A 115,343-nucleotide genomic window follows, 5' to 3' on the forward strand; every position below is an offset into this window, starting at 1 on the left:
CTGTTTTTGAAGGTGAACCGTTGTATGCTGTTGCGCAAACATTTGAGACAAGTACTGATGATAGTTATTACGGCCTTGGTCAGCACCAGGATGATGTCTATAATTACAAAGACCAGCAGGTTACATTGTTTCAGAATAATACGGAAGTCGCCGTCCCCTTTTTGATCTCCTCAAAAAATTACGGCATTCTTTGGGATAACTATTCTTTGTCGTCAGTAGGAGATACACGCCCATGGAAAGCTTTGTCGGCGCTGAAGTTGTTTTCTGCAAAGGGGGACGAGGGCTGGTTAACGGCTTCTTACAGCAATGACCGCAATCAGCCGGAAAATGTGGCTTTCGAAAAGGCTGAGTCCGTTATAAACTATGAATACCTTAACGCGACAAAATTGTATCTGCCTAAAGAATTCGCCATTGAAAAAGGAATGGTAACGTACTCCGGCTCTATGCAATCCGGCGAGGCGGGAGAACATAAGTTTAAATTTACTTATGCCGGATATATTAAGGTTTGGATGGACGGCAAGTTATTACTTGACAGATGGAGGCAGGCCTGGAATCCCGGCAGTGGGGTATTTAGGGTTGCTATGGAACCAGGAAAAAAATACCAGCTTAAAATTCAATGGATCCCGGATGGTGGCGAATCGTATCTAACCGCTAAGTGGTTGCCTCCAGTGCCGGAACAGGATAAAAATACATTTACATTTAACTCTGAAGCAGGGCGTGCAGTTGACTACTATTTTGTTTACGGAAAGAACATGGACGAGGTAGTCAGCGGCTATCGAACGCTCACGGGAAAAGCTTCATTGATGCCGAAGTGGTCACTTGGCTTTTGGCAAAGCCGGGAGCGTTATAAAACGCAGGAGGAGATTCTTTCAACCGTTGATGAATTCAGAAAACGAAAAATTCCTTTGGATAATATTGTGCTTGACTGGAGTTACTGGAAACAGGATCAGTGGGGCAGCCAGGAGTTTGATCCTTCACGCTTTCCCAATCCTGACAGTATGATCAGCGTGTTGCATAAAAAATATCATACACAGTTTATGATCTCCGTTTGGCCCAAGTTTTATGAAGGCATACCTGCGTATGATCTGTTTAACAGCAAAGGCTGGCTGTACAAGAGAAATATTGCGGATCGTCAGCGAGACTGGATTGCGCAAGGTTATATCTCTACTTTTTACGATGCATTTAATGATGAGGCAAGAAAAGGTTTCTGGCAGCTGATCTACGATAAAATATATACAAAGGGTATCGATGCGTGGTGGATGGATGCTAGTGAACCGGATATTCTTTCCAATGTAAGTCCTGAAAAAAGAAAAGAACAAATGACTCCAACGGCTCTTGGTACTGCTGCTGAATACCTGAATGCCTATCCGTTAGAAAATGCAAGAGGTATTTATGAGGGCCAGCGTTCTGTTGATAATAACAAGCGAGTATTCTTATTAACAAGATCAGGATTTGCCGGATCGCAACGCTATGCAGCGGCCATCTGGAGCGGTGATATAGCTACGCATTGGTCTGATTTAAAAGCGCAGATCAGCGGTGGTTTAAATTTCGCTATGTCTGGTCTTCCTTACTGGACCATGGACATCGGAGGTTTTTCTGTTGAGCATCGTTACGAAAAACCGACAGAAAAAGACCTGGACGAATGGCGCGAGTTAAATGCACGCTGGTATCAGTTTGGTGCATTTTGTCCTTTGTTCCGTTCGCATGGCCAGTTCCCTTATCGTGAGATCTACAACATTTCTCCTGAAGGACATCCCGCTTATAAAAGTATGTTGTACTATAATAAGCTTCGTTACAGGTTGCTGCCTTATATCTACTCAATAGCGGGAGCAACTACGCTGAAAGATTATACAATGATGCGCGGATTGGTGATGGATTTTGCAAATGATACGGCCGTTAAGAATATTGGCGACCAGTATATGTTTGGTCCATCTCTGCTGGTTAATCCTGTGTATACTTATAAAGCAACGGCAAGGGAAATGTATCTTCCTTCAGGCCAGGGTTGGTTTAATTTTTATACAGGAGAATACAATGAAGGAGGAAAGCAAATCAATGCAGATGCACCTTATGAGCGAATGCCATTATTTGTAAAAGAAGGTTCAATTATACCCATCGGCCCTGAATTGCAATACAGTAGCGAAAAGCCTGCAACTGAGATCACTTTATTTGTTTATGCCGGCAGGGATGCGAGCTTTACCTTATATGAGGATGAGAACACGAACTATAATTATGAAAGAGGAGCATTCTCCAATATTCAATTCAACTATAATGAAGCCAGCCGCAGTTTGACCATTGGCAATTGTGAAGGCTCTTTTGACGGCATGTTAAAGAACCGGGTATTCAATGTAGTTTGGATTGATAAACAGAAGCCTGTTCCATTTGATCCGGAAAGAAAGGTTGATACTGTTGTAAAATATAGCGGTAAACAAGTCATTATCAAACGTTAGCATATAAAGATGATAGGCTACATTTAGGCCTTTTTACTTTTTGCTTTTGAATTCAGACAGGCTTTGAACAGAAATACTGAAAGGGCTGCCATTACGGCGGCTCTTTTTTTGTCCCGATACGATTCTGTTCTTTAAGTTTGCAGCCCTTAAATTGAATGGAATATTATGGCAGGAAAGAAAGAGGTAAAGGCGGCATTATTGTTATGTCCGCAAAGAATGGAAACGCCTAAGCCGTTAGTGGTGTCGCTGCATATTGAAAAGGAGAATGGTAAAACCAGCTATGAAGACCAGGATCTTGATAAACAAGAGGTGAATAAATTTTACGGCAACCTGGCAAAGCCTGTGAAAGATGTGCTGGTGGGTTTTGGATCGGAAGCAATATGGTATATAAGAGATGAGATAAGGCAAAAACATGAGAAACTCACCAATATAAGTCTCCAGGATTTTCGCAAAAGTGAAATGATGCGTCATCAGCATAAATTAATTGATAAGCTGAGATTGCAGGGCGATGCATTGAAATGGTATCATAGAATTCAGCAGGAGGACAAAAACTATACAACTGCAACATGCACATTTCACAAACAAAAGCCGTTGCTAAGTTTTGAGTTGACAAGCGCAAACGGGACTTTTGAATTGAATGCGATCTGCGCCGTGAGTGATGAAAAATTTTCACTGAAAGATTGTGATCATTTTCATTTCCTGTTGCACAAATCAGGTATGTATTATCTGCTGTCTTATAAAGATCATGAAACGCTGCAATGGTTGAAAGGAATGAATGTTTCGGATTGTGCGGATGAGGCTGCGTTGGCTGCCAATGTATTGTCTGTTCTGGAAAAAGATTATAAGATAGATCGCAAAGGATTGTCAAAAGGAGAAGATGTTGAATTGGTTCCGTCCAGCCAGGTTGTATTGCATGAGATGAATGATCAATACCTTGTATTTACTCCCCGTTGGATATACGATGAATGGATTGTGGAAGGAGCGTGGAAGGATAGATCTATACAAACATCCGATGGAAATACGGTGATTATAAAGCGTCATGCAGAAACTGAACAACGGTTTTTGAATTTTCTTTCATCACTGCATCCGGGTTTTGCTGATCAGTTAACCGGTAGCTATTCGATCAGCTTTAAAGAAGCAAAACACAAACATTGGTTTTTAAGGACCTATCATAAATTGCTGGAAGAAGAAGTTGATATTATCGGCATGGATATGCTCAAGAATTTTCATTACTCCAGGCATAAAGTGTCGACGAAAAAGGAGATTATTAAGCAGGATGAAGGTTTCGTCACCATGCGGTTAAATATTTCTTTCGGAAAAGAAATAATTCCATTGCAGGTAATGCAAAAGCTTTTGCTTTCAGGTCAAAAAGCATTGTTTCTGAAAGATGAATCACTGGGTATTTTAGACGATGAATGGCTGAGTCAATATGCTTCTGTTATCAAGCATGGCAAAATTCAGAAAGATGAGATTACCGTTGCGAAATGGATAGCTGTTACAGAAAGGGATTTGCAGGAAGATCAGCGCATTTTACACACAACGCTTAAAGAAGAGTGGTGGCTAAAAATGAGGCAGTGGCAAAGTGGTGAAGATATTTATTCTGTGCCGACCACTGTAAGTGTAACATTGCGACCTTACCAAAGGAAAGGGTATGAGTGGATGCGCTTATTGACAGAAATTGGAGCTGGCGCTTGTCTTGCAGATGACATGGGACTTGGTAAAACTTTGCAGACAATCTGCGTACTTGCTCATTATATAGAAAATCACCCGGATAAAAAACATGTCATAGTATGTCCTGCATCCCTTATGTACAACTGGCAATTTGAGTTAAGAAAATTTGCGCCGGGAATCCGATCCGTTGTTCACCACGGGGTAACGCGTATTGCAGATGTTGCACGTACTACCGCAAAGATCATCATCACAAGCTATAATACATTGCGTTCGGATCTTGATATGCTGAGCAAGATTGAATATGGTGTTGCAGTTGTGGATGAAAGCCATAATATAAAAAATCCTTCAGCACAAATAACAAAAGCTATACAACAACTGAGTGCCAGCGTAAGAATTGCGCTAAGCGGCACGCCTGTCGTCAATAATACATTTGACCTTTATGCACAGTTGAATTTTATTTTGCCGGGCATGTTTGGCTCACGTGAATTTTTTAGGAAAGAGTATGCGGATGCGATAGATAAAAATAATGAAGAAGAGAAAGTGGCTGCCCTAAGAAAGATGACTTCTCCGTTTATTCTTCGCCGCACTAAGGAACAGGTGGCAAAAGATCTGCCCGAAAAAATAGAGTCAATTCTCTGGTGCGATATGGATGCTGAACAAAGAACGCAATACGATCAGGTGAAAGAGCAAGTGAAGAACAGTGTGTTCCTCGATATTAAAGAAAAGGGACTTGCGGAAAGTAAGCTGGCCGTAATTCAAGGTATGTTGAAGTTAAGGCAGGTTTGCAATTCGCCGTTGTTGTTGCCTGTAGGTGAAAGGATCAGCGCAGAATCTGTTAAGACCAATGTGTTGATGGATGAGTTGGATGGTTTGCTTGGTTCCCATAAAGTACTGGTATTTTCTCAGTTTAGCTCTATGCTTGATCTGCTTGCTGATGAGTGCAAAAAGAAAAATATTGCTTACCATCATTTCGATGGACAAACGGCTCCGGCAAAGCGTGCGGAAATGGTTGAAGCTTTTCAGCATAAAGACAGCACCGTTAACCTGTTTCTGATTAGTCTTAAGGCTGGTAATACGGGGCTCACGCTAACTGCAGCAGACTATGTATTTATTTTTGATCCGTGGTGGAATACAGCTGTGCAGGATCAGGCCATTGACAGAACGCATCGCATTGGTCAAATTCGAAGTGTATTCGCTTACAAAATGGCCTGCCGCGATACAATCGAAGAGAAAATTCTTTTATTGCAGGAGAAGAAAAAGAAATTGTCAGAAGACCTCGTAGCTGCTGAAGACGGTTTTGTGAAACAGCTTACAGAAGAGGATATTGAGTATTTGTTTTCGTAATGTAGAGACGCGATGCATCGCGTCTCTACTAATTGTGCAGCAGCTGCTGCACAATTAGAAAAATAGATAAGATAGTCGTACTATTTTTTGTTTACGGAGTGGTTGCTTTTTCTTTCGTTTTTTTAGAAACCCGGGACTGGTTTCTATATTGCAGGAATCTTTTTATTTCGTTTTTTAGTTGTAACGGGGTTGGCAGTGCTTCACGGATGTTTTTGGGTAAAGTTTTCAAAGTACAATATTCACTAACGCCGATAGGCCTGTTGAGATGCTTCAATGCGAAATCAACTTCGATATCATCTTTGGAACTGCATAAGATAATTCCTATTGTAGGATTGTCTGCATCTGTTTTTAATTGGTGGTCCACAATATTTAAATACCCGTTCATCTGCCCTGAATGCGCAAATTCAAACTCATCCAGCTTTAATTCGATTATAATATAGCACCTAAGTTTAAGATGATAGAACAGCAGGTCTATAAAGTATTCTTTTCTCCCCAGCTTTAGTTTATACTGACGGCCAACAAACGCAAACCCGGCTCCAAGTTCAATAAGAAATTCCTGAATATGCGTAATCAGCTTTAACTCTAAATCTCTCTCAGTAGTACGTTCGTTTATCTGAAGAAAATCAAATTTGTAAGGATCTTTCAGAATTGCGTTTGCAAGCTCCCCCTGTCTTTTAGGAAGTGTCAGATGAAAGTTGGATGACTTTTTTTTATTTTGTTGCCTTTCATACAAGCCCGATTCAATTTGATACAACAGAACACTTCTGCTCCAGTTATGTTCCACAATTTTTTGTATGTACCAAATGCGTTCTTCATTGCAACTTATCTTGTCAAGCAATAGCATATGGTGACCCCATGGAATATTTACCAATAAAGGGTTGGGAATCGAAAAGTAATTGTCACCTATTTGTGCAGCAGCTTGCTGCACAATTTTTTTCTTATAATTTTTATCGTTGGCTGCCAGTTGGGTTGTTGCAGTGCTTTGTCGCTTCTTTTCTAATTGTGCAGCAGCCTGCTGCACAATTAATAGATTTGGATACGCCTTGTAAAAGGTTTTCATGTACATCAGGTTCCTGCGTGCAAAGCCTTTTAAATCAGGAAAAGCAAATTGCAGATCATGTGAAAGTTGGTCAACAATCTTCATGCCCCAACCCTCTATTTCAACTTTGTCTGTTATTTGTTTGCCAAGGATCCAATACAGCATTAGCATGTTCCTATTTATCTGTAGCGCCGTTTGGATTTTGGATTGATAAATGTTCTGTTTTAATTCTGACAGCCATTTGCTGTATTTTCTTTTGTTAATCGCCATATTTTAGGGGGTTAGGGAAGTCAAATATAAAACATATGAAAATAAAAATTATATTAATGTGAGAGGCCAAATAAAAAAACAATCGAAAGCTATTCGTATTACATAGCTTTCGATTGTTTTATACCGAGAGTTTCTTATTTTAAGCCTTCGGCATCCAGTATCTTAAACGCATCCTCATCCTTATATTCAATCATTAACTTTTTCAGATGTTGCTTTAATTCAGCAGTGAGCTTTTCTGTTCCTTTAGATCCGTAAATATTATTTACTTCATGCGGATCTTTTTGCAGATCGTATAGCTCCCATGCGTTGCCGGCGTCATAGAATCGAACCAGCTTATAACGCTCTGTTCTGATACCGAAATGAGGGTACACATGATGCGGTTGTGGAAACTCGTAATAATGATAATACATTTCCTTTCGCCATGGTACATTTTTATCTCCTTTTAGAATAGGAAGAAAAGATGTTCCCTGGATATCCTGCGGAATATTTACCTGTGCAATGTTCAATAAGGTTGGCGCCCAGTCAATATTGAGTGTCATTTGATTGATGGCTGATCCGGGCTTTATTACGCCAGGATAGCGCATTACAAAAGGCGTACGCAATGACTCCTCATACATAAAACGTTTGTCGAACCAGCCATGTTCACCCATGTAAAAGCCCTGATCAGAAGCATAAATGACTACTGTGTTTTTTGATAGCCCGGTTTTGTCAAGATAGGCTAAGATCTCGCCGATATTTCTGTCTAAAGATTTAGCTGTTGCCAGGTAGTCTTTCAAATAACGCTGATATTTCCATTCAACCAATGCTTCGCCTGTCAGGCGTTTTTCATCAAACTCTTTGCTTACTTTATTCTCATAATAATCATAAAAAGATTTTTTCTGATCTTCCGTAAAACGGTTGTAAATGCCGCCTTTTTCATAATCAGCATGCACCTTTAAATCTTCTTTTAAACGCATTGTTTTATCAATGGTCATGTCCTGATTTTGTGCAGCGATCCTGTTCTTGTAATCATCGTGAAAGTTCGGGGGCAGCGAAAAAGTTTTATCATCATACGCGCCCAGATCCTGGATATCCGGCAGCCATTCACGGTGGGTTGCTTTTTCGCCAACTACTAAAAAGAAGGGTTTACTTGTATCTCTCTTATCTAACCACGCTTCTGTAAATTGCGTAATAAGGTTGGTTACATAACCATGATGAATTGTGGTGTCATGGTTTGAGCTGATGAACTGCGGATTATAATACTGCCCCTGGCTATTAAGTATCTGATAATGATCAAATCCTTCAGGCAAATTGCCTAAATGCCATTTTCCGATCCAGGCTGTTTGATAACCATTTTGCTGTAGCAGGCGGGGAAACACTTGCTGGCCCGTATTGAATTTCTTTTCATTAAGCGTATACCCGTTAATATGACTGTATTTGCCTGTTAACAAAGTAGCCCGGCTTGGTCCGCAAATTGAATTCGTTACCATAGCATTGGTAAATATCGCACCTTCTCTTGCGATCCTGTCAATATTAGGCGTAACTGCTAATTTGCTTCCGTAAGCGCTGATGGTTTGATAGGCGTGGTCATCCGAAAAGATAAAAATGATGTTTGGTCTTGATGACTGGCCCTTTGATAACATGTACACAAAGCATGCGGCCGTTAAAAGCAAGTATCTGCGTACTTGCAATGCAATTTTCATGATAAGTTGTTTTTCGTGAAATAAAATTGCTGTTGGGGCTATCTTCAAAAATAGGTGAACTAATTGAAAATTGAAAGTTGAAAATTGAAAATGAATGTGCAAATGAGTGAATGTGCAAATATGCAAATTAGGGATAATTGAAAATTGAGAACGGAGAATTGACAATCGCTCCAGGTGTATTCTCCGTTCCGTTCTCAGTGTGGCTTTGTGTAACTGTATTTAATTTTATACGGTTACAGACTGTGAAGTTTCCCGCACTAGATGAGATCAGACATCCTAAGATCAGAGATCAGCGACTCCTTCAAATTATCGTGCAGTGTCTTTCACCGCGTTCTTTTCCTTCTTTTTAAAGTACCCTCTTAGCAGGAAGTTGTGCTGAAGTGCTTCGAGGTCTTCATCAAGTTTTTGACTACTTGATTGCAGGTTTTTTATTGTGATGCGAAGATCATTCGCTACGGCGCTATCTTTTAATAATACACCTGCGGGGCTGTTCTTATTATAAAGTTCATAACTGGCATCCTTAAGGCTGTTGGATAATTCTGAAGCATTGTAAGCACTTTCTCTTATGAGAGATACAGTGCCGCGGATACTGTTAAACACTGTTGTGTCAGTCAAAAGATCGTCGATCAAACCACCGTTCTGGTTGAGTTTGGCGCTGAATGCATTTAGTTGTGCAGAAAAGTTGTTGAGGCTTGCGATTAGCTGGCGGCTGTTCCTGGCCGTGCCATCAAAATTGTTGAGTGTGCTACGGAGTGATGTCACTATCGAACTGTCGTACAGAAGAGCTGAAATTGCACCTTTTCCGGCGATTATTTCTGAGCTTAAAGTTTTCAGGTTTTGTGTTATTGCTAACAGGTTTTGGTTATTGGCCTGCAATGTTGCCATCATTTCATCTGTGGTTACATATTTTTCTACATCAAGTAACTGGTTATTGGCAATTTGTTGATCTGCATTTTTTCCGCCGTAAATAACAATCAGTTTGTTACCTATAAATCCTTCAGAGCTGATCTTCGCTTTTGCTCCATGCCGTATCAGATGCTGCACCTCTCTGTCTATTGTCATAAACACTTCCACTCTCAGGTCTTCCGTGAAACTTATCTTTTTTACAGTGCCTATTTTAACACCGGAGAGCCATACGTTGTCGCCAATTTTTAGCCCGCTCACATCATCAAAAACTGCTCGTAGTGTAAGTGATTTGCCAAAGGCTTTTCGTTGTCCGCCGAGTGTAAAGACGCCTGCAATAAATATGGCCAATGCAAAAAAGATAAACAAACCAACAATTATTGCCCGTTTATTTTTAATGTGTTTCATTCAAAATAGTTTTAGGTGCTTATATCGGTAAAGCAGTCTTGGGGCAAGCCTGTCTCCGAAGATTAAGCACTTCCGCCTTCGATAAAATTATAATTATAGAAGCTGTTGATTTCGTCGTTGTCTGAATCAAAAACTTCCTCAAAACTTCCCATTTTATTAAACTGCCCGTTAAGCATCACTGCTATGCGATCGCCCGTTGCTTTGGCGCAGGTGAGATCGTGTGTTATGATGATGGAGCTTGTATGATACAATTCCTGCACTTCGTTGATCAGGCTGTTAATATCTGCACTTGTTATTGGATCCAGCCCGGCTGTGGGCTCATCATAAAGCATGATCTCAGGGCGCAATATCAAGGTGCGGGCAATGCCAATACGTTTACGCTGACCACCGGATAGTTCGGACGGCATTTGATTGATCGCCTGCGACAACCCAACGTCTTCTAAAACCTGTTTTACTGCTTCTTCCACTTCGTCATCGCTAATGCCAGGTTTGTTCCTTGTAAGAGGGAATGCAAGATTTTCCCTTACCGTCATACTATCATACAGCGCACTATTTTGAAAGGAAAATCCAATTTTGAGCCGAAGTGCCTGCAACTCTTTTGTGTTTAGTTTATCCACTTCTTCACCCAGCACCTGCACGGTACCTTTATCGGGTTTCAAAAGGCCGGAGATGATTTTGATAAGCACGGATTTACCCGTTCCGGAGCGCCCCAGTACGACAACATTTTCACCTTTAAATAAATCCAGGTCAATGCCTTTCAGGACATGCAGGCTTCCAAAAGATTTGTAAAGATCCCTGATTGATATGACGGCTGTCGATCTGTCGATATGTGATATGTGCTTCTTCATTTATATCGGTCTGATTGCATTTACTATTTGAACGATGATAATTTCTTCAATGAAAATGAGAAACATGGATGCCACAACCGCTGAATTGGCAGCCCGGCCCACACCTTGTGTGCCCTGCGTAGCATTATAGCCGGTATAACATCCTGCCATGCCTATGGTAAAGCCAAATACTATGGCTCTGGTGACTGATGCAGAAATGTCAAGAAAAGTAATGCTCTGAAAAGCGTTATGGAAAAATGCCCGGAAACTTGTTAGTTCTTTACTGTGCACATCCAGGTAAGAGCCCATCATGCCCACAAAGGCTGTGTACATCATTAGCATTGGTAGCATGCAAGTGGTGGCAATCACCCTTGTTACTACAAGAAATTTAAATGGATTTGTTGCTGAAACTTCCATTGCATCAATCTGTTCGGTTACCCGCATGGAGCCAAGTTCTGCACCAATATTCGATCCTACTTTACCCGCTGCGATCAATGCGGTTACCAACGGTGCAAGCGCACGTATTATCGCGATGGAAATAAGCGATGGGAGCCATGAAGTAGCGCCGAATTCTGCGAGTGAAGGTCTTGATTGTTTGGTGAAAACCAGGCCTGTAATAAAACCTGTAAGAGAAATTAAAACGAGGGATTTGTATCCAACATAATAACACTGTCTGATAATTTCCTTAAAGTCGTATGGCGGAACAAAAGCTTCTTTAAAAAAACGCAGTATAAATTTGTAGATGTCATAAATCTTCATGGAGAACCGGTCAATGCGAGGCGAGAAAAGATGCGCTCCTTTTTTCCAGAGTTTGAATTTGCCTGATCCCGGTTCTTTTTTCATCCGCTTGTTTTTTGATTTCGAAAATTCATTTCCCTGCACTGTCTTTACTGCTATTAACGGCCTATTCATTTAACGATTCTGCAAAACTATTGTTTAGAGTTATGTAAAAAGAGTGCGGCATACAAACATCTTTCCTTCAGGAACTTCCGGTTCCTGAAGGAGTGTCGATAGTTATAAAAACAATTTATATACCAAGGGGCGGTACCGGCTTTAAATTACAGTAATCCGACAAAAAATGGTAGTTATTTTCTACAGAAGTGAAATTAGGAGCTCGGGTTTACACAGTCGCAGCCGTCTCAATTTGTGAAAGACGGTGCTTTAATTGATTGAGAAATGCGTCCTGGTTTTTTCGTTTTTCAATATCCTCTGGCTTTTGATTTGCCCTGGAATCATCTTTCATTTGTTTGTTCCGGGCTTTGAAAAGTGCAATTTCGTCCTTGGTGAATTTGCGGATCGTTTGGTCCGGGTAGTCGAGTGAATAACCAAGATTTAATAAGGTATCCCCGGCAACTGCCTCAAAAAGCCTGATTTCTTCCGGCTGTAACTCTTTCTTGTATTTATTGAAATTGGTGGCGATAACAGGTTTTTCTACGTTTTGCCACATAGCGCCGGATAAAGCAGTGTTTTTTGCTTCGTTTGATTGGTGGTATTGCATGGCCGATTCATCGTAAGAAATTCCGATAAATTCGCATAACCGGCGCATTTCACCTTCCGCATTTGCAATAAGATCTTCATACCGGATTTGGATCACCCGATGCCGGCCTATACGTTCAACCAATTGAAGGGAAAGATCCTGCTCAATTTTCCATTGCTGTGCAATGTAATAAATGTGTTTTTCTCCGACAATCGCTTTTTTAAAAGAACATGCAACATCCCGTCCGTCGCGGTACAGGTGGAGGTACAAAGGTTTTAGACCACTGCTTTCCAATTCATCTGTGTAGTGAATATTTGCCATGCTTTTACACATCCAGGCCGAAGCATTTTCGCTTTCAGCTTTTAGTTCATAGATCACCCTTGTTATTTCTGTAAGCAATGGCTGGTTGCAACGATTAATAATTTCATCGCGATTCAGGTCAACGCCGGTCCATGGCACGGGGTTGTATTCAACCAGCCTGCACACATCATCCACCAGTTGGGCAAAGTTTTGCTCAATAGTCAAATCTCCGTAAACCGGTAGCAAGGGCATAAAGCGTTCCAATATGTGCGGTGGATGCGGAGCCGAAAGTTCTTTCAACTGGTTAAGCATTAAACGCAGAAGGTTAGAGCCTGAACGCTGTGTGCCTATCATTTGTATTGCTGTAAAACGCATGATCTAAAAATTAAAAATGATTAAGCCTGCTATGCCCGCCAGCGGTATAAGATAAACGGGATTCATCTTAAAACGTATTACGGTAAACAGTGATGCTATGAATAAGATTAATGAAATCAATAATGTTGATTCTGTGCTGCGCAGAATTGTAACGGATGCCGCCATTATCATTCCCGTAACAGCGGGACTAAGTCCTTTAAAAATGCTTTTTATAACAGCGGAGTTTCTGATGTAAGTAATAAAGTGCGAACAGAAAATCATTAAAGCAGAAGCTGGTATAAAAATGGACAGTGTTGCCAATATGGCTCCCCACAATCCCTGCAATTTAAAGCCAATAAAAGTAGCGCTGATAAATATTGGTCCCGGCGTAATTTGTCCCATTGCAATTGCATCGGTAAATTCTTTTGTATTCAGCCAATGCATTCCATCAACAATAATTTTCTGCATGGATGGAATTACAACATAGCCTCCACCAAATTGAGTTAAACTAATGCCGGAAAACGTGAAAAGAATTTGTTTGGAAAGCAATAGCTTGTCAGTTGTAACCGGCGATGTAAATTGTATTATAGCAAAGATTGCCAATGCACAGACTGCCAATATTACCAAAGGCACGATCGTGCTTCTCAATACAGGTAGTCTATCACTTTTTGCGTTGGAAGTTTTTTCCGGTTGCGCATTGCGATACACTAACCAACCAGTGAAACCACTACATGCAATAAGGAGTAAAGTGGTTAAGTATGATTTTGAAAAAGCAGTCGCAATAAACGCAACTATTGCGATAGCTGTTTGTGTTTTGTCTGTAACATTCTTTTTCCACAGGCTAATGCCAACACTTACAATGATCGCTGCAACCGCAGGAAGCACGCCTTGAAAAAAATGCGTGAACGCGGGGATATTTCCATAACGGAGATAGATGTATGAAAGACCCAGCATAAAAATAAAACATGGCAGGAGAATGCCTGCAAAGCTTGCAATAGCGCCTTTTATCCCTCGCAGTCGGTAACCTATGAATGAAACTACATTAACAGCTACAGGGCCGGGAAGTACAGACGCAAGTGAGATGCCTTCAACAATAGTCTCCTGGTCAATCGTCTTATCCTTTTCACCCATTTGTTTCTGAATGACAGAAATAAGCGACATGAAGCCTCCCCAGGATGTGGATCCAATTTTAAGAAATGTGAAGAACAAATATTTGAGAGAAGGTTTCATTTTCTATTTTTGTTTGTCGCAATGGATTACGCTAGTTGACAATGTATGGTTCCAGCAATTCTTTAGGAATAAACTCTACCCTGTAAGGGAGCAAGCCTGTTTGTAGCAGCCACACGTAAATGCCGTTCATGTCCGTTAATACCACAGAGTTCTTTTTGGAACAGCATTGCAGGAGGTATTTATTTTCTAAAAGATAAGAGCTGCCCATTCGCTCATTATAGATGTCTGTGGGCAATTTAGTGTTGATGGCAATTTCTGCGCGTTTATTGGCTTCATCAAGCTTAAATGCCAGCGTTCTGGATTGACGTTTGCTTACGCCATTATCAAAAAACATTAATTCGCCACGGTTATTAATGTGAACACAGTGTGCCTGGTCAAATATGCCATCTTCGGGCATGGCAAAATCACCGTTCTTGCCAAACTTCCACATGAGTTTGCCAGTCTTCGCATTTATCTTCCAGATCTGTCCGTTGTTGTAAAATGAGATCAGGTAGTTGCCATCTTTGTCGAACGTTACACTGTTGGCATGCATCCAGTCTTTTTTTGTTTTCAGAATCTCATTGTCGGCAAGCGGATCAACATCGTCAAATACTGTCCATTTAAACACCTGTTTGCCTTGCCTGTCCAGCACCAATATCCCATCGCCTTTAACTGTATCTGCAATTCCGCCACCGCGCGAACGAAGATCAAAAGTTCTTTCCTCCACACATAACGTTACTACCTGGTTAGCCGGATTTAATAATATTTCGTGATGAATGGTTTGTTCAAAATCATTCATTCCTTTTTTTAGATGTAATAAAGTATCACCTGTAAGGGATACTTCCAGGATTTCATTACCATAACTTGTTTCATATTCATGTGAACCAAGAATGGATAACAATGTTTTGTTTTGGGTAAAATGAGCAACCTTAAAACCAGTGCCATTTACCTGGTGATACCAACGGATATCGCCTTTGTGATTGATGAGAAATAATATGCCGGGCTCGTCTCTTCTGTAGATCAGCATTGATCCTTCCTTAAAGCTGGCCGGAAGCTTTTCCGGTTGCGGGCATATGATCTTGAAAAACTCCTGGAACCACATAGGATAGGCCGGAGTGGAAAAATTGTAAGTTTTACTTTCTGCGCTGCAATCGTCTTTTTTTGTTACCACCCTGTACTCGTAGCGTTGTTGTGGCTGTAGATTAGTTAAAACAAATCTGTGACTGCTGTTTTGTTTTGAAACTGTGGACGTGAATATTTGGGCTGCGCTATCCGTTCTCCAGTACTCAATATAGGTATCAATGGGGGCGCTTGTTTTTACATCAACCTGTACTTTCAATGTATTGCGGCCGGGAGCGCTCAGGCCAATTTCGGTTACTTTATTCTTGCATTCATTGGTACAGGAACCCAGTAAAAATAAAAAAACAAAAGGGATGGCCTTTTGCAGATTGATGTTTTTTATTCCCAATATTTTCATAGTAGTCATCCTCACAATTTTTAAAGATATGGGTTAAAAGCCGAAACTTTTAACCCATATAGCGTTTAAAATTCCATTACTGTCTGTCAGCATTGCTCAGGTTTGGATTCAGATCCACCTGCGTTTGCGGATAAGTAAAGTATTTGTTTTTAGTAATATTGATAGCGGGATCTTTACCAATTGATTGCAAATATGCGTTGGTAACCTGTTGGTATTTATCCATACGGATCAGGTCAGCACGGCGCTTGCATTCAAAGAAAAATTCCCAGCCACGTTCCTGTAAAATAGCATCACGCAATGTTTCTTTTGAGAAAGAACCGGCATTACCCAGTGCTGTAGCATGAGAGCGGTTTTTAACCTGGTTGATCAGGTCAATGCTTTCGGCATTAGGACCGTTCAGTTCATTCAGCGCTTCAGCTCTGCAAAGCAATACATCTGCGTAACGCAAAATAGGAATACCGTGACCATCATAGTATGTCTTGGAGCCTGCGGGGTCAGCATATTTTTTCGTTGCTACATCCGGCAGGTAATAAGTGCCTGCGGGAGGCGTTGGCTGTCCCGGAATTGGCTGCACATAATGCAATCCATCAGAGCCTGTATAATCGTAGAAGAACATTTCACGGCGGTCATCATTCTTCGCATACGAATTCCAGAATGACCAGGAAACCGCATAATACTGCCATCTGTCAGTTACTATAGGATTCATCATTGGTCCAAAGTGGTTCATCAATTCTGTTGCATCATTCAGCGCGTTGGCCAGTGATGAGAAGATTGATTCAGAACACCATTTGTTATCTTCTGCGAATAAACCAGCATAAGTAGGAAACAGTGAATACTGATTTAAATCCATTACCTGTTTTGCCACATCAGCAGCTTTTTGCCACTCATGTCTGCGCATATGCAACTTGCAAAGCAATGTGAGCGCTGCGCCTTTTGTGGCACGCCCAACATCGTTGGTTGGGTAAATTTCCTTGCCTGCATAATTAACAGGCAGGTTTGCTGCAGCTTCTGTTAATTCAGTTATCAGGAATTGATCTATCTCTTCAACAGGTGTTACCGCAGGCTTTGATTCATAAGAAGGAGCTGCAACCTCCTTTTCTGTCATCAGAACAACAGGGCCCCATGCATCGGTCAGGTCCATATAGCTTAAAGCACGCAGAAATCTTACTTCAGAAGTGTACTGTTTTCTTTCTGCATCAGTAATTTTTCCGATCTGTGGAATGTAATACAGCGCATTGTTTGCATCTGAGATCAGCTTGTACATGTGCTGCCAGCCAAACGTAATGTACTTGTTGGTTGATGACCATTTTGCATCTGACAGCAAGGAGATATCGCCTTTCTGGCTGGAGTGCCCGATATCTGTTGTGAAGTCAGTGATCGTCATCTGGTAGCCGGCATAGTATTGATAAGAATCACTAACGCCGGATGGTTGCTTCAAACGCGCATACACCGCATTAACCGCAGCAACAGCATCGTCTTTTGTCTGAAACGCATTCTGATCTGTCAGCGAGCTGTATACCTTTGGTTCTACAAGCTTGTTACAGGATACGTTTAATATAAGTAAGGATGGAATTATAATTTTTGCCAGTTTCATTCTTTCTTCATTTAATGTGTTAGAAAGTTATTTTAGCACCGAAGGTTAATGTGCGGAAAGCAGGGAATGCGTTGAAGTCCAGACCTGCCGCCATGTTTGCGGTGTTGGCACTTGCTGTGCTTGCTGCTCCGTTGGTGTTAACTTCCGGATCTGTTCCTGAATAGCTTGTAATCGTGAATGCATTCTGCATGGATACATAGATCTTGAAGTTCTTGATCACATTTTTTGTCCATGGCAGGTTGTAACCTAAAGTGATCAGTTTACAACGTACATAGGAAGCATTCTCAACAAAACGTGAGTTGATGTATCCACCATATTTAGAACCGAAATAACCATCACGCGGAACATCGGTATTGTTGTTCTGCGGAGTCCAGCGGTTCAATGCATCAACACCTGTGTAAGTCTCCAGCAACAAACGGTTCATGTTGTACAGGTTGTAACCAAGCGCTCCCTGGAAGAAGATACCAAGCTCAAAACCTTTATACGCAAGATCATTGTTAAAGCCACCTACCCAATGAGGAGTAGTGTTGCCAAGATAAGCGCGGTCATTTGCGTCAATTACGCCATCTCCATTCAAATCCTTAAACTTAGGATCGCCGGCAACAGAAGCTGGCTGTGCATTGTATTTTTCGCCTGTTTTCACCACACCATCATACACATAACCGAAAATGGTACTTAGTTCTTTGCCAGGTTCCAGTTTGGTAAAGTCAGCAGCACCTACGCTTCCGTCAGGATTAGCAGTTTGAGTAATGATATAAGGACGACCTCCAAGGTTTACGCATTTTTGTTTGTTGTAAGCAATGTTAAATGAGCTGTTCCATCTGAAGTCTTTTGTGTTAATGTTCTCTGTGTTGATAGATAATTCAACGCCCTGGTTTTGAACTGAACCGGCATTAACTGTTTGTGAGCTAAAGCCCCACCATTGACCGATAGGAATGTCTAACAGCAGATCGTTTGTTTTCTTCTTATAGAAATCCAATGTGGCGTTGATGCGGCCGTTAGCAAAGCCCATATCAAGACCAACGTTGAATTGAGCAGTGCTTTCCCATTTAAGGTCAGGGTTAGCTGCACGAGTAGCAACAATACCGCCATAACTGTTATCACCATCGAGTGTAACGTTGGTTGGACCAAACGTTGCCATGTAAGAGTAAGGAGGAATACGGTCATTACCGGTTATGCCATAGCTCGCTCTCAGCTTAAGGTTAGAGAACACATTCATGTCTCTAATGAAGCTTTCATCACTTAACCTCCATGCTAGTGAACCTGAAGGGAAGTAGCCCCATCTGTGACTCTCTGCAAAGTTGCTGGATCCATCTGCCCTCAAAGTGAATGTAGCAAGATATTTGTCTTTGTAGCTATAGTTTAAACGGCCAAAGAAAGAAGCCATCTTGGTCTCAATCTTTGAGCTTGTTGATGCAATGCGCTCTGCTCCACCACCCAGGTTATTATAGAGGTATTGATCTGAAGTAAACTTCTGCACCTGTGTGTAATTGGCGTCGGAAAGATCTTTCTGCATGGAAAAGCCCGCCATTGCATTTATGTTATGAAAGCCGGCTATCTTTTTCTTGTAGGTGAAATAAGTCTCCAACAAATTACGTGTAGCCTGCAGGTTATTGATGCTTGCTTTACCTTTTACTTTTTCACCATCTACCAACGTAGTAGGGATGTATGTACCTTCTTTAGTAGTCACCTGCTCAGTTCCTATATTCAGTCTTAAAGAAAGTCCTTCAATAAACTGGTATTCACCATAAGCGTTTGCGCTTAATTTATTGATGAACCTGTCGTTGGTTGGCTCTAATAGCCAGGCCAACGGGTTATCCCTTCCCTTGCGTCTGTAGTAAGTACCGTCATCGTTGTAAGGTTTAATGGCAGGTGAACCATTCAGAATTCCGTAAACAACGTTTGATGGCACAATATTTCCGTCGTAAGTTTTGTAGTCAGAATTAGAGCGTGAGCTATAGATATTTGCGCCTACTTTAAAATCCTTGCTTACATCCTGGTCAACATTCACGCGGCCGCTATAACGGTTGAAGTTGGTATGCTTTAGGATACCGTCCTGCCCAAAATAGTTGCCGGAGATTGAGATGCGTGTTTTTTCGCTGCCAGCCCTGATGTTTATATCATGGTTTTGAAGACGGCCAGTTTGAGTGCCGAGTTTAAACCAATCCGTATTTACACCGCTGTTCAGTTCTGCATCAGAATATTCCGGAGGATTACCTTGTTCAGCAGCTTTTGCATTGGTAACATCCATAAATTGTTTGCCCGTCATCTTCGCAGGTTCCTTGGTAAAATTCTGCATACCATAGTATCCCTCATAAGAGACAATTGTTTTGCCTGCTTTACCTCTTTTGGTAGTGATCATGATAACACCGTTTGCACCGCGAGATCCATAGATGGCGGTTGCAGATGCATCTTTTAATACCTGGATATCTTCAATATCGCCTGGGTTAATGTCTATCCCAGTTTCGGAAGGAAACCCATCGACGATGTACAATGGCTCGTTGGTAGATTTGATTGAGTTTCCACCGCGGATGCGAATAGTTGTCTGACCACCCGGAGCCGCACTCGTCTGGCTCACCTGAACTCCTGAGGCACGGCCCTGTATGGCTTGTGCAGCATTAGAGGTAACACCACCAAGGTTTAATTGATCATGTGATACAGAAGCAATAGAACCGGTAAGGTCTTTTTTCTTCTGGGTACCATAACCAACAACAACCACATCTTCCAGTTTCTGGTTCGCTTCAACAAGTGTGATGGCTATGGTTGAATTGCCGGTTACTGATATGTCCTGATCCGCAAAACCAACGTAAGATGCGGATAAGGTTGTTTTGGAAGTAGGGGCTTTAATAGTGAATTTGCCCTGTTCGTTGGTAGTAACAATCGTTTTACTACCCTTTAACTGAATTGTAACACCTGGTAACGGATTGCCCTTGCTGTCTGTCACCGTTCCGGTTACATCCCTGGTTGCTGTTGTTTGCGCGTGCAGGCTGTTAAGCGAAACAATAGCAATCAACAAGCATAGTAGCTTCATGACGTTTCTCATTGCTGTTGTGGTTTTTTCTTAAAATAGATGTATGCTAACCGTCGTAAAATAGAAGTTTAATTTTTTACAAATTTTTGGTCAGAACATTGAATTTTGGGAAAATCAAATATCAAACGTTTGCATTTTTGACTCAAACGTTTGCGTGAATTTGCAGAAAATGAGCAAAAACAGGCTTTTTCAGCGATTTGCTTTCCTGTATTTATATAGCTTAGTGGTTGCTTTGTAAGGCTGTGCCTTATGTAAAACAAGTTTCAATGAGAAAACTAATTGTCTTTTGGCTAACGTGTTGCGGCTTTATGCAAGTTGCTGCTCAGCATGCTTCAACGGTAAAAGAATACAAAAAAGCTTTTACGACTTATCCGTTCTCGGATCCCAATCCAATTCCATTGCTTAATCATGTATACCCATATTTCAGGTATGATGGATTTACTGATAAAGCTGTTCAGAAAGAATGGAAAGTTGTTGAATTGGAAAACGATTATATCAAAGTGATGATATTACCTGAGATAGGAGGCAAGATTTGGGCAGCGATAGAAAAATCTACCGGCCAGCCTTTCTTCTATTATAATCATGCGATCAAATTTCGTGATGTTGCCATGCGTGGCCCGTGGACAAGTGGCGGGCTTGAAGCGAACTATGGCATAATAGGTCATACACCCAACTGTGCAACGCCTGTTGATTATGTTACGCGTACCAATGCAGATGGAAGTGTTAGTTGCATTATTGGTGTGCTGGATCTGCTCACCCGCAGCAATTGGCGCATGGAGATAAACCTGCCCAAAGACAAAGCTTATTTTTCTACAAAATCTTTCTGGTATAACTCCACACCGCTCGAGCAACCTTATTATCACTGGATGAATGGAGGTATTAAGGCTGCAGGCAATCTTGAATTCATTTATCTGGGAACGAAGTATATCGGGCACGGAGGTGAATACGCTGATTGGCCTGTGAATAAAGCGAATGGTAAAAAGATCAATTTCTACGAAGAAAATAATTTCGGCGGTTATAAATCGTATCACGTATTCGGAAAATATACCGACTTCTTTGGCGCTTACTGGCATGATGATGATTTTGGAATGGCTCGTTATGGAACGCATGACGATAAAGCAGGAAAGAAGATCTGGATCTGGGGCTTATCCCGCCAGGGAATGATCTGGGATAAATTGCTGACAGATACTGATGGTCAGTATGTGGAAGTGCAGTCCGGCAGATTGTTCAATCAGAATGCGGAGAACAGCACGTTCACGCCATTTAAGCACCGCAGTTTTTCTCCTTATGCAACAGATGTATGGACAGAGTACTGGTATCCCGTACTACATACAAAAGGGTTTGTTGAAGCCAATGAATACGGTGCGTTAAACTTAAAACATGAAAATGGCTGGCTGAAAATTTACTTTTCCCCGGTGCAGACAATTAATGACACGTTGCAGGTGAAGGATGGTGACAACCTCATTTATAATAAAGTAGTTCAGCTTTCTCCCTTGAAAGTATTTGTGGATTCAATAAAGATTTCGGCGAATGAAAATAAACTGGTTGCAACGCTTGGTGGCACTAAACTGGTTTACGAATCAGCCCCTGAAGCAAACGTGTTAAGCAGACCGGTAGACACGCCAAAGGACTTCGACTGGAACAGTGCGTATGGTTTGTTTCTGCAAGGCAAGGAATTGATGGATCAAAAAATGTTTCCTGCGGCAGAAGAAAAATTGAAGAAGTCGCTTGAAAAAGATCACAACTATCTTCCAGCTCTTGTGAAGATGGCGGAATTGCTCTTCCGTAACATGCGGTATACTGAAGCGCTTGAACTGGCTAAACGTGCCTTAAGTATTGATACGCATGCTGGCGATGCAAATTATTATTATGGGTTGGTCAACGCGCAACTCGGTAATGTAGTTGATGCAAAAGATGGTTTTGATATTGCTGCGTTATCGCCAGAATACCGCAGTGCAGCATATACTGCATTGGCTAAAGTCTACCTGAAAGAAAAGAATGCTGATAAAGCATTGATGTATGCAATAAGAGCTGTTGATTACAACAGGTTTAATATTGATGCATTACAAATGCAGGCAGTAATATTCCGTCAGCTAAATAATAAGGAAAAGGAAAATGAAGTGTTATCCACCATTTTGGGATACGACCCATTAAACCATTTCGCTTCTTTTGAAAAATATCTTTTGCAGCCTACGAGCGACAACAAGGCAAATTTTGTAAACTCCATAAGAAATGAATTGCCGCAGGAAACATTTGCTGAACTGGCTGTTTGGTATTATAACGTGGGTTGTATTGAGGAAGCTAAGCAGGTATTCACGTTGTCACCTGCTTCTGCGGAAGCCAGCTACTGGTTGGCATATTTGACCGGGAAAAAAGTAGATGCCGGAAATATCAATCCTAATCTCGCATTTCCTTTCAGGTCTGAAACTGCAGCAGTTTTGGAAGATCTTCTGAAAAATCAAAATGACTGGCTGCTAAAATATCATTTGGCACTTATTTATAAAGACAGGAACAGAATTGATGAATGTAAGAAGTTGCTGGCTGCTTGTGGCAGAGAGCCTTCTTTTGCGCCGTTTTATGTTGTTCGTGCAGGAGTTATTAAAGACGCAGATGCAGCACAAAGTCTTGCCGACTTGCAAAAAGCAGCAAGCCTTGATGCGCACTGGAGATACCAGAAGCTTTTAGCCGAATATTATATCGCCCGCCAGGAATATGAAAAGGCACTTGCTGTTACTTCTGCTTATTATAAAGCAGATCCAAACCAGTATATCATGGGCATGCTTTATGCCAAAACCTTGCTGCTAAACAAACAGTATGCTGCCGCCGATGACATTCTTACTAAGTTGAATGTGATTCCATTTGAAGGGGCGACAGAAGGGCGTGAACTATATCGTGAGGCTAAGCTGATGCAGGCCGTGCAATTGATTAAGGAAAAGAAATACAAACAGGCATTGATATTTGTAAATAAGGCAAAAGAATTCCCCGAAAACCTTGGTGTTGGTAAACCTTACGACGCTGACATTGATGTAAGACTGGAAGATTGGTTGACTTATCTCTGTCTCACCAATACCGGCAAAAAGAATGATGCAACTGCTTTATTGCAAAAAATAACTTCATTCGAGCCAAAGGTGGATAATACCGTGCGCAATTTTATGCCATCCAACGCAATCATTACCGCCTGGGCATATGAAAAACTAGGTGAGAAAGAGAAAGGATTGCAATGGCTCAACGATCAGTTAAAAGCATTCCCTGAGAATAAACTCATCCAATGGAGCAAAGATATCGCTGAAGGTAAAGCCTCATCACTAACTTCCGCTGAGAAAGATGCCGGTGTAAGAGTAATTGAAGCGCTATAAAAACAAGCTTAAAGCCTAAAGCCCAAAGCTTAGAACTTTGGGCTGGCTTCATTTGTGTTTTTAGTTAATAATAGATTGGAATAAACGTACAACGTACAACTCCTCCATCAGTTTTAGGCTTTAAGCTTTGGGTTTTAAGCTTTCTTCTTCTCAATAAACGTACAACGTATAACTTATAACGTACAACTCGGTTTTAGGCTTTAAGCTTTGGGCTTTAAGCTTGCTTCTTCACGACTGCTTAGACGTTTTTGCAGGTTTTACGGTACGTAAGAAAGTATATATTGCTTTTAGCTCAGTGTCGCTCATGCGTTTAAAAGAGTTCCAGGGCATCTCGCTGTAAGAAATTTTCTTTCCTTCTCTGAATCGGCTGATAAAATCTTCCTGGCTCCAGTCAGAGATTCTTCCGGTTGAATCGGGTGTGAGGTTTGGCGGTGAAAGTTGCATCTTCGGATCAGGCCCCATTGGTCCGCCGCCGGCGAATGGTTCTCCTACAAATCTACCAATCCCATCTCTCATCGTGTGGCAACCATTACAATTGGCTACATTTATCGCCAGGTATTTACCATATTCAGCGCTGGTGTCTTTCTTAATTTGCTTCAGCACTTCACCCGCTGGTCCAACAGGCTTGATCAAAAAAGCCTTAATCATATTACCCATTACATTCAGATCATGATCGGGAACCTTGTTGCTTACCGGTTTTAATGTGCGTAAATAAGATATTACCGCGGTAAGATCTTCATCACTCATATTATGAAACGGCATAAAGTCGTACATGACAGTACCGTTGGGATGTACGCCATAACGTAAGGCACGTGCAATTTCTTCGTCTTTAAAGTTGCCTATGCCTGTAGTTTTATCAGAGGTAATATTCCTTGTGTATATTTTACCGAAAGGAAGGTCGAATACTACGCCACCTGAAAGTGGTACTTCCTGTCCAAGTTTTATCAATGAATCTGAATTTGATTTACTGTGGCAGTCGGCACAGTGTGCTGGCCCAAAAACCAGGTTCTTTCCGGTCGCAATAATTGTGCTGTCTTTGCTTGCATGAATTGCGGGGTAAGGAGCGTCGTAGTGAACATTTTGCCTCGTAACGGTTAGGATTGCAATGATCAGAATCAGCATAAGCAATACGATTCCGGTCCACTTGAAAATTTTCTTGATCATACAGGTGTTTAGTGTTGTTTGGTTAACGTTTTTTAATGGTTCGGATAATAAATCTGAGATTGTCTTTGCCGGTTGAAGGGTTAGGGCTACCCGGCTTTCATCTCATTTTTCATCCAACATGTTTTTTAGGTTAGGGTTGATGTCTTCTTTCGTTGCTATTTCCGTTCTTTCGTTTTCAAAATAATTTCTACGTTAAATAAGGTTTAGTGTTGACTGCATCGAATTTTACAGTGCTTAGGGTTGAAAAAGGGATACTTTGTTCCGGAGGTTCAGGATTTAGTTTTTTAAGTGCCGGTTGAATATCCCAATTCTTATTCATCGCTTTTTTTAGGTTTGGGTCGAATTTGTCCGCGTTTAGTCCCGTTCAATTGTATCTTTTATCATCTGTTCTTCGTTCGTTTTTCAATGGTTTCCGGAGAGAGAAAACTGAGCCACTTATTGTTCCATCTCAGGGTTTAAGGTTTCCGGTGTCTCGCTCAGTTTTTTCGCATCCAGGGTCTTTTTATTTTTTAAGTTCGGGTTGATCTTGTTTAGGGATGAGTGAAATAAAGATTTCTCTTTTTGCGCCCTCTCACTCATCCGTTACCAGTTCTTTAAAGGGTCTGGTTTGAAAATGTAGGGTTTAGTTCGATTGATGACGCAAAGCTAGCACGCGGGACATCATGTGAAAAGTACATAACGTATGAATGGTGAAAAGTGCGGTATGAATTGCATATATTATGTAGGAATTGTTGAAATCCTTACTGGTAAAGGGTTTCAGGTGTGATTAATCTTTTTTGAGTGTGTGATTTTTCACATAAGCCTGGTGTGTTTTTTACTCTAAAGGGGCGTTATCCTGTTCAGGTAAATCGCCGATCCGCGGTTTTTCGATGTCTGATCTACTTAAATCAGATTCGCGTTTATTCATTCAGGCAGGGAGTTTGCATTTTAACCTTACGCCTCACGCCTTATACCTCACTCCTTATCCCTCACACCCTATACCTGGGCCAAAACGCTGCCAGTGCACAGTTCATCCCCATAAATGCTCAATTGATGCGTTGTTTCTGTTCGTGACATGTAAAAATGCACTAACTTGTTAATACAACCCATGATAGAATGGCTAGCTTATTTCAACATCGCATAAAATTACCCCAGTACACCCGGCAGGATAAATGGATCTTTCTCTGTGTAATGCCCATTATTGTTATAGTACTTAACATGGTTCTTTTAAAGAAGACATATTTTTCAAGCCTTAAGAACTTTTTGCTTGGCAGTATGATCATCTTTTTATTGATAGGGTCAATGTGGCAATTGTTCACACGTATTGCAATTTATTTTCGCGACAAATTTCCTACAGGGTCCAAAACAGCGCAGCGGTTGTGTACTTCTATTATATGTTTTGTCTTCATAACAGATGTTGTTATCACGCTTATCTTCTGGTTATATAACCAGTTACATTTAACACCTAAACCTTTATCTCTGAAAAGTTACCTGTGGTCATTGTTGTTTGGTTTTCTTATAAACGTGTTTGTAACATTCCTGCATGAAGGTGTTTCCGCTTTTGAAAAATGGAGAATCACTTTTGTAGAGACCGATCAGTTAAGAAAGGAATATGTAAAAGGAAAATTGCTTGGATTAAAAGGGCAGTTAAATCCTCACTTTCTTTTTAACAGTTTCAATTCTTTGTCAAGCCTTATTAATGAGAATACAGAAAAAGCCGAGCAGTTCCTGAATGAAATGAGTAAGGTGTTTTCTTACATGCTCAGCAGTCAGCACGAGCACCTCGTTACGCTTACAACTGAATTACAATTTTTGCAATCGTATTACTATCTTCTTAAAGAGCGGTATGGTGACGCTTTTCATCTGGATGTAGATGTATTACGTGAACACGAGGATTGGTATCTGCCGCCTTTTACTTTACAGTTGCTGCTGGAAAATACAATAGGCGGAAATGTAATATCCAAAGATGTTCCGCTGTACATAAGTATAACGACTTTACACAATGGATGGCTTGAAATTAGTAACAGTATTCACGAAAGAGAAGGAGAGGAGAGTGTGCAGGATAGTGAAGGGTTAATAAATATCACCAACAAGATAAGATTGCTCACAAGACAAACAATGTTCGTGAATCACTCGATTGATTGCCGCACCATACGGTTGCCTTTGTTGAATAAGAACGAAATGAGTATTGCTGTATAAAGAAAGAAAAGATGAAAAGCTGGATGAAACCTTCCCGTGTTGAATGGATATCATTCATTGTTCTGATGCCGGTCATCGATCTGCTGCTGAATTACCTTTTGTTTGGCGAGCGGTTATGGTGGGAGCCGGACATTTGGCTGTACTCCGGAACGCTGGTTTTTGTGCAGGGCTTTTGTTCCTGGTATTTGCACGTACTATCTATGCACTGGCTCCGCGTTAAATATCCGCAGTTGAATCAAACAACGTTAAGAGTTGCCATACTTGTTCCGCTGCATATCAGTCTCATATTTCTCACCTTTGCCATGTTGTTCTATGGCTACGACAGGTACAATTTTCTAGGTTATAAGTTAAATGAGGATAACCTACGGCTCGCGTTTTACATGGCGATTGCACTGACAGCTATTGCTACAACTTTGTGGGAATCTGAATACTCGCTTAAGAAGTATAAGGAAAGCATGAAGGAGAAAGAGCAGGTGCAACAATTGGCAATTGAACAGGAGTTTGAAACACTGAAAAACCAGGTGAATCCACATTTTTTATTTAATTGCTTCAATACCCTTTCGTCGCTGATTACGGAAGATCCCGGGCAGGCTGATGCGTTTTTGAATGAGTTGAGTAAGGTATATCGCTACTTGCTGAATAATATCGAAGAAAAGCTAACCACACTTGAAAAGGAATTGGCATTTATTGAATCATTCTTCAGTCTTTTGAAAACACGATACGGAAGTGCCATTGAGTTACACGTAGATGTTGAGGCCAAATACAGGCATCATTTAATTCCTTCCTTAAGCCTGCAATTGTTGATTGAAAATGCAGTAAAGCACAATATTATTTCAAAACATCAGCCACTGGAAATTGAGGTTTTTGTTGAAGATGAAAAGTTGATGGTGGAAAACAATCTGCAGCGTAAAATAATCAAAGCTGTTTCCCACAATATTGGATTAAAAACTATAAAAGCAAAATATGAACTGTTGAAGAAGACCGGTTTTTCCGTAATGGATGACGGTGAACGTTTTAAAGTAGCATTACCCCTGATCTCTTTAGAAAAAGAAGAATCCGGACAGGCGATGAAACATAAACTGGACAAGAAAAAGTTTAACCAGGTAAAAATGTAATGTATGAAAATTTTGATTGTAGAAGATGAAGACCTTGCTGTAAAGAAGATACGTAAAACACTGGCTGATGTGGATGCGGACGCAGAAGTGGTGGGCGTAACAGATAGCATTAAGACCAGCGTGGAATGGCTGCGTAACAACCCTTCTCCTGATCTGATTCTGATGGATGTAGAGCTTTCTGATGGACAGAGTTTTGAGATCTTTAGCCGGTTGGATGTTAAAAGTCCGGTGATATTTACAACCTCTTACGATGAATTTGCACTGAAGGCATTTAAAGTGAACAGCGTTGATTATCTGCTGAAACCTATTCAAAAAGAAGATCTCGACAAAGCCTTGCTGAAATACAGGCAGCTAAAAACGCTTTACGCGGAGAACACTGCATCGGTAAATGTTGATAGTATCGTGCAGGAGATTAAACAAAAATTGCAACCGAAGGAATACCGTAAACGTTTTCTCGTGAAAAGTGGGCAACGGTTGGTATCAGTAGATGTTGAAGAGATTGCATTCTTCTTCAGCGATGGAAGACTTAATTTCTTCAAGACTTTCGATAACAAGAAATATGTTGTTGATTATACGATGGATGAGCTGGAAGATATGCTGGATAAGCAAAAGTATTTCCGCATAAGCCGTTCATTTTACGTGTCTATTAACAGCGTAGAACAGATTCATGATTACTTCGGCAACAGGTTGTTATTGAACGTGAAGCCTGCTGTAGAGAAAGAAGCAATTGTAAGCCGCGAAAAAGTGGCTGATTTTAAAAAATGGATGGGCAAATAATTTGCTCATCCGTTTTAGCCCGCAATTGATACGCTGAAAAACTCCGTTCATACATAAGTGCGTTGTACGTTAGTGATGCCCGTGCTAATTTTACGCCGCATTTAAAACACCAGGGTATTAAACCCTGTTCAATACTAAACCTTAAAAAATAGAAAATGAAGAAGACAGCTCTAAGCCTCGTGCTTTGTGTGGTGGTATTTTTAGGCGCCTGCCAGAAAAAAGAAACAACCGCTCCCTCCGGCGGTGACAATGGATCCGGAGCTCCCACGCCCGCCTTTCTCCAGGGGAAATGGTTACACGGAAATTTTGCAATGGCGAGTTATTGGGCCTATGACGGGAGTTATCAGGGTAATCCGTTTGAACAATCTGTGGCCTTTAATTTTTTGCCTGGTAGCCGTTATGAGTTCTTTTATATTGGGAGAACCAAAGATTATAATGGCTGTGCAACAGATGGTTTGTCGTACTTCAAAGGGACCATTAAGTTTAACACGGCAGAAAATTCTTTTGAAGTACATCCAACTGAAGGTCATTTTAAAGGCTTCTATACCTGCGCTTCAAACCGCAATTTTGATCGTGCTGCCAAGCCGGACGAATTAAATGTATCCACCTTTTATTATTCGCTTGAAGAGCAAAACGGAATGCAATATGTGCGGATCAGCCAGACCAGGAATGATCAATACGCGAGCTATTTTAAAAGCACGACATGGTAAGTACGAAGTACTTGAGTGTAACAGGCTCAATTATTCTGACATCTTAATGACGCGTATATTTTATCAATAAATATTTTAATTCTGTTTTGTCTTGTTTTTTTTTGAAGAGGAAAGAATGGAGGCGGCGAAAGCCGTCTCCTTCGTATTTATAGAAAGTTGTTGTTAATAATCGCCGGAGGCGATAAAGTAAGTTGGGGAGGCTTAGAAGCTTCGCAGAGCGCATCGCAATTGTTTGAATGCTCCCGCGAAACTTCCAGGCTTCGTGATCTTACTATGTCGCCTCCGGCGACTTTAATTTAATTATAATATAATCTGTTTATAAAATAAACTACTACAAAAAAAACTGCGAGGCATTGACCTCGCAGTTTTTTTAAGTTATTTTCCTACAACAGCATCAAACAATGGTGGCGCAGGCACAACCGTTGCAATCTGCTTTTCATATTCTTTTTTCAGGTCCTCAACAATATCCGGATGAAGTTTGCTTACATCATATTTTTCGGATGGATCATTGTCGAGATTATAAAGCAGCGGCGTCTCATGCTTTTCCGGTGCAACAGGTGAATAGGATGGATGCGTAGTAAAATGTGCCTTCCATGATCCCTTACGGATAGCGTAAAGATTATTGCTTTCATAGTAATAAATAATATTTCTTACGTTTTTACTTTCTCCTGTGAGTAGCCCGGAAATATTAACGCCATCATAAGGTCTGTCTGTCGGCGCTTGTACTCCCGCCCATTGAAGAATGGTAGGGAAAAGATCAAGGCTTGTTGCCAGTTCGGTTGAGATTGCATTGGCTTTCACCTTGCCGGGCCACCATGCAATGGCAGGCACGCGCATGCCGCCTTCATAAGTAGATCCTTTTCCTTCAAAAAGCAATCCTGCAGAACCTCCGTGATCTTTTTGTATAAGCCAGGGGCCGTTATCACTCAGAAAGATGACAAACGTGTTTTTGTCTAGTTTTAACTCTTTCAGAGTTGATATTATTTTGCCTACGCTCCAGTCCAGCTCTTCAACAACATCACCATAAAGTCCTCTTTTGCTTTTGCCTTTAAAATCACTCGATGCATACAATGGTGTATGCGGGAAGTTGCTTGGATAATAAAGAAAGAAAGGTTTGTCTTTGTTCTCTTTTATAAAGTTTACAGCTTCGCTTGTATAACGTTTGGTAAGCAGGGTTTGATCCGGCTCTTCTTCAATTACCTGGTCGTTCTTAAATAGTGGTAATGGTGGATTTTTAATTGAAGCCGTCAGTCTTTTAATATCTTCTCTTGTTGTATCGGTTGTAAACACTTTACCCATATCGTTGGAGTATGGCGTTCCGAACCAATAGTCAAATCCCTGTTTGGTCGGAATATATTGCGGTAAATGTCCCAGATGCCATTTTCCAATAATGCCTGTATGATAACCTCTGGTTTTAAGCGCCTCGGCTATAGTTACTTCGTCAAGGGGCAGTCCGTTGGCTGAGTTGGTTCGGAAGACAACATTCTTTCCATACATGCCATTTCTTACCGGCAACCTTCCTGTCAACAGTCCGGCTCTGCTGGGGCTGCACACATTGGCTGCCACATAAAATTGTGTAAAACGGGTGCCTTCGATTGCCAGCTTATCCAGGTTGGGTGTTCGTATAGTAGGGTGACCAAAAGACCCGAGATCGCCGTAGCCGAGGTCATCTGCAAGAATAATGATGAAATTGGGCAATTTGCTTTGCGACCAGCCAATGCTGTGGCTAGCCAACACTAAGGCGATCGCGAGTATTTTTTTAAGATGCATTTGATTGTTTTTAATTTTTTAAAGTAGCAGCGTTTGCTGTTTGATTGTTCTTAACCGGGAGTTTGGCATTTACTTCAGAAAGCCATGCCCGTAATTTCTTTTCCAATGCTGTGGCCTGTGCCTGATGGGTTGTGTAAATGTTGCGTTGTTCCAGCGGATCACTCTTAAGATCATATAACTCAAAAGGTGTATCATCATAATACCTGATCAACTTAAAGTCTCCGGAACGGACAATGCTATACGGTGTCACATCCTTACCGCGATAATGCGGAAAATGCCAGAACAGATCTTCTGCGCGTTTTGTTTTCGGCTCAAGCAATAAGGGCAGAATACTATTGCCATCCTCCAGTTTTTGATCGCCACCGGACAGGTTCACAATAGTAGCCGCAATATCCATTGTTATAACCGGCTGATCAATTATTGCTGGCTTTTGTAGATGTTGCTTCCAGTAAACGATCAATGGAATTTTAATGCCGCCTTCATACGGATAACCCTTGCCGCTGCGCAAACCAAGATTGTTGGTCACCGGCAATAGTCCCCCGTTATCTGATGTAAAGATGATGACCGTGTTCTCCAATAAATGCAGGCTGTCCAGCGCCTTAACCAGCTTACCCACATTTTGATCGAGACTTTCTATCATAGCGGCATACACTGGATTGTTCTGCTCTCCCGCCTTCTTTTGCTTGTATTTTTCTACAAGTTCTTTCTTGCCTTCCAATGGTGTGTGAACAGCATAAGGTGCACAATTGACGTAAAACGGTTTGTTTTTATGCTGAGCGATAAAGTTAATAAGTTCATCACCCAATCTGTCTGTCAGATACTCGCCTTGTCTTCGTGGTGCAAGCGTGGCAATATTGTACTTCACGCTATCCTTATTGTAATTTTCATAAGGATCAAAATAGGAGGGAGGCTGCCCAAGGTCGGAGCCGCCGATGTTGTAATCAAATCCCTGTTGGGTTGGATACCATTTCTCCGGCCCGAGGTGCCACTTCCCAATGTGAAGGGTTGTGTAGCCATTTTGTTTCAATCGCTCGGCAATAGTAGTTTCTTTCAGTTCCATAAACAATGGATTTGGCGGACAGCTTAACGGTTTACCCTTTGTGTTGACATAATCAATTGGATTTTGATCGTTGACAACTTTCCCTCCCTGGAAGTCCGCCAGGATCCAGTCGGTAATGCCAATCCGAGCGGGATACTTTCCTGTCATCAGCGCCGCCCGCGTGGGAGAACAGATGGCTGCAGCAGCATACGCATTGGTAAAGCGTATACCATTAGCAGCTAATGCGTCAATATTTGGTGTTTCGTAATAAGTGCTTCCATTGGCTCCAATGTCAGCATAGCCCATGTCATCCACCAATATGGTAATAATATTCGGCTTTGTGCGTTTGTCATCCTTTGTTTGTGCGCTTATCGTTTGTAGTAACAAAAACTGCACTAACACAAAAGCAATCAGAATCTTTTTCATGTATTGGTCTTATTTAAACAATAACAAAGTGGCGATGTATTATAAGTTTAAAGTACTTCGTTACATTCAGAAAATAAACAATCATTTGAATTGAGTTCTTTTTTTTCTTGTTCTTTTGGCTTGATCCAAAAGAACCAAAAGATCAAGGCAAACCCGATGCCTCCGGCCGTTTTGCCCGGCCAACGCCTCTCCAAAGTGCATCTTGCCTTATTATTGCGGTATTGCGCTACATTCTTTCTTCGAAGAACCGCAACTTCTACACCCCTTCTAACAGTGGCCTTAAGCAGTGTTGCAATCAGTGATCTATATTCTAGCTTTCAGCTATGTTGCCAGCTAGCGATAAACACAAACTGCTTCACCTGCGTACTTCGTACCTCGTAACTCGTACTTCCCCCCACATCGTACACCGTACATCTAACGTCGTACATCCCCATCACTTATATCCTTCATTCTGCACCAAATTCGGATTTCTGTCTATCTCACTTTGCGGCAAAGGATACAGCACCTGGTAATCAAAAGCAACCTTTCCTCTTGCTTTTGCATACTCAATAAATTTTCCATGACGGATCAGATCTTGTCTGCGTAATTCCTCAGAGAAAAACTCCCAGCCTCTTTCTTTCAGCAAATGGGCGCGCAATGCATCTTTGCCTGGAAAGTCACTGAGTTTGAGTAGTGCTACTTTAGCTTTTTCACGAACGGCGTTAATAAGATCAATCGATTCTTGGTTGGGGCCACTTAATTCATTCAATGCCTCAGCTCTTGTAAGAAGAATGTCTGCATATCTGATGACAGGAAAGTCGTTGCCCATGCTTTCACCTGTTGCTGAAAGGTCTTCCCTGAACTTAAAGCTGCGTTTATCATCTGTACCGAGTATAATGGTTTTGCCGTTGATATCTTCATACTGTGTAAGAAAAGCTTCCCTTCGCTGATCTGCCGGATCGAACGTATCGTAGAAAGCTGACAACGTCTTTAACTGTGTAGCATAGTTTGTTTTAGGGGGAGCCTTGAATTTATAGTTCGGTGGCGCAGCATGCGGCAGGTAATTGTCTCCCAATCCTGGCTGGGCAATGTTTGGCCTTATGTAAATAAACTCAGTGTTCTTTTCATTTTTTACATCAAAAAGATCTGTGCGGTTTGCTCCGTCAAATAACTTGTAAACTCCCAAGTCTATTACCTTCTTCGCATAATCCGCAGCCTTCTGCCAGTCTTTGTTGTTCAGATAGAATTTGGCCAGCTGAGATAACGCGGCACCCTTTGTGGCGCGCCCGTATTGCGGTGCAACAACAGGAAGAATATCACTTACTTCCTGGAACTCGGTCGTTACAAATTGTATAAATTCTTCTTTCGTGGCACGGGAAGGTCTGTCGTCACTGCTGTTATTGCTTGATGTCATCAGCGGTGTCGGACCAAAAAGATCATACAGAATAACGTAGGCACTCGCTCTCAGGAAGCGCGCTTCTGCCACGATCTGTTTTTTTCTGTCATCATTCATTGGTATGGCAGGAACCTGGTCCAGCACAAGATTTGCGCGGTAAATGGTTTGATAGTGTATGGTCCATGCTGTTGCAAAGAACTCGTGAGAGGCATTCCAGGTAAAATCTTCCAACGGTTGAGCGAGACTTCTTAAACCGCCTTCCCTGTCTATAAGTATGTCACTGGTTACTTCCGCCATTAACAGGTAATTGCGGAACCCGCGGCGCTGCTCAGACGAGTAAACTGAATTTAACAGGGATTCCGCGTCATCTGCTTTTGTGAAGAAATTATCCGGTCCAAAAGATGAATAAACATCTTCCTGCAAAGGTTTCTCGCAGCTTACCAGTTGTATTAATATAAGTAGTGCAAATATTCTTTTCATGATCTTAAGTTTAAAAGGTTACGTTGATGCCGGCAGTATAGATCTTCGTCAAGGGGTAAGCGTTATAATCTGCTCTTACATTCGAAGTGCCGAATGCACTCACTTCCGGATCTGATCCTGTATAGTTTGTTATAGTAAACAGGTTTTGCGCGATTACATATACCTGGGCGCCTTTGAATACCCTGCTGTTTTTAAATGGAAAGGAATAGCCTAATTGTACATTCTTCAATCTTACGTAAGAAGCATCTTCAACCGCGCGATTGTTGATGTTGGTCGCGTATGCCACTGATGGTGCAATGCCCGATGAGTTTTTATTGGTTGGGTTCTGCGGCGTCCATCTGTCCGTATACGATTCTGCCAACCTGTTTCTTCTGAATGAATTTGGATTCTCGGATTCTGTTCTGTTCAGGTTAAACACACTGCTTCCCTGCACGCCCTGAAAGAAGAATGAAAGACTAAATCCTTTGTATGAAAAATCATTGTTAATGCCCCATGTAAAATCCGGAAACGGTGTGCCTAATATTGTTCTGTCTGCAGTGGTGATTTGTCCATCGTTGTTAACATCCCTGTACTTGTATTCGCCGGGTTTTGACAACGGTTGTGCAGAGCCTGCAATATTGTCTTTCTCCTGGAATACACCGTCAACAATATATCCGTAGAATGAATTAAGCGGTGCACCTTTTTGAATGATGGTAAAATCTTTCGAGAAGCCCGCTTCTCCCTGTAATATGTATGGCAGACCGGCAAGGTCAGTTACTTTGTTCTTAATCACTGAAAAGTTGAGTGATGTTCTCCACGAAAATGGTCTTTCTATATTAATCGTGTTAATACCAATTTCAAATCCCCTGTTCTCCATACCGCCAACGTTCTTGTAGGTTGTAGAAAAACCTGTTGTACGTGGAATGGGTAATTGTAATAAAAGATCGCTTGTTTTTTTGTAGAAATAATCCAGCGTACCGCTCAATCTGCCGTTAAAGAATCCGAAATCGACACCCACATTTAATTGGGAAGTAGTTTCCCACTTCAGGTTAGGATTGGGTAACTGGATGGTCGAAATGCCAACATAAGAAGTGCCATCATAAATGGCCTGTCCTTGTGGACCGAGCAGCACCAGTGATTTGTAGCTTCCAATATCCTGGTTGCCGGTTAACCCATAGCTCGCGCGAAGTTTAAGATTGGATAATGCAGTGAAATATTTAAGGAACTGTTCTTCTTTTATTCTCCATCCTGCTGCCACAGAAGGGAAGAAGCCATATTTATTGTTCTCGCCAAATTTGGATGAGCCGTCAATACGCGCAGAAACAGTAAGTAGGTATTTGTCCTGTAAGTTGTAGTTGATTCTTCCGAGATAAGATTGTAATTGATTCTTTGATCTGCCTGAACCAACTGAAAAAGTAGACCTGGAGCCAGCAGCAAGATTGTTATCCAGTAATGCATCAGATGAGAAGTTCTGTGCGCCTGACTGTAATGAATTGTAATCAAACTGCTGATAGGTGTAACCCAGCAATGCTTCAAAACGGTGAATGTTGCTGAATGTCTTAGTGTAACGTCCTGTTAATTCTACAAGATAGTTATTGGCATTGTTTACCTGTGCATCCGCATCACCGTTTGTGCCTTGCGCACGTTTGGTTTGACGACCGATATAACTGTCGCGGCGTGAGCTTTGCCTGTCTGCGCCAAAATTTACTTTAAAAGAAAGATCAGGGATAACATAGTATTCGCCAAATACATTGCCGAATGTTCTGTTGGTTTCTGCGACATCATATGTTTCGTTTGCCAGTGCAACAGGATTTTCCAGGTTTACAATTTGTGTCTGGCCATAAGTGCCGTCAGGATTTCTTACCGGTATCGTAGGATCCTGGAAGATAGCTGTATTGATAACGCCTGCAGATTCATTAATACTTACTCCGTTAGGTACAAAATCATCTTTAACTACACTGGTGTTTAGATTGATACCGAATTTAAATTTAGTGTCGTTATAAGCCAGGTTAACTCTTCCCCCGAAACGCTTGATGCCGGAGCTGATCACCACTCCATCCTGGTTCATATAATTAAGGGATGCGTAGTAGTTTAATTTTTCCTGCCCTCCTGAAAAAGATAATTGCTGGTTTTGTGCATAAGCTTTTCTGAATACCTCCTTCTGCCAGTTGGTGCCATTACCCACAGCCTTAATCTGGTCCTCCATAAACTCCGGCTGTTGGTTTTGTGTAGCCCTCAGATCATTCAAAAGCGCCATGTACTGTTGTGCGGAGAGCATAGGTATGGTATTGGGTACTTCCTGCAAAGATCCGGACGCATTATAGGTCACATTTAGTGCACCTTTGGCGCCCTTTTTTGTAGTGATCATTACCACGCCATTAGCGCCGCGTGAGCCATATATTGCTGTTGCAGAAGCGTCCTTCAATATTTCTACTGATTCTATATCTGCAGGATTCAGTGCATTTAAAGGATTTCTAACAGCGCCATCAGTTGTGATGGGTGAGTTGGGTGTAACCGGAGAGTTGTCTATCGGCAATCCGTCAATAACATACAATGGCTCATTGTTTGCGTTGATGGAGTTGGCGCCTCTGATCCTTATAGAAACGCCACCTCCAGGCTCTGCACTGGATTGGGTTACCTGCACACCGGGAGCACGGCCGCTGATCAGTTGATCAACTGAAGCCTGCATGCCTTTATTGAAATCTTTTGATGTGATGGACGAAACAGATCCTGTTACATCTTTTTTGCGTTGCGTACCATAGCCCACTACAACAACGCCTGCGAGTGTGGCAACCTCCTGGTCAAGGGTAACGGTGATGGCATTGTCGTTGATCAGCCGCACTTCTTTTCTTTTAAATCCTTCGCCGGAAAAAACAAGCGTTGCGTCTGATGAAGATGAAATAGAGTAGTTGCCGTCTTTATCGGTAGCGGTTCCTTTGCGGCTGCCTTTTACAAATACACTGATGCCTTCCAAAGGCTCTCCTTTTGCAGAGGCAACTTTGCCGGAAGTTGTTACCGGCTGTGTGGATTGAGACATAACTGTAAATGGAACAAGCAGTAGTACACTTATCCATGTAAGCAGTTTTTTCATAAGTTTGTTTTGTTTTAAATGACACAATAAGGCCCTTGCAGGTATGCTGTCAACATTCTGCAGGATTCACGTCCGGGCCTTTAACCGGGACCGTAGCTGCTCCAACAATTGCGGTCCCTTTTTTACCTTATCAATATATGAAGGCCAGATGGCCACCCTCTGATACGAATTACACCACCGTATGTATGCGGTTGCATTAGCTTGATTTATTGAGATTGCTTAAGTGTTAGAAGAGAAGGAACAGATCAGCAGCAACAACAGACAAAAGAATTAACCCTATCATTAATGGAAACGAATTGTACGCGGGGAGCTGTAGTTGTCGGTTGCATCACGGTTAAATTACTAGTTAAATAAATGGAATAGCTAATGCTATCGATTGTATTTAACGCGAATGTAATTAAAATCTACTAAATTGATAGACTTTGTGGAATTTAATTTTTGAATTGCTTATAATCAGTCAATGTAAGATGTTAGATGCCCGCCCGTACCGACGGCACGTTCGGGCGGGTACGGTGTACGATGTGAGATAAAGTGCGAGTTACGAAGTACGCAGGTGCGGGAGGTTGCAAATGTTGCCGTCTCGTGACTTGGACGAAAGCAAGATTAGAGTGCTAATCATAGACTGAATCATTGCGTAAAGCTAATGTTGAACCAGCACGGAGCCCCCGTTGTTGGTATGCCGCAGAGAATATGAGCGCTGTGTACCAATAACAAATAGTGCTAATAATAAATAAGCGGACGATGATTCCTTTTTTGGCACAGTCACCGCGGCGCGAACTTCGTCGCAAAGTCTCCTCGCTGGTTATGTGTGATGGATAGGGACTTTGCGAAATTGTAGCAGGCTCATCAAATAAGAACTATCTTACTATTTTATGTTATCGGATAGTTCTTCATAAATTTATTTCTTCTCCTGAAGATTAGAGTGCTAATCATAGACTGAATCATTGCGTAAAGCTGATGTTGAACCAGCACGGAGCCCGCCGTTGTTGGTATGCCGCAGAGAATATGAGCGTAGCGTACCAACAACAAGTAGTACTTATATGAAATAAGCTGCCTAGATGGTTCCTTTTTAGCTCAGTTACCGCGGCAAGAACTTCCTCGCAAAGCATCCTCGCTGGCTATGTGTGATGGGCAGCGAGGATACTTTGCAAAATTGTAGCAGACTCATCAAATAAGAACTATCTTACTATTTTGCGTTATCGAATGCTTCTTCATAAATTTATTTCTTCTCCTTAACGCAAAGTCCCAGGCATTTGCACAAACCTCTGATGGAGACTTTGCGGAGAAGAAAGTCTCCTCGCTGGCTATGTGTGATGGGCAAGGACTTTGCGAAATTGTAGCAGACTTATCAGGTAAGAAACATCTTACTATTTTATGTTATCGGATAGTTCTTTATAAATCTATTTCTTCTCCTAAACGCAAAGTCCCAGGCATTCGCACAAAGCTCTGATGGAGACTTTGCGGAGAAGAAAATGGCAAACAATAAACAATACAGGTGGTAACCTGGAGAGAATAACCTATGACGCCAATGGCAATATACTCACCCTGCGACGTGATGGACAGAAGAATAAGACGGATATGGATAAGCTGAAGTATAATTATATTGCCGGAACCAACAAGCTTGATTATATACAAGATACTGTCACAAACACATGGTATACCGAAGATATGGATGGCCAAAGCGCGGGTAATTATTCGTATGATGCAATTGGTAACCTGGTAAAAGACAACCAGGAAGGAATCAGCAATATTGACTGGACGGTATATGGAAAAATTAAACAAATAACCAAAACCAACGGTACAGTAATAAGCTATACCTACGATGCGGCCGGCAACCGGATAAGCAAAGTTGTGGGGGCAGATACCACCTGGTATGTACGCGACGCGCAGGGAAATGTACTAAGTGTATACAACAGCGTAAATGGCCTTACACAGCAGGAAGTGGATTTGTATGGAAGCAGTCGCTTGGGGTTATGGAAACCGGAGATTAATGTGAAAAATCCTGTTACAAACCAGGAGACACCTATGACATTGTTGGGTAATGGCTATTCACTTAACTTTACAAGAGGCAAAAAGATCTTTGAACTAAGCAATCACCTGGGTAACGTGCTTTCTACGGTAAGTGATAAGCATTTGCAACACACCAGCAATGGCGGTAACTCTATGGATTATTATTATGCCGATTTTGTGAGTGGACAAGATTATACGCCTTTTGGAATGGTAATGGTGAATAGGTATTTGAATACAGATAAATATAGGTATGGGTTTAATGGTAAGGAGATGGATAATGACATTAAAGCCAAGGCTAATGCCTATGACTTCGGCGCTAGAATTTATGATCCAAGAATTGGCACCTTTACCAGTGTTGATCCTTATGCAGGCATGTTTTCGTCAGAAACTCCTTACATGTTTGCTGGGGCAAACCCAGTTAACATGACTGACTACAATGGAATGTTTAAGATTTCTCCATTTTTTGTTAAGAGATATCCCACTTTGGCAAAGTATTTAGGAACAATATTGCCAGCATTGCAAAGAAATACTACAATACGTGATGAGTGGATATATAGTATGAGGTTTGAAAAGGGGCTGGGAATAAAAATCTGGAATGAATTATTGACATATGGTTCTGGCCCTTATATAACTCCATTTAGACCTGATGAAGAATTTAAAGGAGGTCTCCAAGGTCAATTAAATGTCTTCGCATTTGGGCAGGCTCGCGGTGGAAGAGAAGGAGACATTTATGGGTATCCTGATAACCTATCTATTGGATTCAGCTTTTTTGATGATCTTGAAGCAGCGCTTAAATCTGGTGATGGAAAAGAGATTGGCTATAGGATGTTTTTGGTGCACATCATGGTTATGCATGAAGGCGGGCATTGGGCTCGCAGCAGGGCGGGTTTAAGTGCCAGAAGGGGAAGATTGGAAGATGGAGCAATGTCTGAAGAAGGTGTTTTTGGTCGGCGGTTCAATTATACGGGGCGCGTTAAAGGTGGGGACCCTGATGCATTGAATACACAAGAGGCTGCCAATTTTTATAATTCAACGGTTAATGGATTAATCAATAATAAAGCAGGTTTATACATACCAACCATTCCATTGTGTTTGTCAGTTGATCAATTGAAAAATAGACCGACACCAAAAGGACAAGCGGGTGACCCTACTGTTAAGGACAATGGTGATAATGAAAATGGTACTCCTCGTAAACATAGTTTTTCTTATGACTATGGGACTAATGACGACTTTTACTACAAGCCAAACTGGAATCCTACAAAATAATTATATGAACAAAATAATAAAGGTCTTTTTTGTTTTGCCTACGATTCTCCTTGGTTGTAAGTCTAGAAATGTACAAACGGAGTGCAATATGCTTTCTGAAAAAGTATGCAATTATTATGGACAGTTACTAAACAAGGGGTATTCAAAAGAGTATGCGCAGGCAGCCTGTGATAGTATGCTAATTAGCGATAGTAGACTATACAGAATATGGGTTGAAAAAATGGGACGCCTTGAAAGTGAGTTGCCATATACGAAAGAAACATACGATAGTGTCAAAGTTTTTATACATACACTTTCGGGAAGTTTGGAAAGAATATGCCCAGAATATATTTATAAGTGATCGAGTAGTTCGCCAGATAAGCAAGGATTTTATTCCCCACACAGTCACCGCGGCAAGAACTTCCTCGCAAAGTCTCCTCGCTGGCTATGTGTGATGGGCAGGGACTTTGCGAAATTGGAGCAGACTTATCCAGTAAAATGTACCTTACTATTTTGTGTTATCGATTGGTTGTTCATAAATTTATTTCTTCTCTTAAACGCAAAGTCCCAGGCATTCGCACAAAACCCTGATGGAGACTTTGCGAGGAAGAAAGGAAATGTAAAATGGTACAGATGTATCTAACACCAATGGACGCAGAAAAACGTAAAAGAAATAAGAGAATATTGCTTGGTTTATTAATTTTTTTTATTCTTTTTTTTGCGTTTGGTTTTTATTGGTTCAATTTACTCAAAAAAGATCACAAGTCTACAATAGCAACAATCGAGTATTGTTATTATCAGGGAGGAAGAGGCGGAGCGCAATATGTACATTTCTCATATTGGGTTAACAAAGAACGATATTCTGACAATAAAAGGTTAGGCAATTTTTGTAGAACTGTTACAGAGTTAAATGATAGACTTAAAGGTTTAAAGATAACAGTTTTATACAATTCTAATTTTCCATCTAATTGTTATCTTCTCTGTGTTAAAGATGATTATAGAAAATTTAATATGTTGATGCCAGATAGTTTGTCATGGATGAACGACTTTTTATTATGTCCATAAAGGTATATAAGTCGCTCATCTAGTCCAAGTATGTAAACTAGCGCAAGTATGCAGGGAGGGTAATGAGCGTGGAGTACTTGTGCAGGGTTAAATTGTATGGATGGAATGGGGTTATTTTTGATTGGAAAATGTGTTGTTGAGTTTGTAAGCTGATTTGTAAAGTTAGTGGCAAGTATGATACTGTTTGGCGTATGCTATAGACTTACGGCAAGAAAATGGAGATTTTGAAATGAATAGTTTTAAGGGCTATAGTAATCTATAAGGTCACAGCTTAAAGGATAAAAAGAAAGCCGTTAGCTGATTTCTCAACTAACGGCTTTGTTATTCTGAGTTGTTATATGTTTATACTGTAGCGCAAGCTTTTGCGTTTAAAATCTCAGGTAAGGGCATCACTAACACGTTTGGTGCGAGGTTCCGCAGGGTCACCTCGTGTCCACTAATTTTCTTCCGATTGCATCGGGATTAACGATGTGATTTTTGCTTCCGTAAGTTTTTTCTTTGCAAGTCTCTGCTAAACATGTCACTCGCTGTGCTTTATGGTATTTTATTATATTTGTCTCCAACTCATCATAAATATGGAAAAAGCAATCCACCAGGGGCGCAACATAAAACGTTTCAGAGAAATGCTTGGGATCAAACAAGAAGCGTTGGCATTGGAACTGGGCGAAGACTGGAATCAAAGGAAAATATCTCTGTTAGAACAAAAAGAAGAGGTCGACGAACAGTTGCTGAAACAAATTGCCAGCGTACTGAAAGTGCCTGTTGAGGCAATAAAGAATTTTGACACGGAGCAGGCTATTCACAACATAAACAACAACTTCCACGATAACGCGATTCAAAATCAAATTAATCCGATTGAAAGAATCATTGAGTTGTATGAAGTAAAAATTGTTGCGCTTTATGAACGACTATTGCAAGCGGAAAAAGAGAAAAATGACTTGCTTGAGCGAGTATTGGATAAGCTAAAGCAAATGTAGGCTGTTGCAGTTTTTCATTTTCCGCAAAATCTCTCCGAGAGCTTCTTCGCAAAACCCTTTCCCATCTGTATGTGATGGGCAGGCACTTTGCGAAATTGTAACAGACTCATCTAGTAAGAAGTGCCTTACTATTTTATCTTATCGAACGGTTTTTCATGAATTTAGTTCTTCCCCTAAACCAAAATCCCTGATGTTCTCATTAATCCTGAGTAAAGTTATTGATGCTGATTTCTTCATTTTTAAGGATAAAAGTTCTCCGTGCCAGAATGCAATACCTTTGCCATAAGATTATTTGTTATGAAACCAGTGATAACTATCGAATATTGTCCCAAATGCGGATGGATGCTTCGCGCAGCATACATGGCGCAAGAACTGCTTACTACTTTTACGGACGACGTCAAAGGAGTTCTTTTGCAGCCAAGCGAAATAAATGGTCGCTATACCATCTTTTACAACGATGAAAAAATATTCGATAGAAAAGAAGATGGTCATTTCCCTGATATCAAAGAATTGAAACAACAAGTGCGTGATAAGGTTAACCCGTACAAGAGTTTGGGACATTCCGATAAGAAGGGGTAAGCGGGCTTAAAGCTTAAAGCCTAAAGCCCAAAGCCCAAAGCTTGAAGCTTGGCGTAACAGGAGAATTCGTTCGAATGCATGGATTTTTTAAGTTGCAGTTTTACTAATTGATTTTATTCTTTTCTTTCGCCCTTTCAGGGCTTGATCCCCATTTATTATCATTCCCAGGGCGTTGCCCTGGGCTAATGCTATGAGGCCTTTAGCCTCAGCCCAATATTTATGATCTCCATGTTTGAAGTTGGGCCCCCATGCCGCAGGCATTTTCTTAAATGTTCTTATATCCCTTCTATACAACTAGTGAATAGTGAATAGTCAATGGTGAAGGGCACAAACTGGCTGAGTAGGCATAAACTACACTAGTCAGCATTAACCCAGGGTGGTAAGGTCTTACACGCCCTTATATGACTTATATGGTTTAAAAAAATTCGCTTCGGTCAGCTTTAGGCTTTGAGCTTTAAGCTTTATCAGTTGTTTACAAAGAAACGTTGGCACGCCCGACACCTTACTTCTATACAACTAGTGAATAGTGAATGGTCAATAGTGAAGGGCACAAACAGGCTGCGTAAGTATAAACTGCTCTAGTCAGTATTAACTCCGAGGTAAATCTTATACTCCCTTATATGCCTTATATGGTTTAAAAAACTTCGCTACGGTCAAATTTAGGCTTATAAGTTGTTTACAGCGTGAGGGTTCATCGCTGAAACTATAATACTTGCATTGCTTGTTATTCTTCAAGCTACATACCTGGTTTCTGCGTTTTAAGGATAAATATTATTGTGTTTTTGAATAGTTATTTAAAAATGAATTCCGGTTTAATATTAATCATTACGTAAGCCCAGTTTGCACCGGCCTTAGCGTTTGGTACATTTTTTACATTAGGTGAGGTGAGCAGCGTTGTGCTAAAGAAATGGCTGTAGCCTCCTTCAATAGAAATTTGTTTGGTGACGTTGTATGTTCCAGTAATGTCAATCTCCTGGCCAAAACTTTTCTTTTTATTGTCGGGAGTTCCGGGGACAATAACGGAGGCGGCACTGCTAAACTGATGAACATCTGCAGTGAGCCAATACTTGTCTGATGGTTTGAATTTGGTTTTTATGTAGTAATCTGTAAGCCCGCCTTTTCCAAACGGACTGGCCGCATAAAAGTAGTCCATCAATCCCCAGAATTTATGCGGCGTTCCATATAGCGGATCAAAGGCGTTGCTTGTTGTGCCATTGCTTCCACCGGTTGTATAATCAACGCCTGCGCCAGTGCTAAAGCTCTTTGTAAAATAATATTGCACAAAACCGCTGAGCAAGCCAGCGCTCAACTGCTGGCCATTTGAATTTTTGCCAAACTGATAATAGGCAGAAGCCGTGGTGCCTATCTTGCCATATTGATTGTTAAAGTAAAATCCCGTTGTAAGCCTTGACCACGTGCCTGCCTGGTAAACTTTTGTGCTGCTGTCAGTATGGTACTTGCTGAATTGATCGCTGAAGAGCAGAAAAGAAGCATTGCCCTTTTGTAATTTTCTGCCGGCGTATAAAAACTCGAAACTTTTATACATGGCGCCACCATTTGTACTTGCTGTGTAATTACCCGGTGGTACTGGATTGTAAACTGTACCGGAGGCATTTTCCTTATTTTGGTTAAAAGCTACACCGGCGTGTAACATCCATTTGTTGCGCTCATATTTAAGAACGCCCGCATCATGTCTTCTCGCTTGTTGTAACCAATCGAGATTGCCTATTAGTCTTTGGTCATCATAAACCAGTTCCTGTCTTCCGACTTTAAAACTGAGAGATTGATCTTTTAAAGTGGTGTCGGTTAATAATATTTCGGCCCACGCTTCGTGAAGCATCAATCCGTTGTTATCTGCGGTGGTTGTTTTGTTGATGGTAGAAACATCCTGCCCCCAAACTCTCGCGTCCTGTATAGTCAGGCCTAATTTAATGCGGTAAGTATTGTATAATAGACCTAGCCTCGTTCGTTGAGATGTGAAGAGTGCAGCTGGTGCATTTTCGGGCAGTGGGGCGCCCTGGCCGTCTCTTAATTCAGTTCTCGTTCGCAGTTGTGCAGCAACGGTAAGTTGTGCCGTGGAGGTTTGATGAATAGCTATGGCTGACAAAAGCGCAGCTATAGCTTTCATGCACAATTTTTTCGTGTACATTCGCTTGGTTTTAAATTGATGGATCGGTTTAAAACTACAGGCCCGTGAAGGTTGCCGCCTAAGCGGGCCATTTTATTTATCAGATGACAAGCATTCGTGTATTATTCTTTTTTAAGTAAGCCTGGTGTTTGAATAAGTACGATTTACGAAGCCTGCCCGAATGAATCGGTTCAGGCGGGTACGAAGTACCCAATTTTGCGGTTGTTTATTTCTTTTCGATATCGTATATAGTGTATCTTATGTAACCGTAATAGCTACCATTGTGCTGCTTTTTTCTGATCTCTCAAACTGTCGAACGTAACGGTTGGATCTTTTTCTTCCGGTGCGTTTACAAAGTGTGAGAATCTTTTGCGCAGATGAGGATTATCAACTACCTCCTTCCATTCACATTGATAGTTGTCTACCAGTTGTTGCATTTCTCTTTCCATTTGTTCTGCAATGCCCAGGCTGTCATTGACTACTACATTGCGCAGGTAGTCTATGCCGCCATCCATTTTGTTCAGCCAGGTTGCAGTGCGTGTAAGCGGGTCGGCCGTCTTAATGTAGAACATCAGGAAGCGGTCAATGTATTTAATGCAGGTCTCGCTGTCTATATCTGTAGCCAGCAATAACGCATGCTGTGGTTTAGATCCGCCATTGCCGCATACATATAAGTTCCAGCCTTTTTCGGTTGCAATAATGCCAAAGTCTTTTGATTGGGCTTCTGCGCATTCGCGGATGCAGCCGGATACCGCGGATTTAATTTTGTGCGGTGCCCTTAGGCCTCTGTATCTTTCTTCTACCTGGATGGCGAAGCTTACGCTATCCTGCAATCCAAACCGGCACCATGTAGATCCTACGCAGCTCTTTACTGTTCGCAATGCTTTACCATATGCGTGCCCGCTTTCAAATCCGGCCTCAATCAACTCTTCCCAAATCAGCGGAAGATCGCTTACATGTGCGCCGAAAAGGTCTATGCGTTGTCCACCCGTAATCTTAGTATATAAGTTATATTTCTTCGCAACCTGTCCTATTACGATTAGTTTGTCCGGCGTAATCTCTCCGCCGGGTATTCTTGGTACAACTGAGTAGGTGCCGCCTTTTTGAATGTTTGCCAGGTAGCGGTCGTTGGAGTCCTGTGCGGTGTCATTGCCTTTTGTCAGGATCATCTCGTTCCACAAGCTCGCGATAATTGAACTGACTACCGGTTTGCAAATTTCACAACCGTCGCCATGTCCAATTGTGTCTATTACTTCATTGAAGGAGGTAAGTTCTTTTAGTTTGATCAGATCATACAGTTCCTGTCTGGAATAGTCAAAGTGCTCACAAATGGTGGTCCGTATATATTTGCCCTGCTGCTTCATTGTGTAAAGCATCAGGTCCTTAAGCATTGGTGCACAGCCTCCGCAACCGGTTCCGGCTTTTGTACATTTTTTTATAGCGTCAACACTCTCGCAGCCGGATGTTACGGCATTGCAGATGTCTTCTTTGGTAATTCCTTCGCAACTGCAGATCAGTGCATCATTCGGCAGGCTCTCAACGCCTGCGGTTTTATTTTCTGAGCTTCTCGACCCAAACAGCAGGTCTTCTGCATTTGCCGGAAGAATGATGTTGTTCTTGCAGGTTTGCAACAGCATGTTGTAGGCTGAGGCATCACCAATTAAAATGCCGCCTAACAGGTACTTGCCGTCCGGAGAAATATTGATTCGTTTGTAAACGCCCTTGCTATTGTCGTTAAATACAACCGTCTTGCATTCGTGTTCGGCGGCGAATGGTGCACCGAAGCTGGCTACATCCACACCAATCAGTTTCAGCTTTGTGCTCATGTCAAATCCCTGAAACTTTCTATCGCCACCGGTAATATGTGTAGCTGCTACTTCAGCCATTTCATAACCCGGTGCAACAAGCCCATAGATCATACTGTTGTATAAAGCGCATTCGCCAATTGCATAAATGCAGTCATCGTTAGTTTGCATAAAATCATTAACAACAATGCCGCCCCGTTGTCCTGTGTTTAATCCACTGTTTTTGGCCAGCTCATCTCTTGGAATAATGCCTGCTGAGATAATAAGGATGTCTGTTTTCAGGTGTGATTGATCTGCAAATTTCAATCCGTCAATACAACCATTTCCGGTTATCTCAGATGTCTGTTTGCTGGTGTGAACGGTGAGGCCCAGTTCTTTTAATTGGGAAGTCAGCACAGATGAAGCGGCTTCGTCTATTTGGCGTGGCATTAGCCTGGGTGCGAATTCTATAACATGCGTGTCGGTTATGCCCAGGTCCAGAAGGGCCTTTGCTGCTTCCAATCCAAGCAGTCCCCCGCCGATAACTGCGCCGGTGCTTGCTTTTTTAGCAAAGTCTGTGATCATTTCCAGATCCTCAATGGTGCGGTAAACAAATACGCCATCTTTTTCCATTCCCGGAATAGATGGTGTAAAAGCTGAAGAGCCGGTCGCCAGCACAAGGTAATCGTACGATTCAATAGTGCCTTTATGGGATTCTATAACCTTGTTTTGTCTGTCAATTTTCTTTACGGGGTCACCTGTATGTAATATTATATTATTTTCTATATACCATGCACCTGGAGCTAATGTCAGGTCCTCTGCAGATTTTCCTGAAAAGAATTCGCTAAGGTGAACCCTGTCATAAGCGGGCCTCACCTCTTCGCCAAAAACTACCAGCTCAATATTCACGCCCTGTTTGGCGATTATTTTCTCGCAGAATTTATATCCAACCATGCCATTTCCTATTACAACAATTTTCATAGTTAGCTATTTGGTTAATAAATTAGTTTTAATAGTAATATTTGTATTGTGATTTAAAAATAATCAAAAATTGATTCAGTAATATTATTAATATCGTATTTAAACAGTTTTTTAATGTAAATGTTGATTGTTTTTTATGGTTTATGATATATTTTTAATAATAAAATGTGTTATATGGAATCAACATTATATTTAACGGGAGCGGGTCCGGGTGATCCGGAGTTGATTACACTAAAGGCTATACGGGTGTTAAAAAAGGCAGATGTTATTTTATATGACGCGTTGGTTAATGAGGAGTTATTGAGTTACGCGTCTCCTTCTGCGCTTAAGGTTTTTGTTGGAAAAAGGTTCGGATGTCATGCTTTGTCTCAGCAGGAAATTAATTTACTTATTATAGAGTATGGTTTAAAGCACAGAAATATCGTCCGTTTAAAAGGAGGCGATCCCTTTGTCTTTGGTCGTGCACAGGAGGAAATTGATACTGCGAGAAGTGCGGGAATGCGTGTGGAAGTGGTGCCGGGAATAAGTAGTGCGTTGGCCGTTCCTGCCGGTTCCATGATTCCGCTTACCTGCCGCGGCGTCAATGAGAGTTTTTGGGTGGCTACAGGCACAACCAAAAGCGGAGAGATTTCTTCCGATGTGTATCTCGCCGCAAAATCGTCCGCGACAATTGTGTTACTTATGGCCATGAGTAAGCTTGAGCAGATAGTGGACATATTCATTGAAGCAGGAAAACGCAATTGCCCCGTAGCAATAATACAGGATGGTACAACCTCACGGCAAAAATCTGTAACCGGTACTATAAATGATATAGCACTTAAAGCTGCTTACGCGGGTATTACCAATCCCGCAATAATAATAATAGGTGAAGTTGTAAATATTAATGCTGTGGATGAAATGGTTCGCCTGCATCCGGATTATGCACGCCAAACCGCTTAAACATTTATTCAATCTTGCATATGCTATTAGCCTAAATTAAATTAATGTAACCGGCAAATTCTAACTTCGTTCTTAGAATATGTATCTTGAGTTTCGGATGTGATCAGGATATTAAAAGAAATTTTTTTACATGAAGAAGAGTAAGGCTGGATGCGATCTGCAAACCTGTTACCTATGCCGTTTATCCATGAAAGAGTGGAAGCCTGCGATTGGTGCGGCCAAAACAAACATTGTTTTAAAGAAAGGCGAAGTATTGTTTAGCGAAGATGAAGAAGTGAAAGGAATGTACTTTGTTTACGACGGAACGATAAAGGTTCATAAAAAATGGGGCGATGATAAGGATTTGCTCTTACGTTTTGCAACCAAAGGAGATATAGTCGGGCACAGAGGGATTGGAAGTGGTAATGTGTATCCGGTATCAGCAACTGCACTTGAATCATCAACAGTCTGCTATGTTGACCTTGACTTCTTCAATGCTTCACTAACCTGCAATCAACACCTGACGCAGGAGTTGCTTAAGTTTTATGCACAGGAACTGTATGAGTCGGAAAAAAATATGCGCAACCTTGCTCATATGCCTGTTAAGGGGCGGCTTGCCAATGCATTCTTGTCTCTCAGGAAAAAATTTGGGGAGACTAAGGACGGCGCTTTGAATATTGAACTCAGTCGCCAGGATCTTGCATCTTACACCGGGGCCACTTATGAGACTGTCTTCAGGATATTAAATGAAATGCTGAATGAAGGTCTTGTGGAAATTGATCGTAAAAAAATCATACTAAAAAAGATTGAAGAGCTGGAAGGGCTGACAATGCCTGAATAGCTTGTTTATTCCTACTCTATATAATCTTATTGTATAAATGTTGGGTTGTTACGACCAGGAACGATGTGCACTTATTCTCTGTGCACCTCAGTGTCTTCTCCGTGTCACTCTGTGTAACCCTATTTCTCTTTTAAAGAAAAGGTATGATTGCTGCCACATTAATAAGCGTAATCGTTAATGCTGTATTTTAAACGCAATTAGTTCTCCATTGTTAATTCACGCATTCATCTTGTACGCAAAAGATTCAAATATTTTCTTCAACCCACTCCAGTCTTCTGTTGCAATCAGCTCTTTGGGGAACAAGCTGCTTCCGAGGCCGAGTGCTTTTGCACCTGCCTGCATAAAGTCGGTACAGTTATCCAGCGTTACTCCTCCCGTAGGCATCAATTTAATCTTGTTCAGCGGCGCAAGAACTTCTTTAATGTATTCTGGTCCCAGCCTTGTTGCCGGAAATATTTTTACCATACTGGCGCCCAGCGTCCATGCTTTATAGATTTCAGTAGGGGTGTAACCTCCCGGGAAAACAGGAATATCTGCATTTACACAAGCCGTAATAACATCTTCATTAACTATTGGTGTTACTATAAATTGAGCGCCGGCCGAGATGGCTGCATCAAGCTCTGCAAGTGTGCAAACAGTGCCTGCGCCAATATTTAAGCGATCTCCAAAATTGTCGGCAATTTCTTTTATGGTGGTTGTGGCTGCAGCGGAGTTCATGGTTATTTCAAGGTTGGTAAGCCCTCCGTCAATATAAGTGCTCACCAGCTTTTGCATAATGTGTAGCGGTAAATTTCTCATGATACCCACTATCGGTACTTTCTCAAATCGTTCCCATGAAAAAGGTGTTTTCATTTGTATCTGTGTTTGCGTTAATTAAAACATTGCTATTTGCAAATATCAATATCTTTTGGTTAAGTATACATTGTCAACTTTGCGAGATGTTTCCTGCCATTCACCATCCTGGCTAATAAAAAAAGTAATCACGCTGCACTTATAGCGACTACATAAGAAAGTCAGCATCCGCATCGTTACCTCGACGGGGAATTTGGTTTGCCACATTCAAAATTATTATGAGAGATCATTACATAAGCTGATTGCCTTCGATTCATTGCCGTCTGCTTTAGCTGACGGACAGTGGTTGATCTTTAAAACCGGGCTTTAGCCCAAAAAAAAGGATTGTGTGGCTAAAGCCATATTCAATTAGTTTCGTTTTCCGTCAGCTAAAGCAGACGGCAATGACGCTCGACATTGACAACTCTTAATTAATCGACATTGATTTGCAATATTACTAACAATATAATTTTTGCGTTCTCTTCCATATATGCACATGTCCCTCAGTTACAGCATTGCCACCGTCAACGATCTGAATGGATACATCCTGCTGTGCAAATAAAAGATTCAATGCAGCCTGGTAGTATTGTGCAAGTGCCGTATTACTCACTATCTGTATAAATGGAAAAGGTTGTTGTTGCAGATCTTTTAATTCAGAACCGATCAGCAAGCCTGTGAGGTAATAGTAATTTTCTTCATTAGTGCATTGTTGAAATAATTGGTTGGTGCGTATGTGAAACAGGTGGTTTAGCAAATTGCCTTGCAGACTTTCTGTAACTCCCTTATTAAAAAAATGCAGATTGTTTCCTGCCGATAGATTGCGGCCTTCAGTAACGCTCACAGAAAGAATGCTTTTTTGGGACAGCAGGTTAAAGATCTCCCCGGTCATATATGTTTTGAATGTAACGACCCTGCCATTGTGTATAGCAATATGTTTGGAGTGTGTTCCGGGAAAAATAAAAAGTTGTTCATGTGTTTCCGCGGCCTGGTGACAGCCTGCGAGTTGTGTCTCTTCTCCGCGCATTACATCGTTACCCGTTCTTGCTCCTGAAATAACGAGCGTCTCATGCGGAAATGAAGTGCTTGCAGGGATCGTGTGTATTGAAAGATCTGATCCGTCCACAAGAAACGGAACGTCCTTATAGGGTAATTCAATCATCCCAATGCTGGAACTGGCCATTCCTGAAATAACAACCGGTACATTCTTCAGTTGAATGTTCTGTTGTTTTTCTAATGCTTCAATTCCATTTCGTATTTGTGCCAGGTAAAACTCCAGGCGGGTGTCAGGTTTTTCGCCTGCTTCTTTCCATTGCTGATAAGTCTGGGTGATTCCTGACTGTGATTCAAATTCGGCTATCGTTGAATTGCTGTCGGTATCAACGAGGCGCAAACGAAAATTTGACGTCCCCCAGTCACAGCTTAAAATAGATTGAGTTGGTTGCATAAACGGAATTTACTGATTTTGTTGTACGAATCCATTCGTATAATATCTTTTCCGTTTATCCTTATTTGCTTTCATTGTTGCTGCTAAGCTGACAACTTGCATCAAAATACAATTTAGACCATTAAATAGCTGCAATGATTCAGATTAAGAAAATTACTCTTTTGGGCCTGCTTTTCCTCTTAATAACGGGCCTTGCATTTGCGCAGGGTAATGCCGGAAAAATAGTCGGGACTGTTAAAAGCGGAGGGAAAAGTATAGAAGGGGCTACTGTATCATTGCTCTCTTCAAAAGATTCATCTCTGGTGAAAATGGTTGTTTCCGATAAGGATGGGAATTATGTGATAAATAAAATCACATCCGGCAAATACTTGATATCAGTTGCCGCGTTAAACTATACAACAACCTATTCAAAAGAAATAGCTGTAGTGAAGGACGGAGATTACGTAACTGCAGGGGCGATAGAGTTGGTTGCTGCGGCAAACGGGCTGGCGAATGTGACGGTAGCAACTAAAAGACCGGCAATCGAAGCAAGGCCGGATAAGATGGTTGTAAATGTGGATGCAGCTGTTACCAATGTCGGTTCAACCGCATTAGAAGTTTTGGAAAAATCTCCGGGCGTGGTGGTTGATAAGGATGGTAATATAAGCCTGAATGGTAAGTCCGGTGTAACGGTAATGATTGATGGAAAGCCTTCGTATGTTTCCGGTGCCGATCTTACCAACTTGTTAAGCAGCATGAATGCCAACCAGCTTGACCAGATCGAGCTGATGAGTAATCCTTCCTCGAAGTTTGATGCAGCAGGTAATTCCGGGATCATCAATATCAAGACTAAAAAGAATAAAGCCAAAGGGTTTAACGGCAGCGTTACAGCCAGCTATGGTCAGGGGCGTTATCCGAAAACCAACAACAGCCTGAACCTGAACTATCGCAACGGAAAATTCAATGTGTTTATGAACTATGCATTGAATGGCGGGCAAGGGTTTGGCGATCTCCATATTATGCGTACTTATACAGGTTCCGATGGTAAAGTGACGTCCATTTTTGACCAACCTACGCACTTTAAAGGAAGCAATCTTACAAATAGTTTAAAAGTAGGAATGGATTATTATTTGTCACAAAAAACTACGATCGGATTTGTCGCCAATGGTTTTATAACCAACCGCACAGGGAAAAACAATAGCACAGGTTATCTACAGGATGCCAGCGGTAATACGGATTCTATCGCGCAAACAAATAGCAGGGATGATAGTCATTGGACAAATGGATCCTTTAATCTTAACCTGCGACATCAGTTTGATTCAGCGCGTGAGCTAACAGCCGATGCTGATTATATCCGGTACGGTGCAACTAATACGCAGAATTTTATCAATCATTCTTATTATCCGGATGGGACAGATATCTCCATGGATATTTTGCGGGGCAATCTGCCATCAGATATCCGGATCTATTCTTTTAAATCAGACTACACTCAAAGTTTTAAGAAAAGTCTTAAACTTGAAACCGGCATAAAGACAAGCTACGTTAAGACCGATAACACCGCAGACTATTATAACTGGTATAATAATGACTGGAAAATTGACTATGAAAAGACCAATCATTTTATTTATGAAGAAAATATCAATGCAGCATACGCCAACCTGAATAAGCAATGGAAGAAATTCAGTCTGCAGCTTGGCTTGCGTTTTGAAAATACAAACTATAAAGGCCATCAGCTGGGTAATGAACAACGAAAAGACTCTGCTTTTAATCGCACTTATAACAACCTGTTTCCAACCTTGTACACAAGCTATAATGTTGACAGCAGTAATCAGCTGACCGTTTCTTACGGGCGCCGCATTGACCGGCCCGCTTACCAGGACCTGAATCCTTTTCTGTTCTTCATTAACAAGTACACATACGCACAGGGTAACCCATTTTTATTGCCGCAGTATACAAACAATCTTGAGTTGAGCCATGTGTGGAAGAATAAAATAACAACCACTTTAAGCTATAGTAAAACAACACAATACTTTACCAATATTTTCAGAACGGAAGGAGAGGTGACTATTTTAACCGATGGTAATCTTGGCGAAATGAAAAACTTTGGAGCCCGCGTTAACTGGCAACAAGATGTTGTGAAATGGTGGAACGTAAATATTAATGTAAATGCGAATTATAAAAAAGTAAATGGTTTTGCCAATGGTTCGGGCATTGTAAGTGCGGCATGGAACGGCCAGTTAAATGTGAACAACCAATTCAAATTTGAAAAAGGTTGGGCTGCAGAACTCTCCGGCTTTTACAATAGCAAGGATATAGAAGGTCAATTTATCATCGGGCCGTTTGGACAGGTCTCCGCCGGTGTGTCAAAACAGGTCTTGAAAAACAAAGGAACAGTGAAGTTGAATGTCCGCGATATCTTCTATACACAGGTGATAGACGGCCACATCAAATACCAGAATGTTAACGAACATTTCATTCAAAGCCGTGATTCACGCGTTGTAAATATTTCCTTCACCTGGCGCTTCGGCAAGCCGCTGAAAGATGCTCCCCGCAAGAAAAACGACAACGGCGCCAGCGAAGAACAGAACAGGGTTAAAGCGGGATAGGTAGGATGCTGTTTCACGCAACGAACGCAAAGAAGCGGCGGCGCGGAAGAGTTTTTCTAATTGACAATTCCTGCCCGACAGAAGTCATTCAGGCGGGGATAGTTGAAAATTGACAATGATTGCGGAGAAGGGGTAACTGCTTTCTAATTTAATTCTTTCTGCCGCTTTGCGATCTTGTGGCTTAGTGGCAAAAAAATCGCCGTGTTTCTTCGTGTCGCCGTGCCTCCGTGGTTCAAACCTTTGTGCTCCTTTGCGCCTTCGCGTCTTCGTGGCAAAAGCACCGCGGTGTTTCTTCGTGTCGCCTTGCCTCCGTGGTTCAAACCTTTGTGCCCCTTTGCGCTTTTGGGTCTTCGTGGCAAAATCACCGCCGTGTTTCGCCGTGCCGCCGAGCCTCCGTGGTTTTCCCTTCATTTGTCGGGAAAACAATTTATTTTAGCCGTTATCATTCCACTAAACACACTAACGATGCTTAAACGAATTGTGGTTGTGCTGCTTGCTATTATAAATACATGCTTAATAGCAAATGCGCAAAACCAAACCATCAATCCCAAATTGCTTTCCGGCCAATGGAATGCTCATTGGATCACCTGTCCCGATGTTCCCGCAAGAGCATATGGCGTTTACCATTTCAGAAAAACAATCAATTTAACTACAAAGCCAGACAAATTTATCGTGCATGTATCTGCCGACAACCGTTACCGGCTTTTTGTTAACGGTACATCTGTTTGTTTTGGTCCGGCGCGGGGTGATCTGTATAACTGGTTTTACGAAACAATTGACCTGGCTCCTTATTTACAGGCAGGAAAGAATACCATTGCCGCTCAGGTGTGGAACATGGCAGAGCATGCCGCGGTGGCACAGGTATCTAATCAGACAGCCTTTATGTTGCAGGGTGATGATAAGGCGCAGGAAACTATTAACACAGATAAAACATGGAAGGTTATTAAAGATGATGCTTATGAACCCTGTTCGCTGGATAACGGTGCGCGGCTTTGGGCATACATGGTTATTGGCCCTGGTGATCATGTTAAAGCAAATGCTTATCCATGGGGCTGGGAGCAGGCTGGTTACAATGATGAGAGCTGGAAGAATGCAACAGGTATTGCTCAACCGGTTAATGCTGGCTATGGAACTGACAACATGTGGTCGCTCGCGCCCCGGACAATACCATTGATGGAAGAAACGCTTCAACGAATTCCATCCATTCGCAGGGTGACAGGCATGGACATACAAGTCACATCTCTCGACAGCGCACATCCGCTCACAATCCCGGCAAACAAAACAGTTAGCATTTTATTTGATCAGGGAGTCAATACAGTTGCTTATCCTGAGTTAGTGGTTAGCGGAGGCAAAGCAGCGGCTGTTAAGCTGACTTATGCTGAAGCCATGTTTAAAGATCGAAAGAAGGGAAATCGCAATGATATTGATGGTCGTGAGATAATGGGCAACTATGATATTTTTGAGCCTGATGGCGGAGAAAAGAGATTGTTCCGGCCGCTATGGTTCCGGACATTCAGATACCTGCAACTAGATATCACGACTGGAGATCAGCCGCTGGTAATTAACGACTTTTACGGAAAATATACCGGCTATCCTTTCGAGCAAAAAGCAGTTTTTAAAAGTAACGATGCTTCACTACAGGATATCTGGAATGTAGGATGGCGCACTGCTAGATTGTGTGCCGGTGAAAATTATTTTGATTGCCCTTATTATGAGCAGCTCCAGTACGAAGGTGACACACGTATTCAGTCATTAATATCGTTGTATGTAACAGGTGATGATCGTTTGATGCGCAAAGCTATCAACGACTTTTATAAGTCGAGAGTGCCGGAAGGATTAACGCAAGGCCGTTACCCGAGCAATCGTCTCCAGGTAATTCCGCCATTTTCATTGTATTGGGTGAGTATGCTGTATGATTACTGGATGCACAGGCAGGATGAGGCTTTTCTGCAACAATATTTAATGGCAGCGGCAGGCGTGTTGGATTGGTACGAAAAAAATATCGACAAGAGCAAAAACATGCTTGGTCCAATGAAATGGTGGGGCTTTGTTGATTGGAATACTAAATTTCCAAACGGCGTTCCCGATGGAGCAACAGATGGTAATAGTTCAGTGATCACTTTACAATATGTATACACCTTGCAGCAGGCGGCTGCGCTGTTTGCACATTTTGGTAAACAAAATGAAGCCGCGCATTATGAAGCTTTGGCAAAACAATTGTCCAAAGGCACCTATTTGCAATGTTTCGATAAATCAAAAGGCTTGATGGCCAATACTCCGGCGAAAGGGTCTTTCAGTCAACATGCAAGTATTCTGGCTGTCCTTACGCAATGTGTTGAGAAAAATGAAATGCAGCCTGTAATGAAAAAAATACTTTCGGATAATTCCCTCAGCCAGGCAACCTTCTACTATCGTTTTTATTTAACGCTCGCTTTAAAAAAAGCAGGCATGGCTGATATGTATTACAGCCAGCTAAAACCCTGGCGTGACATGCTCGCGATGGGATTAACAACTTTTGCTGAAAATCCTGAACCAACACGTTCTGACTGCCACGCGTGGAGTTCAAGTCCCAATTATGATTTCCTGGCAACTATCTGTGGCATTATGCCGGAAAGCGCCGGCTTTAAAACCATCAGAATTGAACCGCATCCCGGCGAGCTAAAGGAAATCTATGGCAGTATGCCTCATCCTTCCGGCTCAGTTGAAGTATCCTTACAACGTAAGGGCGAAAATGGTTTACAGGGAACTGTTACATTGCCTGCCGGAACTTCCGGCAAGTTTGTATGGAACAATAAGGAGGTTGCTCTAAAAAGCGGCAAACAACAGATTGAATTTTAGAAAATGCGAAGCTGGGGAAGATCCACATTTAGATAGCAATTTGTCCGGGAACCCGGATCAACTCTCTGTGTAGTGACTTCTTCGTGAAACGCTGTGTAACTGTATTTACTTTAACAATTTGGATGTAACAATGATTGTTTAAGGGAAGATGGCAATTCGATTATCAGAAAAAGACGCTAAAAGGATTAAGCATTCCCTCTTCAACAACCGGACTTTAACGAGGGGCATTTAGTACGCTGTTTCATTGCTGTAAGTGTTACATCTTTACCTTACAGTACAGGACAGTTATACAGTACTCAGCCTCTATTTTCGTAAAATAGCATTGCTAAGTAGAAAATTCTAACGAATCATGCAGGTCATATTAGGCGTTATTTTTCATTTTATTGGTGGGTTTGCGTCAGGTAGTTTTTACATGCCGTATAAAAAAGTAAAAGGCTGGGCCTGGGAAAGCTACTGGATCCTTGGTGGTTTATTTTCCTGGCTTATAGTGCCTCCGTTAGCAGCATGGCTTACAATTCCCGGATTTTCAGAAATAATTAAAAGCACGCCTTCGTCTGTGCTGGCATACACTTATTTTTTTGGCGTATTGTGGGGCGTAGGCGGACTTACCTATGGGTTAGGCGTACGTTATTTGGGTATGTCGCTTGGTAATTCCATCGTGCTGGGCTTTTGTTCCGCCTTTGGTTCTTTAATTCCCTCCATCTATTATAACTTTTTTCCTGCCGAAGGTAAAACCACTTTTACCGAAATGCTCAATACCTATTGGGGACGCTGGGTGCTTGCGGGTGTTGTGGTTTGTCTGTTAGGAATTTATGTTTGTGGTAGGGCGGGTATGCTAAAAGAAAGAGAATTACCCGAGGAGGAGAAAAAGAAAAGCATAAAAGAATTTAACCTTACCAAAGGTTTAATTGTGGCCATCATTTCCGGTATTTTAAGCGCTTGTTTTAATTTTGGCATTGAAGCGGGCAAATCCATGGCCAACGTAGCAGTTGAGAAAGGCATGAATCCGTTATATCAGAACAATGTTATTTATGTGGTGCTTTTGTGGGGCGGATTAACTACCAATTTTATCTGGTGCATTATGCTGAATGCCCGCAATAAAACATTTAAAGATTATACAGACGAACGTACTCCTTTGCTCAAAAACTATATTTTTTCTGCGCTTGCAGGTACTACATGGTTTTTACAGTTTTTCTTTTATGGCATGGGTGAAAGCAAACTTGGTAACGGAGCGAGTTCCTGGATTCTTCACATGGCATTCATCATCCTTATTGCCAACTTTTGGGGACTGGCACTAAAAGAATGGAAAGGCGTAAGTTCAAAAACAAGGAATACAATAATTACAGGCATCGCAATTATCATGTTATCCGTACTTATTGTGGGCTATGGCAATTCAATCAAATAATTTATTTAAACAAACAAGAATATGGAATCATTAACAACCCGTTTTAAGCATGTAAGCTATTTGTGGGACGAGGCGAAAGCTGCTGAGCTGGAGGGCGATGAAGTAGCACTGCTGATCTACCGTTCCAATCTGCTGGGGGCCGATTTGCGTTTAACAAATTATGGAGGAGGTAACACTTCCTGCAAGGCAATGGCGAAAGACCCCTTAACAGGAAAGGAAACGGAAGTAATGTGGGTGAAAGGTTCCGGAGGTGATCTCGGTACATTGAAACGGAGCGGGCTTGCAGCGTTGTATGTAGACCGTTTGCGCAGTCTTACCAATGTATACCGCGGAATAGAGCATGAGGATGAAATGGTGGAGTTGTTTAACCATTGCATCTTTGACCTGGCTTCCAAGGCTCCTTCTATCGATACTCCTTTGCATGGTTTCCTTCCTTTTAAACATATAGATCATTTACATCCGGACGCTGCTATTGCCATAGCGGCTGCGAAAGACGGTAAACGCATTACGCAGGAACTGTTTAACGGAACGATTGGTTGGGTTGAATGGCAACGTCCGGGTTTTGATCTTGGCTTAAAGCTGAAGGAATGTTTGGATAATAATCCTGGTATTCGTGGAATTATGCTCGGTTCGCACGGTTTGTTTACGTGGGGCGACACGGCATATGAAAGCTACATGAATACGCTGGAAGTAATTGAGCGTTGTGCGGAATACCTGGAAGAAAATATCAAAAATAACGGGCAGGTATTTGGCGGTGCAAAAATAAAATCATTGCCTGCAGAAGAACGCCTGAAAAAGGCTGCTGTTCTTGCGCCGGTGCTGAGAGGTTATTGCTCATCCTACACAAGAATGATCGGGCATTTTACTGATGATGAAAGGGTGCTTGAGTTCATCAACTCAAATGATCTTGACAGGTTGGCGCCAATGGGTACAAGTTGCCCGGATCACTTTCTTCGTACAAAGATCAGTCCGTTGGTATTGAACCTTTCTGTTGATGAAGATGTAAGTGATGTAAAGGCCGTACAGCAAAAGATCGCGCCTTTGTTTGATGCATACCGGAAAATGTACACTGAGTATTATGAGGCATGCAAGCATAGCAATAGTCCGGCAATACGTGATACAAATCCTGTGGTGATATTATATCCGGGGGTGGGTATGTTCACTTTCTCAAAAGATAAACAGACCGCGCGCGTTGCAGCAGAATTCTACATAAATGCCATCAACGTTATGAAGGGTGCGGAAGCAGTTTCCGTGTATACTTCGTTACCAAGGCAGGAAGCATTTAATATAGAATACTGGCTGTTGGAAGAAGCTAAATTGCAACGTATGCCGAAGCCAAAAGCACTTTCGGGACGAATTGCTTTAATTACCGGTAGCGCTGGTGGAATAGGTAAAGCGATCGCCAAAAAGTTCGCCGGTGAAGGTGCCTGTGTTGTAATTAATGACAATGATGAGAACAGGTTGGAAGAAGCGAAAGCTGAATTTACCAAACAATATGGAAAGGATGTGTTTGATGCTGATCTGTTGGATGTGACAAACGCACAAACTATCCATAAAACATTTGAAACTGCAGCTTTGAAGTTTGGCGGTATTGATATTGTTGTCAATTGCGCAGGACTATCCATTTCAAAACCGCTTGAAGAGCATACTGAAAAAGACTGGGATCTGCTGTATGATGTTCTGGTGAAAGGTCAGTTCCTGGTTACTCAGGCCGGCGTTGAAATAATGCGTAAACAGGGAACAGGTGGTGATGTATTGAATATTGTAAGTAAGAACGCACTTGTGAGCGGACCAAACAATGCAGGTTATGGTTCCGCAAAAGCGGCGCAGCTCCACCTGAGCCGTTTAAATGCAGCGGAACTGGGAAAAGATCAGATTCGTGTGAATACCGTCAATCCGGATGCAGTTATATCCGACAGTAAGATCTGGGCTGGTGCATGGGCTGAGGGCCGTGCAAAAGCTTATGGCGTTACAGTGGAAGAGCTGCCTGCTTATTATGCAAAACGCACGCTTTTAAATGAGATTATTCTGCCTGAGGATATTGCAAATGCATGCTTTGTCTTTGTTGGAGGCTTGCTGGATAAATCAACAGGCAATGTATTGAACGTTGACGGCGGTGTTGCAATGGCATTCCTACGATAACTGACCGGGGTGAAAAACCGGATCGGGCGATTTTGATTTTTGACTATTGAATTTTGACTTTCTATGTCTCGCATCGCAATGAAAATGCAATTGTTCAAAGGCTTTGAAGAAGAGTATAAAAGAAGACATACAGCCATTTGGCCCGAGTTGAAAGCGCTTCTGAAGGAAAGGGGTATTTCTCAATACTCCATTTGGCTGGATGAAGAAACGCTCACTTTGTTTGCTTGTTTTTATTCTGAAGATCCGGAATTACTGGATGATCTTCCCGAGCATGAAGTGATGAAGAAATGGTGGACATACATGAAGGATATCATGGCGACAAATGCCGATGAGTCGCCGGTATCGGTTCCTTTAAAAGAAGTTTTTTATCTTGAGTAGCGGTATTCACTATGTGTCCTACACTTTAAAAGTGTAGGACACATAGTGAATACACACGGCCAATAACTCTCTACACTTTAGAAGCGTAGGACACATTTTGGTGAGACCTCTCACTTCTCGCAACACAAAAACGCATTGCCATGTTTTTAGAAAAATATTCGATTGAAAAGCATAATGAAGTTTCGCTGAAAGATCATCAGCGCCGGTTTTCATTCATCTCTTCCGAGGTTTCCAATACAGAAAATATTCTTAAGAAATTAATAGATTTCCAGGTAGCCATTCCAAGCTGGGCATTGGGGACCGGCGGAACAAGATTTGCGCGCTTCGCCGGGGGTGGCGAGCCGCGCAGCCTGGAAGAAAAAATAGAAGATATAGGATTGTTGCATGCATTGAACCGTTCCAGCGGAGCTATTTCTTTGCATATTCCCTGGGATATTCCTTCAAACGCTTCACATATCAAAGCATTGGCGGCGCAGAATGGCTTGCGATTTGATGCCATGAATTCCAATACGTTCCAGGATCAGCCGGACCAGGAACTGAGTTATAAGTTTGGTTCCATGCAGCACGTGAATAAAGAGGTGCGTAAGCAAGCCATCGATCACAATATAGAAGTAATTAAATATGGCATAGAGCTTGGCTCAGAATCCTTGACCGTTTGGTTGTCTGATGGATCATGTTTTCCTGGTCAGCTGAATTTTAGAAAAGCATTTCAAAATACGCTGGAAAGCTTGCAGGAAGTTTATGCGGCTTTACCTGAGAGTTGGAAAATGTTTGTTGAATACAAAGCATTCGAGCCCAATTTTTATTCAACAACAGTAGGCGATTGGGGGCAATCTCTATTGTATGCAACTAAGCTTGGTCCAAAAGCATATACACTGGTTGATCTTGGTCATCATCTTCCCAATGCCAACATAGAACAGATTGTTGCTTTATTGTTGATGGAGCAAAAGCTCGGTGGTTTTCATTTTAATGATTCGAAATATGGAGATGATGATCTGACTGTTGGCAGCATAAAGCCCTATCAGTTATTCCTGATCTTCAATGAACTGGTGGAGGGAATGGATGCCCGCGGAATGAATCACGCAACAGATTTAGGTTGGATGATCGATGCTTCGCACAACGTAAAAGATCCTTTGGAAGATCTGTTGCAATCAGTAGAAGCAATCATGATCACTTACGCGCAGGCATTACTGGTAGATAGAAAAAAACTAGTAGCCGCACAACAGGAAAATGATGTGGTTACAGCACAGGAAATATTACAGCAGGCATTCAGAACAGATGTTCGCGCGTTGGTTGCAGAGGCTCGCCTACGCTCAGGTGGTGCATTACATCCGCTGGCTGTATTTCGCGGTGAAAAAATAAGAGAACAATTGATCAAGGCGAGAGGCGCGAAGACGGTTGCGACAGGACTGTAAATGTGCGAATGTGCAAATGTGTAAATGTGCGAATATGCAAATGTGCGAATAATTGACAATTGAAAATTGATAATTGAAAATGAGGGGAGCGAATGGGAGATGTGAGAATATGCAAATGTGCAAATGTGCGAATATGCAAATGTGCAGATGCATTAGAAGTCGCATGTGAATAGTAGGCGTGGTGAAAATTGGGTACTTCGTACCCGCCTGAACCGATTCATACGGGCAGGCTTCGTAAATCGTACTTGTTCTTGCTTTTCAACGTTGACTTGTCTAGTGAGCCTGGTTAAAATTGAGTACTTCGTACTTCGTACTTCGTAAATCGTACTTTGTTTGACTTTTGAATTTTGACTTATAATGAATTCCATTCCTGTTATTGCCATATTTGATGTTGGTAGAACCAACAAGAAGCTTTTTCTTTTTGATGAGCAGTATAATATTGTGTTTGAACGTTCAGCGCGTTTTACCGAGACGGTAGATGAAGATGGTGAGCCTTGCGAGAATGTTGACAGTTTGCGCCTGAGCATTTTTGACTCGTTACGCGAAGTGTTCAGAAAAAAGGAATTTGATATAAAAGCGGTGAACTTTTCAGGATACGGGGCAACCATCGTCAATATTGATGAAGAAGGGAATCCGGTAACGCCGCTACACAGTTATCTGAAACCATACCCGCAGGAGTTGTCGGACAAGTTTTACGAGAAGTACGGTGGACGCACTGCTTTTACACATCGTACCGCTTCCCCGGTATTGGGAAGTCTTAATTCCGCAATGCAGATCTACAGGTTGAAGAAAGAAAAACCGGAAGTGTTCGCGAAAATAAAATACTCGCTGCACCTGCCGCAATACCTGAGTTACCTGATCACGGGCCTGGCTTTCTCCGATCTTACAAGTGTTGGCTGCCATACAAATCTTTGGGATTTTCAAAACAATGGCTACCATCCCTGGGTAAAAGAAGAGGGTATCCTGGAAAAACTGGCGCCGCTACACGAAGCGGATGAAGTTGTGCCGGCCGCTTTCCCAGGAACGAATTATGTAGTAGGTATCGGATTACACGACAGTTCTGCCGCGCTTATCCCGTACCTCGTGAATTTTCATGAACCTTTTGTACTTATCTCAACCGGAACCTGGTGTATTAGCCTCAACCCGTTTAATGAAACCCCGCTAACCACCGAGCAGCTTGATCAGGATTGTCTTTGTTATCTCACCTATAAAGGAAATCCGGTTAAAGCTTCCCGTCTTTTTGCCGGTCACGATCACGAGCTGGAAGTAAAAAGACTTGCTGCCCGGTTTGATCAACCGCTTCATTATTACAGGAACGTTGATTTTGACCTGAATATCATCAATAAGCTAGCGGAATCTTCCTTCAGTCCAGACGAACCATTTAGTGCAAATAATCTTTCAGCATTTGATAATTACGAGGAAGCCTACCATGCCCTAATGATGGAAATTGCCACCCGTCAAAAGAAAGCAACACAATTAGTGCTGGATGGAGGCGCCGTAAAAAGGATTTTTGTAGATGGCGGGTTTAGTAAAAATCCCATTTATATGAATCTTCTTGCGCTCAATTTCCCGGAAATGGAGATTTTTGCAGCATCAATGGCACAGGCAACAGCAGTTGGAACGGCGCTCGCCATTCATCATGCATGGAACAGCAAAGCGCTACCGAACGATATTGTGGAACTGAAATATTATTCAGTGCGTCAGGACGCATAGTGATCGCTGATGGCTGATTTGAAGATATCTGATTTGCTGATGCTTCTTGCTTTGGTTTGACTATTTGAGGATGATGTTCAAGCTATCTGATTGCACATCAATTTCAATTATTAATTTTCAATTCAATGTCGTTTAGTAAGCGAGCACCGTCAACTTTGGGAGATGTCTCCTGTCGTCGACATGACGATCATGGCTTATCAGAAAAAGTGATTGCAGCAGCACCGATGAAGAACGATATCGGAAAGATTGCATCCGCATCGTCACCTCGACGATAGGAGAGGTCTCCCGAACATCAGCCCGATTGTGATCGTTTATGGATATCCGAGAATGAGCATTCGTAACTACACGATATTGAATTTTCCATTTTCAATTAAACACGCTTTAGCTGATAGCTGATAGCTAATAGCTCAAAGCTTTAAACTATTGGTCTTGAGAGTAGGATTATTTATTCCCTGTTATGTAAACCAGTTCTACCCGCAGGTAGGAATAGCGACACTGCAGTTGTTGCAAAAGCTGGGAGTGGAAGTGGTTTATCCGCTGAATCAGACATGCTGCGGCCAGCCGATGGCCAATTCCGGCTTTGAACATCTTACCAAAGGCTGCAACGAATTGTTTGTAGATAATTTCAACGAATTTGAATACATCGTTTGCCCTTCCGGAAGTTGCACACTGCATATTAAAGATCATCTGCATGATGAACGAAATGAAGCGGCAGCGATAGCAGTTCGAGGTAAAGTGTATGAACTGGCCGAGTTTCTTACGGATGTATTGAATGTAGAAAGCCTTAACGCATATTTTCCTCATAAAGTCGGATTTCATCAAAGCTGTCACGGACAAAGAGGTTTAAAGCTAAGCCAGATGACAGAACTGGTAGCGGAGCCTTTTTCCAAGCCTGAGAAATTGTTGCGAATGGTGAAGGGATTGGAATTCGTTCCCTTAAGCAGGCAGGATGAATGCTGCGGCTTTGGCGGAACATTTTGTGTGACAGAAGAAGCCGTAAGTGCAAAAATGGGCAAGGATCGTGTTGAAGACCACTTGCAGCATGGGGCCGAATTCATCGCCGGTGGCGATATGAGCTGCCTGATGCACATGGAAGGAATTTTAAAAAGACAACAAAGTAAAGTACAGGTGAAGCATTTGGCGGAAATTCTGAATGCGTGAGGGGATGTATGATGTTAGATGTACGATGTACGATTTAAGGTGTGAGGTGTAAGGAGTGAGGTATGAGGGGAATGTACGATGTGAGGCAATGTACGATGTGAGGTTATGTACGATGTTAGATGTACGATGTACGGTGTAAGGCATGAGTTGTATTCCTGAAGCCTGATACCTGAAACCTTACACCTGATACCTGGTACCTCACCAAAAATATTTTATTCAACCGGCAGTACGCTCTCGCCGTCAGCCCAAAGCTGATAGCTGATAGCTGAAAGCTGATAGCTGTAAGCTCATGGATCATTCACAACTGGCCGCCACATTTAATAAAGATGAGTCGCGTGTAACGTGGCACGATGAGACTTTGTGGTGGGTAAGACAAAAACGTGACAAGCAGGCGCACCAGCTTCCTGAATGGGAAAGGCTGCGCGAAACTGCGTCCCGCATAAAAAATAATGTTCTTTCCAATTTAAGTGGTTACCTCGAAGAATTTGAAGCCAATGCTATTAAAAATGGCATTACAGTGCACTGGGCTGCAGACGGAAAGGAACACAATGCCATTGTACATTCCATTCTGCAAAAACATGGTGTTAACAAGATCGTTAAGAGCAAATCCATGTTGACGGAGGAATGTCATCTCAATGAATACCTGCATCAACAAGGGGTTGAGGTAATTGATACGGATCTGGGAGAATATATTGTTCAGCTGGCAAAAGAACCGCCTAGTCATATTGTATTGCCTTGTATTCACAAGAAGAAAGAAGATATTGGTGAACTTTTTCATCAGTATCTCGGAACACCTGAAGGTAATGCTGATCCACAATTCCTGACCAATGCTGCAAGATTGCATCTGCGTGAAAAATTCCTGACAAGAAAGATAGCGATAACAGGTGTGAATTTTGCGGTCGCCGAGACTGGTGAATTTGTAGTGTGCACCAATGAAGGCAATGCCGACATGGGGGCGCATTTATCAGATGTGCATATTGCATGCATGGGGCTGGAAAAGCTGATTCCCAAAAGAAAGCACCTGAGTGTGTTTCTTCGCTTGTTAACAAGAAGCGCGACGGGGCAGCCAATCACAACTTATAGCAGCCATTTTAAAAAGCCGCGCAAGAACCAGGAGATGCATATTGTGCTGGTGGATAATGGCAGAAGCAGGCAGTTGGGCCGGCCGGATTTCAGGAACTCTTTAAAATGTATTCGCTGTGGTGCCTGTATGAATACATGTCCGGTGTACAGAAGAAGCGGCGGACACAGTTACCACAATGCTATCGCAGGACCAATCGGATCTATACTCGCACCAAATATCGATATGAAGGATTATGCGGACCTGCCATTTGCTTCAACACTTTGCGGAAGCTGCAGCAATGTATGTCCCGTTAAGATTGATATCCATGACCAGCTCTATAAATGGCGACAGGTTTTAGTAAAAGATGGGCACGCGAGTATTGTAAAAAAGCTTGGCATGAAAGGAATGACCTTTACTTTGTCCCATCCCGCTGTTTTCAATTTCGCCGGAAAAGCAGGTCGTTGGGTGCTCAAGCATACACCATTTGTTGTGAACAACGGGTTCAATCCCTGGTTCAAACAACGCGATATGCCCGAGCCGCCGAAGGAATCATTCGCGGAGTGGTACAAGAAAGCTGTGAGCAATCAGCAATGAGCTTTCAGCTTTTAGGCAACCTCTGTGTAACAAAAGCTAATTATGAGGCAGTTACACAGATAAAATACAGGAGAAGACACGGAGTTACACAGAGCATCCTGTTCAGAAATTAATTAAGTAACCAATCAGTCTAAGTGATCAAAATTAAACCAGCTGATCGCTGAAAGCTGATAGCTCAAAGCTTATATGTCACGTACATCCATTTTACAATCCATAAAAGCCAACCAGCCTTCATTTGTAGAAGCGCCGGAAGTAGAGAATTTTGCGCCGGCATTTGACGATGCTGTAGAGAAATATATTGAAGTGTTGCGCGGTATTGGCGGTACACTTCACCATGTGGAAAGCGATGAGCAGATCATCTCCATCATTAAAGCTCAGTTTGCTGAAGCAAAACGAATCGTTTCTGATTTGCCCGGAATGTCTTCCATAGCTCAAACCTATGAAAGTGGCGATGGTCATGTTTTTGAAGATGTGGATCTCTTTATCATGGATTCCAACCTGGCAGTAGCTGAAAATGGCGCCGTATGGATTTCCGATAATGAAATAAAAGAAAGAGTGTTGCCCTTTATTACGCAACACCTCGCCGTAATTTTAGATAAAAAATCTATAGTGCCTACAATGCACGTGGCCTACGATATCATTGCCCAAAAAGATTATGGTTTCGCAGCCTTTATCGCCGGCCCTTCCAAAACCGCGGACATCGAACAATCGCTGGTGCTCGGTGCGCATGGGCCTAAGACGATGACGGTGTTTTTAAAGTGAATGGTGAATAGTGAATGGTGAAAGGTGCCGGCAGCTTCTTTTTTGAGTTATACGTTGTAAGTTTAAGTCCTTCGCGAGAGATGGTTTTATTTCCTTTTTTTAGAATTATACTTCAACAGGATTTAGTTTCTATTTATGCTAAAATTAAATCCTGCTCATCCCTAAATCCCAAAAATCCCGGTCCAGACAATCTTTACAGTGATCTCAAGCCCTTCAACTCGTTATCATTCCTGGCCTCAATCACGCTGATCGCATATCCGCCTCCCGGTGCGCAATATTGAGCCAGTTTAGATTTGTTGGTCACAATCACTTTACGGATGGTGTAAGCCTGCGGATTGGTTTTGTAATGCGCATTCTTTGCGTCGGCATAAATTGTTGCAATATATTTTTTACCAGCATCAAGATAATCGAAAGCTATGTTTGATGTGCGGCCGTTTTCATCACAGGTGCTGCCAATAAACCAATTGTTGGTGCCTTTGGCTTTGCGAGCATAGGTTATGTAATCGCCGGGCTCAGCCTCCAGTACTTTGGTATCGTCCCAGTCAACAGCAACATCCTTGATAAACTGAAATGCATCAAGAAACCTGTTATAATTTTCGGGAAGATCTGCTGCCATTTGTAACGGACTATACATGGTTACATAAAGTGCAAGCTGGCGCGCAAGTGTGCTGTTTACGTGTGAAGTATTGGTGGGACTTAATTTGCTAAGATTCATTTCAAAAATACCCGGCGTGTAATCCATTGGTCCGCCCATTAATCTGGTAAAAGGGAGAATTGTCGTGTGATCCGGGTTGTTTCCTCCAAACGATTCATATTCGGTACCTCTTGCAGATTCATTTGCAATAAGATTGGGGTAAGTTCTGCTTAAACCCGTCGGATGAACAGCTTCATGCGCATTCACCATTATTTTATATCCGGCAGCTTTGGTAATGGCATACAAATAATGGTTGTTGATCCATTGGCCATAATGATGTTCGCCACGTGGAAGAATATTGCCAACATAACCACTTTTTACGGCGTTATATCCGTTTGCGACCATGAACTTATAGGCAGTATCCATAAATCGCTCATAGTTCCTCACCGAGCTGGAAGTTTCATGGTGCATGATCATTTTAATGCCCTTGCTGCTTGCATAACGGTGGAGCTCCTGCACATCAAAATCCGGGTACGGCGTAACAAAATCAAAAACATAATCTTTTGTTTTTCCAAACCAGTCCTCCCAGCCAACATTCCAGCCTTCCACCAGCACTGCATCAAAGCCATGTTTTGCAGCAAAGTCAATATACTCTTTCACATGTTGCGTGTTGGCCCCATGTTTGCCACTGGGCCTGGCGTGCACAAAATCCGTAACGCCTAATTGAACACTTTCAAGATCAGTGTACGACCATGTGCTTTTTCCCGTGATCATTTCCCACCAAACACCAACATATTTAACAGGTTTAATCCAGTCAGTACTGGTATACTTTGTCGGTTCATTCAGATTTAAAATAAGTTTGGATTCAAGAATGTCCCCCGCTTTATCACTTACAACAATTGTGCGCCAGGGTGATTGACAGGGTGTTTGAAGATAACCTTTGTCACCTCTTGCATCTGGCGTTAAGAAAGATTCAAGTACAAAGTTCTTATCATCCAGGTTAAGGTTCATGGCAGAATAATCTATCAGGGCTGCTTCATGAATGTTGATGTACAAGCCATCCTTGCTTTTAAGCATTAGCGGTGTTTGCACACCTGTCGGAGAAAAAGTTGTCTGCGATGCATTTTCGGTTACCGCATCTTTCATCTTGCCTCTTACTTCAGAAAGGTTGGATGTTACCGTGCTGTATTCTTCCGTATCAAAATCACCGGGCAACCAGAATGCTTTATGATCACCGCTCAAAGCGAATTGCGTTTTTTCTTCTTTAATGGTAAAGTAGTTCAGGTTTTTCTGCAGCGGAAATTCATAACGGAAGCCCAGACCATCATTAAACAATCTGAACCGAAGGATAATATACCTGTCAGTGCTGGCTTGGGTGAAAGTAACAGCCAGTTCATTGTAATTATTGCGGATGTTTTTTACTTCACCCCACACCGGTTGCCAGGTTTCATCAAATTGCCGGGTTTCTGCCTTTGTAATGGCGAAGCCGCCGGTTAAATCATATTTGTTGATCTGTTTTACCCCTACGCCAGTGTCTTTAAAAGTGATCTTTGTCTCTTCTTTTAACTGTATTCCAAGCGTACTTTCTTTAACAACGGGCTTGTTTTTGTATTGGAGAGCATAAACCGGAACGCCGTTCTTAATTGAGACATCTAACTGTAAATTTCCGTTAGGGGATTTGACGGTTTGAGCTTCGCTCACGGTGACAAAGCAGCATACCCATATTACTACGAATAACAGGTTTCTCATGATAATGATTTAAATATTCACAGTAATTGCAAAATTAGCTAAACGGTGGAAAGGTTAAAGAAATGAGGACTGGTTCGGGGTTAAAGTTGTTCACAGTTTCGTATGATATTTATCAGCGGATTTTTCCATAAAAAAACAGTTGGTCATTGCATTAAATTATTTCAGTTAAGCAAGCGCACTCTTGAAGGTCCGGTACTCGTTATAACTGCTTTTCTTTAACTTAGCCGCAACTCAAAAATCTACGGCATGATCAAAAAGATTCTGGCAGGTAATGTTTTCCTGCTATTTGCGTCGCTATTGTCAGCTCAAACCTCAAATACTTCGGGCAAAACATCAGGCAATCCTGTGTTTCCCGGCTGGTATGCAGACCCGGAAGGTGCCGTTTTTAATAAAACTTATTGGATCTACCCTACATATTCTGCCCGTTATGAAGAGCAGGTATTCTTTGATGCTTTTTCCTCACCAGACCTGATCAACTGGACCAAACATCCGCGCATTCTGGATACTGCCGCCGTAAAATGGGCAAAGAAAGCCATGTGGGCGCCGGCGATCGTTGAAAAAGGTGGAAAATATTATTTCTTTTTTGGTGCCAATGACGTGCATGAAGGTGAAATAGGTGGCATAGGTGTTGCTGTTGCAGATAAGCCGGAAGGACCATACAAGGACCTGCTCGGCAAGCCACTGATAGGAGAGATCCACAATGGCGCTCAGCCAATTGATCAGTTTGTGTTTAAGGATAAAGACGGACAATACTATATGATCTATGGCGGATGGAGCCATTGTAATATTGCTAAACTAAAGGACGATTTTACAGGGTTTGTTCCTTTTGAAGACGGCACAACGTTCAGGTCAATAACGCCGGAAGGGTATGTAGAAGGACCGTTCATGTTCATGAAGGATAATAAGTACTATTTTATGTGGTCAGAAGGCGGCTGGACAGGCCCAAATTATTCAGTGGCGTATGCCATTGCAGATTCACCGATGGGACCGTTCAAACGCATTGGAAAAATTTTGCAGCAAGACCCTAATGTAGCTACAGGTGCGGGGCACCACTCCGTAATACATCTTGCGAAAGAAAATAAATGGTATATTGTATATCACCGCAGACCTCTGGGAGAAACGAACGGCAATCATCGCGTAACGTGCATTGATGAAATGCATTTTGATGCCAAAGGATTCATCGAGCCTGTGAAGATTACAAAGGAAGGAGTGAAGAAACAGGTGATCAAATAAATGTAATTACACCGGGTTGCGCGGAGAAGACACAGCATTGCACACAGAATACCTCCAGGAAAAAGGACATGAAACGAGTATAGTCATATCAAAAAATAACCAGCCATGAAATATCTGACGGGCTTGCCTTTGCTAAAATACCAAACATCCCTGCTATTTTGTTTGTTCAGCATTGCTATGACATGTTGTACTGCGCAGCAATCAAATATTTCATTCAAAAAAACGCTGATCAATAAAACATTTATTGCAGAAGGTGTAGCTGTTGCCGACGTAAATAAAGATGGGAAACCGGATATTCTTGCCGGTGCATACTGGTTTCAATCATCTCAATGGTACAGCCGCGAATTGGCGAAGCCAGGCATTTATGATGGTAAGTCCGGCTACAGCAATTCATTTCTGAATTTTTCAACGGATGTCAACCAGGATGGCTGGCCCGATCTTGTCAGGGTCGACATACCTGGTAAACCCGCAACATGGTATGAAAACAACAAGAATGAACACGGTTATTGGAAAGAGCACTTTTTATATGGAGCCGTTGGGAACGAATCTCCAATGCTGGTCGATATCGACGGAGACGGATTGAAAGATCTTGTTTGTAATGACCCGCAGTTAAAGCAGGTGATATGGCTAAAAGCTCCCGCGAAAACGGATACCGGCTGGCAGAAGTTTGTTATCAGTGAAGGAGAAACTGCTACCAACGTGTATACACACGGCCTTGGTTACGGCGATATAAATAAAGATGGACGAAATGACATTGTAGTAAAGAATGGTTGGTGGGAAGGGCCGGCTGATGTAAAGGCTGGTAAATGGCTCTTTCACCCGGGCGATATCAGCGAAGACTGTGCCCAAATGTATGTGCTGGATGTTGATGGCGACGGCGATAACGACGTGATCAGTTCTTCATCACACAACTACGGAGTCTGGTGGAGTGAACAAACCAAAAATGAAAAAGACAGCATCGTTTGGGTGCACCATGTCATCTTCAAAGAATTTTCACAAACACATAACCTGGCACTGGCTGATATCAATGGAGACGGCAATCCCGACCTGGTAACGGGTAAAAGATATTTTGCACACCTGGGAAAAGATCCCGGCGAGTTTGATCCGGTGGTTCTGTACTGGTTTGAATTCAAGCCAGGTAAGGAACCTCAATGGATCCCTCATAAAATTGATGATGACTCTGGTGCAGGTCTGAATTTGGTTGTTCAGGACATGAACGGTGATGGCTTGCCGGACATTGTAACCTGCAACAAAAAAGGCTGCTATCTTTTCGAACAACAACGATAAACAAAAGGCAAAATTAAAAAGTAAAAAGTCAAAAGGGTGTGATCTCAACGTCAGATGATTACAGATACCCATATTGACAATAAACGGATATGACAATAGACAGCCTTTTTACTTTTGACTTTTCCTCCAAAACTGCTCAACATGAAATCTCTCTTTATCGCTTCTCTCGCGCTTTTTTTCTGCGCTCGTTCATTCTCACAAAAGGTAATGCCTTTATACGATGGCGACATACCTAACAGTACCAATGTAGCCGACGAAGAAAAAAATGACACCGCCAATATGGTGGTATCTAAAGTTTCCCGTCCAACCTTAACCGTTTATCTTCCTGCAAAGGAAAAGGCGACTGGAGCGGCTGTAGTTATTTGTCCGGGTGGTGGCTATGGTGTTTTGGTAATTGGGAAAGAAGGTTACCATATTGCCGAATATCTTGCAGCAAACGGTATTGCCGCAGTAGTGCTAAAATACCGGTTGCCGGACGATAAGTTTATGAAAGATAAAGCAATCGGTCCGCTGCAGGATGCGCAACAGGCAATCAGACAGGTTAAGCTGCACGCGAAAGAATGGAACATCGATTCCTCGAGAGTTGGCATCATGGGCTTTTCTGCTGGAGGCCATCTTGCTTCAACCGAAGGAACGCATTACGATAAAGTGCTAGTTCCTAATAATGAAAACATTTCAGTACGCCCTTCTTTTATGATCCTTGTATATCCGGTTATCAGCATGAATGATACGCTCGGGCATAGGGGATCAAGGGATAATCTTTTAGGAAAAAATCCTTCTAAAGAGAAGATAAACTTGTATTCGAACGATCTTCAGGTAAATGCTCAAACCCCGCCGACATTCTTATTTCACACCGGCGATGACAGAGTTGTTGATGTAGACAATAGTATTTATTTCTATGAGGCGCTGCGTCACAATAAAGTGCCGGCTGAAATGCATTTGTATCCGAAAGGTGATCATGGATTTGTATTGAACTGGCCGGTAGAACAATGGATGAGGCAGTGTTTGGACTGGATGAAAGCCGGCAATTTATAATGGCAATAATTTTGAAGCCTGCAATATTTATTTGAGAATTTATCTTTATAACGACTAACTGTATATGATTACCAACAGAGTGCTATTGCTACTAATTGCTTTTTGTAGTGCATTTAACTGTTTTGCAAAAGGGAGCGACAGTGATACTGTTTACTTGTTTTCTTATTTTAAAGGGAATGGCGAAGACGGCTTGCACCTGGCGTTTAGTGAAGATGGCCTGAAATGGAAAGCGCTGAACAATGATCAGTCATACCTGCAACCGCAGGTAGCAGCAGATAAATTAATGCGTGATCCATGCGTTATAAAAGGTCCGGATGGCTTATTTCATATGGTATGGACCGTCAGCTGGAAAGACAAAGGAATAGGTTATGCGAGCTCCAAAGATTTGAAGCATTGGTCAGAACAACAATTTGTGCCAGTTATGACCAAAGAAGATGCAAAGAATTGCTGGGCGCCTGAAATTATTTATGACAATTATGCTAAGCAATACATGATCTTTTGGGCAACAACTATTCCCGGTAGATTTCCTGCCACAGACACACTGGGTGATAATAACCATCGGATCTATTACGTAACGACAAAAGATTTTAGAACCTATAGCGACACAAAACTGCTTTATGATAAAGGTTTTAATGTAATAGACGCAACAATCGCACAAACAGGTAACCGTTATGTAATGTTTTTAAAAGACGAAACCTTGAAGCCTGTGGCAGAGAAAAACATTCGCGTTGCATTCAGCGATAAGCTAACAGGCGGCTACTCTGCTCCCTCTGCACCAATAACAGGAAAATATTGGGCCGAGGGACCAACAGCCATCAACATCAAAGGACGATGGATCGTGTACTTTGACAAGTATACGCAGCACAAATATGGTGCGGTTGCATCCGGTGATCTGCAGCATTGGACTGATATCTCGGATAGTGTAAGTTTCCCCGACGGAACACGTCATGGAACTGTGTTTGCAGTGACCAGGAAAGAATTTGAAGCAATGAAGTTGCAGGTGGAGCAGATAAACCCGGCAAAACAATAAATTGTCAGTCATAACTTAAATTGCATCTAATTCAACCATCATGCAAAAGAATAAAAGACTCCTGCTGTTTTTTATTGCGTATTCAGTCTGTACCCATCTCAGCGCCCAGCAAAATGCAATAAGCTTCACAGTTGATGCCAACAACAAGGCGCAGGTTATGGATAATATCGGCGCCTCAGGCTGTTGGTTCAGTGAAGGCATTGGAAAAAACTGGCCGGAAAAGAAAAGAGAACGCATCGCGGAATTGTTGTTCAGCAGAGAAGTCGGCGCAAACGGTAGTCCGTTAGGAATAGGACTTTCTTGCTGGCGCTTCAATATAGGCGGCGGAACAGCTGAACAAGGCGATAGCAGTGGTATTAAAGATTTTCGCAGAAGAGTGGAGTGTTTTCTTTCTCCACAGGGAACGTATGACTGGAGCAAACAAGCCGGATACACATGGTTTGTAAAAAAAGCGAAATCGTATGGGGTAGAAAAGTTGATCGCTTTTTCCAATACACCTCCCGTTCAGTTTACACAAAACGGCCTTGGATATAAAACTTCAAAAGACTACAAAAGCAATCTTAAGCCTGGCAGCTACAGTGTTTATACCGACTTCCTGGCGGAGGTACTGGACCACTTTAAGAAAGAAGGGCTGGCTTTTGATTATGTTAGTCCGGTTAACGAACCCCAGTGGGACTGGAGCCATAAGTACATGGAAGCCGACCAGGAAGGAACACCCTGGCGCAACGATGAAATTGCGCATGTGATAAGGTCGCTCGATGAATCGCTCACGCAAAAAAAACTCTCGACAAAGATATTGCTACCTGAAGCGGGGATGCTTACCTACTTGTATGGTGGCAAAGGAAATGCAGCAAGCCAGATGCAATCATTCCTCGATCCTGCCGGGAAGAATTATGTAGGTTCGCTAAAGCATGTTCCGTCGTTAGTGGCAGGGCATAGTTATTTTACAGATGGTCCTGATAGTGTAATGATTACAGTTAGAAAAAAGCTGGCTGACAGTATTCGTAAATACAATCTCTCTTTTTGGCAAAGCGAATATTGCATGCTGGCCGATGGATTTAAAGATGGCAATAAAGGTGACCGGTCGGCAATGGATTGCGCTTTGTTTCTTGCCAAAGTTATTCATCACGATATAAGCGTGGCCAATGCATCTGCATGGCAATACTGGAATTCTTACGAGCCGGGTAAGGCCGATGTTAATACACGTTATTATCTCATCGCGCTGCAACCTAACGAGGCCTATACTGACGGAGAATTTACCGCCACAAAAAATCTTTGGGCATTGGGCCATTATAGCCTGTTCGTACGGCCCGGTATGCAGCGTATTACATTGGAGGAAAATAAAAGTGATACGCAAAACGCAGCGCAATGCATGGTTACTGCTTACGAAGGAAACGGATCGCTGGTTGTAGTAGCAATTAATTACAGTTCCGAAGAAAAACTAATACAGCCCATGCTGAAGAATTTCCAGGCTTTCACAAAATCGACACGTTATGTAACAACTGCATCTCCCGATGATAACATGAAAGCTTATGATCAGGCATTGAACGATGCCGTAAGGCTGTCGGCGCGTTCCATTTCAACCATTGTATATAAGTAAAATGAAGGGAATGCAACATGCCGCGTTTAATGCCGTAAATGTTGTCGTGCTTACTTCCTATATTTGACAATTCAATGTCGTTTATATAAGCAGGCGTCATCAACCTTGGGAGATGTCTCCAGCCTTGCCAATGATAGATTTCATAACGGTAACAGGTTTTCCCGTAGGGAACTAAGCTTAATAGAAATATCCGGGTTGAGAACATCATAGCCCGATACGGCTTTAACCAAATAGAAGGGTTAATGTCCTACGGACAAGAAAGGCCTTGTATGTTTGGATTTCTATTAAACTTAAAGTCCTACGGACTATCGACGAAAAGTGTACTGTCTTCTCTTTTTGATTGTGGTTAACTAAATTGCTCGTCAACATGACGGTCCTGGTTATCAGAAAAAAGAGATTGCAGCAACACCAATAACGGGTAGATAATAATAAGGGAATCCGCACCTGAATCGTCACCTCGACGATAGGAAAGGTCTCCCGAAAATGAATCTGGTTGTGGAAGTTGATCGGTATTTTAGGATGGAAAATCTTAACTAAACGGCATTCATTGATAATCATCCAAACAACACGATTTCGAGATATGAAAAAAGTATTTATTGCAATTGCTTCACTGGCAATGTATGCAACCACTGCAACTGCGCAGTCTTCCGGTAAATGGATAAAAATGTTCAACGGAAAGGATCTGAAGGACTGGACAATAAAAATTAAAGATCACAAGTTGAATGAAAATTTTGCGAACACTTTCCGCGTAGAAGACGGCTTGCTGAAAGTGCGATATGATGGTTATGACGAATTCAAAGAACAATACGGTCATATTTTTTACAAGAAAAAATTCTCAGCATACCTGTTGGTTGTAGAATACAGGTTTGTGGGGGACCAGGTGAAAGGCGGTCCGGGTTGGGCATTTAGAAATAGTGGTGCAATGTTGCACGGTCAATCCCCGGAATCTATGGCTGTTGAACAGGATTTCCCGATCTCACTGGAAGAGCAGATGCTTGGTGGTAACGGACGGGACGAAAGATCAACCGCCAATTTGTGCACACCGGGCACCAATGTTATTTACCTGCACAAATTCTTTACGCCACATTGTGTAAACTCTTCTTCCCAAACATTTGCCGGTGATCAATGGGTTCACGTGGAAGCATTGGTATTAGGAGATTCCATTATCCATCATATCGTTGGAAAAGATACTGTAATTACCTACGAAAAGCCTCAGTACGATGGCAAGGATCCATGGGTTAAAAGATTAAATCTGAAAGATGGCGGCCTGATCAGCGAAGGAACAATTTCCCTCCAAAGTGAAAGCCATCCTTGTGATTTCAGACGCGTAGAGATCTTCGATCTTTCTCCCTATGTAAAAGATAAAGCCAAACTGGCAAAAATGGTGAAAGAGCTGCAGGAGAGAAAAACAAATTAATGTACGATGTACGATTTTAGATGTATGATGTTTGGGTGCGACAGTACAACGAAACACTGGCACCCAAATATTGCATGCATCGAATCTAACATCAAGTAAGAATTCGCCCAAATCAGACATCGGCGATTCTCCTACATCGTACACCGTACATCAAATCGCATACCGTGCATCTAACATCATACATTGTCCCACATCGTACACCGTACATCTAACATCGTACATTGTCTCACATCGTACACCGTACATCTAACATCTTACATGGAGGCACAGGATGCCCTTTTCCCCTGATTATTTATATTGCGGGTTAAACGTTTTTCAGTGAAAGGATTTTTAGTTGCTTCAGCCTTTTTTCTTGCAAGTGTTTCTTCGATTGCTCAGCTACCGCCTGTTTTTTCAAAAGAACAAGTCAGCCAGGGAACAGAAACTGTGCGCCGTTATCTTTCACCTGCAAGAATTGTGTGGCAGACGCCGGGCGCAGATTCGCTTATTGTAAATGCGAAAAGACTCCTGTTGCCCGGAAACGGCCAGGCAGATCTCGCTAACAACAATATGTGTGTTATTAAAAGCAAGGGCGCTGTGCATCCCGCATTGCTACTGGACTATGGGCGAGAATTGCATGGCGGTTTACAGATTGTAACGGGCATGTATCCGGGTAATAAACCGATTAAGTTGCGCGTGCGATTTGGTGAATCTGCGAGCGAAGCAATGAGTGATGTTGAGCCGGAACACAATGCAACAAACGACCATGCCATGCGTGACATGATCGTTCAGGTGCCATGGCTCGGTAAACTTGAAATGGGTAACAGCGGTTTTCGCTTTGTGCGTATTGATTTGCTGGATGACAATACAGAACTACAGATAAAGGAAGTTCGAGCCATTTTTACTTTCAGGGATATTCCTTACCTGGGTTCATTTTCCTGCAGTGATGAATTGCTGAATAAGATCTGGATGACCGGTGCTTACACCGTTCATTTAAATATGCAGGATTACCTGTGGGACGGGATTAAACGTGACAGACTGGTCTGGATCGGCGACATGCACCCCGAAACCTCCACCATTAGTGCTGTTTTCGGCTATAATGACGTTGTGCCTAAAAGCCTGGATCTGTCGAGAGATATAACGCCGTTGCCCAATTGGATGAACGGCATCAGCACTTACTCGATGTGGTGGATCCTGATCCACCGCGACTGGTATTTGCATACCGGCAACAGAAAATATCTGGATGAACAGAAGGAATACATGATTAAGCTATTGCAGCATCTTTCAAAACAGATAGATGAAAACAATAGCGAAAAACTGGATGGACGCTTTCTTGACTGGCCATCGTCAGAAAATACAAAAGGCATTCACGCTGGCCTTCAGGCAATGTTAGTATTAGCGTTAAAAGCTGGTGAGGAACTTTGCACTGTTTGGGGCGATAAAGCAACAATCAAGGTTTGCAATGATGCAATCAGCCGTTTACAAAAGAACATTCCGGATATTAATCGATCCAAACAGGCTGCTGCTTTATTGGCATTGGCCGGTATGATACCCGCTGAAAAAGCTAACAAAGAAGTGCTTGCGGTTGACCGGGCACACCGTTTCTCTACATTTTATGGGTACTACATGTTGCAGGCAAAAGCAATGGCCGGCGATTACCAGGGAGCGATTGACGCAATAAGAGAATACTGGGGAGCGATGCTGAAATTAGGCGCCACTACTTTTTGGGAGGATTTCAACCTGGACTGGTTACCTAACGCATCCCGCATTGACGAACTTCCTTTACCCGGCCAGAAAGATATTCATGGTGATTATGGCGGCTATTGTTATAAAGGATTCAGGCACAGCCTCGCGCATGGTTGGGCATCTGGTCCAACACCCTGGCTAACAGAACATGTATTGGGTGTAAAAGTGATGGAGCCGGGGTGTAAAGTGATTAAAATTGAGCCGCATCTTGGTGATCTTTCCTTTGCAGAAGGTAGCTTTCCAACACCGTTTGGCGTCGTGAAGATCAAGCACACCAAAAAGCCCGGTGGTGGAATTTCAACTCAGATCGAGGCTCCGAAAGAAGTGTCGGTTGTAGACGCTAATGGTAAAAAACTTATATTACGCTAGTCAATGTAAATAAAATGAGTAGTAGATTGAAAATGCCTGCATAAACAAGACCTTCTACTCATGGAGTACTTCGTACTTCGTAACTCGTACTTTTATTTTGCCAATGAAATCAATATTCCATGCGTTCTTCAAAAATATTTGACCATATCCACGTTGATGAATTCTCTGCAACACCCAAGTATTTGCAGTTGATCAACTCCATTCTCAGCGCGATCGAAGCGGGAAAAATCAAGAAGGAGGATCTGATGCCTTCTATTAATGAGTTGAGCTTTGAGCTGGAGATATCCCGTGATACCGCTGAAAAAGGCTATCGTCATTTAAAGCAGATCGGTGTATTGGGTTCAGTTCCTGGAAAAGGGTATTATATTGCTAACGCAGAGTTTCATCAGAAACTCAAGATCGTTTTGTTTTTTAATAAACTAAGCGCGCATAAAAAGATTATCTACGATGCTTTTGTTCAGGCAATAGGAGAGAATGTTGCTATCGATTTTTATATCTACAACAACGACTTCGCTTTATTTAAGAAACTGCTTCAGAACAAACAGGGCGACTATACACATTATGTGATCATTCCGCATTTTATAGAAGGAGGCGAAGATGCACACGAGGTGATCAATACCATTCCGAAAGAAAAGCTGGTATTGCTGGATAAAAAAGTGCCCGGCGTGGAAGGTGAGTTCACCGCAGTGTATGAGAACTTTGAGAAGGATATTTACAATGCGTTAGAGGAGGCGAAAAGCTGCCTCGAGAAATATCAGACCCTGAAAATAATTTTTCCCTACAAAAGTTACTATCCAATTGAGATTGTAAAAGGGTTCAAGCGTTTTTGCCAGGAATATGCGTTTAACTATAAAGTAGTGAATGATATAGCCCTGGAGGAAATTGAAGCAGGAGACGCTTACATTAATCTGATGGAGCCGGATCTGGTAACGTTGATTGAAAGAATTATTTCGCTCGACTTAAAAGTGGGGCAACAGGTCGGGGTTATCTCCTATAATGAAACGCCGTTAAAGAAGATCATCCTCAACGGCATCACTACTGTATCCACAGATTTTCACAAAATGGGAGAGATGGCCGCCCAGCTTATTCTTTGCAGCTCGCGCAGGCATGTTGAGGTGCCGTTTTACCTGACACAGCGAAACAGCCTTTAAATAATGGAGAATGGAGAATTGAAAATTGACAATGACCTGAATGTGCGAATGGGGAAATGTGCAGATGTGCAAATGTGCGGATGTGCAAATGTGCGAGTGTGCAAATGGGCAGATATGCGAATGTGCAGATATGCGAATGTGCAGATATGCGAATGTGCAAATGTGTAAATACGAAAACGTTCCAGTCAATTTTGATTTCTACCTTTCAAAATAAAAAAGCCGCCATGGATGTTGATTCGCGGCTTTTATTTATCATTTGATGTGATAATTATCTTACGTGCCAATTGTGTTAACACATAGAGGCGCCTCATTAAATTCGCACATTTGCATATTTGCACATTCGCATATTCACTCATTCGCACATTTTCCCTCATTGTCAACTGTCAATTAAAATTACTCTCCCATTTTGGTCTTGTACATTTCATCCACCAGTCCGTCCTTTCCTTTGTCATCGCCAAGTTGCCAGAACATGATTCCGTTTAAGCCTTTATCGATGGCGTATTGGGTTTTCAGACGAATTGATTTTTTGTCATCATAAGAAGCCAGTTGCTTTTTCTCTGCGTTGAATAAATAAGGTGCCTTAGCGACATCATCCCAATAGTATTTAAATCCGTTCGCCTCAGAAAGCCTGGTGTCAATTTCTTTATAAGAAACGCCATAGTTGAATTTGCCGGGCTGATACAAGCCATTGTTTTCCGTGCTAAAAGCATCATAAACTCTTGCATAAACTGCAGCACCAATCACTAATTTGTTTTTTGCAACTTTAAGTGTATCGATAAGATATGTAACGCAATGGTCGGTCGATTCTGATTGCTGAGGAGAAGAATAAAGCGGCGTGTGATGGCCGGTAACTTTTGTATATCCGTTTACGAGATCGTAAGTCATCAGGTTTACTTTATCCACCAGCGGCATTACTTCTTTCCATTCGATAGATTCTTTCAGATATTTAATAAATCCGCCTGCAGCAAAGCTGATCTCTTTGCTCTTGCCCAGTGATTTGCGTAGCTCCTTACAAAGCATGGTGAAGTTATGCCTGTCTTCAGGAAGGAACTGGTGACCGGGATGACCTTCAATTGCAGGATATTCCCAATCAAGATCAAGTCCATCCGTCTTAAAATAATCAGTCAGTTCTTTTGTTGAAGCCGCAAATTCTTTCCTGCCTGCTTCTGTATTAAAAACCTCAGAGCAAGGTTTGCAGCCGCCCCAACCGCCAAGGGATAAAATAACTTTTAATGAAGGATTTCTTTTCTTTAGCCCAACCAAATGTTGAATAGTAGCCGTGTCTTTTGCATCATCAACATTCAGCCTGTTGCCTTTTAAATGGCAAAAGCTGTAAATGATGTGCGTAAGCTTTTCAACCGGGTACTGATCAATGCGTGAAGCGTCTCCGTCGTAATACGCAATGATGGTAATGCCAGATTGTTTTTTCTGGGCCTGGATCATCATTGCCGTTGTTAGAAGGAAAACTGCCGTTAAAAGAATTTTTTTGAAAGTAGTGAACATGAGTAGTGAATTTTGAGTGAAATTAAAGGGAACTGTGAGAAATCACGCGAAAAATGCAAATAATTCCCCTTGTTACAGGCCTGGCACTTGAGTAATTTGCATCGCTTTTTCAATAGAACCTTATTAACGTAATAATGATAACCCTTCTTTTAAAATTAAAAATTAACTGATGAAAACAATTGTATGCACAGCGCTCATTCTTGCTTTTGCGCTGTTGTCAGCTCCAGCTTCCCACGCCCAGGGCTTTCTGAAAAAAATAAAAGACAAGGCCAACCAGGTGGCAGATAAAGCCGTAGACAAAGCTGTTAACAAAACCATTGAAGACAAGACTGGCGTTCCCATGGACAGCAATGGATCTTCAGGCTCTTCCGGAAGCTCATCTTCCTCATCTTCTTCCGGCCGCCCTACCAATAAAACCGGCGAGGGGTTAAAGAATGCAACTCCGCCAGATGTTAATGCACAGATCCTGGAAGCTGAAAAAACACATGATGCCGGCAATTATAGTGATTCACGTTATGCCATTCAACAGGCATTATTGGGAGTGGAAATACAAATAGGCCGTGAAGTGCTGGCTTCTCTTCCCGCTACTGTAAGTGGTTTAAATAAAGATACCGTTCAGGATAAAGTGGCCGCAACGCAATGGGGTTGGTCAAATATCACCATTCAGCGTGTTTACACAAAAAGTCCTGACCAGCAAATGACCATTTCCATAGGCAACAATAGTTTCTATTCTGGTCTGGTAAACGTGTATTTCAATAATGCATATGTGCAAGCCAACGCAGAACAACAGAACGTAAAACAGGTAAAAGTAAAAGGATATCGTGCGATTATCCAGTTCGACAGCAATAAAGGTTATACGCTGTTAGTGCCGCTCGGACAAACCTCTCTCATCTCCTGGGAGTGCATCAACTTTGCCACTGAGCAGGATGTTATGAATGCCGCCAATGCTTTTGACATTGATGGAATTAAAAAAATGCTTGGAGAACAATAACTAAACCAATCAAACTACAAAAGAATTACAATGAAACATCTTACTATATTAATTGCAGCAATGCTTAGCCTGTCTGTGGCCTTCGGTCAGCAGGATTTCAAAACTTATGTGAGCACAGCTAAAACGTCATATTCAGCGGGAAAACTGGAAGATGCACATTTCGCCCTACAACAAATGTTGCAGGATGTTGAAATAACCATCGGCAAGGAAGTACTTAAACTCCTCCCGGCGAAAATGGATACATTGGCTTCTGTTGCGCAGGAAGACAACGTAACCGGCAATATTAGCTTTGTAGGAGCCACCGTTCACAGAACTTACGGCAGTGGAGAGAAAAGAGCACAGCTCGATATTATCAATAACTCACCTTTGCTTGGCGCGTTGAACGCATTTCTGACTACGCCAATGCTCGGCGGATTAATGAACGACGGAAAGTCAAAAACTGTTAAAGTGCAGGGTTACAAAGCCCGCCTGGAAAAAGAAGATGACGGAGGCTATAAACTGGAAATCCCTTTCAACAGCGCCCTGATCACTTACCACGTGGATAAATCCACCGATACGGAAATCCTGGCAATGGCGAACACAATTCCATTGCCGCAGATTGCAAAACTTATACAGTAGCACAAATAAAATAGAGGTTCGTAAGCCCGGCTTCTCCGGGCTTTATTTTTTTAACATCTTACTGATCTGTTCCAATTTAGTGCTGTAAGAGGCCTCTTGTAAAATTATTTAATGTTTATTTGATAAGGAGATCGGTATTTATGTATAATCTTTTCCAGAAATAAGAAAACCTGCAACAACCATTTTTAATCTTTTGTGGTGGTACATTAATTTTCGTTCTGTTACCTGCTCTATAATGCCGTCCCTGTATAAATAAAATGCCTATTTGCCCTTCGTTCCCTACCTTTGCCGCTCAATTTTATTACTGAAATATGAAAATGGATAAGAATACGGTCATCGGTCTGGTACTGTTGGCTGTTTTATTTTTTGCGTTTTTCTGGTATACGAATAAGCAACAACAGGCTGTTCTTACCCAGAAAAAACACGAACAGGATTCTATAGCAATGGTGGAAGCGGCTAAGAGAAAATTGATTGATACCGCCGCTGCATTAAGAGATTCAATAGCAAATGACTCAATTTCAAAAACTGCTGCAGCAGGTGGCTTCCAGGCGGCGGCACGTGGCACTGAACAACTGGTAACCGTTGAAAACGATGTGTTCAAAGCAACTTTCACAAATAAAGGTGGCCAGCTAAGAAATGTTGAATTAAAGAATTATATATCATCTTACAACAAAAAGAATGTTGTATTAAATGGCTCTGCAGATGATGCAATCGGGTATACCATTAATACTTCTAACAACAGTTCTGCATCAACTGCCGATCTGTATTTTACAGCTTCGCCGGTTGTTAAAAATGCAGATGGTTCACAGACAGTTTCATTCAGCATCAATTCTCCCGATGGCAGATCAATTACCCACCAGTACATTGTTAAAAAGGACAGCTATGCGATTGACTGGAACGTTGGTTTGACTGGCGCAAACCAGTTGCTGACAAGAGGATTGTTTACAGTTAAGTGGCAGATGCACCCGCAGCAACATGAAAAGAATGTTACATATGAGAGACAACAAAGTAATATTTGTTTCAGCGAAGGAAATGACTTTGACTATATTTCTTCTAAAACTGAAAGGAAATTTGAAAAGCCTGTTCAATGGGTAGGTGTTGTGCAGCAGTTCTTCAATACAACGCTGATCGCGAAAAACGGCTTTAATAAAGGAGGTGATCTTCGTTGGGCAAGAAAACAAGACAGTTCAACAACCATCAGCGATGTAGAAGCAACCTTACAGGCTGAGCTTCCCGCATCTGCACAGCAATCAGTTGCCATGCAATTGTATGTTGGTCCGAATGAATACAAGGTTCTTCACCAACAGGCGGAAGGCATGGATAAAATGGTTAACCTGGGTAGGGATATGTATTCATTTGTTCGTCCGATAAATAAATACATCATCATGCCGGTGTTTAACTTGTTCTCCAGCCTGGTGAAAAATTACGGATGGGCAATTTTGTTGCTGACATTATTTATCCGTCTTGTAACCTCTCCGTTAACATACAGCAGCTATTTAAGCGGCGCCAAAATGAAGGTTTTGAAACCTGAAATGGAAGCTTTGAAGAAAAAGCACGGTGACGATCAGCAGGCTTACGCTATGGATCAGATGAAACTGTTCCGGGAAGCCGGCGTAAATCCACTTGGCGGTTGTATACCGGCATTATTACAGATCCCGATATTCTTTGCCCTGTATAGTTTCTTTAACTCGAATATTGAATTACGCGGACAAAGCTTCTTGTGGAGCCATGACCTTTCAGCATACGATTCTATTGTGAATTTTCCGTTTGAAGTATGGGGATTAGGAAATCACCTGAGTTTGTTTACCATTACAGCGGTGTTAACCAGCTTTTTGATCTCAGTATATAATATGGCAATGACTCCTACACAGGATAATCCTGCAATGAAGTACATGCCTTACATTTTTCCGTTCATCCTGTTTTTTGTGTTTAACAAATTGCCTTCAGCACTTACCTGGTACTATACTGTGTCTAACCTGATCACGCTAGGTCTTCAGTTCGTTATCCAGAATTACATCATCAATCACGATAAGATCCTGGCAAAAATTGAAGAAAAACGCAAGGCGCCGAAAACAAAAAGCAAGTGGGCCGAGCGCATGGAACAGATGCAGGAAGCTCAGAAAAAAATGCAGGACGCTAAGCAGAGGAAGAAATAATGGACAATTGACAATTGAAAATTGATAATGAAGAAGCGCTTGTGATGTTTGACCATCACAAGCGTTTCTTTTTTGATGGAAAGACATTGCTTTTGTTCCATTTTCAAATATCAATTGTCAACTGTCAATTAGTGGAATTCCGCTCATAAAATAGTGCCCGCTTATGTCAATTAATCCCTTAACTTCCGTTTGTTAAACCCCAGAAGGATGAGAAATAAACTTGCTATTTTGAGCCTGGCGCTTTTGACGCCGGGTCTTGTTGTTTTCGCCCAGTCGAAAAGTAAAAAAGCGGCGGTTACTGTATCAGCACCGGCCGCAGATACAGCTAAGGCGCCACCTGCTAAAAAGCCTGCTATTCCGCCAGTAGCTGAAAAAGTAAAAGGCAGCACAAAAACAGACGGCCTTTTTACGTTATACCAGGATACTGCTTCCGGAAGTGTTCAGTTATACATAAAGAAAGATCAGCTGGATAAAGAATTTATCTATCAGAGTTTTTCACTTGATGGACCGAATGCACTTTATCTTAACCAAAGCATGCACAGGTCTAATTTCGTGTTCAAAGTAAAAAGATCATTTGATAAGCTGGAATTCCAGGAAGTGAACACAGATTTCTATTATGATCCGGCAAATCCGATCAGTAAAACCGCAAATGTTGACAGACCGGTTGCTGTGTTTTACGCTGACAAGATCCAGGGTGAAGATTCATTGGGTTACCTGGTTACAGCGGACGGTTTGTTCCTGAGTGAAAAAATGGATCCGATTAAGCCCCAGGCTCCGCCAAGTATTTTTTCAGGTTTAACGTTTAATCTCGGTTCATTGAATACTTCAAAATCGAAGTACGCAGCCATTCATTCCTATCCTGAGAATACAGATATCGTAGTGGATCTCGCTTACGAGAATCCATCTGCATTTGTTTCCGGTGGTAAAGACATTACCGATCCGCGTTATGTAAGAATAAAAATGCAGCACACGTTTATCAAGATGCCGGAAAATAATTTCCGTCCGAGAAAAGACGATCCGCGTGTTGGTTACTTCATGACTGAACGTAATGATCAAACCAGCATCAATGCCACGCCATACAAGGACATGATCCATCGCTGGAACCTGGTTAAAAAAGATCCTTCAGCGGAGCTAAGTGAACCGGTTGAGCCGATTGTATTCTGGATTGAAAACACAACGCCTTATGAATACAGGCAAACAATCATTGACGCAGGTTTAAAATGGAACGACGCGTTTGAAAAAGCAGGATTTAAAAATGCAGTTCAGATGCGCGTAATGCCTGACACTGCAACATGGGATCCGGGAGATATCCGTTATAATGTGATCCGCTGGGTGGCTTCTGCTCAACCTGTATACGGCGCCATCGGGCCAAGTTTTGTAAACCCGCGCACCGGCCAGATATTGGGTGCTGATATTACTGTTGAATGGTATTCTGCCAGCGCAGTTCCTATCAGCGAACATTTGTATAATGGACTTTCAACAGCAGGCATTCTGCAGGCGAAAAATCCTTTTGCATTATTTGAGGAAAATAATACCGGCGATAAAGACGGATGTGTTCTTGCACAGGAACTGAAATCTCAGTTTGCAACAGGACAAACCGTTCTTGAAGCGGACGGTGCTTCAGTAAAAGATATCAGTGAAATGCACAAACAGTTCCTGACCTATCTTATTCTGCATGAAATGGGACATACACTGGGACTTAACCATAATATGAAAGCTACACAAATGCTTTCTCCGTTAGATGTAAATAACAAAGAGCTTACACGCAAAATTGGCCTGATGGGATCAGTGATGGATTATCCTGCTATTAACGTTGCCCTGGATAGAAACAAACAGGGCGATTACTATACAACAAGAACCGGTCCATACGATCTTTGGGCAATCGAATACGGTTACAAGCCATTCAGTGAGGCCGGTGAAGAAGATGGTCTTACTAAGATCCTTTCCCGTAGTAATGAGCCTCAGTTAGCTTTCGGAAATGATGGCGACGACATGCGTTCTCCTGGTAAAGGCATTGACCCAAGGGTGAACATTTTTGATATGAGTAACGATGTGATGGCTTATGCTGAAGATCGTTTTAAACTCGTGAACCAATTGATGGGAAAAATGCTGACCAAATATGTTAAGCCAGGTCAGTCCTACGCGGAGTTAAGAGCAAGATACATTACACTGAATGCACAACGCACCAACATGGTGAATGCTGTGAGCCGTTATGTAGGTGGTGTTTATGTGGATAGAAGTTTCCCCGAACAAAAGTCGGCTGCCAAGCCATATACTCCGGTTCCGCTGGCTCAGCAGAAAAAAGCAATCGAGCTGATCAATAAATACATTTTTGCTCCGAATGCTTTTGAAGGAGATTACACTTTGTTGCCTTATATGCAGTGGCAACGCCGCGGTTTCAATCAGCCGGCAACAGGTGAGGACTTCAAAGAGACAAGTGCTGTACTGGTTACACAAGTTTCAGCTCTTGCGCAAATACTGCATCCAGCAACACTTACGCGTATCACCAATACAAGATTGTATGGTAATCAATACAGCGCTGCTGATGTAATGAATGACCTGCAAAAAGGAATTTTTGATGCAGATATTAATGGTAATGTAAATGTTCAGCGTCAATACCTGCAATCAACATTTGTGAAGGGAATGGCCGCAATGCTTGATTCTCCGATGGATGATGTTTCAAAAGCTGCTGCACGCAATACTTTGAAAAAGATCAGAGCAAGACTGCAAGCCGCAACTTCAACTAACGAAGAAACCAAGGCGCACAGAGCCAATTTGATTTACATGATTGATGAAGCAATGGAGGTGAAGAAATAAGAAGACGTGTAAGACCGTAAGATAGTAAGACCGTAAGACAGTAGGAGAGCCGTTATGTTGATAGAATATTTCTAATCAATATAACGGCTCTCGTTTTGTGTAAAGAATAGTAAGATTAAGAAAAGATGAATACTGTACATTTCAAAATAAACAGTGGCAGATGCAGAAGGTGCCTCTCAAATCAGACATCAAAAAATCCTACATCAGCGATTTCCATACATCTCACATCGTACATCTAACATCTAACACCGTACACCGTACATCGTACACCGTACATCGTACATCAAACACCGTACATTATTTCGTCTTTTTAGCCGGTTTTGCTGCAGTTGAGCCAGCTGCTTTTTTATTAGCTGAATAGCGCAGGTCTGGAGTTCCGTCTTTTTTAGTTGGTCCGGCTGCGGTTTGTTTTTTAGCGGCTTCCTTGTTTTCCTTGTAGCGCAGGTCTGGAGTTCCGTCTTTTTTTGTTTTAGCAGCGGTAGCTTGTTTTGCTGCGGCAGCATCTTTTGATTGAGCGGCAGGTTTGGCCGTAGTGGCGGTTTTTGCCTGGGCCGCTGGTTTGGCGGTCGCGGCGTCTTTAGTTTTCGCAGCGGGTTTCGCAGCAGGAGTTTGGGCAAACATAAATGAGGCAAAAAGCAGCAGGGTAGTTAAAACAGAAACGATTTTTTTCATATAAAAGAATTTTACAGCCATGAAGCTACAGTGAGTTTTGATAATAACAGCGTTAAGAATCAGGATCGTCTGTTTTTTATTAAATTTTAATTATGACAGATGGTAGCGTATTGCATTTATTTGGCTTAACTTTTTGGTGTACTAAAATTGCAGCCAATGAGAAACGTATCACACATGCTTGCGCGTAAGGGTAGTAATGTTACTACGGTTTTGCCTTCAACAACTGTTTTGGACGCGCTGAAAATGATGGCCGATCAAAATATCGGTTCGGTTGTAGTAATGGAAGATGATATTTTTCTGGGGATAATGACTGAACGTGATTATTCCCGTAAAGTAATACTTAAGGGTAAATCATCAACAGATACAACAGTTGCAGAAATCATGTCCTCCGAATTCCCTTCTATTAAAAAGAATGATAGTATTGAATACTGCATGGAATTATTGTCTGCACAAAACCTGCGTTATCTGCCGGTAATGGAAAACGGCAGACTGGCCGGGATTATATCTATTAATGATGTAGTTAAAGAGACCATTATGGAACATGAGGTAACTATATCGCATTTGCAGACATATATTCAATCTTAATGGTAGCAATCAAAATAAATTAATAATTGATAGTAACCTGCTAAAGTAATTGATCCGTACCCCTGATCTGGAATTTGATCGCTCCCCGCTTTCCATTATCCTCATAGTTTTACTGTTCACTTAACAACAGTTGAATTTATTACATAAAAAACTCCGTGGTCCTCTGCGTCATCTCCGTGAAACTCAGTGTAATGTTTTTTGTTACACGGAGGAATACAGGAGAAGACACAGAGAAGCACAGAGCTTTAAAACAATTATTTAATTACAAAATTATAATTACCTGCGGTGAGACTATACCTGCTTAATCCTTTTTCAGTTTTTCCAATTGCACGTACTGCTTTGTCAGTCGAACTCACCATCTTTCCATCGTTATACAATGCTTTATTGATGAGATCAAGCGCCAGCGTTGCAGTTGTATTTGCAGGAACAACTACGTTGTAAGCAACCTCATTTCGATTTTTCTTCCAGGAAGAAGTAATGCGGCCACCGGGAGCATCATGCGTTGCAGAGAAGCTATCAAGACCGTCCACAAAATTTGGTTGTAACAAAACGTTCTTAAAACCAGGCTTGCTTTCGTCTGGAAAGATTCCTCCAAGTCCTTTATACATCCAAGCGCCGATTTCCCCAAACATAATGTGGTTGCGGGAAATATCTGATTTAGCATCAATGGGCCAGTTTTCATATAAAGTGGTAGCTCCATTTACGATCCACCAACCCCACGATGGAAAATTTTCCTGCGCGGCAATTTTGTAAGCTGCGTCAGCATAGCCATTTTCGCTTAATGCATTCAGGATTGTTTTTGTGCCGAGCAAACCTACATCAAGATGAAAACTATCCAGCTTAACTCTTTCTGCAAGATTGGCCGCTATTTTAGCTTTTAGTTCAGCTGGAGCCAATCCCCAATGCAGCGGAGCACTCATTTCTGTTTGTGTCCCTTTACCATAAATACCGGTTTGTTTGTTGAGGTATTTACTGTTAAATGCATTTTTTATTTTTTCCGCCAGCTTGCTGTAAGTATCAAAATCTTCTGTTTTATTAAACAGTTTGGCTGCTTTAGCCAGGATGGTTGCATCAACAAAATAATAGACACTGGAAGTAAGTTCTACAGGTGACTGAGATTTTACTGGTACCCAATCGCCTAGTCCCCATGTAGTGAGGCCGGTAGGACTCACAGCAGTTATCCTGTCAACATAACGTTTGATATTGTCATAGCAATCGTGAAGCAGTTTCTCGTCACCATAGAACATGTAAATGTTCCAGGGAATAATCGCTATCGTGCTTGTCCAGTCCGGTCCGTTACCCCATTCATACCCCCATCCGCCTGTTGGTATAATAGAAGGCAGCGTACCATTTGGTTGCTGTTCATCCCTGTGATCTGCCAGCCATTTTTCATATACGGTGATGCCGTCAAAGTTGTATAAACCTGTTTCACTGGCTATATGTGCATCGCCTGTCCAGCCATTTTTTTCGCGTTGCGGACAATCAGTCGGATAACCAAAGAGATTTGACAGGTAAGAGTTGTTAGTTGCCCACCAAAGCTTATTCATCATTTGGTTGGATGTTGAAACAGAACCGATTGCCGGAACTGCGCTGTGCATGAAATAGCCTTTCAGACTTTGTTGCGATAACGTAACCGGCTTGCTGCTGGTTACCTCTACGTATTGAAATCCTTTGTAGTTAAAGCGCGGCTCAAAACTTTCTTCTCCTTTTCCGGATAGGATAAAGATGTCTGTTTGAAAAGGATCGGTATTGTCTTTAGGACGATAATGAACATCGATATTTGATTGATCAACATGCCCGTTCTCATTCAATCGTTCAGCATGTCTCAGCGATATGATTGTCCCGGCTTCACCTTGAACTGTGATATGACTTACGCCTGCGATGTTTCTTCCCAGATCAAACACATAAGTGGTATCATTCAGTTTATTAAGATGTGCAGTGGGAATTTCCTCAATATGTTTTACCGGATACATCATTTGCGAAACAATGTTTGTAGACGGTGCAGCGCGGTATATTACATCTTTCCATTTGCTGTCGTTAAATCCGGGCGAATCCCAGCCTTGTTGCTCAAGCCTGGCATCGTAATGTTCTGCAGTGTAAATACTGTTGAAGATAACCGGACTTAAAGACGTTTTCCAGTCTTTGCCCGATGAAATTGTTTCTGTAGAGCCATCCTCAAAAGTGATCTTTATATCCATGCAAAATGTCGGACGTCCGCGCCACGGTGCTTTATCAAAGAACCATACAGCTGTTGACTGATGGTTGTACCAGCCATTTCCCATTAACATGCCGATGGCATTTTTGCCTTGTTGTAAACTTGCTGTTACATCATGCACAACATACAGTGTTCTTCTGTCGAACCTTGTGTACATTGGGTCTAAATAATGATCACCAAAACGGCGGCCGTTAATGCTTAGTTCAAAGAGACCTGCTGCCGCAACATAAGCCCGCGCGAATTTTATCTTCTTGCTCAGATTGACTTCTTTCCTGAAGTATGCTGCAGGTTTGAGATTTATATCATCGTTATCGCTGATCCAGGCGCCTTTCCAATTTTCAGCCTGCATCATTCCTGTTTCAAATGCATGTGTTGTGCTGCTGCTTTTAACGCCGTCTTTATCCCATACAAAAATCTTCCAGTAATATCTTGTTTGTGGCTGCAATGGCTTGCCTGCATAAGTCACAAGTGTTACATCGCTATTAATTTTGCCGGACTGCCACGTATTTGCCTGGTCAAGGGCGATAGAATCTGTTGATACTACAATCTGATATGCCAGTTGTTTGGCGCCCGGGCGGGTATCCTGCAACTGCCAGGAAAATCGTGGATGTACGTTGTCAATTCCTATCGGATTCCCGAGATGCTCGCATTGCAATTTTACCGGAGTGCATTGCGGCACTGCAAACACGGCACCAGAGATGCCTGTTGTGATCACAAGTAATAATGAACAAACAAATTGCGAAGGGCGGGCTTTTAAAAAACGTAGCATGGCCAAGTTGTTAAAGGATTAAATGAAAGCGCGTAATCTACAGAAAAATGAGTATTTAACCATCCTGTGGTGGGGCGGTGGTGAATGGTCAATAGTGAATAGTGAAAAGTGCAAGCAGCTGAGTATTTATTAATACCTTATGTGTGAAATACAGTTATACAGAGTGACACAGAAGACGCGGAGTTGCACAGAGAATATCTCCGTGTAACTCTGTGTCTTCTCTGTATTTTTCTCTGTGTAACAAAAAAAGCTTCCTCCAAGAGCAGCTCAAAAAAAACAAAGTCTGCTACACCTTTCACTATTCACCATTCACTATTGACCTCTAGATATTCCACCAATAATTGAACTTCAGCACAAACGCTCGTGTTTTAACGGCAAACGGTCCGGGGTAATAATTATCTGTATAAACCAGGAAGAGGTCAGACGCAGGTTTGTATCTCCATTGAAAACGGGAATTGATGTTCAGGTTCTTTTGTTGTTCGTTGTATTGAATGTAGGTGGTAAAAAATAATTTGTTGGTAAACGTAATATCTATTCTTGGGCCGACTAATAAAAAGCTTGTATTGCCCCATGGTTGAGGAAGCATTAGCTTGTTATAGCTTGTGCTCATGGTAATGTTCACAAAAGGCTGAAAACGGTACCCGATATCGCTTGCGGCGGTTAACAGGTTGCCGTCTGCATAATATCCTCCATAACGGAAAGATGCAGTGTAAGTAAATAAGTGCTGTGGCGCCGAAACATAATCAAAGCCAACGGTGTTCCATTTATGCTGTGTGCCCCGCGCTAATGTGTCTTTTCCTGTATTGGTTGGATCATAAGGATTCAATAACTGAACGTAATCGTTTTGTGTAACGAGGGATAATGTAGCCTTGCTCCTGAAAGTAAACAGGTAAGACAATACATTACTATGATCCGTTTGTTTGAACCTGGTATTGAAATAATAAATGCTTGTGAATACCGGCCCGTGCGTAAGAATGTTCCCCCCTTTCGGAAAGAAATAATAGCTGACCTGCGGATTCAATTTGATATAATCCCTACGCGGAACATAGCCAACTTCAGCTGTGTAATTGTTGCCAACATATTGTGTCTGTCCGTAGATCAACCATTTCTTACTGCTGTATTGCAGGTGGCCTGCATACGTCCAGTCATTTCCTTTAAGGTTGGGAGCAAAGGATTTGAGTGCCATTGCTTTTCCTGTCCAGATGTTGTTGGAAGATGCAAGATTGTACTCCAACCCAATATTTCTGTTGTATTGTTGGTAAACGCCTTTTACACTATCAGCAGCAGTTGGATTATAATTCATTGATGCTTTATCTACATAGATAAAAGCAATATTGGATCGCTTAAAAACTTTACGCTGCAGGGAGAGCACCGCAAAATTCTGTGCAGGCAATGCCGTTTCGTCCACAGAAGCAGTCCGCATATCCATCACGCCGATGCGCCAGTTTTTGTCCAGCTTCCCGCTTAAGCGTGCACCGTAATTGATCGGTACGCCCAGCCCGATTCTCCTGGAAAAGAAAGGCCTGATATCGGTATAACCAAAGTTCGCAAAGATGTCTCCGTTCTCAAGAAAGAACTGCCTTCTTTCCGGAAAGAATAACTCAAAACGGCTAAGGTTTGCGACCTGCTTATCTACTTCAACCTGCGAAAAATCCGGCCGTACGGTCAGGTCAAGATTTAATGCGGAGGTTACAGCAATTTTAGCATCAGCGCCAAAATCTTTTTTGTATACGGCGTCTTTGTGCGGATCATAGCTTTTTGAGACACTTCCAAGAACGTAGGGTATTACAGAAATGTTTGATCGTGGTGCGGGCGGCGGTTCATCCCAAACGAGTGTACCTGTGTAAGCAAGTGAAGCTGTCGGAAACTGCCTGGGAACAGGCGCCCAGCTTGATTTTTCCGTCGTCTTCAAATCATTGCGGCTAAAATTAATGCCCCACTCTTTTGAATCCTTTTTATAGCGGATGGTCTTAAACGGAATGGCTGCTTCGAAGATCCATTTATCATCGTAATTTTTTACAACGGAGGTCCACTTGTTATCCCAGTTCAAATCTACTTTTCCACCCTCATACATGGCGCCGTCCCACTGTGCACCGAAGGCATTGGCGCCGAAACTGAAGCCGGTTGTCTGATCTTCAAATGTATCCATGAAGAAGATGAAATTGTCATTCTTTAAAAAACCAAAATCTCTCCTTAACGATTCAACCATATGCCGGCCCTTTACAAAATTGTGGCAGGTGGCGAGTACATAAAGATTGTTGTTGTCGTACGACATGCTTACATCCGTCCGCACATTTGCAAAACTTGTATCCATTGGCAGTACCATCCAGAACTGGCTGGTAGATTCTGCTGCTTTCCACGCAGAGTCGTCAGCTATTCCATCAATGGTAACCGGGGTAAGTGTTCTGTGAATGCGGAGATTAAAAGAAGCATTCTTTTTTTGAGCGTTTGCTTCACGCAGGCATAAGCATAATAACAAGCAGATAAGCAGCCTTTTCAAGATCGTTGTTTTAGGTAATTTGAGGGTGAAAGATAGCCAAAAAACGGCGATCAAGACCTTAAAATAATCGTTTTAGCAGGCAGATTGAACCTGATACGTCATGCGTTCCCGCTAATTTTTTTCGTAGTATGCAGGCAACGGAAATTATTGGTTAAATTTAAGAAGGTCTATTTAAAGAATAATATCAAGCAATTACGTTGATGCTCTTGAAACGTGAGAATAGCTCAATTTAAATTTATGTGTGCAGTTATGAAAAATCTAATGCTTTGCCTGCTTGCAAATTTTTCAGTAATCCTGTCCTACTCACAAAATAGCCCCGGCATTTTTGATGCAGATACAGATGTTGGTAATGTACAAAAACATGGTTCTGTAATGTATGATCCATCATCACAGGAATATACCGTTGAAGGCGCCGGAACAAACATGTGGTTCGGCCATGATGAATTTCATTTTGTGTACAAGAAAATGAAAGGCGATTTTATCGTTCGCACTACAGCTGCCTTTATTGGAAAAGGAGTGGAACAGCATAGAAAATGGGGTTGGATGGTGAGAACTTCGTTGGATTCTTCTTCCACACATATCAATGGAGTTGTTCACGGTGATGGCTTGACGTCGTTGCAATTTCGACGCACAACCGGAGCGAACACAGAAGAAATAAAGATGCCAATTACCGGAGCCGACGTGGTTCAGCTGGAACGTAAAGGGAAAGTCTATACACTATCTGTTGCAAAAAATGGAGATCTGTTTACAGAGCAACAACTGTCGGATGTTGATCTTGGAGATGATGTTTATGTGGGAATATTTGTTTGTTCTCATAATCCTGCTGTAATTGAAAAAGCTGTTTTCAGAAATGTGCGGATTGTAGTTCCTGCGCCAGATACCCTTGTTCCTTACAAACAATATATAGGAAGTCATCTTGAACTAATGGATGTATCCAACGGGTTTAGTAAGATCATTTACCAGTCGAAGGGTTCTATCCAGGCTCCCAATTGGATGAACGATGGTAACAGGTTATTGTATAACGCGGATGGCTTACTGTACACATTTGATCTGAAGACAACAACGCCAACCTTGCTTAACACAGGTTCTGCCAAACAAAATAATAATGACCATGTAATGTCCTTCGATGGAAAAATGCTGGGCATCAGCAATTATGATAAAGAACGTAAAGGTTCAATCGTTTATACTTTACCGGTAACGGGAGGCGAGCCTAAAAGAATCACCGAGACTGCACCATCTTATTTGCACGGCTGGTCGCCGGATGGGAAATTTCTCATCTTCACCGGGCAGCGCAACAATGAATTTGACATCTATAAAATACCATCCTCCGGAGGAAAAGAAATTCAGTTAACCACAGCAAAAGGGTTAGACGACGGCAGTGAGTTTACTCCTGACGGACAGTTCATTTATTTTAATTCAGCACGAACCGGAACAATGCAGATCTGGCGTATGAAGCCGGATGGAAGCAACCAGGAACAAATTACCAATGATTCGTTGAACAATTGGTTTCCGCATGTTTCTCCCGATGGAAAGTCGATTGTCTATATAACTTTTGGAAAAGATGTGTCTGCATCCGATCATCCTTTTTATAAGCATGTGTACATCCGTATGATGCCGGTAAGTGGCGGTCCTTCGAAGGTGATAGCATACCTGTATGGCGGACAGGGAACGATCAATACACCATCATGGTCGCCGGATAGTAAAAAGATCGCCTTCATAAGCAATACTAACCTGTTGTTTCCCATATTTCCGACAGCTAAGTAATTTTTTTTCAGGGCCTCAAAAACAAAAAGCCAGCTACCCTGCTGGCTTTTTATAATAGGTTGAGATGGACATTAGAATAAGCTGTTTAATACTTCAGCTAAGCGAATACCAGCCTGGCTAAGTCTTTCTTCTGTTGTAGGTGTATACTTCTCGAAATACTGATAAGAAACAGTCGTGCTTTTGGTTGCATCTGCATAAATTTCACGACTTACTGTATATGACTCATACACCCAGTCTGCTATAGTGGTCTTTTTCCACGCTTTTCTTTGTTCTTTGGTAATTGCTTTATTGCATTGATTGGCCAGTTCTTTATAAGACAGGTTGGTGTTCTCTATAATGGAACCATCCCACACGCTGTGCAAATTGCTTTCTTTACCACGAACCATCATTTTGATCTTATTGCCACCAAGGTCTTCGCCTCTTCCTGCATGCAAGGGCTGATGAATATCGCCAACAAGGTGTACGATATATCTTAGCGCGAAAAGTTTTTGTTCTCTTGTCGCTGAAGGATTTTTAAAATCAGCGATCATCTTGTTCAGGACGGTATATTCATTCACTGAATCTTTCTGAGAAACATACCTGATAAATCCATCATGATCTAAACCATCCGGCGGGTTGATGTAATGCCACGGACCTGTTTGAGCATATTCTTTATCATAACGCATGTCGTCCGGTGTAGCACTTATAGAAGCTAATGACTGATTGTTGAGTAATTCATTAATGCCGCGAATGGTGCGTTTGCAAAGATGCATGCGGGCTATTTCTGCAACGGTTTTGTGTCCAACCACGCCCCATGCAAATAGGAAATGGGGCAGCGTAAAAAAAATTAGTATCAGTGGTATTTTTCTTTTCATGATGCAAAAGAACAACAAAAAAAGTGATTGAACGCTACCGCTAAACCCGTCTCAATCGCACCCGATCTGCAAGCGTTGGCAATCAGGGAACATGAGGGATGTTATTTAATTGTAAACTGAGCCTATTGATGGACGATAAATCAAAATAGAAAATGATCACGGTAAGCCATAATGTATAATTGTTACACAGAGCTTCACAGAGGAGGCACTGAGTTGCACAGAGACCTAACCATCTAATCTTCGCTCCAATCAACGTATAACGTAAAACTTATTACTTTACCACTCATTGTCAATTCTCAATTCTCCATTTTCAATTAATTCCTCACCGGTTTTCCCGTCTTTAACACTCCCTGTATTCTTTCCAGTGATTTTCTTTCACCTGCGAGACTTAAGAACGCTTCTCTTTCCAGGTCGAGCAAATATTGTTCGCTTACCAGGCTTTGATCGCTCAGATCACCACCGCACATAACGTAAGCGAGTTTGCGTGCAACAAAGGCGTCATGCTCGGTTGCATAATTTGCACGCCACATACCATTGATGCCTGCATATAGAGCACCCAGTGCAGAGCGTCCCAGGACTTTGATATCTTTTCTTTGAACTGGTGTTGTATAACCACTTTCATGCAACTCAAGTACACTCCGTTTTGCTTCGGCGATACGACGGTTTTGATTAATCACAACCTCATCCAGGCCTTTTCGCAAAATGCCCATCTGGTATGCTTCAGCGGCAGAGGTTGCAACCCTGGCAGTCGCTATAGTAAGGAACCTGTTTTTTAATGTAATGGTTTCCGGCTCATCTTCGTGCATTTCGTCGGCAGCACGAAGCACAAACTCTTTTGTTCCGCCGCCGCCAGGAATCAAGCCAACACCCAGTTCCACCAGTCCAATATATGTCTCCGCAGCTGCACAAACTTTGTCTGCATGCAGGTTCATTTCACAGCCGCCGCCTAATGAAAGTCCGTGTGGTGCAATGACAACCGGAATACCGGAATAACGCACGCGCATCATCGTATTTTGGAACAGGCGAATGGCCATATCCAGCTCATCATATTCCTGTTCAACGGCAAACATGAAGATCATTCCCACATTAGCTCCTGCACTGAAATTGGCGCCGTCATTTGCGATGACCAATCCTTTAAACTTCTCTTCAGCAATTCCGATGCTTTTATTAACAGCCTCGAGAACTTCACTTCCGATGGTATTCATTTTTGTGTTCCATTGCAGCGCAACAACATCGTCGCCAATATCGTAAAGGGCTGCATTGCTGTTCTTCCAAACAATCTTATCGGAGTAATTATCCAGGATAATAAAAGCCTCCGTTCCCGGAATATTTTTATAGCTGTGAGAAGCTATATCGTAGTATAACTTTTTCCCGTTTTCTGTTTTATAGAAAGAAGTAAATCCTTTTGCGAGCATTTCATCTACCCATGGAGCAACTGTATAGCCCGCGGCTTTCATTGCTTCAGTCGTCTTTTGAACACCTAGAACATCCCAGCTTTCAAAGGCGCCGATCTCCCAGCCAAAACCCGCCATCATTGCGTCGTCCACGCGATACAGATCATCACTTATTTCAGGAATGCGATGAGATATGTAAGAAAATAGTGCGTAATGAAAATGGCGATAGAATTCTCCGGCCTTGTCCTTACCGGCAATGAGTGCTTTTAATCTTGTCTTGAGATCATCAATTGGCTTAGCGGTTTCAAGTGTTGCAAATTTCGGTTTGCTGCGTGCTATATAATTGGATGAAACCAGATCTAGCACCAATATCTCTTTTTCACCTTTCGTGTTGGTTGTTTTCTTAAAAAAGCCCTGGCCTGTTTTGTCGCCCAGCCACTTGTTGCTGACCATTGTTTCCAGCCATGCCGGTATATTAAAAATGGCAGATGCTTCATCTTGCGGACAATTTTTCGCAACGCCTTTTGCAACATTTACCAATGTGTCAATGCCAACAACATCAGCAGTTCTGAAAGTAGCTGATTTCGGACGGCCAATTACAGGTCCGGTAAGTGCATCCACTTCATCAATAGTCAGACCGAGTTTTTCCATACTGTTGAAGATGCTCATGATACCAAACACGCCGATCCTGTTAGCAATAAAAGCGGGCGTGTCTTTAGCAAGCACGGTGGTTTTACCAAGAAAAACATCGCCATAATTCATCAGAAAGTCAACAACTTCTTTATCGGTATCTTTTGTAGGAATAATTTCCAGTAGACGCAGGTAGCGCGGCGGATTAAAAAAGTGTGTGCCGCAGAAATGTTTTTTAAAATCATCGCTTCTTCCTTCACTCAGCATGTTGATTGGTATGCCTGATGTGTTGGATGTTATAAGCGTGCCGGGCTTTCTGTATTGCTCAACCTTCTCGTATACCTGTTGTTTAATGTCCAATCGCTCCACTACTACTTCAATTACCCAATCATAGCTGGCAATGTCTTTCATGTTATCATCAAAATTGCCTGTGGTTATTCTCTTGATAACGGACTTATCATAAACCGGCGAAGGATTGCTTTTTAATGTTGCCTGTAATGCATCGTTTACAATTTTGTTTTTTGCTATTGCGGGCGCATCAGCCGGAAGATCTTTTGGTACTATATCCAACAATAAAACCTGTACACCAATACCTGCAAAATGGCATGCAATGCGAGAGCCCATAACACCACTTCCTAAAACTGCAACTTTTTTAATGATACGATTCATATGGTTAACATTTACAGTGCGGCAAATATAAATAGTTAGTTATGCAACTATCTGTAACCGAAGATAATGTTTTTTGTAATATTTTGTGAGGAATGACAGTTACCAGGTAACAGGTTTCAGGTATCAGGCCGGGTTGCCGAAAGTAATGATATAAATAAAAACAAAATTAGCAACCCGAAAAATATCTTAGCACTGAACGGAGCGATTGCTTCAGGCAATGGAAGGTGTTGGTTAAATAGTTTTTTAGACGTGAGCATATAAGGCAAATGATGTTGTTGAGATAAAAGTTAATTGAAAGTTATTATGAAGAGACAAGACGCACTGGCAATTTTTGAGGCGGCGATAAACGCAGTGCAGCCCGCTGTATTAATGCCTTCGGTACTTAAGGTTGTTGATGGTGTATTACAGGTGGAAGAAAAAACTTACAGCGTTGATCGTAAGAGAATATTCCTGCTTTCTGTAGGAAAAGCGGCCGCAGCTATGGCTGTAGCAGCGGAGAATATTTTAGGGAGTTTTATTGCAGGTGGACTTGTCGTAACCAAATATGATCATGCTTTGCCTCTGAAACATTGCCGCATCATTGAAGCCGGACATCCGGTACCTGATGAAAAAAGCAAAGAAGCAGCGGATGAAGTAAAATTATTTTTAAGGAAACTTACGGATCATGATTTGCTGATTGTTTGCATAAGCGGTGGCGCGTCAGCTTTGCTGGCAGATGTAGAGGATGGAATCTCATTAGAGGATCTGCAACATACTTCAAAACTATTATTGAAATCCGGCGCGAGTATCCACGAATTAAATGTTGTCCGAAAAAATATTTCAACGTTAAAAGGTGGCGGACTGGTATTGGCTGCTAACGGGGCCGGCATTGTGTCGCTGATTATAAGTGATGTAGCAGGAGATGACCTGAGTAGCATTGCAAGCGGACTGACTGTGCAGGATAGCTCAACGCCGGAACAGGCTCTTGAAATCCTTCAGCAGTACCGCATCTTAAACAAAGTTCCGGAGTCCGTAAGAAAATGCCTTGATCTCCATAAAGGAATTTCATCCAAAAGGAGCAATTCGCCTGAAAGATTTAATAAAGTTCTCAACAAGATAATCGGGAGCAATAGTATTGCGTTGCATGCTGCTGCGGCCAGGGCCTCATCTCTGGGGTATGATGTTGAAATTGTGGATGAAGATCTTAAAGGTGAAGCGTCCGACAGGGCTAAAGAGTTTGTTGATAAGCTTCAATCTGGTTCCACAAAAAATACATGTTACCTGATGGGAGGGGAGACGACCGTCACTATTTCTGGCAGCGGAAAGGGCGGCCGCAATCAGCACTTTGCACTTGCTGCACTATCGGCTTTGCAGAAAAAAAATACGTCTTTAAAAGATTGTCCGGTGATCCTGTCAGGCGGAACAGATGGAACTGATGGACCAACGGATGCAGCCGGCGCCGTTATAGATAAGGATGTTTTGCAAAAAGCAAATGAACTTAAATTGGATGTTCAGCATTTCCTTGATGATAATGACGCCTGGCACTTTTTCAAACAAACCGGTGGCCTGGTAATTACGGGGCCAACCCAGACAAATGTGATGGATGTTGTAGTCGGGGGAAGGAGTGAGGAGTGAGGAAAAATATATAAGGTATCAGGTTTCAGGTATCAGGTATCAGTGTCAGGTGACGGCATAAAAATGGGGTTTCGGAACTTGTACTTTGTCAAAGGGCAAATGCCGCGAATTCGGGTCAGGCATCGTCTAATCTCAAATCTGAAATTTCAAATTTCAAATCATAATTTCCTTAATTTGCCCTTCTAATTGTTTACAATGAGTGAGAAAAAATATGTTTTGACGGCTGAGGAGATTAAATATAAACTGCAAAGAATTGCTTTGGAGATTGCAGAAGCTATTGCTGGAGATGAAGCACCTGTTGTGCTGCTGGGCGTGTTAAGCAGTGGTACTGTAATCGCTCAGAAAATAGCATCAGCATTAAAAAATTATATCCCCAACCAGGTGGAGGTAGTCACAATTACACTTGATAAAAATCATCCGGCAGAAGTGACCATTGACGGGAATGTCGATTTTAATGATAAAAATATTGTTATTGTTGACGATGTGTCCAATAGGGGAAAAACGCTTTTATATGCAATGAAGCCGTTGCTGAACTATCATCCCAAACGCATCCAAACGATGGTATTGGTAGAACGCATGCACAAATTGTTTCCTGTCAAGCCCGATTATGTGGGCCTGTCCCTGGCTACAACCTCCCAGGATTTCATCCAGGTAGAAACAGTCGGCGACGAAGTAACCGGAGCGTACATTCAGATGTGATAAGATGTACGGTGGTAGATGTATGGTGTTAGATGTACGATGTACGATGTAGGCGCAATGTGGGGTAAGTACGATTTACGAAGTACTTGATTGTAAAACCCAGTCCTGCGTGCAATCCTCTTTCTGCAGTAGAGGATACATTTCTCTACTCGCCGCGGTCATCTTTCTTTCACTCTTACCCTCTTGAAATCTTACCCGTCTTACGGGTCTTACGGTCTTACATGTCTTACATGTCTTCCCGTCTTACGGTCTTACTATCCGGTGTTAGACGATGTAGGCGCAATGTGGGGGAAGTACGATTTACGAAGTACGAAGTACCTGAATGTAAAACCCAACCTTGTATGCGGTTCTTTTTTTCAGAAGAGGATGCATTTCTCTACTCGCCGCGGTCATCTTTCTTTCACTCTTACCCTCTTGAAATCTTACACGTCTTACGGGTCTTACATGTCTTACGATCTTACTATTTTACTCTCTTCTAAAAAGTGAGCCAGTTCCACTTCACTTTTCCCTGTGAAAACTCAATAGATGGCGCCGGGAATTTTAAACAGTTAAGAATAGAAAAGGTTGTTTTTAAGAGTTTGCTTTTTGTTTTGATTTTGGTAAAATCAACATCCGGCGCTATATAAAATTGCCGGTAACGCGGCATGTCTTGCTCATGGTTGATAACATGCCCATTTGAAGGATCGGTCCATGAATTGTAATATGCGCCAAACATATTGTTTGCTCCATAGCCTACAGCAACATTCAACCATTTAGGCAGATTGCTGTGTTTAAAAAAAGATTTCAGGTTGGCGCTCAACCAGTAAGTTTGACTGTTATAATCTTTTAGCATGCGTTCGCGCGTTGTACTGCCGAAAATATCGTCCGCTCTGTCATTCAGCTCCTGGCTACCGTAATCGATCTTGTGAAACGAAAATTTATAAGAAATGCGTTGTTCGCCCCAAACAAGTTGTTGTCCAACAAACAAAGCAGCGCCGGCGGTGTTTGCTACATAGTCGCCCCAGCTAAATCCCCAGTTTGCAGAAAAGCCATCCATCACTTCCACTATTGTCTGGTAGGCCATACCGCTCGCCGCACCAATCCACGTACTCTGTCTTTGACTTAACCCGGCCCATCTCCATGATTCAGCACTTAACCGGCTCAGCGTGTAGCAGGTGTAGGAATGGCCGAATTTATCAACCTGCAACCATTCGCCATTGTCGTTAAAAAAATGAAAATCCGATTGCGGATAGGAACTGTACCATGTATTATAAAGACTGATGCCGGTACCAACCAGCACAGCTGCATCAATGGCAGCTACAGTGTATACTCTTTTTTTATTAAGCCCGGAAGATGGCTTTTGTGCAAAAGTTGAATCGGGCAGAAAATTTGTTATTAATGTATCCTGTTGCGGAATTGAACTTAAAATGGCTAATGAATCCTGACTTAGCGCTTGGTGAAAAGGCCATAAAAGTAAAAGCCAAAATATCTTCTTCATCAGCGCAAACGTACGTATTAAATTAATAACAGATGAATTGCGCTAAAAAACAGGTATTATTAAATAGCAATAAAAATTTAATTAATAGGTACACATTTAGTAAATATGCTTAAAATTGTTCTTCAATCTTAAAACGGTAAAAATATGGATACTGCAATTCAGGCCAAAGCGGATGCATGGCTTAACGGTAATTACGACCAGGCTACCAAAGATGCGATCAAAAAAATGGAGAAAGAGAATTCCGAGGAGTTGACAGAAGCTTTTTATCGTAACCTCGAGTTTGGTACAGGTGGTTTGCGTGGTATAATGGGTGTAGGCACCAACCGCATGAATAAGTACACGGTGGGTATGGCTACACAAGGGTTTGCCAATTATCTGAAGAAAACATATGGTGATGAGCCGGTTAAAGTGGTTATCGGTCATGATAGCCGCAACAACAGCCGCTTTTTTGCTGAAACAGTTGCGAATGTTTTTGCAGCAAACGGAATAAAGGTCTACTTGTTTGAGGCATTGCGTCCAACTCCTGAATTGTCTTTTACAATAAGACATCTGCAATGTCAGGGTGGCGTAATTTGTACTGCGTCGCACAATCCCAAAGAATATAACGGATATAAAGCTTACTGGAACGATGGCGGTCAGCTTGTTCCTCCGCATGATAAGAATGTAATCCACGAAGTAGAGGCCATTGCCAGCGTTGACGATGTAAAATGGAGCGGTGGTGAAAGTAATATCACCCTGATCGGAAAAGATATTGATGATGCATACATCAGGATGGTGAAAGGGCTGAGCGTTTATCCTGAAGTGATCGAAAAACAGAAAGATCTTAAAATAGTTTACACGCCTATACACGGCACAGGTATTATGCTTGTACCGGAAGTGTTGAAACAATTCGGATTTACCAATGTGAACATTGTTGAGGAACAGGCTACGCCGGATGGTAATTTCCCAACTGTTGTTTATCCCAATCCGGAAGAAAGTGAAGCGATGAGTATCGGCTTGAAAAAAGCCAAGACAATCGATGCTGATATCCTGGCTGGTACAGACCCTGATGCCGACCGTGTGGGGATTGGTGTTAAGAATCACAAAGGGGAGTGGGTGCTGATGAATGGTAATCAGACAGCAGTACTTGCCTGTGCTTATATGATTGAAGCCCGTAAAGTAAAAGGCATTGCACGCCCGAACGACATGGTGATCAAAACAATTGTAACTACCGAGCTGATCAATGAAATTGCAAAGAAAAATAATGTAGCTTGTTATGATGTGTTGACCGGCTTTAAATGGATCGCTGAACTGATCAAAGAAAAAGAAGGCAAAGAACATTATATCATTGGTGGTGAAGAAAGTTATGGTTTAATGATCGGCGATCAATTGAGAGATAAAGATGCTGTGTCTGCAGTTGCTTTGTTGTGCGAAATGGCAGCCTACGAAAAAGAAAACGGTAAAACCCTGTATGAAAAACTGGTTGAGCTGTATGTTCAGTATGGCTTCTATCTTGAACACCTGATCAGCATTACCAAAAAAGGCATGAGAGGGCAGGAAGAAATTGCTGAAATGATGCAAAGCTATCGCAACAATCCTCCGGCTACCATCAATGGGTCTAAAGTTGTACACTTGCTGGACTATCAATTACAGGTGGCAAAAAATCTTTCAACCGGAGAAACGAAAGATATCACGCTTCCAAAAAGCAACGTACTGCAATTTATATTGGAAGACGGATCTAAAATATCTGCACGTCCTTCAGGTACCGAACCCAAGATCAAATTCTATTTCAGCGTCAACACCAAACTGAACAGCAAAGAAGAATTTGATGCAACATACACTGTGCTGGAAAACAGGATCAAGGGGATTATTGAAGATATGAAGTTGAAGTAGCTGTCAGCTATCGGCTATTAGCTATTAGCAATGAGGTATCAGGTATCAGGTATCAGGTATCAGGTATCAGGTTTCTGGTATCGAGAGGTTGATACCAAGTTTACAGATTTTAATAATAGATATTAAGTATTCAATGCGCAGGAGTTTTTCCTGCGCATTTTTTATGACATAGTTTAATAAGCCTGCTTGCCAATAGCCAATAGCTGATAGCTGAAAGCTCATAGCTAAAACCTGATACCTGATACCTGAGACCTCATGCCTCTCCCCTGTGAGTAAATTTTTCCCATCCCAATTCTTCCCACATTAATTCGTATCTTTTGGAAGCGGCTATGTAGTTATAGTACCTTTGTATTTGCACTATGAGAGAATTTAAAGATACTTACCGGCACAAGGGATTGCGGATGCAATTGGTTAAACTGTTACAACAGAAAGGAATAACGGATGAAAATGTATTGGATGCAATCAAAAACATTCCCCGTCACTTTTTTTTAGACTCAGCATTTGACAAGATAGCCTATGAAGACAGAGCTTTTCCGATCGGAGAAGACCAGACAATTTCCCAGCCATACACCGTGGCATATCAAACCCAGTTATTACAAATAAAACGTTCTGACAAAGTGTTGGAAATTGGTACAGGCAGTGTGTACCAGGCATCTGTACTGGCAGAAATGGGAGCAAGGGTTTTTACAATCGAGCGGCAGAAGAAATTATTTGAACTGAACAAAAACTTCATTCTAAAAAGCAAATATCCCAATATAAAATTTTTCTATGGCGATGGTTTTGAAGGACTGCCCACTTTCGCTCCCTTCGATAAAATCATCATTACAGCAGCAGCGCCATTTATTCCTCCCAAACTTATTCAACAACTGAAAGACGGCGGGCTGATGGTAATCCCCGTAGATGAAGGCAATAATCAGCGCATGTTGCGTATTACAAAAATGGCCGATGGTTCCTTGCAGGAAGAGGCCTTTGATCTGTTTTCATTTGTACCCATGCTTACCGGAAGAAACGGATAGAAGTTATACGTTGTAAGTCATACGTGATACGTTTTTTACATTGTAGATCGACAGGGAATAATCGTTAGCGCACAAAAAATTAGAATAAGAAAAGGTACGTTACATCTGCAACGTACCTTTTCTTATTTTATAATCTTCGCTTCGATAAACGTACTACGTATAACCTATAACTTACCACTCCCTTCGCTCTGATAAACGTATTACGTATAACTCACAACTTATAACGTATAACTTACAACGTACCACTCTACTGATTGCCCATCATATCAGAGCCACCACTCTGATCAGCTTTCGTGTTTTTGCGTTTGAAGAGCGATGCATCAAACTTGCCAAAACGGTATGTGATATTCAAACGAAGTACTTGCGGGTCTCTCCTTCTTTCAGAATCCTGGATCAGGTAAATGGATTCCGCATGTGTGCTGTAAAGCTGTGTTCTGAATATATCATTCATGCTAAGAATAAGAGATAACGTATTGCCTCCTTTCCATGCAAAGTCTTTTTTGACAGCCATGTCGAAACCATATCTCGGATTAATATAACCCTGCGATGCACCAAAGTTACTACCGCCAAACATGCCGCCACCGCCGCCGCCGCCACGGCCACCTCCGCCACTGCCGCCACTGCCTTGAGGCAGAATTGTTCTGGCTTGATAATCGCCTGAGAACTGGATAGAAAAGCCTTTTGGCAGTTTGAAGCTGTTGTTCCATTTACCAAACCAGCTGAAACGCTGATTGTTTGCCGGTGCATCTTTAAGGGCCGTATTGTTGTTGATCTGGGTATTGTACAAATTCACGTTTAATGTCATGTCCCAAATCTTGACGATCTTAAATCTGTCAGTCAATTCAAGTCCGTACGTAAAGCTATTGTTTGCATTTACATAAGTACTGTATGTAATCAGGCTATCTGCATTCGGATTATTTTTAAACGCCGGATTTGGTCCCTGGTACAGGTAGTTGGTGATCAGGTTGTCGTTGTATTTCAAGTATGCAGTTGCAAGAAAATTTGCGTCTTTTGCATAATTGTTATTGTAAGACAGTTCAAACACATGGGCGAATTCTGGCTTCAATGCAGGGTTACCTACTGTAGGGTTCTGCGGATCTGTAAAGTTTACGACAGGAAGTAACTGGAAGAAGCTTGGTCTGTTAATTTTGCGGGTCACGTTCAACTGCAAATCAGATTTGTCATTGAGTTTGTAAGTGATATATGCACTGGGGAAAAAGCTTACGGGATAGCTCACCTTAAAGCTGGTGTCCTGTTTGGCAATGCCACCGCCGATCAACGTTCCATTGTAGCTGGAACTTTCAACTCTTAGTCCTAACTGGTAAGACCATCTTTGTCCTGATTTAAAACTATAGGTAGCATATGCTGCATACACCTGGTCAGTGTATTTATAACGGCTACTGATATTAGGTACCAGTGTGTCATTATAATACTGGTAGTTATCGTTACGGAAGTTACGGATGGCCGCCCTGACACCACCTTCCAGTTTTGTGGTTTCACTTATCGGGTTCTCATAATCGCTTTGAATGGTTAGAAACTTGTTGTAGCCGCTACCGTTGTTAGCTTGCGTCCAGCTATAGTCCTTCGTTCCGTTTGGTATTGTTGTAAACGAATAGATGTCGCTGGTATTGGTATTTTTGCTTGAGTTATAGTTAACATCAGCAGTGATATCATGGCCATTCTTTTCAAAATTATGTTTGAAGCTCAGTTGGCCTCCGGCATTTTTGAAGTCAGCCTTACTAAGTGAGTTTACGTTGCTGTTTGAATAGTATGCGGGGCTTGTTTTAAGGATGGTTGAATCTACTGTTTGTGGCTGATCGTTATTGAATGAACCGTGTACATAACTTCCGCTTAAGGTAAGTGTATTGCGGTTATCAATAAAATAATCAAAACCGCCTCTTAAAAATGCAAACTCACCATTGTTTACGCCGTTGATATTTTGATTGATGATAGATGTAACCTCAGGAGGAGTAGTTGTTGAAAGATTCTGCCTTGTAGTTGAATTCGTATATTTTGACTTTCTCTGGTTGTAGTTTCCGCTCAGGAACATGTTTATTTTACCCTCGCGATAGTTGAAATCTCCACCAAGATTTACTTTAGCACGAGAATCGATTCCAGCCCGTATGCCGCCGTTATATCCCTTTTTCTTGTTTTTCTTCAATACGATGTTTAATATACCGCCGCCGCCACTTGATGCATCAAACTTTGCAGAAGGGTTAGTGATCAATTCTACTTTATCAATAATGTCTGCAGGGATCTGATCAAGCGTTAGCGTGGTAGGTCTGCCATCTACAAAAAGAATTGGAGCAGCGTTTCTCAGTGTAACGTTTCCATCTATATCAACATTCACAGAAGGAATTTGCTTCATTACTTCTGTTGCGGTCTGGCCGGAGCTTACAATATTTTTGTCAACGTTAAATATTTTTCTGTCCACGCCCATTTCAAAGAATGGTTTGGTGGCAGTTACTGTAACATCGGCAAGCGTTGCATCTGTTTGTGCAAGTTTGATGTTGCCAAGATCTTTGTCAATCGCGCTCATCATTTGTTGCATTCTGTCTGCACCACCAGTTGCTCCGCTTTGTGCCTGTCCGTTCTGACCACCGGCTCCGGGCATTTTAAGGCCGAATGAAACAGGTTGATCATAGTCTGCATAGCCTATTGCTGTTATGCGTAAACGCAATTTGCCAAAAACGGGTACATTCTCAAGACTAAAATCGCCGTTAGGCTGGCTTATCACAGTAGCAGCAATTTTGTCTTTTAATTGTTTTGTTGCGGTGTCGAATCGTGAAGCGATCAGTTGAACAGAAGTACCTTCTAATCCTTTATTTGTTTTAGAGTCAACTATTTTTCCATAAAGATGCCCAACATTCATGTTGCGTGCACCTCCCTGTCCTCCTCGCGCTCCCCCGCCCGGCGCCTGTGCCAGGGCACTTGTGATCACCAATAGTAACAGGACTGTAAAATTGAATTTCATAAAGATGAGTAATTATATATAAAGCAATAAAAATCGCAATATGAAGCAAGGCTTTTTTGTAGTGTAAAGAAACTACAGCTAATCGTCATTCAATTATTTATTCGGCTGCCTATCTGAAATTGTAGGCAACCAACATCAGCAAAAGCTGCACTAAACCTATTGTAAATCCAATAATTGTTCCCATCAGCCTGATAGACCGGATTTTTTCAGTGAGTATTGGAAGAAAGGCTGATGCTAATTTTTCCGGAGGCATTGATGCAATCTTTTTTGAAACTATTTCCGCCGGATTGAAATCCTGTTGCAGTTCGCGGGCGTAATTTTTCATTACTTCAGGGAAAAGTGTCTGCAGCTCTTCCATAAAAAGGGCTTTAAGCTGTGCAATTGTTTTGTCGCCAATAAACATCCCGATCATTGGAATTGCCTCTCCAAGCTTAACCCGTAGAAAATGATCAACATGTTCATCTATAAAAGGCATTATTTTTTGCAGCGTTTCCGGATCTGCCAGTTTTTTTTCCAGTTCTGAAGATGAAAATAATCCGGCGGCAAAAGTGCCGGCTTCCCGGGCGAGTTGTTGTTGTGTCCGCGAAATGATTCCCGGTGTTGTTTGACCGGTGTTTTTTTGTGGCTTTAGAGGGTGAAAAAGATATTTGGCGGCAATTCCGGCTATCAGCCATCCTAAAAGGGCTCCAGCTACAGGAACACTAAGCAACCAAAGCATCATAATCAATAATTTAAAATAAAAAACCCTGCAGATGTTTCTGCAAGGTCTTTGTAATGAAGGGAGGCTGATGGGTTTCGAACCCACGGCCTCAAGTGCCACAAACTTGCGCTCTAACCGACTGAGCTACAGCCTCCGTGTGCTTTATTTTCAAAGCGGGTGCGAAAATAAGAAAAATCATGAATTGAGCAAAAAAAAGTGTAATTTGTTTAAGTGGTGATGTTATAACTACGAAAATATTTGGTGTTTAGGGTTGTTTATTAGGTAAAAACTGCTGCATCAACACTGCACAAACCTTTGTTAATTAGAAATAGTTGGTAGATTAGCGTGTATAATATTCAATTATTTTTGGAAGGCATGACAAGCAAAATATTTAGAATTATGATGAGTAGAAAAGTATGGCCATTCATTCTTATTATGGTGGTGGGTGGAACTTTTTGGGCTTTTAAGAGTAAAGGCGGTACTGACGATAATGTGTTCGCCAAGCAACAAAAACTACTAATAGCGATTGGTAATATCCTGGAGCAAAGGCATTATAGTCCCAAAGTAATTGACGATAGTTTTTCCGTTAGAGTATTTAAAGACTATCTGTCATCAATGGATCCCGATAAAACAATATTTCTTCAGTCTGATATCGACGTGCTGAAAAAATATGAAACCACGCTGGATGATGAGATTCATGGTGCTCCCCTGCAATTCTTCCCCGCTGTTGGTGTGGTTTATGAAAAGAGGATTAATGAAGTAACCAACATTTATAAGGGAATTCTTGAAAAACCTTTTGATTTTAAAGTAGATGAAACTGCACAGCTTGATGGCGATAAACTTGGCTATCCCGCTACAGAGCAGGCAAGACAGGATTTGTGGAGAAAGCGTTTGAAGTATATGACACTTGAGCGCTATGTTGATTTGCAGGATCAGCGCGAAAAAAATAAGAAAGTTGACAGCATTGCAAAGAAAACAGATGCAGATCTTGAAAAAGAAGCAAGAGATAAAGTGCTGAAAACAATGGATCGCACTTATACCCGTCTTAAAACAAAGCTGGACGAGAACGAACAGTTCAGCCTGTATGTAAATACCATTACAGGTGAAATGGATCCACATACAAACTATTTTCCTCCTGTTGAAAAAAGAGCTTTTGATGAAGATATGAGCCGCAGGTTCTTTGGAATTGGTGCCCAATTGAGAGATGAAGATGGCGGAATAAAAATCGTAAGCCTGATTACAGGTGGCCCGGCATGGAAGAGCGGCCAGGTGCAGGTAAACGATATTATCATGAAAGTGGCTCAGGGTTCAGAAGAGCCGGTTGATCTTGGTGGCTTTGCGGTGACAGATGCTGTGAAACTGATTCGTGGTAATAAAGGAACAGAAGTAAAACTTACGTTGAAAAAGGCTGACGGTACAATTAAAACTGTTTCCCTGATAAGAGATGAAATTGTGGAAGACGAGTTGCTGGTTCGCAGCGCAATTGTACACGACAGCGCTGGCAAAAAGATAGGATATATTTACCTGCCTGAATTTTATGCGGACTTTGAAAGACCTGATGGAAACAGGTGCTCAGCAGATGTTGCAAAAGAAGTAGCTAAGCTTAAAAAAGAAAATGTTGCCGGCATCATCATAGACCTGCGTTTTAACGGCGGTGGCTCTTTGGTTGAAGTTGTGCAAATGGTTGGCCTGTTTATTAAAAATGGTCCGATCGTACAAGTGAAAGACAGGAATGGTGCACCGGATGTATGGAAAGATACTGATGAGTCTGTTCTTTATGACGGTCCGCTGGCTGTAATGGTAAATGAACTGAGCGCTTCGGCTTCTGAAATATTTGCAGCAGCGATCCAGGATTATGGAAGAGGCATCATTATCGGTAGTACTTCTACTTACGGAAAAGGAACAGTTCAGAAAAATATTCCAATTGGCAAGCCAGTTGACTTTTTAACCGGAGCCACTGAATATGGTGCTTTGAAACTTACTTTCGAAAAATTCTACCGCATTAACGGTGGATCTACACAGCTGAAAGGTGTAACGCCCGATGTGGTAATTCCCGACAGTTATGAATACCTGAAATTCAGGGAAAAGGATAATCCTTCAGCATTAACCTGGGATCAGATTCCAAAATCAACTTATGCATTGTGGAACCAGAATGGTTATGCAGATATCGTTAAAAGAGCTGATGAAAGAATCAATAAAAATGCTTCATTCTCACAGATTAAGAATAATACTCTGTGGCTGAGCAAAAATGTAGATAAAGAATACAACCTCAATATCAACAAGTATAAAGAGGAACAAAAGCTTATCCGCAATACTGCAAAACAAAATACTGACCTGGCAGCGCTTTCAAAACCAATGAAAATTGAACCTGCAATAGTGGACCATGATAAGTTCTATAACAATACAGATAAGGGTAAACAAGACCGTTACCAACAATGGTTAAAAGGTTTGCGTACTGACCTTTATATTGACGAATCAGTAAGAATTGTTGCAGATATGGCTAACGCGGCAGGAACAACAACGGTAAAGCGATAGTTAACAAAAAATCATATAAAAAGGGAGCAGCAAGTATGTTTGCTCCCTTTTTTGTTGCCAAAAAATAAAGGATTTTTTTAGCACTAAAAATCGATTGAAACGGTTATTATTGCTGTGTATAGCTTCAAAAAGCAGGTGGACCGGTTGCCCGATAGTTTACCGGCAAAGTCACATTGAATTGGTAGTTATATCCTTAAAAACTAATTTTACCAGCCTGTAGTGTTGAAAAATATGAGCGAAGAAAAAAAATGGTACGCCATTTATACTAAACCCCGTTGGGAAAAAAAGGTCTCCGCACTTCTTGCGCAAAAGAGTCTGGAAGCCTGGTGTCCCGTCCAGAAAATCAGGCGCCAGTGGAGCGACCGTAAAAAAACTGTCCTGGAACCTTTGTTTAAATCTTATGTTTTTGTTCATGTATCGGAAAAAGAGAAAACCGATGTACTACGCACAGGCGGCGTGGTTAATTTTGTGTATTATTTGGGTAAGCACGCTGTCATCCGGCAGCGCGAAATAGATACAATTAAGGCTTACCTGTTGGAAGAAGGTGCACAGATCTCCGTTGAATCATGGGAATCTTTAGCCGAGAATATCAAAGTACAGGTGACACAGGGTGTTTTTATGAATAGTACAGGTACTGTTGTGCGTTCCAGTCATAAAAAAGTATATGTAAGGCTGGAAAGTCTTGGACAGGTAATGATGGTTGAGTTTCCTGTCGCACATGTAGAAAGACTGGCCGA

General features: G+C 41.9%; 73 protein-coding genes and 1 tRNA gene (2 of these 74 only partly in view). 44 read left to right on the top strand and 30 right to left on the bottom strand.

From position 1 onward, the window contains the following. Positions 1–2,447: the 3' portion of a TIM-barrel domain-containing protein gene (locus QTN47_RS01585; protein ID WP_369327553.1), read on the top strand. It extends 418 nt beyond the left edge of the window; the window shows 2,447 of its 2,865 coding nt (coding positions 419–2,865); its start codon lies beyond the left edge, outside the window; it ends in the stop codon at positions 2,445–2,447. Between the two features lie 165 nt (positions 2,448–2,612). Further along, the gene (locus QTN47_RS01590) at positions 2,613–5,462 is read left to right on the top strand and encodes a DEAD/DEAH box helicase (RefSeq protein WP_369327554.1); all 2,850 of its coding nucleotides are present in this window, start codon (positions 2,613–2,615) and stop codon (positions 5,460–5,462) included. A 91-nt stretch (positions 5,463–5,553) separates the two neighbouring features. Here the strand turns inward: QTN47_RS01590 and QTN47_RS01595 are convergent, their stop codons facing one another. The 10 genes from QTN47_RS01595 to QTN47_RS01640 form a co-directional block, all read right to left on the bottom strand. After that, entirely contained in the window at positions 5,554–6,771 is a 1,218-nt protein-coding gene (locus QTN47_RS01595) for a PDDEXK nuclease domain-containing protein (protein ID WP_369327555.1), read from the bottom strand. A gap of 134 nt (positions 6,772–6,905) precedes the next feature. Continuing rightward, positions 6,906–8,453, bottom strand: a complete 1,548-nt coding sequence (locus QTN47_RS01600) for a sulfatase family protein (protein WP_369327556.1) — start codon at positions 8,451–8,453, stop codon at positions 6,906–6,908. 306 nt (positions 8,454–8,759) lie between these two features. Then, entirely contained in the window at positions 8,760–9,764 is a 1,005-nt protein-coding gene (locus QTN47_RS01605; RefSeq protein ID WP_369327557.1) for an MlaD family protein, read from the bottom strand. 62 nt (positions 9,765–9,826) lie between these two features. After that, complete coding sequence (locus QTN47_RS01610) at positions 9,827–10,612, bottom strand: ABC transporter ATP-binding protein (RefSeq protein ID WP_369327558.1); 786 nt, start codon at positions 10,610–10,612, stop codon at positions 9,827–9,829. Then, positions 10,613–11,434: an MlaE family ABC transporter permease gene (locus QTN47_RS01615; protein WP_369327559.1), complete on the bottom strand. Its 822-nt coding sequence runs from the start codon at positions 11,432–11,434 to the stop codon at positions 10,613–10,615. Positions 11,435–11,711: 277 nt separating this feature from the next. Next, entirely contained in the window at positions 11,712–12,743 is a 1,032-nt protein-coding gene (locus QTN47_RS01620) for a sulfotransferase family protein (protein WP_369327560.1), read from the bottom strand. Positions 12,744–12,746: 3 nt separating this feature from the next. Beyond that, complete coding sequence (gene chrA / locus QTN47_RS01625) at positions 12,747–13,952, bottom strand: chromate efflux transporter (RefSeq protein WP_369327561.1); 1,206 nt, start codon at positions 13,950–13,952, stop codon at positions 12,747–12,749. Positions 13,953–13,983: 31 nt separating this feature from the next. Further along, on the bottom strand, positions 13,984–15,417 hold the full coding sequence (locus QTN47_RS01630; RefSeq protein WP_369327562.1) for an aryl-sulfate sulfotransferase: 1,434 nt from the start codon (positions 15,415–15,417) through the stop codon (positions 13,984–13,986). Between the two features lie 67 nt (positions 15,418–15,484). Continuing rightward, positions 15,485–17,002: a RagB/SusD family nutrient uptake outer membrane protein gene (locus tag QTN47_RS01635; protein ID WP_369327563.1), complete on the bottom strand. Its 1,518-nt coding sequence runs from the start codon at positions 17,000–17,002 to the stop codon at positions 15,485–15,487. A gap of 19 nt (positions 17,003–17,021) precedes the next feature. Beyond that, a complete protein-coding gene (locus QTN47_RS01640) occupies positions 17,022–20,033 on the bottom strand; it encodes a SusC/RagA family TonB-linked outer membrane protein (protein ID WP_369327564.1) in 3,012 nt (1,003 codons plus the stop codon). A gap of 266 nt (positions 20,034–20,299) precedes the next feature. Between QTN47_RS01640 and QTN47_RS01645 the strand changes: the two genes are divergently transcribed. Next, entirely contained in the window at positions 20,300–23,389 is a 3,090-nt protein-coding gene (locus tag QTN47_RS01645; RefSeq protein ID WP_369327565.1) for a DUF5107 domain-containing protein, read from the top strand. 228 nt (positions 23,390–23,617) lie between these two features. Here QTN47_RS01645 and QTN47_RS01650 read toward each other — a convergent pair whose 3' ends face one another. Then, a complete protein-coding gene (locus tag QTN47_RS01650; protein WP_369327566.1) occupies positions 23,618–24,553 on the bottom strand; it encodes a c-type cytochrome in 936 nt (311 codons plus the stop codon). A 1,095-nt stretch (positions 24,554–25,648) separates the two neighbouring features. Between QTN47_RS01650 and QTN47_RS01655 the strand changes: the two genes are divergently transcribed. The 4 genes from QTN47_RS01655 to QTN47_RS01670 all read left to right on the top strand — a co-directional run bounded on the left by QTN47_RS01655 (position 25,649) and on the right by QTN47_RS01670 (position 29,333). Beyond that, positions 25,649–26,731 (top strand): sensor histidine kinase, encoded by a 1,083-nt coding sequence (locus QTN47_RS01655; protein ID WP_369327567.1) that lies wholly within the window; start codon positions 25,649–25,651, stop codon positions 26,729–26,731. Between the two features lie 11 nt (positions 26,732–26,742). Then, on the top strand, positions 26,743–27,846 hold the full coding sequence (locus tag QTN47_RS01660) for a sensor histidine kinase (RefSeq protein WP_369327568.1): 1,104 nt from the start codon (positions 26,743–26,745) through the stop codon (positions 27,844–27,846). Positions 27,847–27,849: 3 nt separating this feature from the next. Beyond that, the gene (locus tag QTN47_RS01665; protein WP_369327569.1) at positions 27,850–28,623 is read left to right on the top strand and encodes a LytR/AlgR family response regulator transcription factor; all 774 of its coding nucleotides are present in this window, start codon (positions 27,850–27,852) and stop codon (positions 28,621–28,623) included. 155 nt (positions 28,624–28,778) lie between these two features. Then, on the top strand, positions 28,779–29,333 hold the full coding sequence (locus tag QTN47_RS01670) for a hypothetical protein (RefSeq protein WP_369327570.1): 555 nt from the start codon (positions 28,779–28,781) through the stop codon (positions 29,331–29,333). Between the two features lie 375 nt (positions 29,334–29,708). Here the strand turns inward: QTN47_RS01670 and QTN47_RS01675 are convergent, their stop codons facing one another. The 4 genes from QTN47_RS01675 to QTN47_RS01690 all read right to left on the bottom strand — a co-directional run bounded on the left by QTN47_RS01675 (position 29,709) and on the right by QTN47_RS01690 (position 37,493). Further along, complete coding sequence (locus QTN47_RS01675) at positions 29,709–31,103, bottom strand: sulfatase family protein (RefSeq protein ID WP_369327571.1); 1,395 nt, start codon at positions 31,101–31,103, stop codon at positions 29,709–29,711. Between the two features lie 10 nt (positions 31,104–31,113). Next, the gene (locus QTN47_RS01680) at positions 31,114–32,568 is read right to left on the bottom strand and encodes a sulfatase (RefSeq protein WP_369327572.1); all 1,455 of its coding nucleotides are present in this window, start codon (positions 32,566–32,568) and stop codon (positions 31,114–31,116) included. 433 nt (positions 32,569–33,001) lie between these two features. Beyond that, on the bottom strand, positions 33,002–34,423 hold the full coding sequence (locus QTN47_RS01685; RefSeq protein WP_369327573.1) for a RagB/SusD family nutrient uptake outer membrane protein: 1,422 nt from the start codon (positions 34,421–34,423) through the stop codon (positions 33,002–33,004). A 10-nt stretch (positions 34,424–34,433) separates the two neighbouring features. Further along, on the bottom strand, positions 34,434–37,493 hold the full coding sequence (locus QTN47_RS01690; protein ID WP_369327574.1) for a SusC/RagA family TonB-linked outer membrane protein: 3,060 nt from the start codon (positions 37,491–37,493) through the stop codon (positions 34,434–34,436). A gap of 1,449 nt (positions 37,494–38,942) precedes the next feature. Here QTN47_RS01690 and QTN47_RS01695 point away from each other — a divergent pair. The 5 genes from QTN47_RS01695 (at position 38,943) to QTN47_RS01715 (ending at position 43,369) form a co-directional block, all read left to right on the top strand. After that, on the top strand, positions 38,943–40,769 hold the full coding sequence (locus QTN47_RS01695; RefSeq protein WP_369327575.1) for an RHS repeat-associated core domain-containing protein: 1,827 nt from the start codon (positions 38,943–38,945) through the stop codon (positions 40,767–40,769). Between the two features lie 4 nt (positions 40,770–40,773). Next, positions 40,774–41,109, top strand: a complete 336-nt coding sequence (locus QTN47_RS01700) for a hypothetical protein (protein ID WP_369327576.1) — start codon at positions 40,774–40,776, stop codon at positions 41,107–41,109. Between the two features lie 272 nt (positions 41,110–41,381). Beyond that, positions 41,382–41,813 carry a hypothetical protein gene (locus tag QTN47_RS01705; protein ID WP_369327577.1) on the top strand — a complete coding sequence of 144 codons (432 nt, stop codon included), beginning with the start codon at positions 41,382–41,384 and terminating at the stop codon, positions 41,811–41,813. A 575-nt stretch (positions 41,814–42,388) separates the two neighbouring features. Then, positions 42,389–42,790 (top strand): helix-turn-helix transcriptional regulator, encoded by a 402-nt coding sequence (locus tag QTN47_RS01710; RefSeq protein WP_369327578.1) that lies wholly within the window; start codon positions 42,389–42,391, stop codon positions 42,788–42,790. Positions 42,791–43,087: 297 nt separating this feature from the next. Continuing rightward, positions 43,088–43,369, top strand: coding sequence for an Rdx family protein (locus QTN47_RS01715; RefSeq protein ID WP_369327579.1), 282 nt, complete (start codon positions 43,088–43,090; stop codon positions 43,367–43,369). Positions 43,370–44,159: 790 nt separating this feature from the next. On the opposite strand, the gene QTN47_RS01720 is transcribed toward QTN47_RS01715, so the two are convergent. Then, complete coding sequence (locus QTN47_RS01720; RefSeq protein WP_369327580.1) at positions 44,160–45,497, bottom strand: alginate export family protein; 1,338 nt, start codon at positions 45,495–45,497, stop codon at positions 44,160–44,162. A gap of 275 nt (positions 45,498–45,772) precedes the next feature. After that, positions 45,773–48,262 (bottom strand): nitrite reductase large subunit NirB, encoded by a 2,490-nt coding sequence (gene nirB, locus QTN47_RS01725; protein WP_369327581.1) that lies wholly within the window; start codon positions 48,260–48,262, stop codon positions 45,773–45,775. Between the two features lie 174 nt (positions 48,263–48,436). Here nirB and cobA point away from each other — a divergent pair, with 174 nt between their 5' ends. After that, positions 48,437–49,201, top strand: coding sequence for a uroporphyrinogen-III C-methyltransferase (gene cobA, locus QTN47_RS01730; protein ID WP_369327582.1), 765 nt, complete (start codon positions 48,437–48,439; stop codon positions 49,199–49,201). 130 nt (positions 49,202–49,331) lie between these two features. Beyond that, positions 49,332–50,021 (top strand): Crp/Fnr family transcriptional regulator, encoded by a 690-nt coding sequence (locus tag QTN47_RS01735; RefSeq protein WP_369327583.1) that lies wholly within the window; start codon positions 49,332–49,334, stop codon positions 50,019–50,021. Between the two features lie 216 nt (positions 50,022–50,237). On the opposite strand, the gene QTN47_RS01740 is transcribed toward QTN47_RS01735, so the two are convergent. Next, complete coding sequence (locus QTN47_RS01740) at positions 50,238–50,873, bottom strand: bifunctional 4-hydroxy-2-oxoglutarate aldolase/2-dehydro-3-deoxy-phosphogluconate aldolase (protein ID WP_369327584.1); 636 nt, start codon at positions 50,871–50,873, stop codon at positions 50,238–50,240. A gap of 436 nt (positions 50,874–51,309) precedes the next feature. After that, positions 51,310–52,296, bottom strand: coding sequence for a 2-dehydro-3-deoxygalactonokinase (locus QTN47_RS01745; protein WP_369327585.1), 987 nt, complete (start codon positions 52,294–52,296; stop codon positions 51,310–51,312). 134 nt (positions 52,297–52,430) lie between these two features. On the opposite strand from QTN47_RS01745, the gene QTN47_RS01750 reads away from it, so the two are divergent. The 10 genes from QTN47_RS01750 to QTN47_RS01795 all read left to right on the top strand — a co-directional run bounded on the left by QTN47_RS01750 (position 52,431) and on the right by QTN47_RS01795 (position 68,352). Then, positions 52,431–54,881, top strand: a complete 2,451-nt coding sequence (locus QTN47_RS01750) for a TonB-dependent receptor domain-containing protein (RefSeq protein ID WP_369327586.1) — start codon at positions 52,431–52,433, stop codon at positions 54,879–54,881. Positions 54,882–55,346: 465 nt separating this feature from the next. Then, a complete protein-coding gene (locus tag QTN47_RS01755; RefSeq protein WP_369327587.1) occupies positions 55,347–57,719 on the top strand; it encodes an alpha-L-rhamnosidase-related protein in 2,373 nt (790 codons plus the stop codon). Positions 57,720–58,068: 349 nt separating this feature from the next. Then, the gene (gene rhaT / locus QTN47_RS01760; protein WP_369327588.1) at positions 58,069–59,124 is read left to right on the top strand and encodes an L-rhamnose/proton symporter RhaT; all 1,056 of its coding nucleotides are present in this window, start codon (positions 58,069–58,071) and stop codon (positions 59,122–59,124) included. Between the two features lie 21 nt (positions 59,125–59,145). Beyond that, entirely contained in the window at positions 59,146–61,266 is a 2,121-nt protein-coding gene (locus tag QTN47_RS01765; protein ID WP_369327589.1) for a bifunctional aldolase/short-chain dehydrogenase, read from the top strand. Positions 61,267–61,329: 63 nt separating this feature from the next. After that, entirely contained in the window at positions 61,330–61,644 is a 315-nt protein-coding gene (gene rhaM / locus QTN47_RS01770) for an L-rhamnose mutarotase (protein ID WP_369327590.1), read from the top strand. Positions 61,645–61,784: 140 nt separating this feature from the next. Beyond that, the gene (locus QTN47_RS01775; protein WP_369327591.1) at positions 61,785–63,059 is read left to right on the top strand and encodes a sugar isomerase; all 1,275 of its coding nucleotides are present in this window, start codon (positions 61,785–61,787) and stop codon (positions 63,057–63,059) included. Between the two features lie 357 nt (positions 63,060–63,416). After that, on the top strand, positions 63,417–64,772 hold the full coding sequence (locus QTN47_RS01780; RefSeq protein ID WP_369327592.1) for an FGGY-family carbohydrate kinase: 1,356 nt from the start codon (positions 63,417–63,419) through the stop codon (positions 64,770–64,772). Between the two features lie 429 nt (positions 64,773–65,201). Next, on the top strand, positions 65,202–65,933 hold the full coding sequence (locus tag QTN47_RS01785) for a (Fe-S)-binding protein (RefSeq protein WP_369327593.1): 732 nt from the start codon (positions 65,202–65,204) through the stop codon (positions 65,931–65,933). Positions 65,934–66,222: 289 nt separating this feature from the next. Next, positions 66,223–67,590 (top strand): LutB/LldF family L-lactate oxidation iron-sulfur protein, encoded by a 1,368-nt coding sequence (locus QTN47_RS01790; RefSeq protein WP_369327594.1) that lies wholly within the window; start codon positions 66,223–66,225, stop codon positions 67,588–67,590. A 186-nt stretch (positions 67,591–67,776) separates the two neighbouring features. Then, entirely contained in the window at positions 67,777–68,352 is a 576-nt protein-coding gene (locus tag QTN47_RS01795) for a LutC/YkgG family protein (RefSeq protein WP_369327595.1), read from the top strand. Between the two features lie 193 nt (positions 68,353–68,545). On the opposite strand, the gene QTN47_RS01800 is transcribed toward QTN47_RS01795, so the two are convergent. Continuing rightward, complete coding sequence (locus tag QTN47_RS01800) at positions 68,546–70,735, bottom strand: glycoside hydrolase family 97 protein (protein ID WP_369327596.1); 2,190 nt, start codon at positions 70,733–70,735, stop codon at positions 68,546–68,548. Between the two features lie 246 nt (positions 70,736–70,981). Here QTN47_RS01800 and QTN47_RS01805 point away from each other — a divergent pair, with 246 nt between their 5' ends. The 8 genes from QTN47_RS01805 to QTN47_RS01840 all read left to right on the top strand — a co-directional run bounded on the left by QTN47_RS01805 (position 70,982) and on the right by QTN47_RS01840 (position 81,582). After that, on the top strand, positions 70,982–71,968 hold the full coding sequence (locus QTN47_RS01805) for a glycoside hydrolase family 43 protein (RefSeq protein WP_369327597.1): 987 nt from the start codon (positions 70,982–70,984) through the stop codon (positions 71,966–71,968). 105 nt (positions 71,969–72,073) lie between these two features. Beyond that, the gene (locus QTN47_RS01810; protein ID WP_369327598.1) at positions 72,074–73,255 is read left to right on the top strand and encodes an FG-GAP-like repeat-containing protein; all 1,182 of its coding nucleotides are present in this window, start codon (positions 72,074–72,076) and stop codon (positions 73,253–73,255) included. A 141-nt stretch (positions 73,256–73,396) separates the two neighbouring features. Further along, positions 73,397–74,290, top strand: coding sequence for an alpha/beta hydrolase (locus QTN47_RS01815; RefSeq protein ID WP_369327599.1), 894 nt, complete (start codon positions 73,397–73,399; stop codon positions 74,288–74,290). A 64-nt stretch (positions 74,291–74,354) separates the two neighbouring features. Continuing rightward, on the top strand, positions 74,355–75,320 hold the full coding sequence (locus tag QTN47_RS01820) for a glycoside hydrolase family 43 protein (protein ID WP_369327600.1): 966 nt from the start codon (positions 74,355–74,357) through the stop codon (positions 75,318–75,320). Between the two features lie 40 nt (positions 75,321–75,360). Beyond that, the gene (locus QTN47_RS01825; protein ID WP_369327601.1) at positions 75,361–76,920 is read left to right on the top strand and encodes a glycoside hydrolase; all 1,560 of its coding nucleotides are present in this window, start codon (positions 75,361–75,363) and stop codon (positions 76,918–76,920) included. 580 nt (positions 76,921–77,500) lie between these two features. Then, entirely contained in the window at positions 77,501–78,337 is an 837-nt protein-coding gene (locus tag QTN47_RS01830) for a 3-keto-disaccharide hydrolase (protein ID WP_369327602.1), read from the top strand. Between the two features lie 318 nt (positions 78,338–78,655). Further along, the gene (locus QTN47_RS01835) at positions 78,656–80,431 is read left to right on the top strand and encodes an alpha-L-rhamnosidase-related protein (RefSeq protein WP_369327603.1); all 1,776 of its coding nucleotides are present in this window, start codon (positions 78,656–78,658) and stop codon (positions 80,429–80,431) included. Positions 80,432–80,550: 119 nt separating this feature from the next. Then, the gene (locus QTN47_RS01840; protein ID WP_369327604.1) at positions 80,551–81,582 is read left to right on the top strand and encodes a GntR family transcriptional regulator; all 1,032 of its coding nucleotides are present in this window, start codon (positions 80,551–80,553) and stop codon (positions 81,580–81,582) included. A gap of 393 nt (positions 81,583–81,975) precedes the next feature. Here the strand turns inward: QTN47_RS01840 and QTN47_RS01845 are convergent, their stop codons facing one another. Further along, the gene (locus QTN47_RS01845) at positions 81,976–83,085 is read right to left on the bottom strand and encodes a glycoside hydrolase family 18 protein (protein WP_369327605.1); all 1,110 of its coding nucleotides are present in this window, start codon (positions 83,083–83,085) and stop codon (positions 81,976–81,978) included. Positions 83,086–83,254: 169 nt separating this feature from the next. On the opposite strand from QTN47_RS01845, the gene QTN47_RS01850 reads away from it, so the two are divergent. The 4 genes from QTN47_RS01850 (at position 83,255) to QTN47_RS01865 (ending at position 89,667) form a co-directional block, all read left to right on the top strand. Further along, positions 83,255–84,076 carry a hypothetical protein gene (locus QTN47_RS01850; protein ID WP_369327606.1) on the top strand — a complete coding sequence of 274 codons (822 nt, stop codon included), beginning with the start codon at positions 83,255–83,257 and terminating at the stop codon, positions 84,074–84,076. A 30-nt stretch (positions 84,077–84,106) separates the two neighbouring features. Then, positions 84,107–84,694, top strand: a complete 588-nt coding sequence (locus QTN47_RS01855; protein ID WP_369327607.1) for a hypothetical protein — start codon at positions 84,107–84,109, stop codon at positions 84,692–84,694. 317 nt (positions 84,695–85,011) lie between these two features. Beyond that, positions 85,012–86,850 (top strand): membrane protein insertase YidC, encoded by a 1,839-nt coding sequence (yidC, locus tag QTN47_RS01860; protein WP_369327608.1) that lies wholly within the window; start codon positions 85,012–85,014, stop codon positions 86,848–86,850. A 207-nt stretch (positions 86,851–87,057) separates the two neighbouring features. Further along, entirely contained in the window at positions 87,058–89,667 is a 2,610-nt protein-coding gene (locus tag QTN47_RS01865; protein WP_369327609.1) for a zinc-dependent metalloprotease, read from the top strand. Positions 89,668–89,964: 297 nt separating this feature from the next. Here QTN47_RS01865 and QTN47_RS01870 read toward each other — a convergent pair whose 3' ends face one another. Beyond that, positions 89,965–90,339 (bottom strand): hypothetical protein, encoded by a 375-nt coding sequence (locus QTN47_RS01870; RefSeq protein ID WP_369327610.1) that lies wholly within the window; start codon positions 90,337–90,339, stop codon positions 89,965–89,967. A 156-nt stretch (positions 90,340–90,495) separates the two neighbouring features. On the opposite strand from QTN47_RS01870, the gene QTN47_RS01875 reads away from it, so the two are divergent. Then, a complete protein-coding gene (locus QTN47_RS01875) occupies positions 90,496–90,924 on the top strand; it encodes a CBS domain-containing protein (protein ID WP_369327611.1) in 429 nt (142 codons plus the stop codon). A 254-nt stretch (positions 90,925–91,178) separates the two neighbouring features. On the opposite strand, the gene QTN47_RS01880 is transcribed toward QTN47_RS01875, so the two are convergent. Both QTN47_RS01880 and QTN47_RS01885 read right to left on the bottom strand, forming a co-directional pair. Beyond that, a complete protein-coding gene (locus tag QTN47_RS01880) occupies positions 91,179–93,908 on the bottom strand; it encodes an alpha-L-rhamnosidase (protein WP_369327612.1) in 2,730 nt (909 codons plus the stop codon). Positions 93,909–94,230: 322 nt separating this feature from the next. Next, positions 94,231–96,408: a carbohydrate binding family 9 domain-containing protein gene (locus QTN47_RS01885; protein ID WP_369327613.1), complete on the bottom strand. Its 2,178-nt coding sequence runs from the start codon at positions 96,406–96,408 to the stop codon at positions 94,231–94,233. 249 nt (positions 96,409–96,657) lie between these two features. Here QTN47_RS01885 and QTN47_RS01890 point away from each other — a divergent pair, with 249 nt between their 5' ends. Then, positions 96,658–98,172 carry a TolB family protein gene (locus QTN47_RS01890; RefSeq protein ID WP_369327614.1) on the top strand — a complete coding sequence of 505 codons (1,515 nt, stop codon included), beginning with the start codon at positions 96,658–96,660 and terminating at the stop codon, positions 98,170–98,172. Positions 98,173–98,243: 71 nt separating this feature from the next. Here QTN47_RS01890 and QTN47_RS01895 read toward each other — a convergent pair whose 3' ends face one another. Both QTN47_RS01895 and QTN47_RS01900 read right to left on the bottom strand, forming a co-directional pair. Continuing rightward, positions 98,244–99,026, bottom strand: a complete 783-nt coding sequence (locus tag QTN47_RS01895; RefSeq protein WP_369327615.1) for a S1/P1 nuclease — start codon at positions 99,024–99,026, stop codon at positions 98,244–98,246. A 314-nt stretch (positions 99,027–99,340) separates the two neighbouring features. After that, the gene (locus tag QTN47_RS01900) at positions 99,341–101,719 is read right to left on the bottom strand and encodes a 3-hydroxyacyl-CoA dehydrogenase/enoyl-CoA hydratase family protein (protein ID WP_369327616.1); all 2,379 of its coding nucleotides are present in this window, start codon (positions 101,717–101,719) and stop codon (positions 99,341–99,343) included. Positions 101,720–102,022: 303 nt separating this feature from the next. Between QTN47_RS01900 and QTN47_RS01905 the strand changes: the two genes are divergently transcribed. Together QTN47_RS01905 and QTN47_RS01910 are read left to right on the top strand one after the other, a co-directional pair. Beyond that, on the top strand, positions 102,023–103,333 hold the full coding sequence (locus tag QTN47_RS01905) for a glycerate kinase type-2 family protein (protein ID WP_369327617.1): 1,311 nt from the start codon (positions 102,023–102,025) through the stop codon (positions 103,331–103,333). A 195-nt stretch (positions 103,334–103,528) separates the two neighbouring features. Continuing rightward, positions 103,529–104,032 (top strand): phosphoribosyltransferase family protein, encoded by a 504-nt coding sequence (locus QTN47_RS01910; RefSeq protein WP_369327618.1) that lies wholly within the window; start codon positions 103,529–103,531, stop codon positions 104,030–104,032. A gap of 475 nt (positions 104,033–104,507) precedes the next feature. Here the strand turns inward: QTN47_RS01910 and QTN47_RS01915 are convergent, their stop codons facing one another. Next, complete coding sequence (locus tag QTN47_RS01915) at positions 104,508–105,509, bottom strand: DUF2279 domain-containing protein (RefSeq protein ID WP_369327619.1); 1,002 nt, start codon at positions 105,507–105,509, stop codon at positions 104,508–104,510. 144 nt (positions 105,510–105,653) lie between these two features. Here QTN47_RS01915 and QTN47_RS01920 point away from each other — a divergent pair, with 144 nt between their 5' ends. Both QTN47_RS01920 and QTN47_RS01925 read left to right on the top strand, forming a co-directional pair. Further along, entirely contained in the window at positions 105,654–107,381 is a 1,728-nt protein-coding gene (locus QTN47_RS01920; protein ID WP_369327620.1) for a phospho-sugar mutase, read from the top strand. A 359-nt stretch (positions 107,382–107,740) separates the two neighbouring features. Continuing rightward, positions 107,741–108,397: a protein-L-isoaspartate(D-aspartate) O-methyltransferase gene (locus QTN47_RS01925; RefSeq protein ID WP_369327621.1), complete on the top strand. Its 657-nt coding sequence runs from the start codon at positions 107,741–107,743 to the stop codon at positions 108,395–108,397. Positions 108,398–108,644: 247 nt separating this feature from the next. On the opposite strand, the gene QTN47_RS01930 is transcribed toward QTN47_RS01925, so the two are convergent. The 3 genes from QTN47_RS01930 to QTN47_RS01940 form a co-directional block, all read right to left on the bottom strand. Continuing rightward, a complete protein-coding gene (locus tag QTN47_RS01930) occupies positions 108,645–111,371 on the bottom strand; it encodes a TonB-dependent receptor domain-containing protein (protein ID WP_369327622.1) in 2,727 nt (908 codons plus the stop codon). Positions 111,372–111,480: 109 nt separating this feature from the next. Then, complete coding sequence (locus QTN47_RS01935; protein ID WP_369327623.1) at positions 111,481–112,092, bottom strand: DUF445 domain-containing protein; 612 nt, start codon at positions 112,090–112,092, stop codon at positions 111,481–111,483. A gap of 59 nt (positions 112,093–112,151) precedes the next feature. Beyond that, positions 112,152–112,225, bottom strand: a tRNA-His gene (locus QTN47_RS01940). A gap of 245 nt (positions 112,226–112,470) precedes the next feature. Between QTN47_RS01940 and QTN47_RS01945 the strand changes: the two genes are divergently transcribed. Both QTN47_RS01945 and QTN47_RS01950 read left to right on the top strand, forming a co-directional pair. Beyond that, the gene (locus QTN47_RS01945) at positions 112,471–114,606 is read left to right on the top strand and encodes a carboxy terminal-processing peptidase (protein WP_369327624.1); all 2,136 of its coding nucleotides are present in this window, start codon (positions 112,471–112,473) and stop codon (positions 114,604–114,606) included. A gap of 231 nt (positions 114,607–114,837) precedes the next feature. Beyond that, positions 114,838–115,343 carry the 5' portion of a UpxY family transcription antiterminator gene (locus QTN47_RS01950; protein ID WP_369327625.1) on the top strand. It continues 7 nt past the right edge of the window, so the window shows 506 of its 513 coding nt (coding positions 1–506); it begins with the start codon at positions 114,838–114,840; its stop codon lies beyond the right edge, outside the window.

This window comes from Danxiaibacter flavus (assembly GCF_041060425.1).
Classification (GTDB): Bacteria; Bacteroidota; Bacteroidia; order Chitinophagales; family Chitinophagaceae; genus Danxiaibacter; species Danxiaibacter flavus.

Excerpts from the sequence above, each read along its gene's own strand:
- QTN47_RS01590 (WP_369327554.1), top strand. The coding sequence starts at position 2,613 with ATGGCAGGAAAGAAAGAGGTAAAGGCGGCATTATTGTTATGTCCGCAA.
- QTN47_RS01650 (WP_369327566.1), bottom strand. The coding sequence starts at position 24,553 with ATGATCAAGAAAATTTTCAAGTGGACCGGAATCGTATTGCTTATGCTG.
- QTN47_RS01695 (WP_369327575.1), top strand. The coding sequence starts at position 38,943 with ATGGAGACTTTGCGGAGAAGAAAATGGCAAACAATAAACAATACAGGT.
- QTN47_RS01700 (WP_369327576.1), top strand. The coding sequence starts at position 40,774 with ATGAACAAAATAATAAAGGTCTTTTTTGTTTTGCCTACGATTCTCCTT.
- QTN47_RS01915 (WP_369327619.1), bottom strand. The coding sequence starts at position 105,509 with ATGAAGAAGATATTTTGGCTTTTACTTTTATGGCCTTTTCACCAAGCG.
- QTN47_RS01895 (WP_369327615.1), bottom strand. The coding sequence starts at position 99,026 with ATGAAAAGAAAAATACCACTGATACTAATTTTTTTTACGCTGCCCCAT.
- QTN47_RS01790 (WP_369327594.1), top strand. The coding sequence starts at position 66,223 with ATGGATCATTCACAACTGGCCGCCACATTTAATAAAGATGAGTCGCGT.
- QTN47_RS01825 (WP_369327601.1), top strand. The coding sequence starts at position 75,361 with ATGCAAAAGAATAAAAGACTCCTGCTGTTTTTTATTGCGTATTCAGTC.
- QTN47_RS01720 (WP_369327580.1), bottom strand. The coding sequence starts at position 45,497 with ATGAAAGCTATAGCTGCGCTTTTGTCAGCCATAGCTATTCATCAAACC.
- nirB (WP_369327581.1), bottom strand. The coding sequence starts at position 48,262 with ATGAAAATTGTTGTAATAGGAAATGGCATGGTTGGATATAAATTCTGC.
- QTN47_RS01645 (WP_369327565.1), top strand. The coding sequence starts at position 20,300 with ATGAGAAAACTAATTGTCTTTTGGCTAACGTGTTGCGGCTTTATGCAA.
- QTN47_RS01810 (WP_369327598.1), top strand. The coding sequence starts at position 72,074 with ATGAAATATCTGACGGGCTTGCCTTTGCTAAAATACCAAACATCCCTG.
- QTN47_RS01690 (WP_369327574.1), bottom strand. The coding sequence starts at position 37,493 with ATGAAAAAACTGCTTACATGGATAAGTGTACTACTGCTTGTTCCATTT.
- QTN47_RS01865 (WP_369327609.1), top strand. The coding sequence starts at position 87,058 with ATGAGAAATAAACTTGCTATTTTGAGCCTGGCGCTTTTGACGCCGGGT.
- QTN47_RS01640 (WP_369327564.1), bottom strand. The coding sequence starts at position 20,033 with ATGAAGCTACTATGCTTGTTGATTGCTATTGTTTCGCTTAACAGCCTG.
- QTN47_RS01805 (WP_369327597.1), top strand. The coding sequence starts at position 70,982 with ATGATCAAAAAGATTCTGGCAGGTAATGTTTTCCTGCTATTTGCGTCG.
- QTN47_RS01740 (WP_369327584.1), bottom strand. The coding sequence starts at position 50,873 with ATGAAAACACCTTTTTCATGGGAACGATTTGAGAAAGTACCGATAGTG.
- QTN47_RS01680 (WP_369327572.1), bottom strand. The coding sequence starts at position 32,568 with ATGAAAAAGATTCTGATTGCTTTTGTGTTAGTGCAGTTTTTGTTACTA.
- cobA (WP_369327582.1), top strand. The coding sequence starts at position 48,437 with ATGGAATCAACATTATATTTAACGGGAGCGGGTCCGGGTGATCCGGAG.
- QTN47_RS01710 (WP_369327578.1), top strand. The coding sequence starts at position 42,389 with ATGGAAAAAGCAATCCACCAGGGGCGCAACATAAAACGTTTCAGAGAA.
- QTN47_RS01745 (WP_369327585.1), bottom strand. The coding sequence starts at position 52,296 with ATGCAACCAACTCAATCTATTTTAAGCTGTGACTGGGGGACGTCAAAT.
- QTN47_RS01845 (WP_369327605.1), bottom strand. The coding sequence starts at position 83,085 with ATGTTCACTACTTTCAAAAAAATTCTTTTAACGGCAGTTTTCCTTCTA.
- QTN47_RS01930 (WP_369327622.1), bottom strand. The coding sequence starts at position 111,371 with ATGAAATTCAATTTTACAGTCCTGTTACTATTGGTGATCACAAGTGCC.
- rhaT (WP_369327588.1), top strand. The coding sequence starts at position 58,069 with ATGCAGGTCATATTAGGCGTTATTTTTCATTTTATTGGTGGGTTTGCG.
- chrA (WP_369327561.1), bottom strand. The coding sequence starts at position 13,952 with ATGAAACCTTCTCTCAAATATTTGTTCTTCACATTTCTTAAAATTGGA.
- QTN47_RS01855 (WP_369327607.1), top strand. The coding sequence starts at position 84,107 with ATGAAACATCTTACTATATTAATTGCAGCAATGCTTAGCCTGTCTGTG.
- QTN47_RS01795 (WP_369327595.1), top strand. The coding sequence starts at position 67,777 with ATGTCACGTACATCCATTTTACAATCCATAAAAGCCAACCAGCCTTCA.
- QTN47_RS01600 (WP_369327556.1), bottom strand. The coding sequence starts at position 8,453 with ATGAAAATTGCATTGCAAGTACGCAGATACTTGCTTTTAACGGCCGCA.
- yidC (WP_369327608.1), top strand. The coding sequence starts at position 85,012 with ATGGATAAGAATACGGTCATCGGTCTGGTACTGTTGGCTGTTTTATTT.
- QTN47_RS01750 (WP_369327586.1), top strand. The coding sequence starts at position 52,431 with ATGATTCAGATTAAGAAAATTACTCTTTTGGGCCTGCTTTTCCTCTTA.
- QTN47_RS01780 (WP_369327592.1), top strand. The coding sequence starts at position 63,417 with ATGAATTCCATTCCTGTTATTGCCATATTTGATGTTGGTAGAACCAAC.
- QTN47_RS01615 (WP_369327559.1), bottom strand. The coding sequence starts at position 11,434 with ATGAAAAAAGAACCGGGATCAGGCAAATTCAAACTCTGGAAAAAAGGA.
- QTN47_RS01705 (WP_369327577.1), top strand. The coding sequence starts at position 41,382 with ATGTATCTAACACCAATGGACGCAGAAAAACGTAAAAGAAATAAGAGA.
- QTN47_RS01920 (WP_369327620.1), top strand. The coding sequence starts at position 105,654 with ATGGATACTGCAATTCAGGCCAAAGCGGATGCATGGCTTAACGGTAAT.
- rhaM (WP_369327590.1), top strand. The coding sequence starts at position 61,330 with ATGTCTCGCATCGCAATGAAAATGCAATTGTTCAAAGGCTTTGAAGAA.
- QTN47_RS01670 (WP_369327570.1), top strand. The coding sequence starts at position 28,779 with ATGAAGAAGACAGCTCTAAGCCTCGTGCTTTGTGTGGTGGTATTTTTA.
- QTN47_RS01775 (WP_369327591.1), top strand. The coding sequence starts at position 61,785 with ATGTTTTTAGAAAAATATTCGATTGAAAAGCATAATGAAGTTTCGCTG.
- QTN47_RS01935 (WP_369327623.1), bottom strand. The coding sequence starts at position 112,092 with ATGATGCTTTGGTTGCTTAGTGTTCCTGTAGCTGGAGCCCTTTTAGGA.
- QTN47_RS01910 (WP_369327618.1), top strand. The coding sequence starts at position 103,529 with ATGAGTGAGAAAAAATATGTTTTGACGGCTGAGGAGATTAAATATAAA.
- QTN47_RS01660 (WP_369327568.1), top strand. The coding sequence starts at position 26,743 with ATGAAAAGCTGGATGAAACCTTCCCGTGTTGAATGGATATCATTCATT.
- QTN47_RS01815 (WP_369327599.1), top strand. The coding sequence starts at position 73,397 with ATGAAATCTCTCTTTATCGCTTCTCTCGCGCTTTTTTTCTGCGCTCGT.
- QTN47_RS01630 (WP_369327562.1), bottom strand. The coding sequence starts at position 15,417 with ATGACTACTATGAAAATATTGGGAATAAAAAACATCAATCTGCAAAAG.
- QTN47_RS01870 (WP_369327610.1), bottom strand. The coding sequence starts at position 90,339 with ATGAAAAAAATCGTTTCTGTTTTAACTACCCTGCTGCTTTTTGCCTCA.
- QTN47_RS01850 (WP_369327606.1), top strand. The coding sequence starts at position 83,255 with ATGAAAACAATTGTATGCACAGCGCTCATTCTTGCTTTTGCGCTGTTG.
- QTN47_RS01890 (WP_369327614.1), top strand. The coding sequence starts at position 96,658 with ATGAAAAATCTAATGCTTTGCCTGCTTGCAAATTTTTCAGTAATCCTG.
- QTN47_RS01665 (WP_369327569.1), top strand. The coding sequence starts at position 27,850 with ATGAAAATTTTGATTGTAGAAGATGAAGACCTTGCTGTAAAGAAGATA.
- QTN47_RS01820 (WP_369327600.1), top strand. The coding sequence starts at position 74,355 with ATGATTACCAACAGAGTGCTATTGCTACTAATTGCTTTTTGTAGTGCA.
- QTN47_RS01830 (WP_369327602.1), top strand. The coding sequence starts at position 77,501 with ATGAAAAAAGTATTTATTGCAATTGCTTCACTGGCAATGTATGCAACC.
- QTN47_RS01735 (WP_369327583.1), top strand. The coding sequence starts at position 49,332 with ATGAAGAAGAGTAAGGCTGGATGCGATCTGCAAACCTGTTACCTATGC.
- QTN47_RS01595 (WP_369327555.1), bottom strand. The coding sequence starts at position 6,771 with ATGGCGATTAACAAAAGAAAATACAGCAAATGGCTGTCAGAATTAAAA.
- QTN47_RS01715 (WP_369327579.1), top strand. The coding sequence starts at position 43,088 with ATGAAACCAGTGATAACTATCGAATATTGTCCCAAATGCGGATGGATG.
- QTN47_RS01675 (WP_369327571.1), bottom strand. The coding sequence starts at position 31,103 with ATGCATCTTAAAAAAATACTCGCGATCGCCTTAGTGTTGGCTAGCCAC.
- QTN47_RS01800 (WP_369327596.1), bottom strand. The coding sequence starts at position 70,735 with ATGAGAAACCTGTTATTCGTAGTAATATGGGTATGCTGCTTTGTCACC.
- QTN47_RS01605 (WP_369327557.1), bottom strand. The coding sequence starts at position 9,764 with ATGAAACACATTAAAAATAAACGGGCAATAATTGTTGGTTTGTTTATC.
- QTN47_RS01685 (WP_369327573.1), bottom strand. The coding sequence starts at position 34,423 with ATGAAAAGAATATTTGCACTACTTATATTAATACAACTGGTAAGCTGC.
- QTN47_RS01945 (WP_369327624.1), top strand. The coding sequence starts at position 112,471 with ATGATGAGTAGAAAAGTATGGCCATTCATTCTTATTATGGTGGTGGGT.
- QTN47_RS01620 (WP_369327560.1), bottom strand. The coding sequence starts at position 12,743 with ATGCGTTTTACAGCAATACAAATGATAGGCACACAGCGTTCAGGCTCT.
- QTN47_RS01840 (WP_369327604.1), top strand. The coding sequence starts at position 80,551 with ATGCGTTCTTCAAAAATATTTGACCATATCCACGTTGATGAATTCTCT.
- QTN47_RS01875 (WP_369327611.1), top strand. The coding sequence starts at position 90,496 with ATGAGAAACGTATCACACATGCTTGCGCGTAAGGGTAGTAATGTTACT.
- QTN47_RS01765 (WP_369327589.1), top strand. The coding sequence starts at position 59,146 with ATGGAATCATTAACAACCCGTTTTAAGCATGTAAGCTATTTGTGGGAC.
- QTN47_RS01635 (WP_369327563.1), bottom strand. The coding sequence starts at position 17,002 with ATGAAACTGGCAAAAATTATAATTCCATCCTTACTTATATTAAACGTA.
- QTN47_RS01610 (WP_369327558.1), bottom strand. The coding sequence starts at position 10,612 with ATGAAGAAGCACATATCACATATCGACAGATCGACAGCCGTCATATCA.
- QTN47_RS01925 (WP_369327621.1), top strand. The coding sequence starts at position 107,741 with ATGAGAGAATTTAAAGATACTTACCGGCACAAGGGATTGCGGATGCAA.
- QTN47_RS01655 (WP_369327567.1), top strand. The coding sequence starts at position 25,649 with ATGGCTAGCTTATTTCAACATCGCATAAAATTACCCCAGTACACCCGG.
- QTN47_RS01905 (WP_369327617.1), top strand. The coding sequence starts at position 102,023 with ATGAAGAGACAAGACGCACTGGCAATTTTTGAGGCGGCGATAAACGCA.
- QTN47_RS01755 (WP_369327587.1), top strand. The coding sequence starts at position 55,347 with ATGCTTAAACGAATTGTGGTTGTGCTGCTTGCTATTATAAATACATGC.
- QTN47_RS01880 (WP_369327612.1), bottom strand. The coding sequence starts at position 93,908 with ATGCTACGTTTTTTAAAAGCCCGCCCTTCGCAATTTGTTTGTTCATTA.
- QTN47_RS01900 (WP_369327616.1), bottom strand. The coding sequence starts at position 101,719 with ATGAATCGTATCATTAAAAAAGTTGCAGTTTTAGGAAGTGGTGTTATG.